The organism is Ruegeria sp. HKCCA0235A (genome assembly GCF_013033235.1).
In the GTDB taxonomy this organism is placed as follows: Bacteria; Pseudomonadota; Alphaproteobacteria; order Rhodobacterales; family Rhodobacteraceae; genus Ruegeria.
The window spans coordinates 57,672-168,089 of record NZ_WQDQ01000003.1 but is presented as its reverse complement, the minus strand read 5'-3'; the positions used below and the strand labels follow the sequence as shown (position 1 = coordinate 168,089).

116 protein-coding genes, 3 tRNA genes and 1 other RNA gene (2 of these 120 running past the window's edge) are annotated in these 110,418 nt (G+C 59.3%); 53 read left to right on the top strand and 67 right to left on the bottom strand.

Features of this window, described 5'->3' with window-relative positions; all coding sequences use genetic code 11:
- The 9 genes in view from murD to mraZ are tightly spaced (at most 36 nt apart) and all read right to left on the bottom strand, a layout consistent with a single transcriptional unit that may run on beyond the window.
- A protein-coding gene (murD, locus tag GOW56_RS06925) for a UDP-N-acetylmuramoyl-L-alanine--D-glutamate ligase (RefSeq protein WP_171205416.1) crosses the window boundary here: on the bottom strand, window positions 1–224 show its 5' end (the start). 1,177 nt of this gene lie to the left of the window's left edge; only the first 224 of its 1,401 coding nucleotides appear in the window; its start codon is at window positions 222–224; its stop codon lies off the left edge, out of view.
- On the bottom strand, window positions 221–691 hold the full coding sequence (locus GOW56_RS06920) for a hypothetical protein (RefSeq protein WP_171205415.1): 471 nt from the start codon (window positions 689–691) through the stop codon (window positions 221–223). Before GOW56_RS06920 ends, murD begins: the two co-directional genes overlap by 4 nt.
- On the bottom strand, window positions 692–1,774 hold the full coding sequence (gene mraY / locus GOW56_RS06915) for a phospho-N-acetylmuramoyl-pentapeptide-transferase (RefSeq protein ID WP_152458667.1): 1,083 nt from the start codon (window positions 1,772–1,774) through the stop codon (window positions 692–694). It abuts the gene before it with no gap.
- A gap of 36 nt (window positions 1,775–1,810) precedes the next feature.
- Window positions 1,811–3,205: a UDP-N-acetylmuramoyl-tripeptide--D-alanyl-D-alanine ligase gene (gene murF / locus GOW56_RS06910; RefSeq protein WP_171205414.1), complete on the bottom strand. Its 1,395-nt coding sequence runs from the start codon at window positions 3,203–3,205 to the stop codon at window positions 1,811–1,813.
- Window positions 3,202–4,701: a UDP-N-acetylmuramoyl-L-alanyl-D-glutamate--2,6-diaminopimelate ligase gene (locus GOW56_RS06905; RefSeq protein ID WP_171205413.1), complete on the bottom strand. Its 1,500-nt coding sequence runs from the start codon at window positions 4,699–4,701 to the stop codon at window positions 3,202–3,204. The genes murF and GOW56_RS06905 overlap by 4 nt, the downstream gene beginning before the upstream one ends.
- 22 nt (window positions 4,702–4,723) lie before the next feature.
- On the bottom strand, window positions 4,724–6,511 hold the full coding sequence (locus GOW56_RS06900; protein ID WP_171167208.1) for a penicillin-binding protein 2: 1,788 nt from the start codon (window positions 6,509–6,511) through the stop codon (window positions 4,724–4,726).
- Window positions 6,508–6,876 (bottom strand): cell division protein FtsL, encoded by a 369-nt coding sequence (locus GOW56_RS06895; RefSeq protein WP_152458671.1) that lies wholly within the window; start codon window positions 6,874–6,876, stop codon window positions 6,508–6,510. Before GOW56_RS06895 ends, GOW56_RS06900 begins: the two co-directional genes overlap by 4 nt.
- Entirely contained in the window at window positions 6,873–7,868 is a 996-nt protein-coding gene (gene rsmH / locus GOW56_RS06890) for a 16S rRNA (cytosine(1402)-N(4))-methyltransferase RsmH (RefSeq protein ID WP_171205547.1), read from the bottom strand. Before rsmH ends, GOW56_RS06895 begins: the two co-directional genes overlap by 4 nt.
- Window positions 7,869–7,872: 4 nt before the next feature.
- Window positions 7,873–8,376: a division/cell wall cluster transcriptional repressor MraZ gene (gene mraZ / locus GOW56_RS06885; protein WP_152458672.1), complete on the bottom strand. Its 504-nt coding sequence runs from the start codon at window positions 8,374–8,376 to the stop codon at window positions 7,873–7,875.
- A gap of 967 nt (window positions 8,377–9,343) precedes the next feature.
- Here mraZ and GOW56_RS06880 point away from each other — a divergent pair.
- Complete coding sequence (locus GOW56_RS06880) at window positions 9,344–9,568, top strand: DUF1127 domain-containing protein (protein WP_152458673.1); 225 nt, start codon at window positions 9,344–9,346, stop codon at window positions 9,566–9,568.
- 374 nt (window positions 9,569–9,942) lie between these two features.
- Complete coding sequence (locus tag GOW56_RS06875; protein ID WP_171205412.1) at window positions 9,943–10,233, top strand: DUF1330 domain-containing protein; 291 nt, start codon at window positions 9,943–9,945, stop codon at window positions 10,231–10,233.
- Between the two features lie 4 nt (window positions 10,234–10,237).
- Here GOW56_RS06875 and GOW56_RS06870 read toward each other — a convergent pair whose 3' ends face one another.
- Window positions 10,238–12,631, bottom strand: coding sequence for an ATP-dependent helicase (locus GOW56_RS06870; RefSeq protein ID WP_171205411.1), 2,394 nt, complete (start codon window positions 12,629–12,631; stop codon window positions 10,238–10,240).
- Window positions 12,632–12,810: 179 nt separating this feature from the next.
- On the opposite strand from GOW56_RS06870, the gene GOW56_RS06865 reads away from it, so the two are divergent.
- The 4 genes from GOW56_RS06865 (at window position 12,811) to GOW56_RS06850 (ending at window position 19,808) form a co-directional block, all read left to right on the top strand.
- Entirely contained in the window at window positions 12,811–14,586 is a 1,776-nt protein-coding gene (locus GOW56_RS06865; protein ID WP_171205410.1) for a diguanylate cyclase, read from the top strand.
- A 39-nt stretch (window positions 14,587–14,625) separates the two neighbouring features.
- Window positions 14,626–15,747 (top strand): alpha-hydroxy acid oxidase, encoded by a 1,122-nt coding sequence (locus GOW56_RS06860; protein WP_171205409.1) that lies wholly within the window; start codon window positions 14,626–14,628, stop codon window positions 15,745–15,747.
- 160 nt (window positions 15,748–15,907) lie between these two features.
- On the top strand, window positions 15,908–19,345 hold the full coding sequence (locus tag GOW56_RS06855; RefSeq protein ID WP_171205408.1) for a pyruvate carboxylase: 3,438 nt from the start codon (window positions 15,908–15,910) through the stop codon (window positions 19,343–19,345).
- A 79-nt stretch (window positions 19,346–19,424) separates the two neighbouring features.
- On the top strand, window positions 19,425–19,808 hold the full coding sequence (locus GOW56_RS06850) for an MAPEG family protein (protein WP_152458679.1): 384 nt from the start codon (window positions 19,425–19,427) through the stop codon (window positions 19,806–19,808).
- A gap of 15 nt (window positions 19,809–19,823) precedes the next feature.
- Here the strand turns inward: GOW56_RS06850 and GOW56_RS06845 are convergent, their stop codons facing one another.
- On the bottom strand, window positions 19,824–19,976 hold the full coding sequence (locus tag GOW56_RS06845; RefSeq protein ID WP_171114892.1) for a hypothetical protein: 153 nt from the start codon (window positions 19,974–19,976) through the stop codon (window positions 19,824–19,826).
- Between the two features lie 150 nt (window positions 19,977–20,126).
- Between GOW56_RS06845 and GOW56_RS06840 the strand changes: the two genes are divergently transcribed.
- The 3 genes from GOW56_RS06840 (at window position 20,127) to GOW56_RS06830 (ending at window position 21,251) form a co-directional block, all read left to right on the top strand.
- Window positions 20,127–20,201: transfer RNA gene (locus GOW56_RS06840), tRNA-Gly, on the top strand.
- Between the two features lie 33 nt (window positions 20,202–20,234).
- Window positions 20,235–20,309, top strand: a tRNA-Gly gene (locus GOW56_RS06835).
- An 81-nt stretch (window positions 20,310–20,390) separates the two neighbouring features.
- Window positions 20,391–21,251, top strand: coding sequence for a GNAT family N-acetyltransferase (locus GOW56_RS06830; protein WP_171205407.1), 861 nt, complete (start codon window positions 20,391–20,393; stop codon window positions 21,249–21,251).
- On the opposite strand, the gene GOW56_RS06825 is transcribed toward GOW56_RS06830, so the two are convergent.
- On the bottom strand, window positions 21,248–21,487 hold the full coding sequence (locus GOW56_RS06825) for an Lrp/AsnC family transcriptional regulator (RefSeq protein ID WP_050602861.1): 240 nt from the start codon (window positions 21,485–21,487) through the stop codon (window positions 21,248–21,250). The genes GOW56_RS06830 and GOW56_RS06825 overlap by 4 nt on opposite strands.
- A gap of 154 nt (window positions 21,488–21,641) precedes the next feature.
- Between GOW56_RS06825 and hisB the strand changes: the two genes are divergently transcribed.
- Both hisB and hisH read left to right on the top strand, forming a co-directional pair.
- A complete protein-coding gene (gene hisB, locus GOW56_RS06820; RefSeq protein WP_171205406.1) occupies window positions 21,642–22,229 on the top strand; it encodes an imidazoleglycerol-phosphate dehydratase HisB in 588 nt (195 codons plus the stop codon).
- Entirely contained in the window at window positions 22,230–22,868 is a 639-nt protein-coding gene (gene hisH / locus GOW56_RS06815) for an imidazole glycerol phosphate synthase subunit HisH (protein ID WP_152458682.1), read from the top strand. It begins immediately after the preceding gene.
- Between the two features lie 3 nt (window positions 22,869–22,871).
- Here hisH and GOW56_RS06810 read toward each other — a convergent pair whose 3' ends face one another.
- Complete coding sequence (locus GOW56_RS06810; protein ID WP_152458683.1) at window positions 22,872–23,273, bottom strand: DUF2147 domain-containing protein; 402 nt, start codon at window positions 23,271–23,273, stop codon at window positions 22,872–22,874.
- A 134-nt stretch (window positions 23,274–23,407) separates the two neighbouring features.
- On the opposite strand from GOW56_RS06810, the gene hisA reads away from it, so the two are divergent.
- Together hisA and GOW56_RS06800 are read left to right on the top strand one after the other, a co-directional pair.
- Window positions 23,408–24,130 (top strand): 1-(5-phosphoribosyl)-5-[(5-phosphoribosylamino)methylideneamino]imidazole-4-carboxamide isomerase, encoded by a 723-nt coding sequence (gene hisA, locus GOW56_RS06805; RefSeq protein WP_152458684.1) that lies wholly within the window; start codon window positions 23,408–23,410, stop codon window positions 24,128–24,130.
- 4 nt (window positions 24,131–24,134) lie between these two features.
- Window positions 24,135–24,599: a DUF2867 domain-containing protein gene (locus tag GOW56_RS06800; RefSeq protein WP_171205405.1), complete on the top strand. Its 465-nt coding sequence runs from the start codon at window positions 24,135–24,137 to the stop codon at window positions 24,597–24,599.
- Window positions 24,600–24,610: 11 nt separating this feature from the next.
- Here the strand turns inward: GOW56_RS06800 and GOW56_RS06795 are convergent, their stop codons facing one another.
- A complete protein-coding gene (locus GOW56_RS06795) occupies window positions 24,611–25,003 on the bottom strand; it encodes a DUF302 domain-containing protein (protein ID WP_171116471.1) in 393 nt (130 codons plus the stop codon).
- Window positions 25,004–25,282: 279 nt separating this feature from the next.
- Here GOW56_RS06795 and GOW56_RS06790 point away from each other — a divergent pair, with 279 nt between their 5' ends.
- From GOW56_RS06790 to GOW56_RS06775, 4 genes are all read left to right on the top strand, one after another.
- Window positions 25,283–27,505, top strand: a complete 2,223-nt coding sequence (locus GOW56_RS06790) for a fused MFS/spermidine synthase (protein WP_371807881.1) — start codon at window positions 25,283–25,285, stop codon at window positions 27,503–27,505.
- A gap of 107 nt (window positions 27,506–27,612) precedes the next feature.
- A complete protein-coding gene (hisF, locus tag GOW56_RS06785) occupies window positions 27,613–28,374 on the top strand; it encodes an imidazole glycerol phosphate synthase subunit HisF (protein WP_171114883.1) in 762 nt (253 codons plus the stop codon).
- On the top strand, window positions 28,371–28,688 hold the full coding sequence (locus GOW56_RS06780; protein WP_152458688.1) for a phosphoribosyl-ATP diphosphatase: 318 nt from the start codon (window positions 28,371–28,373) through the stop codon (window positions 28,686–28,688). Before hisF ends, GOW56_RS06780 begins: the two co-directional genes overlap by 4 nt.
- Before the next feature lie 69 nt (window positions 28,689–28,757).
- Complete coding sequence (locus GOW56_RS06775) at window positions 28,758–29,330, top strand: hypothetical protein (RefSeq protein ID WP_171114881.1); 573 nt, start codon at window positions 28,758–28,760, stop codon at window positions 29,328–29,330.
- Here GOW56_RS06775 and GOW56_RS06770 read toward each other — a convergent pair.
- From GOW56_RS06770 to rlmB, 4 genes are all read right to left on the bottom strand, one after another.
- Complete coding sequence (locus GOW56_RS06770; RefSeq protein WP_152458690.1) at window positions 29,327–29,797, bottom strand: CoA-binding protein; 471 nt, start codon at window positions 29,795–29,797, stop codon at window positions 29,327–29,329. The two genes, GOW56_RS06775 and GOW56_RS06770, sit on opposite strands and share 4 nt — an antisense overlap.
- Before the next feature lie 196 nt (window positions 29,798–29,993).
- The gene (locus tag GOW56_RS06765) at window positions 29,994–30,452 is read right to left on the bottom strand and encodes a YHS domain-containing (seleno)protein (protein WP_171205404.1); all 459 of its coding nucleotides are present in this window, start codon (window positions 30,450–30,452) and stop codon (window positions 29,994–29,996) included.
- Between the two features lie 97 nt (window positions 30,453–30,549).
- On the bottom strand, window positions 30,550–30,831 hold the full coding sequence (locus tag GOW56_RS21765) for a hypothetical protein (protein WP_371807886.1): 282 nt from the start codon (window positions 30,829–30,831) through the stop codon (window positions 30,550–30,552).
- 18 nt (window positions 30,832–30,849) lie between these two features.
- The gene (rlmB, locus tag GOW56_RS06760) at window positions 30,850–31,620 is read right to left on the bottom strand and encodes a 23S rRNA (guanosine(2251)-2'-O)-methyltransferase RlmB (RefSeq protein ID WP_171205403.1); all 771 of its coding nucleotides are present in this window, start codon (window positions 31,618–31,620) and stop codon (window positions 30,850–30,852) included.
- 116 nt (window positions 31,621–31,736) lie between these two features.
- On the opposite strand from rlmB, the gene GOW56_RS06755 reads away from it, so the two are divergent.
- Window positions 31,737–31,820 (top strand) — tRNA-Tyr (locus tag GOW56_RS06755).
- A gap of 151 nt (window positions 31,821–31,971) precedes the next feature.
- Window positions 31,972–32,646: a hypothetical protein gene (locus GOW56_RS06750; RefSeq protein WP_171205402.1), complete on the top strand. Its 675-nt coding sequence runs from the start codon at window positions 31,972–31,974 to the stop codon at window positions 32,644–32,646.
- An 81-nt stretch (window positions 32,647–32,727) separates the two neighbouring features.
- Here GOW56_RS06750 and GOW56_RS06745 read toward each other — a convergent pair whose 3' ends face one another.
- The 5 genes from GOW56_RS06745 to GOW56_RS06725 all read right to left on the bottom strand — a co-directional run bounded on the left by GOW56_RS06745 (window position 32,728) and on the right by GOW56_RS06725 (window position 38,160).
- Window positions 32,728–33,249, bottom strand: a complete 522-nt coding sequence (locus GOW56_RS06745) for a DUF2478 domain-containing protein (protein ID WP_171205401.1) — start codon at window positions 33,247–33,249, stop codon at window positions 32,728–32,730.
- A gap of 70 nt (window positions 33,250–33,319) precedes the next feature.
- Window positions 33,320–33,985, bottom strand: a complete 666-nt coding sequence (locus GOW56_RS06740) for an NnrU family protein (RefSeq protein ID WP_171205400.1) — start codon at window positions 33,983–33,985, stop codon at window positions 33,320–33,322.
- 102 nt (window positions 33,986–34,087) lie between these two features.
- Complete coding sequence (locus GOW56_RS06735) at window positions 34,088–36,154, bottom strand: proline/glycine betaine ABC transporter permease (protein ID WP_171205399.1); 2,067 nt, start codon at window positions 36,152–36,154, stop codon at window positions 34,088–34,090.
- Window positions 36,151–37,200, bottom strand: a complete 1,050-nt coding sequence (locus GOW56_RS06730) for a betaine/proline/choline family ABC transporter ATP-binding protein (RefSeq protein ID WP_171205398.1) — start codon at window positions 37,198–37,200, stop codon at window positions 36,151–36,153. Before GOW56_RS06730 ends, GOW56_RS06735 begins: the two co-directional genes overlap by 4 nt.
- A 9-nt stretch (window positions 37,201–37,209) precedes the next feature.
- Window positions 37,210–38,160 carry an ABC transporter substrate-binding protein gene (locus GOW56_RS06725; protein WP_171205397.1) on the bottom strand — a complete coding sequence of 317 codons (951 nt, stop codon included), beginning with the start codon at window positions 38,158–38,160 and terminating at the stop codon, window positions 37,210–37,212.
- Window positions 38,161–38,579: 419 nt separating this feature from the next.
- Between GOW56_RS06725 and GOW56_RS06720 the strand changes: the two genes are divergently transcribed.
- Window positions 38,580–39,242, top strand: coding sequence for a DNA-3-methyladenine glycosylase I (locus GOW56_RS06720; RefSeq protein WP_171205396.1), 663 nt, complete (start codon window positions 38,580–38,582; stop codon window positions 39,240–39,242).
- A gap of 42 nt (window positions 39,243–39,284) precedes the next feature.
- Entirely contained in the window at window positions 39,285–39,977 is a 693-nt protein-coding gene (locus GOW56_RS06715) for a hypothetical protein (RefSeq protein ID WP_171205395.1), read from the top strand.
- Here the strand turns inward: GOW56_RS06715 and GOW56_RS06710 are convergent.
- Window positions 39,974–40,381, bottom strand: a complete 408-nt coding sequence (locus GOW56_RS06710) for a cytochrome c (protein ID WP_171167173.1) — start codon at window positions 40,379–40,381, stop codon at window positions 39,974–39,976. The two genes, GOW56_RS06715 and GOW56_RS06710, sit on opposite strands and share 4 nt — an antisense overlap.
- A gap of 97 nt (window positions 40,382–40,478) precedes the next feature.
- Here GOW56_RS06710 and GOW56_RS06705 point away from each other — a divergent pair, with 97 nt between their 5' ends.
- Entirely contained in the window at window positions 40,479–40,916 is a 438-nt protein-coding gene (locus tag GOW56_RS06705; RefSeq protein WP_171205394.1) for a DMT family transporter, read from the top strand.
- On the opposite strand, the gene GOW56_RS06700 is transcribed toward GOW56_RS06705, so the two are convergent.
- Window positions 40,900–41,586 (bottom strand): ABC transporter ATP-binding protein, encoded by a 687-nt coding sequence (locus GOW56_RS06700; RefSeq protein ID WP_171205393.1) that lies wholly within the window; start codon window positions 41,584–41,586, stop codon window positions 40,900–40,902. The genes GOW56_RS06705 and GOW56_RS06700 overlap by 17 nt on opposite strands.
- A complete protein-coding gene (locus tag GOW56_RS06695; protein WP_171205392.1) occupies window positions 41,579–42,874 on the bottom strand; it encodes a lipoprotein-releasing ABC transporter permease subunit in 1,296 nt (431 codons plus the stop codon). Before GOW56_RS06695 ends, GOW56_RS06700 begins: the two co-directional genes overlap by 8 nt.
- 356 nt (window positions 42,875–43,230) lie before the next feature.
- Here GOW56_RS06695 and GOW56_RS06685 point away from each other — a divergent pair, with 356 nt between their 5' ends.
- Window positions 43,231–43,590 carry a hypothetical protein gene (locus tag GOW56_RS06685; protein WP_152458705.1) on the top strand — a complete coding sequence of 120 codons (360 nt, stop codon included), beginning with the start codon at window positions 43,231–43,233 and terminating at the stop codon, window positions 43,588–43,590.
- Between the two features lie 116 nt (window positions 43,591–43,706).
- Here GOW56_RS06685 and proS read toward each other — a convergent pair whose 3' ends face one another.
- Both proS and GOW56_RS06675 read right to left on the bottom strand, forming a co-directional pair.
- The gene (gene proS, locus GOW56_RS06680) at window positions 43,707–45,047 is read right to left on the bottom strand and encodes a proline--tRNA ligase (protein ID WP_152458706.1); all 1,341 of its coding nucleotides are present in this window, start codon (window positions 45,045–45,047) and stop codon (window positions 43,707–43,709) included.
- A 71-nt stretch (window positions 45,048–45,118) separates the two neighbouring features.
- On the bottom strand, window positions 45,119–45,937 hold the full coding sequence (locus GOW56_RS06675) for a methyltransferase domain-containing protein (RefSeq protein WP_171205390.1): 819 nt from the start codon (window positions 45,935–45,937) through the stop codon (window positions 45,119–45,121).
- Between the two features lie 190 nt (window positions 45,938–46,127).
- On the opposite strand from GOW56_RS06675, the gene GOW56_RS06670 reads away from it, so the two are divergent.
- The 5 genes from GOW56_RS06670 (at window position 46,128) to GOW56_RS06650 (ending at window position 51,913) form a co-directional block, all read left to right on the top strand.
- A complete protein-coding gene (locus tag GOW56_RS06670; protein WP_371807880.1) occupies window positions 46,128–47,492 on the top strand; it encodes an FAD-dependent oxidoreductase in 1,365 nt (454 codons plus the stop codon).
- Entirely contained in the window at window positions 47,492–48,466 is a 975-nt protein-coding gene (locus GOW56_RS06665; RefSeq protein ID WP_171205389.1) for an isopenicillin N synthase family oxygenase, read from the top strand. The genes GOW56_RS06670 and GOW56_RS06665 overlap by 1 nt, the downstream gene beginning before the upstream one ends.
- Before the next feature lie 89 nt (window positions 48,467–48,555).
- A complete protein-coding gene (locus GOW56_RS06660; RefSeq protein ID WP_152458709.1) occupies window positions 48,556–49,629 on the top strand; it encodes an AI-2E family transporter in 1,074 nt (357 codons plus the stop codon).
- The gene (locus GOW56_RS06655; RefSeq protein ID WP_171205388.1) at window positions 49,630–50,319 is read left to right on the top strand and encodes a DnaA ATPase domain-containing protein; all 690 of its coding nucleotides are present in this window, start codon (window positions 49,630–49,632) and stop codon (window positions 50,317–50,319) included.
- Between the two features lie 49 nt (window positions 50,320–50,368).
- Window positions 50,369–51,913, top strand: a complete 1,545-nt coding sequence (locus tag GOW56_RS06650; protein WP_171167160.1) for a Ppx/GppA family phosphatase — start codon at window positions 50,369–50,371, stop codon at window positions 51,911–51,913.
- Window positions 51,914–51,925: 12 nt separating this feature from the next.
- Here the strand turns inward: GOW56_RS06650 and GOW56_RS06645 are convergent, their stop codons facing one another.
- The 6 genes from GOW56_RS06645 to scpA form a co-directional block, all read right to left on the bottom strand.
- Window positions 51,926–52,300, bottom strand: coding sequence for a hypothetical protein (locus tag GOW56_RS06645; RefSeq protein WP_171167158.1), 375 nt, complete (start codon window positions 52,298–52,300; stop codon window positions 51,926–51,928).
- A 37-nt stretch (window positions 52,301–52,337) separates the two neighbouring features.
- Complete coding sequence (locus tag GOW56_RS06640; protein WP_171205544.1) at window positions 52,338–53,339, bottom strand: endonuclease/exonuclease/phosphatase family protein; 1,002 nt, start codon at window positions 53,337–53,339, stop codon at window positions 52,338–52,340.
- 4 nt (window positions 53,340–53,343) lie between these two features.
- Complete coding sequence (locus tag GOW56_RS06635; RefSeq protein WP_171114829.1) at window positions 53,344–54,024, bottom strand: molecular chaperone DjiA; 681 nt, start codon at window positions 54,022–54,024, stop codon at window positions 53,344–53,346.
- Between the two features lie 45 nt (window positions 54,025–54,069).
- On the bottom strand, window positions 54,070–54,558 hold the full coding sequence (locus GOW56_RS06630) for a GNAT family N-acetyltransferase (protein WP_171205387.1): 489 nt from the start codon (window positions 54,556–54,558) through the stop codon (window positions 54,070–54,072).
- Window positions 54,555–55,157, bottom strand: a complete 603-nt coding sequence (locus GOW56_RS06625) for a VOC family protein (RefSeq protein WP_171205386.1) — start codon at window positions 55,155–55,157, stop codon at window positions 54,555–54,557. Before GOW56_RS06625 ends, GOW56_RS06630 begins: the two co-directional genes overlap by 4 nt.
- A 105-nt stretch (window positions 55,158–55,262) precedes the next feature.
- A complete protein-coding gene (gene scpA, locus GOW56_RS06620) occupies window positions 55,263–57,389 on the bottom strand; it encodes a methylmalonyl-CoA mutase (RefSeq protein ID WP_171205385.1) in 2,127 nt (708 codons plus the stop codon).
- A gap of 168 nt (window positions 57,390–57,557) precedes the next feature.
- Between scpA and GOW56_RS06615 the strand changes: the two genes are divergently transcribed.
- On the top strand, window positions 57,558–58,004 hold the full coding sequence (locus GOW56_RS06615) for a DUF4174 domain-containing protein (RefSeq protein WP_171205384.1): 447 nt from the start codon (window positions 57,558–57,560) through the stop codon (window positions 58,002–58,004).
- A gap of 76 nt (window positions 58,005–58,080) precedes the next feature.
- Here GOW56_RS06615 and GOW56_RS06610 read toward each other — a convergent pair whose 3' ends face one another.
- Window positions 58,081–60,129 (bottom strand): acetyl/propionyl/methylcrotonyl-CoA carboxylase subunit alpha, encoded by a 2,049-nt coding sequence (locus GOW56_RS06610; RefSeq protein ID WP_171205383.1) that lies wholly within the window; start codon window positions 60,127–60,129, stop codon window positions 58,081–58,083.
- A 116-nt stretch (window positions 60,130–60,245) separates the two neighbouring features.
- Window positions 60,246–60,449, bottom strand: coding sequence for a hypothetical protein (locus GOW56_RS06605; protein WP_170343657.1), 204 nt, complete (start codon window positions 60,447–60,449; stop codon window positions 60,246–60,248).
- 650 nt (window positions 60,450–61,099) lie between these two features.
- On the opposite strand from GOW56_RS06605, the gene GOW56_RS06600 reads away from it, so the two are divergent.
- Window positions 61,100–62,251, top strand: a complete 1,152-nt coding sequence (locus GOW56_RS06600) for a DcaP family trimeric outer membrane transporter (RefSeq protein ID WP_171205382.1) — start codon at window positions 61,100–61,102, stop codon at window positions 62,249–62,251.
- A gap of 86 nt (window positions 62,252–62,337) precedes the next feature.
- Here the strand turns inward: GOW56_RS06600 and GOW56_RS06595 are convergent, their stop codons facing one another.
- From GOW56_RS06595 to GOW56_RS06585, 3 genes are all read right to left on the bottom strand, one after another.
- Window positions 62,338–62,691 carry a hypothetical protein gene (locus GOW56_RS06595; RefSeq protein WP_152458722.1) on the bottom strand — a complete coding sequence of 118 codons (354 nt, stop codon included), beginning with the start codon at window positions 62,689–62,691 and terminating at the stop codon, window positions 62,338–62,340.
- Between the two features lie 133 nt (window positions 62,692–62,824).
- Window positions 62,825–63,310, bottom strand: a complete 486-nt coding sequence (locus GOW56_RS06590; RefSeq protein ID WP_171205381.1) for a DUF6497 family protein — start codon at window positions 63,308–63,310, stop codon at window positions 62,825–62,827.
- Between the two features lie 109 nt (window positions 63,311–63,419).
- Window positions 63,420–64,952, bottom strand: a complete 1,533-nt coding sequence (locus GOW56_RS06585) for an acyl-CoA carboxylase subunit beta (protein WP_171205380.1) — start codon at window positions 64,950–64,952, stop codon at window positions 63,420–63,422.
- 183 nt (window positions 64,953–65,135) lie between these two features.
- Here GOW56_RS06585 and GOW56_RS06580 point away from each other — a divergent pair, with 183 nt between their 5' ends.
- Together GOW56_RS06580 and GOW56_RS06575 are read left to right on the top strand one after the other, a co-directional pair.
- Window positions 65,136–66,341 carry a multidrug effflux MFS transporter gene (locus GOW56_RS06580; RefSeq protein ID WP_171205379.1) on the top strand — a complete coding sequence of 402 codons (1,206 nt, stop codon included), beginning with the start codon at window positions 65,136–65,138 and terminating at the stop codon, window positions 66,339–66,341.
- Window positions 66,342–66,404: 63 nt separating this feature from the next.
- Entirely contained in the window at window positions 66,405–67,805 is a 1,401-nt protein-coding gene (locus tag GOW56_RS06575) for a short-chain fatty acyl-CoA regulator family protein (protein ID WP_170343651.1), read from the top strand.
- 72 nt (window positions 67,806–67,877) lie between these two features.
- On the opposite strand, the gene GOW56_RS06570 is transcribed toward GOW56_RS06575, so the two are convergent.
- From GOW56_RS06570 to GOW56_RS06540, 7 genes are all read right to left on the bottom strand, one after another.
- On the bottom strand, window positions 67,878–68,117 hold the full coding sequence (locus tag GOW56_RS06570) for a YdcH family protein (RefSeq protein WP_152458727.1): 240 nt from the start codon (window positions 68,115–68,117) through the stop codon (window positions 67,878–67,880).
- A gap of 100 nt (window positions 68,118–68,217) precedes the next feature.
- Complete coding sequence (locus GOW56_RS06565) at window positions 68,218–68,865, bottom strand: thermonuclease family protein (RefSeq protein WP_171205378.1); 648 nt, start codon at window positions 68,863–68,865, stop codon at window positions 68,218–68,220.
- A 55-nt stretch (window positions 68,866–68,920) separates the two neighbouring features.
- Window positions 68,921–70,579 (bottom strand): choline dehydrogenase, encoded by a 1,659-nt coding sequence (gene betA, locus GOW56_RS06560; protein WP_171205377.1) that lies wholly within the window; start codon window positions 70,577–70,579, stop codon window positions 68,921–68,923.
- 70 nt (window positions 70,580–70,649) lie between these two features.
- Window positions 70,650–72,158, bottom strand: coding sequence for a choline-sulfatase (betC, locus tag GOW56_RS06555; RefSeq protein WP_152458730.1), 1,509 nt, complete (start codon window positions 72,156–72,158; stop codon window positions 70,650–70,652).
- The gene (betI, locus tag GOW56_RS06550) at window positions 72,155–72,727 is read right to left on the bottom strand and encodes a transcriptional regulator BetI (protein ID WP_171205376.1); all 573 of its coding nucleotides are present in this window, start codon (window positions 72,725–72,727) and stop codon (window positions 72,155–72,157) included. Before betI ends, betC begins: the two co-directional genes overlap by 4 nt.
- Before the next feature lie 87 nt (window positions 72,728–72,814).
- Window positions 72,815–73,723, bottom strand: coding sequence for a DMT family transporter (locus GOW56_RS06545; protein WP_171205375.1), 909 nt, complete (start codon window positions 73,721–73,723; stop codon window positions 72,815–72,817).
- A 40-nt stretch (window positions 73,724–73,763) separates the two neighbouring features.
- On the bottom strand, window positions 73,764–74,363 hold the full coding sequence (locus GOW56_RS06540) for a LysE/ArgO family amino acid transporter (RefSeq protein ID WP_171205374.1): 600 nt from the start codon (window positions 74,361–74,363) through the stop codon (window positions 73,764–73,766).
- An 87-nt stretch (window positions 74,364–74,450) separates the two neighbouring features.
- On the opposite strand from GOW56_RS06540, the gene GOW56_RS06535 reads away from it, so the two are divergent.
- Both GOW56_RS06535 and GOW56_RS06530 read left to right on the top strand, forming a co-directional pair.
- Window positions 74,451–75,344 (top strand): LysR family transcriptional regulator ArgP, encoded by an 894-nt coding sequence (locus tag GOW56_RS06535; RefSeq protein ID WP_171205373.1) that lies wholly within the window; start codon window positions 74,451–74,453, stop codon window positions 75,342–75,344.
- 26 nt (window positions 75,345–75,370) lie between these two features.
- The gene (locus GOW56_RS06530) at window positions 75,371–76,060 is read left to right on the top strand and encodes a nitroreductase family protein (protein WP_171205372.1); all 690 of its coding nucleotides are present in this window, start codon (window positions 75,371–75,373) and stop codon (window positions 76,058–76,060) included.
- An 11-nt stretch (window positions 76,061–76,071) separates the two neighbouring features.
- Here the strand turns inward: GOW56_RS06530 and GOW56_RS06525 are convergent, their stop codons facing one another.
- Window positions 76,072–77,349, bottom strand: a complete 1,278-nt coding sequence (locus GOW56_RS06525; protein ID WP_171205371.1) for an MFS transporter — start codon at window positions 77,347–77,349, stop codon at window positions 76,072–76,074.
- A gap of 149 nt (window positions 77,350–77,498) precedes the next feature.
- Window positions 77,499–78,239: a YebC/PmpR family DNA-binding transcriptional regulator gene (locus GOW56_RS06520; protein ID WP_171205370.1), complete on the bottom strand. Its 741-nt coding sequence runs from the start codon at window positions 78,237–78,239 to the stop codon at window positions 77,499–77,501.
- A gap of 110 nt (window positions 78,240–78,349) precedes the next feature.
- Here GOW56_RS06520 and GOW56_RS06515 point away from each other — a divergent pair, with 110 nt between their 5' ends.
- The 4 genes from GOW56_RS06515 to GOW56_RS06500 all read left to right on the top strand — a co-directional run bounded on the left by GOW56_RS06515 (window position 78,350) and on the right by GOW56_RS06500 (window position 83,476).
- Window positions 78,350–80,122: an SLC13 family permease gene (locus GOW56_RS06515; protein ID WP_171205369.1), complete on the top strand. Its 1,773-nt coding sequence runs from the start codon at window positions 78,350–78,352 to the stop codon at window positions 80,120–80,122.
- A gap of 16 nt (window positions 80,123–80,138) precedes the next feature.
- Window positions 80,139–80,873 carry a glutamine amidotransferase gene (locus GOW56_RS06510; protein ID WP_171205368.1) on the top strand — a complete coding sequence of 245 codons (735 nt, stop codon included), beginning with the start codon at window positions 80,139–80,141 and terminating at the stop codon, window positions 80,871–80,873.
- 73 nt (window positions 80,874–80,946) lie between these two features.
- Window positions 80,947–81,804, top strand: coding sequence for a bile acid:sodium symporter family protein (locus tag GOW56_RS06505; protein ID WP_170343638.1), 858 nt, complete (start codon window positions 80,947–80,949; stop codon window positions 81,802–81,804).
- A gap of 10 nt (window positions 81,805–81,814) precedes the next feature.
- Window positions 81,815–83,476, top strand: coding sequence for an FAD-binding dehydrogenase (locus GOW56_RS06500; protein WP_171205367.1), 1,662 nt, complete (start codon window positions 81,815–81,817; stop codon window positions 83,474–83,476).
- 13 nt (window positions 83,477–83,489) lie between these two features.
- Here GOW56_RS06500 and GOW56_RS06495 read toward each other — a convergent pair whose 3' ends face one another.
- The 3 genes from GOW56_RS06495 to GOW56_RS06485 form a co-directional block, all read right to left on the bottom strand.
- Window positions 83,490–84,227, bottom strand: a complete 738-nt coding sequence (locus GOW56_RS06495; protein ID WP_253283895.1) for a YbaY family lipoprotein — start codon at window positions 84,225–84,227, stop codon at window positions 83,490–83,492.
- 95 nt (window positions 84,228–84,322) lie between these two features.
- Window positions 84,323–86,101 carry an SLC13 family permease gene (locus tag GOW56_RS06490; protein ID WP_171205366.1) on the bottom strand — a complete coding sequence of 593 codons (1,779 nt, stop codon included), beginning with the start codon at window positions 86,099–86,101 and terminating at the stop codon, window positions 84,323–84,325.
- A gap of 87 nt (window positions 86,102–86,188) precedes the next feature.
- On the bottom strand, window positions 86,189–87,004 hold the full coding sequence (locus GOW56_RS06485) for a TIGR00282 family metallophosphoesterase (RefSeq protein ID WP_171205365.1): 816 nt from the start codon (window positions 87,002–87,004) through the stop codon (window positions 86,189–86,191).
- A 133-nt stretch (window positions 87,005–87,137) separates the two neighbouring features.
- Between GOW56_RS06485 and GOW56_RS06480 the strand changes: the two genes are divergently transcribed.
- Window positions 87,138–87,365 carry a DUF333 domain-containing protein gene (locus GOW56_RS06480; RefSeq protein WP_367397076.1) on the top strand — a complete coding sequence of 76 codons (228 nt, stop codon included), beginning with the start codon at window positions 87,138–87,140 and terminating at the stop codon, window positions 87,363–87,365.
- Window positions 87,366–87,368: 3 nt separating this feature from the next.
- Here GOW56_RS06480 and GOW56_RS06475 read toward each other — a convergent pair whose 3' ends face one another.
- Entirely contained in the window at window positions 87,369–87,926 is a 558-nt protein-coding gene (locus GOW56_RS06475; RefSeq protein WP_171114779.1) for a 5-formyltetrahydrofolate cyclo-ligase, read from the bottom strand.
- Window positions 87,923–89,317, bottom strand: a complete 1,395-nt coding sequence (gene mgtE / locus GOW56_RS06470) for a magnesium transporter (RefSeq protein ID WP_171205364.1) — start codon at window positions 89,315–89,317, stop codon at window positions 87,923–87,925. Before mgtE ends, GOW56_RS06475 begins: the two co-directional genes overlap by 4 nt.
- Window positions 89,318–89,452: 135 nt before the next feature.
- Here mgtE and guaD point away from each other — a divergent pair, with 135 nt between their 5' ends.
- Entirely contained in the window at window positions 89,453–90,739 is a 1,287-nt protein-coding gene (gene guaD / locus GOW56_RS06465; RefSeq protein ID WP_171205363.1) for a guanine deaminase, read from the top strand.
- Here the strand turns inward: guaD and GOW56_RS06460 are convergent.
- From GOW56_RS06460 to GOW56_RS06450, 3 genes are all read right to left on the bottom strand, one after another.
- A complete protein-coding gene (locus GOW56_RS06460; RefSeq protein ID WP_171205362.1) occupies window positions 90,736–92,070 on the bottom strand; it encodes an 8-oxoguanine deaminase in 1,335 nt (444 codons plus the stop codon). The two genes, guaD and GOW56_RS06460, sit on opposite strands and share 4 nt — an antisense overlap.
- 114 nt (window positions 92,071–92,184) lie before the next feature.
- Window positions 92,185–92,976, bottom strand: coding sequence for a histidinol-phosphatase (gene hisN, locus GOW56_RS06455; protein ID WP_171205361.1), 792 nt, complete (start codon window positions 92,974–92,976; stop codon window positions 92,185–92,187).
- A 40-nt stretch (window positions 92,977–93,016) separates the two neighbouring features.
- Entirely contained in the window at window positions 93,017–93,388 is a 372-nt protein-coding gene (locus GOW56_RS06450; protein ID WP_171205360.1) for a helix-turn-helix domain-containing protein, read from the bottom strand.
- Window positions 93,389–93,727: 339 nt separating this feature from the next.
- Between GOW56_RS06450 and GOW56_RS06445 the strand changes: the two genes are divergently transcribed.
- Entirely contained in the window at window positions 93,728–94,684 is a 957-nt protein-coding gene (locus GOW56_RS06445) for an NADPH:quinone oxidoreductase family protein (RefSeq protein ID WP_152458750.1), read from the top strand.
- 6 nt (window positions 94,685–94,690) lie between these two features.
- On the opposite strand, the gene GOW56_RS06440 is transcribed toward GOW56_RS06445, so the two are convergent.
- Window positions 94,691–95,572 carry a LysR family transcriptional regulator gene (locus GOW56_RS06440; RefSeq protein ID WP_171205359.1) on the bottom strand — a complete coding sequence of 294 codons (882 nt, stop codon included), beginning with the start codon at window positions 95,570–95,572 and terminating at the stop codon, window positions 94,691–94,693.
- A 124-nt stretch (window positions 95,573–95,696) separates the two neighbouring features.
- Between GOW56_RS06440 and GOW56_RS06435 the strand changes: the two genes are divergently transcribed.
- Together GOW56_RS06435 and GOW56_RS06430 are read left to right on the top strand one after the other, a co-directional pair.
- A complete protein-coding gene (locus tag GOW56_RS06435) occupies window positions 95,697–95,906 on the top strand; it encodes a DUF1127 domain-containing protein (RefSeq protein WP_171114765.1) in 210 nt (69 codons plus the stop codon).
- A 184-nt stretch (window positions 95,907–96,090) separates the two neighbouring features.
- Window positions 96,091–96,870, top strand: coding sequence for a Bax inhibitor-1/YccA family protein (locus GOW56_RS06430; RefSeq protein WP_171114763.1), 780 nt, complete (start codon window positions 96,091–96,093; stop codon window positions 96,868–96,870).
- A gap of 136 nt (window positions 96,871–97,006) precedes the next feature.
- Here GOW56_RS06430 and GOW56_RS06425 read toward each other — a convergent pair whose 3' ends face one another.
- Window positions 97,007–97,513, bottom strand: a complete 507-nt coding sequence (locus GOW56_RS06425; RefSeq protein WP_171167102.1) for a hypothetical protein — start codon at window positions 97,511–97,513, stop codon at window positions 97,007–97,009.
- On the opposite strand from GOW56_RS06425, the gene GOW56_RS21990 reads away from it, so the two are divergent.
- A complete protein-coding gene (locus GOW56_RS21990; protein ID WP_256367471.1) occupies window positions 97,512–97,646 on the top strand; it encodes a hypothetical protein in 135 nt (44 codons plus the stop codon). The genes GOW56_RS06425 and GOW56_RS21990 overlap by 2 nt on opposite strands.
- A 75-nt stretch (window positions 97,647–97,721) precedes the next feature.
- Here GOW56_RS21990 and rpmG read toward each other — a convergent pair whose 3' ends face one another.
- Window positions 97,722–97,889, bottom strand: coding sequence for a 50S ribosomal protein L33 (gene rpmG / locus GOW56_RS06420; protein ID WP_037309480.1), 168 nt, complete (start codon window positions 97,887–97,889; stop codon window positions 97,722–97,724).
- Between the two features lie 127 nt (window positions 97,890–98,016).
- Window positions 98,017–98,724, bottom strand: a complete 708-nt coding sequence (locus tag GOW56_RS06415; RefSeq protein WP_171205358.1) for a DUF533 domain-containing protein — start codon at window positions 98,722–98,724, stop codon at window positions 98,017–98,019.
- 278 nt (window positions 98,725–99,002) lie between these two features.
- Here GOW56_RS06415 and GOW56_RS06410 point away from each other — a divergent pair, with 278 nt between their 5' ends.
- From GOW56_RS06410 to GOW56_RS06400, 3 genes are all read left to right on the top strand, one after another.
- Window positions 99,003–99,638, top strand: a complete 636-nt coding sequence (locus GOW56_RS06410) for a DUF1326 domain-containing protein (RefSeq protein WP_171167099.1) — start codon at window positions 99,003–99,005, stop codon at window positions 99,636–99,638.
- 13 nt (window positions 99,639–99,651) lie between these two features.
- The gene (locus tag GOW56_RS06405; protein WP_171167097.1) at window positions 99,652–100,494 is read left to right on the top strand and encodes a DUF2182 domain-containing protein; all 843 of its coding nucleotides are present in this window, start codon (window positions 99,652–99,654) and stop codon (window positions 100,492–100,494) included.
- 67 nt (window positions 100,495–100,561) lie between these two features.
- Window positions 100,562–100,894, top strand: coding sequence for a GYD domain-containing protein (locus GOW56_RS06400; RefSeq protein ID WP_152458759.1), 333 nt, complete (start codon window positions 100,562–100,564; stop codon window positions 100,892–100,894).
- 6 nt (window positions 100,895–100,900) lie between these two features.
- Here the strand turns inward: GOW56_RS06400 and rnpB are convergent.
- The 5 genes from rnpB to gatC form a co-directional block, all read right to left on the bottom strand.
- Window positions 100,901–101,300: RNase P RNA component class A (gene rnpB / locus GOW56_RS06395), an RNA gene on the bottom strand.
- 124 nt (window positions 101,301–101,424) lie between these two features.
- The gene (locus GOW56_RS06390; RefSeq protein ID WP_253283897.1) at window positions 101,425–102,135 is read right to left on the bottom strand and encodes an N-acetylmuramoyl-L-alanine amidase; all 711 of its coding nucleotides are present in this window, start codon (window positions 102,133–102,135) and stop codon (window positions 101,425–101,427) included.
- Complete coding sequence (locus GOW56_RS06385; RefSeq protein WP_171114754.1) at window positions 102,086–102,790, bottom strand: hypothetical protein; 705 nt, start codon at window positions 102,788–102,790, stop codon at window positions 102,086–102,088. The genes GOW56_RS06390 and GOW56_RS06385 overlap by 50 nt, the downstream gene beginning before the upstream one ends.
- A 38-nt stretch (window positions 102,791–102,828) precedes the next feature.
- Entirely contained in the window at window positions 102,829–104,316 is a 1,488-nt protein-coding gene (gene gatA, locus GOW56_RS06380; RefSeq protein WP_171205357.1) for an Asp-tRNA(Asn)/Glu-tRNA(Gln) amidotransferase subunit GatA, read from the bottom strand.
- 3 nt (window positions 104,317–104,319) lie between these two features.
- Window positions 104,320–104,607, bottom strand: coding sequence for an Asp-tRNA(Asn)/Glu-tRNA(Gln) amidotransferase subunit GatC (gene gatC, locus GOW56_RS06375; protein WP_171114750.1), 288 nt, complete (start codon window positions 104,605–104,607; stop codon window positions 104,320–104,322).
- A 228-nt stretch (window positions 104,608–104,835) separates the two neighbouring features.
- Between gatC and GOW56_RS06370 the strand changes: the two genes are divergently transcribed.
- Both GOW56_RS06370 and GOW56_RS06365 read left to right on the top strand, forming a co-directional pair.
- The gene (locus tag GOW56_RS06370) at window positions 104,836–104,994 is read left to right on the top strand and encodes a hypothetical protein (protein WP_171167089.1); all 159 of its coding nucleotides are present in this window, start codon (window positions 104,836–104,838) and stop codon (window positions 104,992–104,994) included.
- Between the two features lie 156 nt (window positions 104,995–105,150).
- Entirely contained in the window at window positions 105,151–105,714 is a 564-nt protein-coding gene (locus GOW56_RS06365; RefSeq protein WP_171205356.1) for a DUF4202 domain-containing protein, read from the top strand.
- A 71-nt stretch (window positions 105,715–105,785) separates the two neighbouring features.
- Here GOW56_RS06365 and GOW56_RS06360 read toward each other — a convergent pair whose 3' ends face one another.
- Complete coding sequence (locus tag GOW56_RS06360) at window positions 105,786–106,457, bottom strand: ceramidase domain-containing protein (RefSeq protein ID WP_171205355.1); 672 nt, start codon at window positions 106,455–106,457, stop codon at window positions 105,786–105,788.
- Between the two features lie 60 nt (window positions 106,458–106,517).
- Between GOW56_RS06360 and GOW56_RS06355 the strand changes: the two genes are divergently transcribed.
- Window positions 106,518–107,210, top strand: coding sequence for a metal-dependent hydrolase (locus GOW56_RS06355; RefSeq protein WP_171205354.1), 693 nt, complete (start codon window positions 106,518–106,520; stop codon window positions 107,208–107,210).
- Window positions 107,211–107,225: 15 nt separating this feature from the next.
- Here GOW56_RS06355 and GOW56_RS06350 read toward each other — a convergent pair whose 3' ends face one another.
- Window positions 107,226–107,690 carry a nucleoside deaminase gene (locus GOW56_RS06350; protein ID WP_171205353.1) on the bottom strand — a complete coding sequence of 155 codons (465 nt, stop codon included), beginning with the start codon at window positions 107,688–107,690 and terminating at the stop codon, window positions 107,226–107,228.
- A 62-nt stretch (window positions 107,691–107,752) separates the two neighbouring features.
- Between GOW56_RS06350 and GOW56_RS06345 the strand changes: the two genes are divergently transcribed.
- The 3 genes from GOW56_RS06345 to GOW56_RS06335 all read left to right on the top strand — a co-directional run.
- Window positions 107,753–108,568: a pseudouridine synthase gene (locus GOW56_RS06345; protein ID WP_171167082.1), complete on the top strand. Its 816-nt coding sequence runs from the start codon at window positions 107,753–107,755 to the stop codon at window positions 108,566–108,568.
- A gap of 175 nt (window positions 108,569–108,743) precedes the next feature.
- Complete coding sequence (locus tag GOW56_RS06340) at window positions 108,744–109,658, top strand: 5-bromo-4-chloroindolyl phosphate hydrolysis family protein (RefSeq protein ID WP_171205352.1); 915 nt, start codon at window positions 108,744–108,746, stop codon at window positions 109,656–109,658.
- Window positions 109,659–109,687: 29 nt separating this feature from the next.
- Window positions 109,688–110,418: the 5' portion of a toxic anion resistance protein gene (locus tag GOW56_RS06335; RefSeq protein ID WP_171205351.1), read on the top strand. It continues 460 nt past the right edge of the window; the window shows 731 of its 1,191 coding nt (coding positions 1–731); its start codon is at window positions 109,688–109,690; its stop codon lies beyond the right edge, outside the window.

Here is a 110,418-nt window from a genome sequence, read left to right as displayed (position 1 = left end):
CCCGGTGAAACGATCAGCGAGGCGATGTCGTCAAATGCCCCATGCTTGCGCAGGTCGGCGCAGGAGAAACCCTCGCCTTCGGCGGTATCACGGGCGGCTGGGTTGTCGTCCCAGCACACCGGTTCCGCCCCGCCCGCACGCAGCGCGCGTGCAGTAGCCAGACCCGATCGGCCCAGCCCCAGAACGGCGACTTTCTGTCCTGAAAAGCCTTTGACCGGGATCATTCACTTCGGTCCTTTTTTGCCAAACACCCTGTCACCATCAACCAAATCATCAATGGGAACAGGAACAAACTTCCCCAGGCAATCAAGAAAGCCGCCTCTTTTGCGTTGAACAATTGTGAAAGGACGATGGGTAACACAACCAGTGAAAATCCGACAAAAAAAGCCAATATCCGTACTTGAGCCTTCCAGCCTAATTCCTCAACCTTTTCGTAACCTTCATCTTCTTTTATCTGCTGTAAGCCACGAAGTGAAACCAGAACGGCATGGGTCAACAGGCAGTAGAGTATTACCGCCAAAAAAAGCAGTGCAATAAAATAGGCTATCCACCATCGGGGGTTGTTAGCATCTGTAAAAACACTGGCTGAAAACCAAAGCCCCCATGCTAGCGCTAGGGCGCTGACCAATGCTTGGAATGCACTAGAAACCCACTCTAAATGTGGCCTTAGTCCTTCAAGAAACTTTGACACTTACCTTACCTTCAACGTCGCCAGACCGATCATCGCCAGGATCAGCGAGATGATCCAGAAGCGGATCACGATGGTTGGCTCGGCCCAGCCTTTTTTCTCATAATGATGATGGATCGGGGCCATCAGGAAGACCCGTTTGCCGGTGCGCTTGAAGTAGAGGACCTGAATGATCACGCTCAGCGCCTCGACCACGAACAGGCCGCCGACCACGGCCAGAACCAGCTCGTGCTTGGTGGCCACGGCGATGGCACCCAGCGCGCCGCCCAGGGCCAGCGATCCGGTGTCACCCATGAACACTGCCGCCGGAGGAGCGTTGTACCAGAGAAACCCGAGGCCGGCCCCGAACAACGCGGAGGTGAATATGAAGATCTCACCGGTGCCCGGGACGTAATGCACATCGAGATATTCGGTAAAGTCGACCCGACCGACCGCATAGGCGATCACGCCCAGGGTCGAGGCTGCGATCATCGCCGGCATGATGGCCAGCCCGTCCAGACCGTCGGTCAGGTTCACCGCATTGGCGGCCCCCACGATCACGACAATCGCAAAGGGGATATAGAAGATGCCCAGATTGACCAACGTGTCCTTGAAGACGGGTACAGCCAGTTGGTTCTGCAAGGCTTCGGGATGGTGCAACGTCGCCCAAAGCGAGGCCAGCACGGCGATGATCACGCCCAACGCCAGACGCATCCGGCCCGAAACCCCTTGCGTATTCTGTTTTGAAACCTTGGCATAGTCGTCCGCAAATCCGATGGCCGCATAAGACAAGGTCACAAAAAGAACCATCCAGACATACGGATTGTCCAGCCGTGCCCAGACAAGGGTTGACGTGACCAGAGCTCCGACAATCAGCAATCCACCCATCGTCGGTGTGCCTGCCTTGGAAAAATGCCCTTCGGGGCCGTCGTCACGGATCGGCTGGCCTTTGCCCTGTTTTTTGCGCAGCACGTTGATCAGGGGTTTTCCGAAGATGAACCCAAAGATCAACGCGGTCATGAAGGCACCGCCTGCGCGGAAGGTGATATACCGGAAGAGGTTCCAGAAATCCCCTCCGTCCGACAGAGCGGTCAACCAGTACAGCATGACAATACCTTTCTCACACGAGGCGCGCGGGCAAGTTCACCCATCAAGCGCGCCCCCTTGCCCCATTTTGCGCAGACCGTCAACAATCGCGGCCAACGCCATGCTGAGTGAGCCCTTGGCGAGCACCGTGTCTCCATCCCGGATCAAGGCAGGCAGATGTTCCGCCATTTGCGCACTGGTTGCGAACCAGAGCCCACGTTTCTTCTCGGGCAGCGCGTGGTGCATCGCCTGCATCAACGGCCCGATGCAATGAACCTGATCCACCCGCGCCATCGCCTCGATATCCGCCATGGCGGCATGCATGGCCTCTTCCTGGGCGCCCAGTTCCTTCATGTCACCCAGAAACGCAATGCGGCGGGTGCCTTTGGAGGCGGCCAAGACATCCAGCGCAGCCTCCATCGAGGTCGGGTTGGCGTTGTAGCTGTCATCCAAAAGCTCGATCTGCCCACCCCCTGACAATGGCAAGCTTTCGCGTACCCCACGCCCCTTGACGGGTGACCACGCTGGCAGGCCCGCGATGGCCTGATCCAGATCGACCCCCAATTCGACGCAGGCCGCCAAAGCGCCAAGCGCGTTCATCGCGAAATGCGTGCCGGCGGAGTTCACCTCGAATTGAATCACCTGATCACCGACCAGTGCCCTGGCCTTCACTGCGTTGGACTCGGGTTGAACATCGGTCAGCCGGTAATCCGCCGCGCTGCGCCCAAAATCAACAATCCCCGCCCCATGCGCCTGCGCTGTCTGGCGCAGGATGTCCGCGTGGTCGATATCTGCATTGACGATCGCAGCCCCGCCAGGTTCAAGCCCTTCAAAGATCGCCGCTTTTTCCCGGGCAATACCAGCCACCGACTCGAAAGCCTCCAGATGCACTGCCGCCACGGTCGTCACCAGCGCCACATGCGGGCGGGCCTGTTCGGCGAGCGGGGCAATTTCACCGGGGTGATTCATGCCGATCTCGATCACCGCAAATTCCGTATCGCGAGGCATCCGCGCGAGGGTCAGGGGCACGCCCCAATGGTTGTTGTAACTGGCGACGCTGGCGTGGGTTTTCCCTTGGGTTTCCAGAATTGTCGCCAGCATTTCCTTGGTCGATGTTTTACCCACACTGCCTGTCACGCCGACCACGCGCGCATCCGTTCGGGCCCGTGCCGCTTTCCCCAGGGCCTCTAGCCCCGCCTGCACGTCTTTGACGATCAGCAAGGGGGCGCCTTCCGGTACATCGTCCGGAACACGGGAAACCAGTGCGGCGCCTGCTCCTTTTTCCAGCGCCTGTGCCACGAAATCATGCCCGTCCCGCGCCGCTTTCAGCGCCACGAACAGATCGCCGGGCCGAAGGGTGCGGGTGTCGATGGATACGCCATTTGCGGTCCAGTCGGTCGTCGCCTGACTGCCCGTCGCCGCGGCCGCTTCGGATGCAGTCCAGAGCGTCATGCGACCCTCCCGTCCAGCGCTGCAACGGAAATGCTGGCCTGTTCCACATCGTCGAAGGGCAGAACCTGATCCCCCACGATCTGACCGGTTTCATGCCCCTTTCCGGCGATCAGCAGCGCATCACCGGGTTGCAGCGCATCGATGCCGCGCAGGATGGCCTCGGCGCGGTCGCCGACTTCGGTCACGCTGGCGTCGCCTGCTGCCTCTGACGCGCCTGCCATCACGGCCGCGCGGATGACTGCGGGATCTTCGCTGCGCGGGTTGTCATCGGTGACAAAGACCACGTCTGCATGGTGGGCTGCCGCCCTACCCATCAAGGGGCGTTTGCTGGCGTCGCGATCCCCGCCCGCACCGATAACGGCAATCAGACGGCCCATCACATGCGGGCGCAGCGCCTTGAGAGCCGTGGCGACAGCATCAGGCGTGTGGGCATAATCCACAAACACCGCCGCTCCATTGTCACGCGTGGCTGCCAGTTGCATCCGCCCGCGAACCGTCGTCAGATGGGGCAGAGTTTCGAACACGCTTTCAGGGCTGTCCCCGGCAGCAATTACCAGCCCACAGGCCAGCAGGATGTTTTCGGCCTGGAACCCGCCGATCAGGTTCAGGCGGGTCTGGAACGTTCGGCCCTGCCACGCAAAGCGCAGGTCTTGCCCCGTGGCGTCGAACCGCTGGTTGATCAGACACAGGTCGGCATCGCCCAGCCCCACCGTCAGCACCGACTGGCCGCGCATCTCGGCGATCCGCCGGACCTGGGCCCCTTTCGGATCGCTCAGGTTGACGACGGCCGTTCCATCCTGCGGCAAAACCCGGTCGAACAGACCGGCCTTTGCGTTGAAATAGGCCTCGAAGGTTTCGTGGTAATCCAGATGGTCCTGCGTGAAGTTGGAGAAACCGGCGGCAGTCAGGTGAACGCCATCAAGGCGGCGCTGTTCAAGGCCGTGGGACGAAGCCTCCATTGCGGCATGGGTCACGCCGTTCTCGACCGCCTCGGCCAGACAGCGGTGCAAGGTGATTGGCTCGGGTGTGGTATGGGCCAGTGGCGCTGTCCACGCACCTTCAACCCCGGTGGTGCCGAGGTTGACGGCGGCGTGACCAAGCGCGGACCAGATCTGCCGGACGAAGGTGGAAACAGATGTTTTGCCGTTCGTTCCCGTGACGGCCACGATGGTTTGCGGCTGCGCGCCGAACCACAGCGCCGCGGCACCGGCCAGCGCCTGACGCGGGTCTTCCACCACGGCCAGCGCTGCGTCCGAAGCTGCCAGTTCGGCCTCGGCGATCTCTGCCCCTTCGGCATCGGTCAGGATTGCAGCGGCCCCCATGCGCAGGGCAAACTGAATGAACTCTGCCCCATGAACGCGGGATCCGGGCAGCGCGGCAAACAGGAAGCCCTCCTTCACCTCGCGGCTGTCAACGGCCAGACCAGTGATATCCGGGTTTGCGCCCTCTCTTGCGGTCAGGGCCAGCTGGCTGAGTTTCTTCGTCCTTGTGCCCATGACCCACCTCTTGCCGGACAGCCTAGTTTGAGGTCAGCGTTATAGCAGCGCCCGCCTCAGGCTCAAGCCGGGGACGCAACCCCAACAACGGTGCGACGCGGCCGATGAGTTCGGCGGCAACAGGCACGGCGGTCCAACCGGCCGTGCGGCGTTTTTCACCGTAGGCCACAATCGAAGGCTCGTCCAACGTCACGATCAGAACGTATTGCGGATCGTAGGCCGGGAAGATCGTCGCAAAGGTGGCAATGACCTTGTCATCATAGTACCCGCCGCGCGGTTTGGGCTTGTCGGCCGTACCGGTCTTGCCCGCCACGTCATAGCCCTTGACCTCGGCGAAACTGGCGGTGCCGTCCGTTACCACTTTGCGCAGCATCTTTTGCGCCTGCCGTGCAGTGTTCTGCGACATGACACGAGGCCCGTATTGCGGGCCGTTCTGGCGCAGAATGGTCGGGCTGACGTAATGCCCGCCATTGGCAATCGCCGCGTATCCCGCGGCCAGATGCATCGGGCTGGTCGACAGGCCATGGCCATAAGAAATTGTCACGGTACTGAGCTCGCCCCATTTCTTCGGCTTCAGCGGCACACCGCCCTTGGCCTCGACAATCTCGAATGGGGTCGGATCGAACATGCCAAGTGCGTCCAGAAACTCCTGCTGCCGTTTGGCCCCGATTTGCAAGGCCAGACGCCCCGTGCCTCGGTTCGAGCTGTGGACGATCACATCCGCCACGCTGATCTTGCCGTAATTTTTGCCGTTGAATTCGCCGATGGGAAAGCGGCCGATCTTCATCGGCCCGGACGTATCGATGATGGTGTTCGAATTCACCAACCCAAGTTCAACGGCCTGGGCCGCGGTGAAAATCTTGAAAACAGATCCCAGTTCATACACGCCTTGCACATAACGGTTGAACAGCGGGCTGTCCGAGGGGTCAAAGCCCGAGGTCGGCGGGCGCGGACGGTCATTCGGATCAAAAGAAGGCAGCGAAGCAGCGGAAATAACCTCGCCCGTATGCGCGTTCATCAGAACGGCCGAAGCCCCCTTGGCGTTCATGATCTTCATACCGCCGTAAAGAACCTGTTCAACTGCGGCTTGAATCGTCAGGTCCAGCGACAGTTGCAGCGGCTTGTTACCGTTGGCCGGATCGCGCAGATAATCGTCGAACTGCTTTTCCACACCAGCCACGCCGATCACTTCGGCGGCGCTGACGCCTTCACGACCAAAACCGGACCCGCCCAGGATATGAGCGGCCAGCCGCCCGTTGGGGTAAAGCCGCATTTCACGCGGACCGAACAGGATGCCGGGATCACCGATGTCGTGCACGGCCTGCTTCTGCTCGGGCGAAATGCGTTTCTTGATCCACAAAAATTTGCGGTTGCCGGTGAAGTCCTTGATCAGCCGCTCTTTTTCCAGATCAGGAAAAATCGCAACCAACTGCTCTGCAGCGGCAACGGGATCGATCATCAAAGGGGGCTGCGCGTAAACGGAATAGGTGTCCAGATTGGTGGCCAGTATGCGCCCTTCGCGATCGACGATGTTGGCGCGCTGCATGGCAATCGCTGCTCCCGGCGCGCTGGCCAGAGGCTCTTGTGCTTCCGAGGTCGCCAACATGCCCATGCGGAAGCCGACAATGGAAAAAGCGCAGAAGAAGAACAGGCCCAGTACCAGCAGACGCCCTTCGGCGCGGGCGCGGGCGCGATCTTTCATATCCTCGTGACGCTTGCGGATGTTCTCGCGCTCGATTGCCTTGGGGTTTTCGCCCCTGGCGCGGGCATCAAGGATTCGGGCCAGAGGGCGCAGAGGGGTGCGGGTCATGGAATTTGCACCTCGCCCAAAGCCTGAATGTCAGTGATGGCCTGCAATTCAATCGGATCAACGACGGGCAGGTCCGGGTCTTCGGCATAGGCGATCTGATCCGCGCGTCCGAACTGCTCGGCCCGCAACGGCAGCAGACCAAGGCGTTCAAAGTTCAGGTCGGCCAGTTCGCGCAGCCTGTCCGGGCGGTTCAGATAGGCCCATTCCGCGTTCAGAACGGCCAAGCGCACCTGTGCCATTCCGATCTCGCGCTGCAAAGACTGGGTTTCTTTTACCACTTGCTGGGTCCGATAGTTTTCCTGATAGGCCCACAACGCCAACCCGAACACGGACAGAGCAGTCAACACATACAAAACACTCTTCATCTTGCCCTTCCCCCCAGTTGCGGCATCCCGATGGCCCGCGCTTCAATTTCCCCCGCCGGAGCATCGGTTCGGATCGCCACGCGCAGTTTGGCCGAGCGCGCGCGCGGGTTTTCCTGCAATTCCTGTTCATCAGGCCCCACCGCCTTACGGGTCTTCAGTGTGAATTGCGGCTGTTCCTGTTCGATCTCGGGCGCATAGCGGTTCGCGCGCCCCGTCTTGCCCGCGCGGGACTGGAAAAACCGTTTCACCATTCGGTCTTCAATGGAGTGGAAAGTGACAACGGCCAGTTGCCCGCCGGGCTTCAAAGCACGTTCAGCGGCCATCAGCCCCTGAAACAGTTCTTCATATTCTGCATTCACGGCGATCCGCAGCCCCTGAAAGCTGCGCGTGGCCGGGTGGGATTGACCCGGTTTAGGACGCGGCAGGCAGGATTCGACGATCTCGGCCAGACGCAGAGTCGTGGTGATCGGCTCTTCCGCGCGCGCTTTGACGATCGCCCTGGCAATCCGGCGGCTGGCGCGCTCTTCACCATAGTGGAACAGGATGTCGGCCAGTTGCGCCTCGGTCGCGGTATTGACCAGATCGGCGGCGCTTTCGCCATCCTGGCTCATGCGCATGTCCAAAGGGCCATCCTTCATGAACGAAAATCCACGGTCGGCCTGGTCCAGTTGCATCGAGGAAACGCCAAGGTCTAGAACAACGCCGTCCAGGTTCTGCGCATATTCATCCATACGAGAGAACACGCCGGGCTGCATCACCAGCCGATCACCATAGGCGCCCGCCCAGTCTGACGCCATCTCAAAAGCCAGCGGGTCGCGATCCACGCCAATCACCTTGTCGGCCCCGGCCTCCAGCAATCCGCGGGTGTACCCGCCTGCGCCGAAGGTTCCGTCCAGCCAGACGCCCGTGACCGGCGCCACCGCCGCCAGGAGCGGGCGCAGCAAGACAGGGATGTGAGGAGCGTCCGGTTTTGGGTGATCCGCGGCCGCCATGCCGTCACCCGCCCTCGACTTCATCGAGGAATTGCAAAGGATCAACATCGTCGCCAAGGCCGTCCAGCCATTCCTCGGTCGCCGCCAATTCTTCGGATTCGTAGGTCTCGGGCTTCCAGATCTGAAAAGTATCCCCGGCGGCGATAAAAAACGCCTCGCCCTCAAGGCCAATCTTCTTGCGCAGCTTTGCCGGCAGCACCAGCCTCCCGGTTTCATCGACATTGGTCGGGAAGGACTGCCCGTGGAACAGGCGCTGCAACATCTTGCGCTTCATCGAACCGCGAGGCAGCGCGTCGATCTTGGCATCGACCTCGTCGATGGCCTGCATGGTATAGCATTCCAGGTATTTGCGGCGATGATCCCCGTAGACGATCACAAGCTCTGGATTGTCGCCGGGTTGCCAGTTGGGATCGGAGGACTCAAGCACGCGGCGAAACGAGGCCGGGATCGACACCCTGCCTTTCGCATCCACCTTATGGTGGCTTTCACCTCTAAACCTGCGCGCCAAGACGACTGTCCCTTTCGCTTGCGCCCCACTTGAAATTCGCGTTCCCCCCGGATGAAAAACGGCGGGTTGATCTGCTGCCACTGATCAACCCGCCGCATTGACCCGCTTTGCGGGATGTCCAGCTGCACGCGCCACCTGGGGGGATGTCTGCTCGCCCGCGCGCCGGATCTCTTGATTGATGAAAGCGAGATGCCTGTATGAAACCTGATTATTTTTGGTCGGGGTCGTTTGGTGCCCCTGCTGCCTCGTCCTCATCGGATGTATTAGGGATGCCATGGGAATTCATGGAAATCAACAGGAATTTTGCGAATCGTGTTCCATGAATCACGCTTCAGGAACAATACTACCATGAAACTTGAACGTAATTACACCAACTATAGGCCAGAGCAACACAACACCCCCTAGATGTAGATGATTTGAGGCTGAAATTTTTTTCCCACGATTTCCCAAAAAATCTAAAGAATTGCCGTTTTGATTGGAAAAACCCAGCATCCTTGGGCAGCGATCTCGCAGAATCATTCGCTTTTCGCGCGCAATTCCGACGGGACTTCGCCCCCGACAACCACATCGGCCCATGAAATCCCGTGGCGTTCAGGCAGTACGCCCTACGACCTGCGAAACCGGTAAACTGGGCAACAGGGAATAGTTGAACCGCCGCGCTTTGCCTGGCGCTTCGGTCACACGCACGTCTAAAATCGTTTTATTGCGCACAAATTCCAGCCAACACCGCTCAATTAGAGGGCAAGCCGTGGGAAGGCCATGTTTCCGCTGTTACCCGTGACCCAAGGGAAGGCCCAATGTTTCAAGGCGCATTTAGAGTTGAAGGAAAAAACTGAACCAATCTATGCGCTTGCTGCATAGCAGCATTGACGACGCGACCTATTGTGCAATCGCAGCATTTGCCTATTTTCAACCTCAAGCAAGGGCCGAGCGTAATCGGCAAAGCAGATAAATACGGATGATGAGCATGGCAGTCGCAAGCACACATACAGCCTCGAAGAGCGCACCGGCGTTCGGAATCGCAACTTTGATCGAAAACGCAAAGGCGCGTTTTGCCCGCTATCGTATGTATCGCCAGACCGTCAATGAGCTGGCAGGACTGTCGGACCGTGAACTGGCCGATCTGGGCCTGCATCGGTCCATGATCCGTCGGGTGGCCATGCAGGCCGCCAATGATCACATTGCGCAATAAGCGCGCCACGAATACCGAGATCAGGCCCTTCCTCCTCCCTTAGGGTCTGTTATCAGCGGCAACGTCTCTCCTCCTCCCTGACGTTGCCGCACCAAATACCGGCCTCAACCCGCCGGATCCTGATACATCGAGGCTCTCCTCCTCCCTGCCTTGATGTTGAAAGCGCGCGGCGACGCCTTCCTCCTCCCTGACGTCGCCGCGTCTTCTCCATACCGGGTTCAAACCCGGGTTCGAATACATCGGGGCTCTCCTCCTCCCTGCTCTGATGTTGACAAGACGGCGGTTCCCCTTCCTCCTCCCTGGGAACCGCCGTTTTTTTTGTTTTTCTGACATAGGTGTAAGATGGCCCTCTGATTTCTGATCCGGAGGAAACAATGGCCGCCTATTTCATCGCGCAAATCGACATCCACGACCCGGATGGGTATCAGGATTATCTGGCGGGTTTCATGCCGATCTTCGACCGCCACAAAGGCCGTCTGCTCACGGTTTCATCGAAACCGGTCGAACGGATCGAAGGCGATTGGCCCGAAGGTGGCATTGTGCTGATGGAGTTTCCGGACCTTGCCGCGGCGAAAGCCTGGAAGGATGACCCTGATTACATCGAGCTGGCGAAGATCCGGCAAGCCACCGCCTCGACCAATCTGGTTCTGGTCGAAGGGATATGACGCCTCAGAACGGGACGTCATCCTTGTTGGTCAGAAAACGTGAGACCACTTTCTTTGTGCCTGCCTTGTCGAACTCGACTTCGACCTTGTCGCCCTCGATCCCGACAACCGCGCCATAGCCGAATTTCTGGTGGAACACCCGTTCCCCCAGCGTGAAACTGGCCACTGCGGTCGCGTCGATCACCGTGTTGCGGGATTCGCGCGGCTGCGACATGCCGTATTGCCCCTGCCGCGCCTGCATCCGCCTCCAGCCCGGCGAGTTGTAGACATTCGCTTCGGCCGCACGGGTTTCAATGCCCGCAGCGGGCTGGCCGCCACCATAGAGACCCGGAGGCGTAAGGACCTCAACGTGATCTTCCGGCAATTCGTCGATGAACCGGGACGGCATGGAGTTCTGCCACTGCCCGAACACCCGCCGGTTGGCGGCAAAAGAAATGGTACACACTTCTTCGGCACGGGTGATGCCGACATAGGCCAGGCGCCGTTCTTCCTCGAGCCCCTTGAGCCCGGATTCGTCCATTGACCGCTGCGAGGGGAACAGCCCGTCTTCCCAGCCCGGCAGGAAGACGGCGGGAAACTCCAGCCCCTTGGCCGCGTGCAGGGTCATGATCGAAACCTTGGCGCCGTCGCTGTCCTGTTCGTTGTCCATGACCAGACTGACATGTTCCAGAAACCCTTGCAGGTTCTCGAAATTGTCCAGCTGGTTCACCAGTTCCTTGAGGTTTTCAAGGCGCCCCGGCGCTTCGGGTGTCTTGTCGTTCTGCCAGTGGGCGGTATAGCCGGATTCGTCGAGAATGATCTGCGCAAGTTCGATATGCGTATGCTCGGGTGCGCCGAACCGCATGGGCGAACCGTCATCGATCACCGAATCGTCGTCCACCTCGATCCGTGGCCCACGCGTCATCGCATTCCAACGCGCCAGACCGTCGATCAGTTCGCGCAGCGCCTTGCCTCCCTTGCCCTTGATCAGCCCGTTGTCGACCGCAATCCGAGCCCCTTCGACCAGTGACACCCCATTTTCGCGCGCGGTCATCTGGATGGTTTGCTGCGCCTTGTCACCCAGGCCGCGTTTCGGCGTGTTTACGATTCTCTCAAACGCAAGATCATCCTCGGGGCTGACCACCAGCCGGAAATAGGCCATGGCATCGCGAATCTCCATCCGCTCATAAAAGCGCGGGCCGCCGATCACCTTGTAGGGTAGACCGATGGTCAGAAACCTGTCTTCGAAGGCGCGCATCTGGTGGCTGGCGCGCACGAGGATCGCGATCTCATCAAGGTTCATCGGGCGAATACCCCGCGTACCGCCCTGCATCGCGTCGATCTCCTCGCCGATCCAGCGGGCCTCTTCCTCGCCATCCCAATGGCCGATCAGATTGATCTTGTGGCCTTCCTCGGCTTCGGTCCACAGCTCTTTGCCCAGGCGGTTTTCATTGCCGCGAATGACGTTCGACGCAGCCGCCAGAATATGCGGGGTCGAGCGGTAGTTCTGTTCCAGCCGCACCACATACGCGCCGGGAAAGTCCTTTTCGAACCGCAGGATGTTGCCCACCTCGGCCCCGCGCCAGCCATAGATCGACTGATCGTCATCGCCGACGCAGCAGATGTTCTTGTGCCCGCCCGCCAGCAGCCGCAGCCACAGATATTGGGCGATGTTGGTGTCCTGATACTCGTCCACCAGGATATAGCGGAACCAGCGCTGGTATTGCTCCAGAACATCCTGATGGGTCTGGAAGATCGTAACCATGTGCAGAAGCAGATCGCCGAAATCCACCGCATTCAGTTCGCGCAGGCGGGTCTGATATTGGGCATAGAGCTCAATGCCCTTGTTGTCATAGGCGCCGGCATCGGCGGCTGGCACCTTGTCGGGTGTCAGCGCACGGTTCTTCCAATCGTCGATGATCCCCAGCAACATCCGCGCAGGCCAGCGTTTGTCGTCGATATTTGCGGCCTGCACCAACTGCTTGAGCAGGCGCAGCTGGTCGTCGGTATCCAGTATGGTGAAGTTCGATTTCAAATCGACCAGTTCCGCATGGCGGCGCAGCAGTTTGACGCAGATCGAATGAAAGGTGCCCAGCCACGGCATCCCCTCAGCAGGCTGTCCCAGCAGGCGACCAACCCGTTCCTTCATCTCGCGCGCGGCCTTGTTGGTGAAGGTTACCGACAGAATCTCATTCGGACGTGCGCGCGCGGTGTTGAGAAGATGCGCGATCCGGGCGGTCAGAGCCTTGGTCTTGCCCGTCCCGGCACCTGCCAGCATCAGAACCGGTCCGTCCAGACGCTCGACCGCGTCCCGTTGCGCCGGGTTCAGCTCATCCAGATAGGGCGAAGGGCGCACGGCCATGGCCCGCGCCGACAGCGATGCGCCCTCGAAGGCGTCCATTTCGTCAAAACTGCTCATGGCCCCAAACTACGCCGGATAAGCGCGAAGGGAAAGGGTTTGTTCACGGCTTGTTCACAGACTTTTCGCACTTCTTTTTACATTCAATTCTCAACAAACACGCCACCGCCCCGCACCCCCGTTAACTCTCTGTCAAATCCTGACTGGGATGTTTGGCACAGTGTAGTGGGAGCGGACAAATGAAACAGGCGGAACTGACGGGTCAGTCCTCGAGGCTTAAGATGATGGGCGTGGCCCTGATGCTGCTCGCGCTGACGGCAGCAGCGGGCTGGGGAATCTACGCCGCCCCGGCGCCAGTGGTTGATCGCATGCTGGAAGCAGACCTGCGAAAGAACGCGATGCGGATGAGCCGCCAGGTCGAAAGCCATCTGAACGATCTTGAACAGGCATTCCGTTTTCACGCATTGACCGATCATGACCGGGAGTTTCTGGAGCTACTGCCCGAAACCACAGACATTTACCGCTTCAAGCTGTTTGATGCTTCGGGGCAGGTGTTCTGGTCGACCCGAGCCAGCGACGTCGGGTTCGTGAATACGAAACCCTATTTCCAGTCGATCGTCGCCGCCGGAGGGCTTTTTTACAAACACGAAGAGAAGCCGGTTACCGAAGTTGAGTCCTTTGTTGTCGACAATTCCCGGGATACGGAACTGAGCAGCCGCCATGTGGCCGAGGTTTATACGCCGATCATCAAGGATGCGACGTTCATGGGCGCGATCGAGTTCTATTCCGACATAACCGACCTGCGGAACCTGTTCATCACGCGCGTTCGCCTGTCTCTGGCGCTGCTGAGCGGGGTCGCCCTGCTGGCGCTGACGACTGTCATCCTGATTGTCCATCGCACCAACCGTCGTCAGGTTCGCGACCTTCGCAAACGGGCCCAGAAAGAGAGGGAGCTGATGGACGAACAGCTGCGCCTGGCCCGCGAGGTCCGCCTGCTGGGTGAATTGAACGAATGGCTGCAATCAAGCCGGTCACTGGATGAACTGTTCGACATGGTGTCCCGCTTCATGACCCATATCCTGCCAGAGGCCGAAGGCAGCGTGTATGTCTACTCAAACTCACGCGACGTGCTGGATGGCTGCGCCAGCTGGAACGGTGGAACTCATAAATCCCACATTCATCCCGAAGGATGCTGGGGATTGCGGCGCGGCCGGACCTACGAGTTCGGCGCATCCGAGATTGATTTTGTATGCGAACACGCCGAACCGCATGACGGGCGACCTTATTTCTGCTTTCCCATTCTGGCCCATGGCGAAACCGTTGGTCTTTTGCATCTGCGGGCACTTGAGGGGCGCGAAGACTGTTTCAACAAGAGCCGCAAGCTGGCCCAATTATGCGCCGAACAGATCAGTATGGCGATCGCCAATGTCCGCATGCGGGATCAGCTGCACGACCAATCGGTACGAGACCCGCTGACCGGGCTGTTCAATCGCCGCCATATGACCGAGACGCTGCGCAAGTCCATCAGCCGCAGTCATCAGACGGGCGCCGCGCTAAGCCTGATCGCCGTGGACGTGGATCACTTCAAGAAGTTCAACGATACTCATGGGCATGATGCGGGCGACATGGTATTGCGCGCAGTCGGCGCCGCCCTGGAACAAGGGTGCGACCGGGACGAAGTCGCCTGCCGCATCGGTGGTGAAGAGTTCATGCTGATCCTGCCTGACAACAGCCCCGAAGATGCCGTGACCCGCGCCGAACAACTGCGCCAGGCGGTTGAAGCCGTAACCGTACGATATGGCGAGAAGGCATTGCCTCGCATTACGATATCGGTCGGGGTCGCACATTACCCGGCCCACGGCACCATGCCGCAGGACCTGATGCGCGCGGCAGACGATGCGCTTTATGTCGCCAAGGACAAGGGGCGCAACCAGGTGCATGTTGCAAGCGGCACCAGGAACCAGACCAAAAATGCGCCGCCTGAAAACCGGCAACCACCTAAGGATGCAGCTTAAAAAACTTGCCGAATCGCATGGCAGGTCGGATCAATCTGCATGGACTTGCACAGCACCTATCCCGGCATACCGGATCTGAAACACCGTGCGCGCCGTCGTCTGCCGCATTTCGTGTGGGAGTATATCGACAGTGGAACCGGGATTGAAACGACACTGCGCCGGAACCGTCAGGCGCTGGATGAGGTGCGCCTCTGCCCCTCGATCCTGCATGGCGAGCTGGACTTTGATACGTCAAAGTCGTTTCTCGACGCTTCGTATCCGCTGCCGTTCGGAATCGCGCCGATCGGAATGTCCGGGCTGGTCTGGCCCCGCGCCGAGCAACTGCTTGCCAGCGCGGCCGCAGAGGCGGGTATTCCCTATACCCTGTCGACCGTAGCCAGCCAAAGCCCCGAAGACATGGCACCGCATCTTGGGGACAATGCCTGGTTCCAGCTTTACCCGCCCCGGGATCCGGATATTCGAAAAGACCTGCTGAACCGGGTCCGCAAAGCCGGGTTCAAAACCCTGGTCCTCACCGCGGATGTTCCCGTCGCATCGCGCAGGGAAAGGCAGATACGATCGGGCCTGCGGCAACCGCCAAAGCTGACCCCGCGCATTCTGGCGCAGATCGCCCAAAGACCCGCGTGGGCGATTGGCATGCTGCGCAACGGTGTGCCGCACATGCGAACGCTGGACAAATATATCGAAAACCCCGGAAATCTGCCGCCCACGGCTCATATCGGTTACCTGCTTCGAACCTCGCCGGATCTGGACTATGTCAAATGGCTGCGCGACCATTGGGACGGTCCGCTTGTCCTGAAGGGTGTCCTGCGACCTGAGGATACGAGCAGGCTGGAACAGGTCGGTGTCGATGCCTTGTGGGTGTCGAATCATGGCGGCCGTCAATTTGATGCGGCCCCGGCCAGCATCGAGGTTCTGCCCTCTGTCCGGGATGCAACCCGCCTGCCCCTGATCTTCGACAGTGGTGTCGAAGGCGGTCTGGATATTTTGCGGGCCATGTCGCTGGGCGCAGACTTCGTCATGCTCGGGCGGGCTTTTTTGTATGGTCTTGCGGCACTTGGCGCGCGGGGGCCTGCACATGTCATCGAGATTCTCAGGCAGGACCTGCATGCAAATATGGGCCAGATGGGCCTGGCAAGCCTGTGTCAGATTGAGAGTTAACGTTAAACATTTGATGCTGCGGCGCAGCAAAAGTATAAGGGCGCTGCGATCATAGGGCGTTTGCGAGCGATAACATGCCGGTTCTACCCAGAAGAACGGATATACCTGCGCGTATTCTCCGCCCAATAAGACGCCCATACACAAAAGACCGGGACCTATCATGACAGACTTCAACAAGATCCTGATCGCCAACCGCGGCGAGATTGCCATCCGCGTCATGCGCGCAGCAAACGAGATGGGAAAACGAACCGTCGCCGTCTACGCTGAAGAAGACAAACTGGGCCTACACCGGTTCAAGGCGGACGAGGCGTATCAGATCGGTGAAGGCATGGGGCCTGTTGCCGCGTATCTTTCGATCGACGAGATCATCCGTGTTGCCAAGCAATGTGGCGCCGACGCGATTCATCCGGGCTATGGCCTGCTGTCCGAGAACCCGGATTTCGTCGATGCCTGCGTCAAGAACGGCATCACCTTCATCGGCCCCAAGGCGGAAACCATGCGCGCGCTTGGCGACAAGGCCAGCGCGCGGCGCGTAGCCATCGAAGCAGGTGTTCCGGTCATTCCTGCCACCGAAGTTCTGGGCGATGACATGGACGCGATCCGCAAGGAGGCCGCCGAAATCGGCTATCCGCTGATGCTCAAGGCGTCCTGGGGCGGCGGCGGGCGCGGGATGCGCCCGATCCAGTCGGAAGACGAGCTGGAAGAGAAAGTGCTGGAAGGCCGTCGCGAGGCCGAAGCCGCCTTTGGCAATGGCGAGGGTTATCTGGAAAAGATGATCATACGTGCGCGCCACGTCGAGGTGCAGATCCTGGGCGACAAACACGGTGAGATCTATCACCTCTATGAACGCGACTGCTCGGTCCAGCGCCGGAACCAGAAGGTCGTGGAACGCGCCCCTGCCCCGTATCTGAGCGACGAACAGCGCGCCGAGATCTGTGAACTGGGCCGCCGTATCTGCGCTCATGTGAACTATGAATGCGCCGGCACGGTCGAGTTCCTGATGGATATGGACACCGGCAAGTTCTATTTCATCGAGGTGAACCCTCGTGTACAGGTGGAACACACCGTCACCGAAGAAGTCACCGGCATCGACATCGTGCAGGCGCAGATCCTGATCGCCGAGGGCAAACCTCTGGCAGAGGCGACCGGCGCTGCAAGCCAGGCAGACGTACAACTGAACGGCCACGCGTTGCAGACCCGGATCACGACGGAAGACCCGCAGAACAACTTCATCCCCGACTATGGCCGCATCACCGCCTATCGCTCGGCCACCGGTATGGGCATTCGTCTGGATGGCGGCACGGCCTATGCGGGTGGTGTGATCACACGGTATTATGACTCGCTGCTGACCAAGGTTACCGCCTGGGCCCCGACGCCCGAAAAAGCGATCAGCCGGATGGACCGTGCCTTGCGAGAATTCCGAATTCGTGGTGTCAGCACCAATATCGATTTCGTCATCAACCTGCTCAAGCATCCGACCTTTTTGTCGAACGAATACACCACCAAGTTCATCGACACCACGCCCGAGCTGTTCACCTTCAAGAAGCGGCGCGACCGGGGCACCAAGGTTTTGACCTATATCGCGGACATCACCGTGAACGGGCATCCCGAAACCAAGGACCGCCCGCGCCCGCGCGCCGACCTGAAGGAGGCCAGGCCTCCGGCGCTGAAGGCCGAACCGCAGATGGGTACCCGCAACCTGCTGGAGCAGAAGGGCCCACAGGCGGTGGCCGACTGGATGAAGGCGCAGCGCCAACTGCTGATCACCGACACCACCATGCGCGACGGGCACCAGTCTCTGCTGGCGACGCGGATGCGCTCGATCGACATGATCAAGGTGGCGCCGACCTATGCGGCGAACCTGCCGCAGTTGTTCTCGGTCGAATGCTGGGGCGGCGCGACATTCGACGTGGCGTATCGGTTCTTGCAGGAATGCCCGTGGCAGCGCCTGCGGGACCTGCGCGAGGCGATGCCGAACCTGATGACCCAGATGCTGCTGCGCGGCGCAAACGGCGTGGGCTATACGAACTACCCTGACAACGTGGTGCAGGAATTCGTGCGTCAGGCGGCGACAGGAATTGACGTGTTCCGCGTTTTCGACTCGCTGAACTGGGTCGAGAACATGCGCGTGGCGATGGATGCGGTCGTCGAAAGCGGCAAGATTTGTGAAGGTACCGTCTGCTACACCGGCGATATTCTTGACCCGGATCGTGCCAAGTACGACCTGAAATATTATGTCGGCATGGCGAAAGAGCTGCGCGACGCCGGCGCGCATATTCTGGGCCTGAAGGACATGGCGGGCCTGCTGAAGCCGGCTGCGGCCAAGATCCTGATCCGCGCGCTGAAAGAAGAGGTCGGGCTGCCGATACACTTCCACACCCATGACACCGCCGGTATTGCCAGCGCCACCATTCTGGCCGCGTCCGAGGCGGGCGTGGACGCAGTTGACTGCGCGATGGACAGCTTCTCGGGCAATACCAGCCAGGCGACGCTGGGCACCGTGGTCGAGGCGCTGCGCCATACCGACCGCGACACCGGGCTGGACATCAAGGCCATTCGTGAAATCAGCGATTACTTCGAGGCTGTGCGTGGCCAGTATGCGGCCTTCGAATCCAGTCTTCAGGCCCCTGCGTCCGAGGTCTATCTGCACGAGATGCCGGGCGGTCAGTTCACCAACCTCAAGGCGCAGGCACGCAGCCTGGGTCTGGAAGAACGCTGGCACGAAGTGGCCCAGATGTATGCTGACGTGAACCAGATGTTCGGTGACATCGTGAAGGTCACGCCGTCTTCCAAGGTCGTTGGAGACATGGCGCTGATGATGGTCAGCCAGAACATGACACGTGAACAGGTCGAGGACCCGAATACCGACGTGGCCTTCCCCGATTCGGTCGTGGACATGATGCGCGGCAATCTGGGTCAGCCTCCGGGCGGTTTCCCCGAGACCATCATCAAGAAGGTGCTGAAAGACGAGGTTCCCAACACGCAGCGACCCGGCAAGGACGTGCCCCCGGTCGATCTTGAAGCCACCCGCGCCGAGCTGTCCAAGCAGCTGGAAGGCAAAGAGGTCGATGACGAGGATCTGAACGGATACCTGATGTATCCCAAGGTGTTCCTGGACTACATGGGTCGCCACCGGATCTACGGCCCGGTTCGTACCCTGCCAACGCGCACCTTCTTCTACGGCATGGAGCCGGGCGAAGAGATCACCGCGGAAATCGACCCCGGCAAGACGCTGGAAATCCGGTGTCAGGCCATCGGCGAAACGGATGAAAAGGGCGAGGTCAAAGTGTTCTTTGAACTCAACGGCCAACCGCGCGTGATCCGGGTTCCGAACCGGCTGGTCACCTCGACCACGCAGGCGCGGCCCAAGGCCGAGGTCGGCAACCCGGATCATGTCGGTGCGCCGATGCCCGGTGTTGTTGCCACCGTCGCCGTAACAGCGGGCCAGCAGGTCAAGGAAGGCGACATGTTGCTGACCATCGAGGCGATGAAGATGGAAACCGGCATCCACGCCGAGCGCGATGCGACCGTCAAGGCCGTTCATGTGCAGCCCGGCGGCCAGATTGACGCAAAGGACCTTCTGGTCGAGCTGGAATAACCTGCCGAACCGGTTACAGTTCAAAGGGCCGCGCGGGAAACCGCGCGGCCCTTTTTCTATGCTGGAACGGAGACCCACCATGCTTGCTATCACCCCGATCTATGCGGCCCTGATCGCTATTCTTTACGTGGCACTCAGCGTCAAAGTGATCCTTCAGCGCCGCAGCGACAAAATCTCGGTCGGGGATGGGGGCAGCAAATTGATGATCAAGGCGATACGGACACATTCCAATTGCGCCGAATACGCCCCTATCGCCCTTTTGCTGATCGCCATGGTGGAATTACAGGGCGCCGGAGGGTTGCTTGTGCATATACTGGGTTTGATGTTGCTGGCCGGGCGTCTGCTGCACGCTTACGGATTCGGGCGCACGCCCCAGATCGTCATCCTGCGGCAGGCTGGCATGAGCCTGACGTTCCTGGCCATTCTGGTTGCGGCCATCGCCAACCTGATTCTGGCGCTGTAGCTCGGTTGGCGGGTGTTATCCCGTCAGATCCGTAATCATCACATGGGGCGCTTTCGACAAAACGGGCGTGATCTGACCGTGTTCGTGATCGTCCGATTTCGGCATCGCGGTGACCAGCAAGATCATTGCGGCCAGCGCCATTATCTTCATGTCTGCAACAGAAATCATGAAAGCCCCTCTGCCTGTGTCCTTTTTTGATCCGTGTTTGAGATTGAACGGGCCGGATGCCCAGTTCCGTCGAAATATTTTTCCTCTTTTTTGTGTTTTTCCGCTTGCAGCCCCGCGTGGGAATTTATAAATCCCTCCTCACTCAACGGCGCGGGCGTAGCTCAGGGGTAGAGCATAACCTTGCCAAGGTTAGGGTCGGGCGTTCGAATCGCCTCGCCCGCTCCATTGAGAGGTCTTCGGACCAAATTTGTATCTGATGCGGGCGTAGCTCAGGGGTAGAGCATAACCTTGCCAAGGTTAGGGTCGGGCGTTCGAATCGCCTCGCCCGCTCCAGATACCAAACTCTCCATACATGCTGGCTCTTCACAAGACATTGCGTCATTCTGGTTGCATTGCCCAACGCAGGATTCACCCATGTCTGATTACGTCATCCGCCCTCTTACCGTTGACGAGGTCCAAAAGGCCGTTGATTGGGCCGGGCGCGAAGGGTGGAACCCGGGGCATCACGATGCTCGTTGCTTCCACGGCACGGATACTCGCGGGTTTCTCGGGGGATTCTTGGATGGCGAAATGATCGCTTCCATCTCGGTCGTTCAGTATGATGACGCGTTTGCGTTCCTTGGCTTCTACATCGTCCGGCCCGAGTTTCGCGGATCGGGCCACGGGCTGAAAATCTGGCAGCACGCCTTGGAAAACTGCAATACGGACAACATCGGTCTGGATGGGGTCGTCGACCAGCAACACAACTACCGCAGCTCGGGGTTTTCTTTCGCCTATAACAACTATCGTTTCACGGCGACCGTGGAGACGTTGAAGCAGGCTCTGACCCCATCAACCGGCGTTGAGCCCCTGACGGCGGCGTCCGAGGTTTTGTTCGCCTACGACCGGCACCTTTTTCCGGCCCGCCGCGACGCGTTCTTGCAGGGCTGGATCAGCGCGCCGGGCCATATGTCCCGCGTGTATTCCGAGGATGGTCAGATCAAGGGGTACGCAACGTTGCGCCCCTGCCGGACAGGGTACAAGATCGGGCCGCTTTTTGCAGATCGCGAGATCATCGCCGAAGCCCTGCTGGCCGGTTTGCTGGAAACCGTGCCACCCCAACATTCACAGGATGCCGTTTTCATTGACATGCCTCTGCCCAATACGGCCGCGTTTGCGCTGGCCGAAAAGCTGGGGTTGGAAAAGGTGTTTGAAACGGCCCGGATGTATTCCGGCCGCGCGCCGGATATCGATCTGAGCCGTGTTTTTGGCGTCACCTCATTCGAACTGGGTTAAAACGCCTTGAACGTCATTGTGGTCAGCGAGCGTTCGATATTGGGAATCACCAGCAGGTGTTCGTTGATGAAATGGCCCACATCCTCGGTCTCGGGGATATAGAGCTTGAGCAGCAGATCATATTCACCGCTGGTGGAATACAGTTCAGAATGGATTTCGCGCAGGGCGATTTCCTCGGCGACCTTGTAGGTGGTTCCGGGCTTGCAACGGATCTGGATGAAAACGCAGGTGGACATGGTTTGACCCTATCGGTTCGTGTTGTTGGCAAGCTGACACGGGGCCAAGCCGGGTGCAATCCCCTGCAACAGTTTGCAGCGATCGCAACGCGCGGTCTGGAAAACCCCGACCTTCCCCGTCTATAAGCGCGCCTGTAGCAAAAGGAATTCGCCCATGCGCAGCGCTTCGATCAGCCGAAAGACCACCGAGACCGAGATCACGGTTCAGGTCAATCTGGATGGCACCGGCACCTATGACAACCAGACCGGTGTTGGCTTCTTTGACCATATGCTGGATCAGCTGGCGCGCCATTCGCTGATCGACATGACGATCAGCGCCAAGGGCGATTATCACATTGATGATCACCACACGGTCGAAGATACCGGCATCGCGCTGGGGCAGGCTTTGACGCAGGCCCTGGGCGACAAGAAAGGTATCCGGCGGTACGGAGAATGCCACCTGCCGATGGACGATGCTCAGGTACGCTGTGCGCTGGACCTGTCGGGCCGCCCCTATCTGATCTGGAATGTGGACCTGCCGACGCAGAAAATCGGCGCATTCGACACAGAACTTGTGCGCGAGTTCTTTCAGGCGCTCAGCACCCATGGCGGCATCACGCTGCATATCGACCAGTTGCACGGTTTCAACAGCCACCACATCGCCGAGGCCGCATTCAAGGCCGTCGCGCGCGCGCTGCGTGACGCCGTCGAAACCGATCCGCGCAAGGCGGACGCGATTCCGTCGACCAAAGGCGCGTTGTAAATGCTGACCGCCATTATCGACTACGAAAGCGGCAACCTGCACTCGGCGGAAAAAGCGTTTCAGCGCATGGCGCAAGAGGTCGGCGCCGGTGAGGTTGTCGTCACCTCGGACGCGGATGTTGTGGCACGCGCGGATCGCTTGGTTCTGCCCGGCGACGGTGCGTTTCCGGCATGCGCTGCCGAATTGCGTGGGCACAAGGGCATCTATGACGCGATGGTCGAGGCGGTCGAGCAGAAAGGCCGCCCGTTTCTGGGCATTTGTGTGGGCATGCAGTTGATGGCAACCAAAGGCCATGAATACAGCGAAACGGATGGTCTGGGCTGGATTGCCGGCGATGTCGTCAGGATCGAGCCGTCAGACACATCGCTGAAAGTGCCGCACATGGGCTGGAACGATCTTGTTCTGGACAGCGATCACCCGGTGTTCAACGGGGTGAAATCCGGCGATCACACCTATTTCGTCCACTCGTACCACTTCCGGGTGTCCGACCCGGCACAGCGATTGGCTTATGTGGACTACGGGCAGGAGGTCACGGCCGTCATTGGCCGTGACACGATGGTTGGAATGCAGTTTCACCCCGAGAAAAGCCAGGACGTCGGCCTGCGCATGCTGGGAAACTTCCTAACCTGGAAACCCTGAGGCTTACTGAACACGCGTCCAGGTTTGACCGCGACAGATAAGACCGCCCGCCACGCATCCCTTGACGGTCAGTTTGTTCTGGCCGTCCAGTGACATTTTCGAATTGTAGGTTTTGTCCCGGTCCGGTGCCCAGATCTTGCCGCTGTCATAGCTTCCGCCGCCATCGGGCACCATGTCCCAAATGATCTGTTTGCCCAGGTTTTCATATTCCAGCTGCTCGTTGCCATCCGCATCAAAGGCGCTGTCGATGGTTCCGCAGATCGCACTGCCGCATCCGGAAATCGTCACGTGCAGATAGCCGCCGGTATCACCGGGTGCAGTCTTCCACAGACCGTCGACGGGATCCGCAGCCATCGCGCTGGTCGCAAGAAACATCAAACCCGCTGCAAACGTAAATTTCTTCATGATTGTCTCCCTGTTTTGATGGCAGTCTGACCCGGCAGCCAGCTGCGGGCAAGAATGACCCAGCGTCGCGTTGCATCCCCTGCCCCGCCTGTGCGATATCCCGCGCGTGCAACACAGATATAGGGCCGCCCGACATGATCCTCTACCCCGCCATCGACCTCAAAGACGGCAATGCCGTGCGCCTGCTGCGTGGTGAAATGGACAAGGCCACCGTGTTCAACGAAGACCCCGCCGCGCAGGCCCGCGCCTTTGTCGAGGCCGGGTGCGAGTGGCTGCATCTGGTCGATCTGAACGGCGCTTTTGCAGGTGAGCCGGTCAACGCCGCCCCGGTCGAGGCGATTCTGAAAGCCTGCGACGTGCCCGCGCAATTGGGTGGCGGCATCCGCGACATGGCCACCATCGAGACCTGGATCGACAAAGGTCTGGCCCGCGTGATTCTGGGCACGGTCGCAGTCGAGAACCCCGATCTGGTGCGCGAAGCGGCCAAAGCCTTTCCTGGCAAGGTCGCCGTGGGCATCGACGCGCGCAACGGTCTGGTTGCCACCAAGGGTTGGGCCGAAGAAACCGACGTTCAGGTAACGGATCTGGCCCGCAGCTTCGAAGACGCGGGCGTAGCCGCGATCATATACACCGACATCAACCGGGACGGCGCGATGCAGGGCCCCAATGTCGAGGCCACCGCAGAGCTTGCCAAATCGGTCGATATTCCGGTCATCGCATCTGGCGGCGTGTCCTCGATCGCCGATCTGATCGCCCTGCGCGATTGTGGCGCAGCTTTGAACGGTGCCATTTCCGGCCGCGCGCTTTATGATGGAGCGATTGATCTGAAAGAGGCTCTGACCACGCTCAGAGGATAGCTTTATGTTTCATTCGCCGGTAAAGCGTTCCGAACTGTCCGCGCACAGCCTGCTGAACGAACGGTTCAAAACCGGCGACTTTCTGGACTGCTTCAGTGTTGAATCCAATCTTCCGCCGCGCCGGGCCGCGGAAATCATCACCGCGTTCCCCGGATGGGCGATGGCACTGGTTCGGCTGCGCGGCCTGCTGGTGACACTCTTTGGCCTCAGCACGACAGGCCCGGATGCCGGCGACAAGCTGGGGATCTTCCCGGTCGAACATGATGGCAGGACCGAGGTGATCGCAGGATTCAACGATCGCCACCTGGATTTCCGGGTTTCCGTCCTGTCGGAAAACGGCCGCATCTCGCTGGCCACGTGGGTCCGACGCCATAACCTTGGCGGGCGCCTGTACCTGGCTGCGATCCTGCCATTTCACATCCTGATCGCGCGAAACGCGCTTGCGCGTGTGAAAAGCGCAAGCACATGACCCAAAAGGTCTTAACCCGCGGCCGCAGCGGTCAACTTGGCGAGCGCACCGCGCATCTTCTCGATGACTGGTGACTTTTCGACGTCATCCAGCTCGTCCATCGTTTCCTTGGGGTCTTCATAGGCCAACCAGACCTGACCGTTCCCATCCTCATACGCCTGCACCTTGAGCGGCAGGAACAACCCTGCACGCGGATCGATCTGCATGGCCGGCGTGCCCAGCGCAGGATTGCCGAAAATCAGCACTTGATTGGCCGGGATGGGCGTACCGACCTTTTCCGCCCCGGCCGCGTGGTCAATGCGGGCGAAGACAGTGGCCCCTGCGTTGCCAACCGCCGCTTCCAGCGCATCCAGCGCTTCGGCTACGGATTTGTTCGTTTGAACTTTGATGATGTCGTCAGCCATGGCGGCCAAAGCCCCTCCGAGCGAAAAAATTGAAGCAAGTATCAAGCTACGCATGTCGGTATTCCTTCTGTAATATTCACTCCAATTCTCACAGGTTTTGGAAATCTGACAATCACAAGTCTGGCATCAGCAAAGCTTTGCCAGAATTGAAGGCGCCCATTTTACCCTTGCTTTCGAGAACAATCCGACCAGAAGCCAAACATTTTACTGTGTTGAGCCATAATTCGGGCGGAATCCCCGCTTACCCCTTCGTCAAACACAACAACCCGGGTGGCAAACGTGAGTATTTCCAACCTAGACGTTCCCAAGACGTCCAGATTCGGATCAGCAACCATTGCGATCTTCTGCGCGGCGATTTTCACAAGCGCCAGTCTGCTGTTCTTTGTCCAGCCGCTTTTTGCCAAACTGGTTCTTCCAAAAATCGGCGGCGCCCCGGCGGTCTGGACGACCGCAATGCTGTTTTTTCAAGTGGTGCTGATACTCGGGTATGTGTACGCGCACCTGTTGACCAAGTTTCTGCCCTTGCGCTGGCAGATCATCACCCATTTCGCCTTTTGGGTGGCGGCGCTGACTTTCCTGCCGCTGTCCACCAGCGAAAGCTGGAGCTATGACGCCTCGACCTCGACCGCGCTGCAAACGCTTGGCCTGTTCGCCGTGGGTGTGGGTGTACCTTTTGCGGTATTGTCGGCAAATGCGCCCCTGTTGCAGGCCTGGTACGCCAGGTCGGGCGGGCCTTCGGCGGATGATCCGTATTTCCTTTACAGTGCCAGCAATGTCGGATCCTTGCTGGCGTTGTTGGCCTTCCCCCTGGTTGCGGATCCATTTTTTGGCGCGGCTGAGATCAGCCGTGCCTGGCTGGTCGGCTTCGTGCTGTTCGGCGCGCTTTTGCTTGGCAGTGGCATGATCGCCTTGCGGGGATCACGGCACACGAAGCCGTCGGCCCAAACGGCGCTCAAGGCCAGTTTCCCGACCCTGCGGCAGATCGCTGTCTGGGTGTTCGTCGCCTTCATCCCCTCTTCCTTGATGCTGTCCTTCACAACGCGGGTCAGCACGGATCTGGGTGCTCTCCCGTTGATCTGGGTTGTTCCGCTGGCGGTCTATATCCTGTCCTTCATCATCGCGTTTGCCAAATGGAAACACCTGACGCTTGACGCCTTGAACCTGCCCATGCTGGCGGCGCTGGCGGCGGGTGTCGTACTGGTGTCCAAGGTGGTCAGCGAGCATGACGCGCCGGTGGTTATTCTGCTCTATGTCCCGGTGCTGTTCATCATCGCCCTTTTTGCGCACCGCCTGCTGTACGACATGCGCCCATCCGCCGAGCAATTGACCGTGTTCTACATCGCCCTTTCCGTGGGCGGAGCGATTGGCGGGCTGTTCAACTCGATCGTTGCGCCGATTGCCTTCACACGTGAGTTGGAGGCGCCAATCACCATGATCCTGGCCGGAGGATTGTTTCTTGTCCGCGCGCCAGGATTTGCCCTTCGCCATGTCATCATGGGCATCGCGGCAAGTGTTTTCATCCTCGTCATCGCAGGTGCGACACGCGGCGTCGCGGCGCTGAGCGCGGACATCCCGCGTGCAGGTGCCCTGTTCGCGCTGATATTCGCGGTGCTGTACCTGTTCCGGGCACAGGCCATGCGCATCCCTGTGGTTCTAACCGTCGTTCTGCTGCCCGCATTTGCGGTAAAGAACAATCCGGTGTTCGAAGATCGCAGCTTTTTCGGCGTGCATTCGGTGTATTCAAGCGAGGGCTACCGTGTCTACAAGAACGGCACCACGGTGCATGGCTGGCAACGCGAATCCGAATATGGCACTCGACCCACACCGCTGTCCTATTATCACCCAGAAGGACCGATGGCGCAGGTCATCACGTCGGACTTCGGCAAGCAATCCAACAGCATCGGAATTGTCGGTCTTGGAACAGGTGCACTGGCCTGCTATCGGCAGCCTGCGCAAAACTGGGACTTCTTCGAGATCGACGCGACCGTTGACCAGATCGCACGCGACCCTTCGCTGTTCACCTATTTGTCGGAATGCACGCCCGATTCCGAGACCCATCTGGGTGACGCCCGAATCGTTCTGAAGCAAAAGCCTTTTGCCTTCGATATCCTGGTTTTGGATGCGTACAGCTCGGACGCGATTCCGCTTCACTTGATCACACGCGAGGCGGTAGAGATGTATACCAGCCGCCTGGCCGATGATGGGGTTTTGGTGTTCCACATCACAAACCGGTTCTACGATTTGGTCCAGCCTTTGGCCCGAATTGCCGACAGCCTGAACCTGACCGCTGCGCATCAGCGGCTGGCCGTGGGTGAAGAGCAGGTTGAAACCGGAGCCGCCACCAGCAGCGTTGTGATCCTGAGCCCGGACAAATCCCGAATTGAGAGTTTTGCGCAGGATGGAAACTGGCAAACCGTCGAAACCGACGGAGCGCTGCCATGGACCGATGACAAGGCAAACCTGCTTTCGGCACTGAAACTGCTGAAGAACCGGGATCACTAAGCCCCCCGCTCCGCCCATGGCCCGTGCTACCAGGGCCATGGGCGGCAAAACGTCTGTGGCATCGGCGGCGCTTTGTCGGTAAAGGTCCGGCAACGAAGGACAATCAGATGCTGAAGACCCGGATCATTCCCTGCCTTGATGTTGCCGATGGCCGCGTGGTCAAAGGCGTGAATTTCGTCGGTCTGCGCGATGCGGGCGATCCCGTGGAATCGGCCAAGGCGTATGACGCCGCAGGCGCGGACGAAATCTGTTTTCTGGATATCCACGCAACCCACGAAAACCGCGGCACCATGTTCGACGTGGTACAGCGCACGGCCGAGCAGTGCTTTGTACCTCTGACCGTCGGCGGCGGGGTTCGCACCAAGGATGATGTCCGCGCCCTGTTGCTGGCGGGGGCAGACAAGGTCAGTTTCAACTCGGCAGCCGTTGCCAATCCCGACGTGATCGCGGAATCGGCAGATCAATTCGGCAGCCAGTGCATCGTCTGTGCCATCGACGCCAAGACGGTCAGCCCCGGAAAGTGGGAGATTTTCACGCATGGCGGCCGCAAGCCAACAGGCATTGATGCGGTCGCGTTCGCAAAAACCGTTGTCGCCAAAGGCGCCGGAGAAATCCTGCTGACCTCGATGGACCGCGACGGCACCAAGGCTGGTTTCAACCTGCCACTGACCCGTGCGATTTCCGATGCAGTGGACGTGCCCGTAATCGCAAGCGGCGGTGTCGGCAATCTGGATCATCTGGTCGAAGGCGTCACCCAAGGTGGCGCAAGTGCGGTGCTTGCAGCCTCGATCTTCCATTTCGGAGAATACACGATCCGCGAAGCCAAGGAACACATGGCCGCCGCAGGCATTCCGATGAGGCTGACATGAGCATTCTGCACGACCTTGCTGCCACGATTGAGGCGCGTAAAGGGGCTGACCCCGATTCAAGCTGGACAGCCAAGCTGCTTGCAAAGGGTCCCGAGAAATGCGCCGAGAAATTTGGTGAAGAAGCCATCGAAGCCATCATCGAAGCCACGAAGGGCGATCAGGCCAAGCTGACCGCCGAAGCAGCAGACGTGCTGTATCACCTGCTGGTCATGCTGGCCGCCCGAGACGTGGCGCTGGAGGATGTTCTGGCCGAACTTGCGCACCGTCAGGGCATCAGCGGCATTGCTGAAAAGGCAGCCCGCCCCAAAGGGTAACGGCCGGGTTCCGCGCCGCCGCAACGGCCGCTATACTCGGGCGTCAGAATGGCAGGCCGAGGGCGCGACATGATCCGAATTTTGATGCTTGTGGCAACGCTTGCCATCGTTGCGGCATGTGCGGCGCCTCCCCCCTCGACCGGGGATGAGGTACAACGCCTGACAGCCGAGATTCAGCGGCTTGGCCCGGATATCGATCCGGAAGAAGCCCGCCGGGCAGCGCAAGTCGCCTATTCCTATACCGCGCAACTGGTGGACGAATACCAGATCACCGACCCGCCGCTGATCCACAATGCGAAGGTCAACAAGGGATTGCGCCCGCGTGGTCTGTGCTGGCATTGGGCCGAGGATATCGAGCGTCGTCTGAAACAGGAAAACTTCCAGACGCTGGAATTGCACCGCGCCATCGCCAACGCCGACAATCCGCTGAGGATCGACCACAGCACGGCGATTATCAGTCGCAAGGGTGAATCGCTGTATGAGGGCGTCGTGCTGGACCCGTGGCGCTATGGCGGGGTGTTGTTCTGGTCACCTCTGGTCGAGGATACCCGATATGACTGGGTCCCTCGGGACGTGGTGCTGGAAAAACGACGACAGGAACAGGTTGCCCGCCTGAAACCCTATCAGCCAGCAACGCCCTAAAGCTTGGACGAGATGATCCCGGTGGAAAACCCACCCATGCGCAGCTCGCCAAACAGGCGCTGATACTCGATCTTCGGACAGCGGTTCATCACGACGTCCACCCCGCGGGCCTTGGCCTTGGCTGCCGCTTCAGGGTGTTCAACCCCGATTTGCATCCAGATCGTTCCGAGGGACGGGAACACCTCCAACGCTTCGTCCACAATGGGCGGCACGGATTCGGACCGTCGGAAGATGTCTACCATGTCCACGGGTTCGGATATCTCCGAAAGGCTGCCGCGTACCCTTTGGCCAAACAGGTCTTTCCCGGCATGGCCCGGATTGACCGGGATCACGTTGAACCCTTTCAGCGACAGGTAGCGGGCGACGTAATAGCTGGGCCGCACCGGGTTCATGGACACTCCGACAACGGCAACGGTCTTGGTGCGTTGCAGAATAGCTCTCAGCTGCTGATCGGAATAGTCTGGCATACCCTATCCTTAGCAAGGTTCCAAAAAGAAAAAAGCGCCCAAGAAGCCTTGGGCGCCAGTTGTTGGAACGAGGGACAGTGAAATGACCCGCGGCAGTTCCATTCCGCGGTCATTGTGACATTTAGGCATATATTTGGTAAAAAAAAGAGGGGCAGCGCATTTTTGTGATGACTCTTCACAATTAGCTGATTCTCGCTTACTCTCGATAAAGGATTGCCGGCCAGTTTTCTTCAGCCAACTCAATGTATTCTGTCTGATCCTGCTGCCAGATTTCCTCGATCTCGATCGAGTGCGTCAGGTACAGACGACCATCCACGACCTTCCAGGCCTTGGGGTCCGAGCTCTTCAGAACTCCCATCGCCATCGCATATGAACAATACCCGCCGAACTGCGGTGCGAAAGCACGGGGATTGCTTTCGAACAGCTCGCGGTTTTCCTGCGAGGTGAAATGCCACCTCGCCCCTTTCCATACCACGGAATTCTCGGGCATGCCCATGATCGGCGTAGAACCGTCGAAAAAGGACACGGCATCATACCCGGCCAACGCCACCCCTTCGGTGGTGTAGTAAACGGGCCTTTCCTGCGCATACGTGGCAGGCGCCAGAAAAAAGGCGCACAGCGCGCCAAGTGTGGAACGTCGGGTCAGCATTGCCATGTCAGAATCTGAAATCACTGGGGTATCAAGATGCAATTTTTTGCTGCATGCGGAACCCCTGTTGACGTGGATGTGAACGATCTTCACCCAAAAACGGTCAATCGAAAATGTCTTCGATCACATCCCAGGCTTCATCGAACACGCGCGAGAACATGCTCTTTTTCTTCTTTTTTCGCTTGGTCTTCCGCGGAGGGGCATGAGAAACCGCAGATCGCACCGTTTTGGCAGGCGCAGCCTTACGCTTGGGCAGCATCTTCAGATCGTGCAAAGGTGCGCCACAACTGGAACAGCTCAGCTCGTGGCGCTCTTTGCCCCTCAGGACCAGCGCAGCCCGGGTCCCGCAATAGCAGCAGGTCGCAATTTTGGATGGACCGGAAATAACGCTCTCCTTTTTTTGTCAGGGCCGGGATGCATATAAGGCGATTGCCGCCGCATTTGAGACATTCAGCGATCCGAATCCCCCGGCTGCGTCAATTTTCACCAATTGATCCACGGTTTCCTTCGTCTTTTGGCGCAATCCCGGGCCTTCCGCCCCCAGAACAAGTGCGACGGGGCGGTCCCGACCGTCGCTCAGCGCGCCTTCGATCGTTACCTCTGCTTCACCGTCCAACCCAAGGACCAGAAATCCCATATTCTGTAGTTCAACAATTGTGTCGGCCAGGTTGCGCATCCGCAGATAGGGTTGACGCTCCAGCGCGCCGCTGGCGGTTTTTGCCAGGGCCCCAGTCTCGGGCGCGGAATGGTGGCGGGTGCCTATGACGGCACTGGCACCCAGAACTTCGGCCGAGCGTAGAATCGCCCCGACATTGTGCGGGTCCGTAACGCGGTCCAGAAGGATAACGCGTGGATTTTCCCGACCGATGCAATTTTCGGCCAGACCGCCCCAATCCAGCGGCTTTACCTCCAGCGCGGCACCCTGGTGCACCGAGCCTGCATCGATGGGTGCCGTAAACTTGCGCGGATCAGCCATCTCGGGCTCGATACCAGAGAATTCAATCGCTTCCGCCAGTTTGTCCCGCGCGTTGCGCGTTACGATCAAGCGCAGTTTCTGCCGATTGGGGTTCATCAAAGCGTCGCGAACTGCATGCAGACCGAACAGCCAAACGGTTTCAGCAGTCGCGGCCTTGCGTGCCTGTTCCTTTTCAACGACCCATTTGGGTTTCTTCATTTTTCAGGCCTCCGGGCCGGGAATTCGGTTTCCTGCGCCAAAGCGAAATTTTCCTGTTGACGCTCCTTTGGTGCGCTAGTAATCACGCCTCCACGTCAGGTGCAACGCCTGACAGTGGGCGACAGGCCGCAAGGTGTGGCAGGGGACTGTAACTCCCTCGCGGAGACGCACGCCTGGTTCGATTCCAGGGTCGCCCACCATCTTTCCCGTAGAATTCAAAGATGGCCAGAACGCCTTGCCCGTGCGTGCTCACGTGCATGCTTTTGCGCAATAACGGCCGCAAAGACTCGTAAAAGTTGCGAAACCGCGCATCGCCCGCTAGTCTGTTAACGTATTTGCGAGGGACATGTTATGAGACTGCTTTTGGCGGCACTTGCCGTTTGTGTCGCAGGCGCAGCGAATGCGCTGACTATTACATTTGACAATAACTTTCCGAATGATCCTCAAAGCGGGCTGACAACGTTTCAAGGAACCAGCCAAGGTTTCACTTTTGACTATGCACCCGTCTACAACTTTGGAAATCAGATCAACTTGCACGACGACAACGGTGTGCTGTCAACGGTGGTGCAGGCCGTAAACGGGACGAAGTTTACGGCACAATCCGTGGATCTGTCAGGATTGTCGCGCGTGTTCAAGACCGGATCCGGCCCTGCACCCGCACTTGGAACGCAGGCCTACAACCAGTGGCTCAAGGCGGGTACTGCGACAGTTCCAACCCTGACATTTTCGGGGCTTCTGAACGGTGCCACGGTTGCGACGCAGACGTTCGGACCTTCGGCTTTGAACACTTTTGGTTTCTCCAGTGGGTTCACGGCCATTGATCAACTGTTGATCACGCTGAACGTCCCCAACGCGGTCAAACTCCCCTTTGGCCTTGGGTCGAACACCGTTTGGTGCGACCAATGGTGTGGCGAATTCAACGTGGATAATTTGCAGGTTGCACCGGTCCCCCTGCCCGCAAGCGGGCTGCTTTTGTTCGGTGCCGTTCTGGGCCTGTTCGGGTACCGCAGGCTTAAGACAACCTAAGTGCACCCAACATTAAAAAAAGTGGCGCTGATTTGTTTTTCAGCGCCGCTTTTTGTCTCTTAACCAAGAGTTTGGAAGTTTCTATTCCGCCGCCGGGCGCAGTTCCGAGACCTTGTTGAACCACGCCTCGATTGCATTCAGATCCGCCGGAAGGGCTTCCGCTGCACCATCCGCGAAGGTCTGGAATTTCTCTTCGTTCAAACCGTTCACGCCGACCAGAACCGGGATATCCATCGCCAGCGCTTCGCCGATCACGGGGCGGAATCCACGCCCATCGGATTCATGCTTGCCGAATTTGTTGATGATCAGCAATTGGGGCGCGCCCTCCAGCGAGGCAGTCACATATCCCACCGCCTGTTCCAGCGCTGCCGGGTCCAGACGGCAGCCACGCGACTGGGTGCCCAGCGACTGTGAAATGCGGATGGTTTCACCGTCGGGCAGCACGCGCAAGTCCATATCGCATTTGCTGCTGTCGGCACATTCCGTGTTTGTTTGCACGACACCGGCCAGTTTTGCTCCGGACGCCAGCAGGCGGTCCGCAACGGCGCTCAGCAGGCGGTCCGTCGCGCCGCGATCGGTGGTGGTGACATAGGCCAGATGCATCTTGGACCTCTTGTAATTCGTTTGTGACGTTTCAAATAGCACGCAAGGCACCGCCCGGCCACTCCCTCGTTCACGGAAGCGGGGACAGGCCAATCACAGGGGCGTGCAGGTGAAGCAGAACCGCATAGGCGGCCAGCGCGGCCAGCCACACCCCGGGACGCGGCCAGGGACGCGGTGCGCGCAGTGAGAACCGCGCCGTGTTGCGGGACAAGCGGACCCATTCAAAGCCCATTTCCCGCGACTTACGCCGGTCGACAAGGGCCATGCCCATGACCGCGAAACCGGCAAACAGGCCGAACAGAATCACATGTGACAGGCTGCCATTGGCAAGAAGATGTGCCACCGCCCACAGCATCAGCGCGGCAAGGATCGGGTGTCGGGTGGTGCGCAGGATACCGGGCTGTTCTGGGTCAAATGGCCGATTGCCCAGCCCCCCGAACGAAAACGGGTTCTGAATGATCAGCCCCGCAACAGCCAGCCAGCAGACCACCGGCATGATCAGAACCGGCGCCCAGCGCAAAACCGTATATGGCGGGATGACCTCGACATAAGGAGCATTGGCAGCGGCAATGATCAACCACGCCAGGACGGCCAGCGACAGAACCGAATAGACCGTGAAATACCCCCGGCGTCCGAGTGTATCGATCAGCCGTCCGCGTATGGCGGGTCGCACCGGAATCGCGTGGCTGAGAAGGAATGTGACGAGCGCTGCAAGGAATAGGACCCAACCGGTCATGGTGATCTCCGCGTTATTGGGATCGGTCTAGATCAGGACGGCACTGGTATCCTTGTCCAAAATCAAGTTCGGCGCAGGGGCGGTGCATCGCCCCTGCCCTGTTTACAACCCAAGCGCCGCGCGGCGTTCTTCGGCAAACCCCTGCACGATGCGGTCGGCAATCAGCGCCAGAATCGCCATCGCGGCCCCGGCCGAAATGCCAAGCCCCACATCCGCCTGACCCAGCGCCAGATAGATCGACTGCCCCAGACCCGTGGTGCCGATCAATGCGGCGATCACCAGCATCGCAAAGGCATAGAGGATGGTCTGGTTCAACCCCAGCAGGATCGTGGGCGCGGCATAGGGCGCACGCACGTCGCGCATGATCTGCCAGTCGGTCGCACCGCTTGAGATCGCGGCCTCCATCATCTCGTCCGGCGTGTTGACCAGCCCGTGCCGCGTGTAGCGGATCATGGGCACGATCGCATAGGCACAGATTGCCAGAAAGGCCGAGAACTCGCCGATCTGGAACACCATGAGGACCGGGATCAGGAACACGAACAGAGGGATTGTCTGCAACATGTCGCAGATCGGATGGACCACTTTCCACACCGGCTCCCAAATCGCGCTGGCAAGGCCGATCAGGCCGCCGACCACGGCACAGGAAAACACCGCCGCACCGCTCAGGTAAAGCGACAAGAGCGCTCTCTCCCACAGGCCCGAAACGAGGATGGTGCAAAGCAGCCCCACGCACAGCGCCGCCAGACGCCAGCCCCCCGCGACCCAGCCCAGAGCAGCGGCGCCGGTCAGGACAAAGGGCCACGGCAGGTTGGCAATGCCGGTTTCCAGCATTCCAATCAGGATCAGTACGATCAGACCACCCGTCAGCCGCCCACGCCATGCCATCAACAGCGCGATCCCGGCACCTGCGGCAAACAGGCCAAAGCTCATGCCCGCCGTCCACTGGAAGCCCCAGGTGAAGGGCAGGACCGCCTGATCCAGACCGATCCGCAAAGGCAGCAGCACATAGAACAGTGAGTTGTTCTTGAGCGCATCCAACCATGGGCCATTGGCCTGAGTGAACGCGGTCAGGCCGCTGTCCACGGCCTCGGCCATCGGATCCAGCAAGGTCAGTTCGGATGGGTTCGGCAACCACGCCCAGAAGGCGGCGGTGAAGACCACGGCGAAACCCAACATCGCCCAGACAACCCGGCTGTCATAACGTTTGCGCTCGGTCGCCAAGGTGCCGCTCATGCGATCTATGACGACGGCAAAGACCACGATGACCAGACCCGCCATCAGAGACTCCCCGAACTGCGCCTTGCGCATGGTCAGCAGAACCTCCCAGCCGATATCGTTGAACCCGCCGATGACGGCGGCAATGATGACCATGGACAAGGCCGCCATCAGACACTGATTCACACCGACCATGATCTGCGTGGTGGCGGCGGGAATTTCGACCTGAAACAGTTGCTGAAACCGCGTGCCTCCGGACATGATGGCGGCCTCTTTGATCTCGGGCTCGACCCGTTCCAGCCCCAGCATCACGTTGCGCGCCATGGGCGGCGCGGCATAGATGGCCGAGGCGATCAGACCGACGACGGGGCCAAAGCCAAAAAGCAGCAACAGCGGTGTCAGATACGCAAAAGTCGGCACCGTCTGCATGACATCCAGAACCGCCTGGACGAAGGATTTCACCCGCGGCACCTCGTTGGCGAGGATGCCTATGCCACCACCCAAAATCAACGCCACCGGAACGGATACTGCGACCAAGGCCAGAGTGTTCATGCTCTCAGCCCAGTAACCCGACGCCAGGACAAAGCTAAGGCCCAGAAAGCCCAGCGCCGCCATGGGCAAACCGCCCAAGTACCAGCCCAGCGCGGTCACGATCCCGATCAGAATGGGCCATGGCGTATTGCCAAGAACGAAATTCGCCCAGTTCATCGGATAGGTCATCATATCCGAGAACAACCGCATCGCCGGTTTGATCAGGTTCAGAAACCAATCCAGAAACGCGCCCACCCATTGGGTTGCAGGCAGTTCCCACGCGGCGGGCCATTTGACCAGCCATGGGGCGATGCCCTCGAGTGCAAGGCAAACCGCACCGACGACAACCGTAATCAGGGCGGCCTTGGCGCCCGCCGTCAGCCGCGCGCCGTGCTGCGTCGGAACCTCAGTTAAGGCGGTCATGTTTCGTCCACCTGAAGCGCGGCAGCCAGATCGGACGGGTGCACCGTGCCAACGACATAGCCATCGGCATCCCGCACCGGCACGGGTTCATATAGTTCCATGCAATGGGCCAGGGCCGCGTCCAGTGTCATCGACGTAGTCAGGCCGGGATCATCCGGGCCACACTCTGCCTCGTTTCGCATGACCGAGGCGACTTTGGCATGCTGCCCCTTGGCGACATCCTTCGAGAATTCGCGCACATAGTCATCGACGGGTCGCAGGACGATATCCGTGGGCGTGCCGATCTGCACGATCTTGCCATCCCGCATGATGGCGATGCGGTCTGCCAGCTTCAGCGCTTCCTGAATATCGTGCGTGATGAAGACGATGGATTTCTTCAACGTCGCTTGAATGCGCAGGAATTCATCCTGCAACTGGCGACGGATCAGTGGATCAAGCGCCGAGAACGGTTCGTCCAGAAACCAGATGTCAGGGTTTACGGCAAGACTGCGGGCGATACCCACCCGCTGCCGCTGCCCGCCGGAAAGCTGTCGCGGGAAGCTGTCTTCGCGCCCTTCCAGACCAACCAGCGAAATCACTTCCTGCGCGCGGTCCAGCCGTTCCTTTTTGCCAACGCCCTGAACGCGCAGAGGATATGCGACGTTTTCAGCTACGGTCATGTGGGGGAACAGGCCGAAATGCTGGAACACCATGCCCAGTTTTTTCCGGCGCAGCTCGGTCAGGGCCTTTTTCGAGGCGCCTATGACATTCTCGCCATCCACCCGAATTTCACCACCCGTGCCGGGCAGCAGTTGCGAGATACAGCGGATCAGCGTGGATTTGCCCGAGCCCGACAGGCCCATGATGACGAACAATTCGCCTTCCCTGACCTCGAAATTGGCATCTTGAACCGCCGGAATGAACCCGTTTTCCCGCAGGTCTGCGGCGGCCTTGTCAGCGTCATTCCCTGACCGAGACAGCGCGTCGGTCAGGGCTTTGTCAGCGCCCGGGCCAAAGACCTGCCAGAGATTCCGGCAGGCAATGGCTGGCATAGTCGTGTCAGTCACCTAAGTGGCTCACTTGGTCGCCGCGTCGACAACAGGACGCCATTTGTCTTCGTTCTCGGCCATCCATGCGGCGACAACTTCTTCGACCTGGCCGCCGTCGACATCAATCGCGCCCATCATCGGCTGCTGGTCTTCGACCGCCAGTTGATAGTTGGACAGGATTTCATAGGCGGCGGGCCACTTTTCTTCCATGCCGCTCCAGCCGGCTTTGAAGATGCGAGATGGTGAAAAGTCGCAATCGTTTACCGCTTTCGGGTTCGGACCCCACGCCGGATCGTTAAAGCATGCCTCTTCGCCTGCGGGCAGTTCAACGAACTGCACGTCATAGGCAGACATCGCCCAGTGCGGCTGCCAGAATGTGATCAGCAGCGGCGATTTACGCTCGGTCGATGCGCGAAGTTCAGCGATCAATGCGCCTTCGGAACCGGCGGGGACAGCCTTGAACGGCAGCTCAAGGCCGGCCATGCGATCCGCACCAGGTGTGCCCCAGTCGGCCGGATAGTCGACCAGACGGCCACCGGGCAGAGTTTCCGCCGTGGCAAAAACCTGCGCGCAGTCTTTCAGCGCTTCCCACGCAGGCAAGCCGGGGCATAGATCAGCGACATGCGCCGGGTATGCGATACCTTCCTTGGCATCCAGGCCAAGATCGCCGATTTCGACAACCGTGCCTTCCTCGATCTTCTTGGCATATTCATCCGAAACATTGGACGACCAGATTTCAAGCGTCGCGTCGATGTCTCCATCGGCCAGCGCCTGGAACTGGTTCATCATGCCGGCGGTCACATATTCTACGTTATAACCAGCGGCCTTGAGCATTTCACCCGCCACATGCGTGGTTACGTGCTGACCGGTCCATTCGTTGATCGCCAGTTTGATCGGCTCGTCCACGGCCCCCATATCCGCCGCTTGCGCCGCACCGGCAACGGTTAGGGCCATAAGGCTTACACTCAGTTTTTTCATGGATTTTCTCCCTGTCTTATTTGTTTTGCCCACCCCGGCAGGGGTTTCCCGCCGGTATCTTTGTCTGATGACAATACCATGCCGCAACATGCACAAATTTGGTCGGAAAAGGAAAGTGATCAGTTTGTAACAGCGCAGCTTTCTTGCCGCTGATGCGTAGATTTTCCCCCGCAGGCGCCGCAAGGGCCCCTGCCCGACCCGCCAATATCCTCCGCCCCGGGGCACGGAATGTTGACTGACGAGTCAATCACAAACCGTTTTGAACCCGTTTGTCGAGGATTTCTTTGACAGTTCAGTGTTTTTTCTTGTTCGGGCCGAGTTTCATTTCCGGTCGGGTGGCTTTCGAACACCGAAAATTCCCATTGCAAAAGGAAGGCAAAACAAAACACTCTTCCTAAGATAGCTTTGAGGTTGGGTTTATGCGTTCATTTGACGAGATCTTTGATATTGCCGCCTCTCGCCACGGTGGGGTCGAAGCCTTTGAAGCACAGCTGACCAAGCCCAAAAGCCACGAAGAACTGGCGGCAATGCCCGACGACCGGTGGCTATCGATCATCACGAAATGCGTCTTTCAGGCCGGTTTCAACTGGAAGGTCATCGAAAACAAATGGGATGGATTCGAGGCCGCCTTTGACGGTTTCGATGTGGGCCGGTGTGCGTTCATGGATGATGAAAAGTTCGATTCCCTGCTGCAAGACACACGCATTGTCCGCAATGGAACCAAGATCGCAGCAGTGCGGGACAACGCGGCGTTCCTTTTGGAACTGCGCGACGAAGGCGGCGCGGGCCAGGTTCTGGGGGGCTGGCCCTCTGATGACTATGTCAGCCTTCTTGCCATGCTGGCCAAACGCGGGTCTCGTCTTGGCGGGGCTTCGGCGCAATATGCGATGCGTTTTGCGGGCCGCGACAGTTTCATTCTGTCGCGGGACGTCACCGCCCGTCTGATCGCCGAAGGTGTGATCGACAAACCCGCCACGTCGAAAAAAGCCATGGCGGCGGTGCAACGGGCCTTCAATTCCTGGATGGATCAATCCGGGCGGTCTTTGACGGAAATCAGCCGGGTTCTGGCCATGAGCCTGTGAAAACGGTTTGAGGATCGCAAGCAGAGGACTAGGATTCACCTCATGGTTCTGCGCGTATTCCTGTGTGCTCTTTTATTGCTGTCCTCTTGCGGCCGTCCATTGACAAAGCAAGAGCGCAACTTTGCGGATGCCATTCAGGGCGAAACCCTGAATCTTGACAGCGTGCGATTGGTCCAAGGTGCGCCGGTTGCCAATGTGACGTATTTCCGCGAAGAGCGGCCACGTCTGGCCTGTCGCGAGCGCATCCTTCCTCCGGTAGAGCCCGGGCCCGTGACCGGCAGGCCCGCGGCCGTGGCCCTGTTCAACAAAGTCTACTTTGCGCGCGATTGGTATCTTGAAGACTACATGTCCGATTTTCCGGATCAGATGAATCTGGTGGCCGCGATGCTGCTGGCCCATGAACTGACGCATGTCTGGCAGTGGCAGAATCGCCGGACCACCGGTTATCACCCGTTGCGAGCAGCGGCGGAACATGGTGGGCGCAGCGACCCGTATCTTTTTGACCTCGAAACCTCGCCGGACTTCTTGTCCTACGGGTTTGAACAGCAGGGCGCCATCGTCGAGGAATACGTTTGCTGCCGTGCGCTGGACCCTCAGGCCACCCGAACCAAACGGCTGCACAGGATGCTGAGCGCGCATTTTGATCTGTCCCCGCTTCCGCAAAAAGGGCGAGAGCGCGCAATCCTGCTTCCCTGGAGCGAGGCCGAGATCGACGGGATTTGCAGCGGAACCTAATTCTGCTGCAAGGTCTCCAAGTAGGCTACCAGATCCACGATGGGCTGGCTCGTCAGAATTGGCTGACCCTGCGGCGTTTTCATGGATGTGTCCTGCCCGTCAAAATAAGGACCATAAACCGGCATTGGGCTACCATGGCTGACCAGCGGATCCCGACCATCAATGCGGGAGACAACGCGGGCAGTCGGGAACACGCCCTCTTCGTTGGACAAAGCGGTCAGATCGCTCGGTTGAACCACCAGCACGGCTGCCATCGGACCTTGGCCCATTGCATCGATTCCGTGGCAGGTCGCGCAATGGTGCATATAGAGTTCCTCTCCGGTCTTCGCGTCCTGAGCCCAGGCGGCCTGCGAGGCAGCAGCCGAAACCCCAAGAACCATTACACTGATTGTTGCCTTGAACATCGTATCCTCCTGCCTGGATTGGCATTTGCAGGGTTGCCCGATGACCGTCTTGGCGCAATGATCCAGATCAACGAAAAAGGTACAGAGGTTTCGGGCAATGACACAATACGCCGCCATCATGCTGGCAGCCGGATTTGGAATTCCGATCCTGGCCGCGCTCAACGCGGCGCTGGGAAAAGTCATCGGGTCGCCAACTGCGGCAGCCGTTGTGCTGTTTGCGATCGCCTTCATCGCCTCGGCCTTGGTCATGGCGCTGTTTCCCGGATTTGCGGCCTTGTCCAAGATTGCCAATGCGCCGAAACACCTGTTGCTTGCAGGTGTCCTGATTGCGTTCTATGTCCTGTCGATCACCCATGTCGCACCACATTTTGGGGTGGGCAATGCCGTGTTCTTTGTGCTGCTCGGGCAATTGATCAGCGCTGCGGCCATCGACCATTTCGGCCTGTTCGGCGCACAGGTCGAACCGCTTACGCTTATGCGGATGGGCGGGATCGCCGTCATGGCCATTGGCGTTGCGATCACTCAACTGGCCTGAGCACCCCGCCCTCAAGCCGGACCATCCGGTCCATGCGCGCCGCAAGGTCAAGATTGTGCGTTGCTATCAACGCCGACAACCCTTCGTCCCGCACCAGCTTCATCAGTGTATCAAAGACCTGATCCGAGGTTTCGGGGTCCAGATTACCCGTCGGTTCATCCGCCAACAAAACACGGGGCGCATTCGCCAAGGCCCGGCAAAAGGCCACCCGCTGCTGTTCCCCACCTGAGAGTGCGGCGGGGCGATGGCTGGCGCGTGCGGCCACACCGACACGGTCCAACAGATCCAGCGCTCGGGCCTGTGCGGCCTTGTCCGGCACACCATTGGCCAGTTGCGGCAGGGTGATGTTTTCCAATGCCGTGAATTCCGGCAGCAAGTGGTGGAATTGATACACGAACCCGACATCCTGCCGACGCAGTGCGGTTCTGGTCCGGTCGCCCTCGCCCGATACGTTCTGCCCGCCAATTTCGACGGTTCCTTCGTCGGGCATGTCCAGCAGACCGGCGATATGCAGAAGCGTTGATTTACCTGCCCCAGAGGGCGCGACCATCGCTACGGCCTCACCCGCGCGCAGATCCAGATCAACTCCGCGCAAGACCTGCACCTCGCCCGGTTTGCCTTTCAGATAGGTCTTGGTCAGACCTTTCAGACGCAATGTGACATCATTCATAGCGCAACGCCTCGACCGGGTTCAGCCGCGCCGCTCGACGGGCAGGGAAATAGGTGACGACAAAGGACAGGCCAAGCGACAGGCCGATCGCCTTGAGCACATCGCTCAGGTGCAGCTCGGCGGGCAAGGCATAGATGCCCCGGATCGACGGATCCCAGACGCCACCGCCCATCACGTAATTCACGAAGGAAAAGATCGGATCGATATAGATCGCAAAAAGGCATCCCAGGATGACCCCCATTGCCGTACCGATCAGTCCGGTAAAAGCGCCGCAGATGAAAAACACACGCAGAACCGACCCTTCGCTCAGGCCGATGGTGCGCAGGATGCCGATGTCGCGGCCCTTGTTCTTGACCAGCATGATCAGGCCCGAAACAATATTCATCGCGGCGATCAGAACGAGGATCGAAAGGATGATGAACATCACGTTGTCTTCAACTTCCAATGCCCGCAGGAACCCACCGGATGCATCCTGCCAGGTCCATATCTGGCTGCGCTCGCCCGAGGCCTCGAGAATCGAAATCAGGATCGGGCCCAGGTCTTCGGGGTTGTCCACCATCACTTCGATTTCATCGGCCACACCTTCGCGATTGAAGAAACCCTGCGCCTGCGAAAACGGCATGTAGACGCGCGTGCGGTCGATGTCATAGCGCCCGGCCGAGAACACATAGACAACGCGATAGGCATTCACGCGGGGCGACGTACCGAAGGCGGTTTTGACGCCGTTGGGCGACGTCAACTTGACGACATCCCCGACCGTTGCCCCGATGCTGCGCGCCACGCCTGAACCAATTGCGATGACATCCTCACCCGCCTGGAATTCAGACAAGTCCCCCACAGCCTGCTCTGCCTGGGCAATTCCGGGCAGATCACGCAGATCGTCGGGTCGGATTCCAAACACTTCAACCCCGCTGCTGCGGTCGCGGTTGGTGATCAGCACCTGCCCCTTCACCAAAGGAGCCGCGCGTTGAACTCCGGGCACTTGTGCGATCCGGGCCGCGCGCTCTTCGTAGTCGGCGATTGTGCGATCCACCCGCCCCTGCGCGTCAATCTCGCCTGACGAATAGACCGTTACATGCGCGTTGGCGCCCAGGATGGTGCCGACGAATTCGGAACGGAAGCCGGACCGGACCGCCAGTGTCGCGATCAGGGCAAACACTGCCAATGTGATCCCGATCAGAGAAATCCAGGTCATCACACTGACGCCGCCCTCGGCCCTGCGGGCCCGCAGATAACGCCATGCGATTTTCCATTCAAAAGGGGCAAAGGGCGGGGGTGTGTTGGCCATGCCTGCTCCGGGGTGTTCATGTTCGCGGGGACAGTTTCGGCATTTCACCCGATGGTCAAGCCGGTTGTCGCTTTGAACCCGTTCCTCAGCCTGAACGAGCCGAATCAATCCGGTTGCCCAGCACGGCGACTGGGCCAAACGGATGACTTGGAAATCTGCTGCTACACCATGAGTTGTGAAGCGCATCACAGACAAACCGGTATTGTTTCATGTATGAAGTTAATCATCGCGCTTTGTGAGCTCCTGAATCGAAAAAGCAACAATGGGCGCGAAATTTTATTACACTTTTTGATTATTTTCAGAAACTTTGTCACCCTGTATGTGGGGGAACACATTTAAGGAGCGGGGGTCGCTCAATGAATTTTCAAATTTCAACCAACGGTGCGGGGGTTATTCCGTCTCGCCAAGCATCAAAAGAACTGGATTGTGAAACAGCGGCGCTGCTGCGTGCGGCCATTCGGCCGATCTTTGCCAGCGCGGCAAGCTGGGGCAACTTGACGGATATCCTGAAAGACAAAGGGTACCGTCTGGTTTTCCGGCAAGGGCGTCTGTGTATCACGGATCGCACTACGGACGCGCGGGTTTGCGGGTTGCGGTTTCTAGGTCTTGAGTTTCGCGACCTGGTCAACCGGCTGGGCCGTCCGATCGTGGTCGCACGCGGCGATGGCGCCAACGGAGATATCCTTGCAACGCGCCCGACGGCAGACCAAGACTGACGTCTCAACCGATCGAATTGGTCAGTTCACATTTGGTGGCCAAGCCAATCGCATGGCCACCTTCGCGAAATGGATCTGTGTTGCGTGACAGCAAGACCAGTCACCGGTGACGGTGCTCAGGCAATCTGCTGGTAGATTTCAGCAACTTTGGTAACGGCCGCCTCGGGGCTCAGTTCCTCGCTTTCGCCGGTCCGGCGGCAAGTCAGTTCAACGACACCATTCTTCAGGCCACGCGGCCCGACCGTGATCCGCCAGGGCAGACCAATCAGATCCATGGTCGCAAACTTGCCCCCTGCCCGTTCATTACGGTCATCATAAAGCGGCTCCAGCCCCAAGGCTGTCAGAGCATTGTAGATTTTGTCACAGGCCGCATCCGCTTCTTCATCGCCCTGTTTCAGGTTCACGATGCCGCAATGGAACGGGGTCACGCCCTCGGGCCAGATTATGCCTTTGTCGTCATGGCTTGCCTCGATGATTGCGCCGACCAGACGGCTGACGCCGATCCCGTGGCTGCCCATATGCACCGGAACCGGTTTTCCATCCGGGCCCTGCACGGTGGCGCCCAGCGGCTCGGAATACTTCGTGCCGAAGTAGAAGATCTGTCCAACTTCGATACCACGCGCCACGCGGCGGCGTTCTTCGGGGATCTGATTGAACAGCGCCTCGTCATGCGTTTCATCCGTGCGCGCGTATTTCGAGGTGAACTCCTCCAAGATCGCCTGACACTGTTCGCGGCTGTCATAGTCAATCTCACGATCACCAAAGGTCAGATCGGTGACGGCGCTGTCATAGAAGACCTCGGATTCACCAGTGTCAGCCAGCACGAGGAACTCATGGGTGTCATCGCCGCCGATGGGCCCCGAATCCGCGCGCATCGGGATCGCCTGAAGGCCCATACGCTCGTAGGTACGCAGATAGCTGACAAGATGGCGATTATAGGCGTGCAGCGCATCTTCCTTGGTGAGGTCGAAGTTGTAGCCGTCCTTCATATAGAACTCGCGGCCCCGCATCACGCCGAAACGCGGGCGGATTTCGTCGCGGAATTTCCACTGGATCTGATAGAGGGTCAGCGGAAGGTCTTTGTAGCTGTTCACGTGGCCGCGGAAAATATCGGTCACCAGTTCTTCGGCCGTGGGCGTGAACAGCATGTCCCGGTCATGCCGGTCCTTCATGCGCAGCATTTCCTGCCCGTAATCGTCATAGCGGCCGGATTCGCGCCACAAATCCGCCGATTGGATGATGGGCATCTGGATCGCGATGTGACCGGCCCGGGCCTGTTCTTCATGGACAATGTTTTCCAGCTTGCGCAGCACTTTGAAACCCAGCGGCAGCCAGGAATATATCCCGGCAGAAGCCTGCTTGATCATCCCGGCACGCAGCATCAGCCGGTGGCTAACGATCTGGGCCTCGGACGGGTTTTCCTTGAGAACGGGCAGAAAGTAACGGCTGAGGCGCATGAACGATCCTATTTGTCTAGCGAAAGCCCGAATGCTCTACGCGATCCACAAAGGCTAGGCAAGGCGGCGCATCATTCAGGCTTGCGCAGCAAATAGGTGTAATAGTTGCACGAACCAAAGAACGTGCCTTCCCGCGCGGCTGCTTTCTGACCTTCGGCCCATTTCAAGGCGGTCTCGACGTCGATTGCACCTGCCTGAATGCAGGGGCCGACATAGGCGTCGATCATATTTCCGAAAAACGAGGTCTGGCCAGCCTCGGCCAGCAATTCCGGGATGAAACCGGCAACTTCCAGCCCCGCCTGCCGGGCCAGGAACGGAAGATGCCGCAGAACGAACGGATTGCCGACAACCGTCTGCAAGATTGCGTCCACCGCCATCGCGTTGGCGTCAGGGTCGCCAGCACCGATCGTCAACGACGCATAGTCGCCATCGAAAATGGCGATCGTGCCGCCGGGCCGCGTCAGCCGCGCGGCTTCCTCTAGCATCGCCGTCGGGTCCGCCACATGGCTGATCACCGTATGTGCGATGACGATATCAAAGCTGCCTTGGCCGTCACCGGTGTTTCGGGAATCCGCGACCTCGTAGCGGATGCGGTCCGCCAACCCTGCGGCATCCGTCTTTTCCATTGCGACCTTGATCAGCTCCGCCGCCAGATCCGACCCGACAATCTCGCATTCCGGGCCGACCCGGTCGGCCAGCGCCCGTGTCACGACGCCCGTGCCACAGCCCAGATCGACGATGCGGCGGCACGAGGCCCAGTCGAGCCGGTCGAAATAGCGTTCGCGCATTTTCACGAAATCCGGCATTTCGCCGCGAAACTCCAGACGGTCCGCGACGACGCGAACCGTGTCTTCCCCCTGTTGATCCAGGCTCTGATAGATGTCGGGCATTGCTCCGTCCCCCTAGGCAGGGCGTCAGTATAGCACGTTTCGGCCCGGCACGTCGGCTCTCTGCGCTGGCGGACTGGGAACGCGACGCCCGGCAATGGCGCATTTGCGACCCAAGGTCAGTCGGGTTTTTGATTGACCCGCCAATTGGGAATTTCAATTGTGGCGGGAACACAAACACCAGGAGGCGCTGTTGCAGACAATTCAGGAACCCGCCCGGCAGATACCTGTCATCCACCAGACCGATATTCTGGTCGTGGGCTCTGGCCCGGCCGGGTTGGCAGCAGCGCTGGCAGCGGCCCGCGCAGGCGCAGACGTGTCGCTAGTTGACCGGTTCGGCTGTATGGGCGGCAACATCACTGCCGTCGGCGTCGAAGGATTCGCATGGTACCGGCACGAGCAAACCGTCGAGGCCGGCGGCATCGGGATGGAGTTCGAAACCCGCGCCAAAGAGATGGGCGCGGCGGTGCCCGAAAGCCAGTCGCTCAGCTATGAACTGGACAGCGAAGGGTTCAAGCTGGTGGCGGACAAGCTGGTCGAAGAGGCGGGTGTTCATCCGATGCTGCACCGGCAATTCGTCGCCCCGATAATGGACGGCGACCGGATCACTGGCATCATCACCGAATCCAAGGCCGGGCGCGAGGCGATACTGGCCAAGGTGGTAATCGATGCCACCGGCGACGCCGATGTGGCCCATCGCGCGGGGGCCCCGACGCATAAAACACCTAGGGAGGACATGATGGCGGCCTCTGTCATGTTCCATCTGGCCGGGGTGGACAAGCGCGCCTTTATGGAAGGCGTCAAAGCCGATCCGCAGACCTACAAGGACTGGGGCGGCGGCGGTGAGTGGAACATCGAAACCAGCGGCAAAGAGGACGACATGTTTTCGCCCTTCGTGCACAAGCCCTTCCAGCAGGCCATCGATCAGGGGCTGATACCGCCCCATCTGAATACCATTGCCGGCACCTGGGGCGCAATGCATGACACGGGCGAGCTGACCTACATGAACCTCATCCATCTGGCCGAGATTGATGGGACCGACCCCGACAGCCTGACACGTGGCGAGATCGAAGGCCGCCGTCAGACCATGCTGGCCATCGAGGCGCTGCGCCGGTTCATGCCGGGATGCGAGAACGCGCGGCTTCGGAATTTCGGGATGACCATCGGTATCCGCGACACCCGCAAGATCGATGCGGTCTACAACATGACCGAAAACGACGCCCGCCATCAGGGCCGGTTCGAGGACACGATCGGCATCTACCCCGAATTCATCGACGGCTATGGCATTCTGATCCTGCCGACCACGGGGCGGTACATGCAGGTCCCCTACCGCTCGATGCTGCCCAGGGGCGTCAAGGGCCTGCTGGTCGCTGGGCGGTCGCATGGTGCGGACCGGGTGGCCCATGCCGCCACGCGCAACATGGCCTGCTGCGCCGTCATGGGCCAGGGTGCGGGCATTGCGGCGGCCATGGCACTGAAAAGCAATCAGAGCCTGGACCAATTGAACCTGGCACCTGTTCACACGGAACTAGAGCGTCAGGGGGTCAGGATTCACTGATGGACAGGATTCCGACAATAGACATCTCGCCGCTGTCCGATCCCGGCAGCGCAGCCTTTGCCGCAACGGTACAAGGCATAATTGAGGCCTGCACAGGAATCGGGTTTCTGTCCATCACCGGGACAGGTGTGTCCCAGCAGACGGTGGATCAGGTCCGTCAGACCACACGAGAGATCTTTGCCATCAATGAAGCCCGCAAATGGGATCAGGCCATCACGCGCGAGAATTATCGCGGTTATATCCCGATGGGTTTTTTCACACCGAATGACGGATCCGGCAAAGCCGACAAATACGAGGGTTACAAGCTGCACCACGAGGTTGCCGCCACCGACCCCGTGCGCAGTGAATGTGCCCTGTACGGCCCAAATCTGTGGCCCGCCGAAGTTCCCCGCGCCAAAGAGGTCATCCTGGATTATTGGCGTCAATTGGATCAGGTCACTGATGTGTTGTTGGGCGCATTGGAATCCGGCCTGAACTTGACCTCTGGCATTTTGCGCGACGCGTTCCGCAACCCGATGACCAATATGACATTGCTGCACTATCCCCCGCAGGCCGCGGAAGAAGCGGGCTATGGCATCCATCCGCACAAGGATACGGACGCACTGACCATCATCGCGCCCGATCCGGTGGGCGGGCTCGAGGTGCAGACCCGCAGCGGCAAGTGGATTTCACCGGACTGCCCACTCGGTGGTTTCGTGGTGAATATCGGCGACATGCTGGAACTTTGGTCAGGCGGGCGATTGAAATCCACGCCACATCGGGTGGTCAACCGGTCGGGCAAGGAACGGTATTCTTTCCCTTATTTCGCCGTACCCCGCCATGACGTCATTGTTGAACCGTTGTTGCCCGCCCTGCCCGGTTTCGACCGCCCGGCGGTTCATTGTGGGCACTGGTCGGCAGAAATCTGGCGCACCAACTGGCCCGATGAAGCCGCAGAAGAAGACACCCCTGAACTGGGGACGTTGCACGATTGAAACGGGCAAAGCCCGTGCCCATGAAGCGCTTGCATCATGGGCTTTGATGCGCCAAGAACGCCTGCAAAGGCCTGAACAAGGGGATCACGATGGCTTTGCCGGTAAAGGATCAGCTGAGATACTGGGGCGTCGCCGCTGCGGTTTTTGTTTTGATCCTCTGGGCTTTGGGGGATGTCCTGCTGCCCTTCGTCATAGGCGGAGCAATTGCGTATTTCCTTGATCCCGTTGCGGATCGGCTGGAGCGGTTGGGCCTGTCGCGCATCGCAGCCACAGCCATCATCACCGTCATCGGGATTTTGGGGTTTATATTGGCGATCCTGATGGTCGTGCCCGCCCTGATTACTCAATTGCTGGATCTGATCGACGTTCTGCCTGACCTTTTCAAGCAATTGCGCGGGTTCATTGAAAAACAATTCCCGTCGCTGCTGGACCGGGAATCAAACACTCATCAGATGCTGGTGTCCTTCGGCGACATGCTGAAGTCCAAGACCGGGGATGTTCTGCAAACGGTTCTTGCCTCACTCGGGTCCGCGATAAACATTGTTGTCCTTCTGGTGATCGTGCCCGTCGTGGCTGTTTACCTGCTGCTGGACTGGGATCGCATGGTCGCTCGCATCGGAGAGCTCCTGCCGCGTGACCACGCCCCCACCATCAGGCGGCTGGCCGGTGAGATTGACGCCGTGCTGGCCTCTTTCGTGCGCGGGATGGGAACGGTCTGCCTGATCCTAGGTACTTACTATGCCGTCGCGCTGATGCTTGCCGGTCTGCAATTCGGCCTGATCGTAGGGTTCATCGCGGGGCTGGTCACGTTCATCCCCTATCTGGGCGCCCTGATCGGAGGCTCATTGGCCATCGGGCTGGCGCTATTTCAGTTTTGGGGTGATTGGGCACATGTCGGACTGATCGCGGGGATCTTTGCCATCGGGCAGGTCACCGAGGGGAATTTCCTGACACCCAAACTGGTAGGCAGCTCTGTCGGGCTGCACCCGGTCTGGCTGCTGCTGGCACTGTCGGTCTTTGGGGCCTTGTTCGGCTTTGTCGGCATGCTGATCGCCGTGCCCGTGGCCGCAGCATTGGGCGTGCTGGCCCGATTTGCCACATCGCTGTACTTGGACAGCCGACTTTATACCGGTCTTGAACGTCAGGATCAGGAAACCGAGTAAATGGCCCGACAACTCAGCTTTGATCTGCCCGCCAAAACTGCGCTCGGGCGAGAGGACTTTTTTGTGTCGCCTGCCAATGCCTTGGCCGTGGCGATGATCTCGGCCACATCCTGGCCGGGAAACAAGCTTGTTCTGACCGGCCCGGCTGGCGCGGGCAAAACCCATCTGGCGCATGTCTGGGCCGCGGAAACCGGCGGGCGCATCATTCAGGCTGCGGATTTGCGGTATGACGACGTGCCGGATCTGGCACGCAGGCCGATTGCCGTCGAAGACGTGCCCATGATCGCCGACGATCCCGACCAGCAGAAAACGCTGTTTCACCTGCATAATCTGGTTCTGGCCGAAGGGAACGCCCTGCTTATGACTGGTCGGCTGGCCCCGAAACTCTGGGAATTGCCACTGGCCGACCTGCAAAGCCGGGTCGAAGGCGCCCATCACGTGGCGCTGGATCCGCCAGACGATGCGTTGCTGGGTGCGGTTCTGGCCAAACTGTTCGTAGATCGGCAGCTGAACCCCGGCCCCGAGGTAATCGCCTATCTGGTCAAACACATGGATCGTCGGTTTGAAACTGCGGCCGACGTAGTGGCGCAACTGGATCAATTGGCACTTATGGAAAAGCGCGACATCACCCGTTCCCTGGCCGTGCGGGTTCTGAACATGAGCCCGGACGAGATCGAGACGGGTGATTGACCCGCACCCGCCAATTTCGCATCCTCACACAGCATTATCTGGAAGACACATGGATCAGACCGCTGCAACCGACATCCCTGACTGGGGACCTTTCGGAAAGCCACTGTTCGACGAGCCTGGAACCCGGGCATTGTCGCGTGTCGGAGTTGTCGATGTCGGATCCAACTCGGTCCGGATGGTCATCTTTGACGGTGCGGCCCGATCGCCGGCCTATTTCTACAATGAAAAGGTCATGTGCGAATTGGGCGCGGGCCTGTCCGAGACCGGGCGACTGAACCCGCGTGGGCGCGAACGGGCACTGGCGGCGCTGCGGCGGTTTCAGAATCTGGCGGTTGATCTGGAATTGCCGGGTTTGCATGTCGTGGCCACGGCAGCTGTGCGCGAGGCCAAGGACGGGCCGGATTTCTGCGATCAGGTCAAAGCAGAGACCGGGCTGCACGTGGAAGTCATCGACGGGGAAGAAGAAGCCCGTTTATCAGCTCAGGGAGTGCTGCTGGGATGGCCTGGAGCCTATGGCCTGATCTGCGACATCGGCGGGTCGTCGATGGAACTGGCCGAGATCGGAGACGGTCAGGTCGGCCGCCGCCTGACTTCGGCCCTCGGGCCGCTGAAACTGCGCGATATCAAGGGCGGACGGCGCGCACGCAAGGCCCATATCAAAAGCACGATGGAACAGCTGCGCGATCAAATGGGTCCGCAGCGGGATCGTCTGTTTCTGGTTGGCGGCAGCTGGCGGGCCTTTGCGCGGCTGGACATGCTGCGGCGGGGCTATCCGCTGAACGTGCTGCATGAATACCGGATGACGACAAAACAGGTTCGTGAAACGATCAAGTTCATTGAAAAGAACGATCATGAAAAGCTGCGCAGCCAGGCCGGTGTATCCAGCTCGCGGATGTCGCTCATCCCCTACGCGATGGATGTTCTGGCCCGGTTGATCCGAACGTTCAAACCGAAGGACATCGCCATATCCAGCTATGGGATCCGGGAGGGATTGCTGTATGAACAGATGTCGCAGGAGTTGCGCGACCGGGACCCGCTGATCGAAGCCAGCCTTTTTTCCGAATCCAAGGATGCCCGCCTGCCCGGATTTGGCCGAAACCTCTATGATTTCGTGATGCCGCTGTTCAAATCAGCCCCCCCCAGCAGCGTTCGACTGATCAAGGCTGCATGCCTGCTGCACGATGTCAGCTGGCGTGCTCATCCCGATTACCGGGCCGAAGTCTGTTTCGACAACGTCACCCGCGCCAATCTGGGTGGCTTGAAGCATTCAGAACGTGTCTTTATCGGGCTGGCCTTGCAGCACCGGTATCGCAACAAACGCGAGGGCAACCGCTTTGCACCCCTGTATGATCTGCTGGACGAAAAAGGCCAGAGAGACGCCGAGATTCTGGGCAAGGCCATGCGCTTTGGCGCGATGCTGTGGATGCACAATGACGCCAATATGGGGCGCCTGAAATTCTATCCCAAAAAGCGGGAGTTGGAGCTGTACCTGCCCGAAGCAGCAGCCCCCCTGTTCAGCGAAGTTGCCGAAGCGCGCCTGAATTCACTGGCGAACGCCCTGAAATCCGATACGCGCGTGATCATCAAGGGCTGACCCTCGATCCGATCAGATATCAGTTGCCCCTTCGGGCAATTCTTCAGTTTCTTTTTCAGGCTCCGGCGGATCCTCGGCCTGTTTCCTGCGGATGATGATATCGCCATTGGGCAAGATCTCGGGCGCTTCATAAGCGCTCCAATCCTTGATCTCGGCCCCCAGCTCGGCCAGTGCGGGGCCCATTTCCCGCAAGAACGACTGCATTGCCGGGCCAAACTCATCCGCAAGGCCCAGCAGATCATCCAGCGCCGGTTCCATTTCCTTGCGCAGACCTTCGAAAAACAGCTCGGCCCCCTGCTCCATCAGGGATTTGCTGTTGTCTTCCTGCGAAAGGGCGGGCGCGGCGATGCCGGCAGTGATCATGCTGATCAGCAAAACGTGTTTCATACCTAGAATATAGCGCCCCAGCCGCAGGCGTGAAAGGTCACAGGTCGATGTCCAGTGTGACCGGGAAATGATCCGACGCCGTCAGCAGCGCCTGTCGCAGGTCCGGTGCGGACCAACAGGCCGCGTCGCGAAACGGATGCCAAATGCGCCAGGCCGGGCGGTATGCACGCAGATCCTGGGTAATCATTATGTAATCCAGAAGAGCCTCGAGAAACCTGCCTTCTTCCGGGCGGGCAAAACGCGCCGTGGAAGGTATCGATCCCGGCCGAAAACCATGAGCCGTCACCGCGTGCGGGTCGAACAAACCTGCCTCCAGCAAAATCTCAACCGAAGAGCGGCCGAACAGATGCTCGAACTCATCCAGCCCGGGGCCGTCGTTCAGGTCTCCCAGCAGAATGACGGGTTCCTGGCTGGCAACGTGCATCTCGACCCGCCTGGCCAGCCAGACCGCCTGCGCCAGTTGCTTGCGGCGGTTGGCAATCGAGATCCGGATCGCCTCATCCCGCGACCCGGCCCCATGCGGAGCCTTGGATTTCAAATGAGCTCCGATCAGCCGGACGTCGTGGCCCGACTGCGTCGTCACCGCCAATTCCATCGGTGGTTTGGAAAACCGCACGACATCCTCGGTCGCATCAATATCCAGATCGATTCTGAACGCACCATCGAACCGGGGGACCAAGGGGTCGTCGATGTCACCCTTGGGATCATGGCGCACGGTGAGAATGGTCCTGTCGTAGAGCAGCGCCAGCTCTTGATGGGTGTCGTTGGCAAACCCCATCACCGCGTCAGAGATGCGCAGATCGAACGCCTCGGCAAAGGTTTGCAGGGCCCGCACCGTGTTCTGGCGTTTGCCGGTGTTCGGAGCCTCGACAATCAATACCGCATCCGCGTCAATCGCGGTCAGCACTTTTGCAATCGCCTCGACCTGCTGCGCCTTGGTGACATCATGCCGACCGGACCAGGTGTCATCGACGATCAGATTGTCGTTTTGATCAAAAAGATTGGCAAACCATTCGATATTGTAGGTCGCCAGCCGCATCCTGTCAGGCCCGCGCGCCGTTGATCTCATCCCAGGCGCGGTTGATGTCGATCATCTTTTTCTCGGCCAGTCTGATCGCCTCTTCCGGGACACCGCGCGCCATCATGGCGTCCGGATGCGTTTCGCGGACCAGCCTTCGCCAGACTTTGCGGATATCGGGCAAGGGCATGTCCTGCGGTACGCCCAGAACCGTGTAAGGATCTTTTGGCGCATCCGGCACAAATCGCGCCCGCAATGCTTTGAATTGAGCGTCGGACTGCCCGAAGATCTTGCTCACTTCCTCCAAGAACGCGTTCTCATTGGGATGGTAGAACCCATCGGCCATGGCGATGTGAAACAGCCCCTCCATCAGGTCGCAAAGCGTGGTGCTGTCTTCGGCGAACATCCGGGCGATCTTGCGGGCATAATCCTGATACCCCGCCACATCCGTGCGCGCCATGTTGAAGACCCGCGCGGCATCTTCTTCGTCTTCGCGCGCGATCTGGAACACATCGCGGAAGGCAGTGACTTCATCTCGTGTCACCTGACCGTCTGCCTTGGCCATTTTTGCGCCCAGGGCAATCACCGCAATCGTGAACGCCACCGATCGTTCCGGCGGTGTTCGCAGCTTTTCAAAAACTGCGGCCAGGCTTTCGCCTTGGGCCAGCGCGCTGAGCGCATCGGATATGCGGGTCCAGATCGACATGGGCGTACACTAGCGTCACAATTCGGGACTGTCAGGTGCGACAGATCATTCAGGTGAAAGAATTTTCTGCATCAGAACAAGATCCAGCCATTGACCCCATTTGAACCCTACTTCGGGCATGCGACCAACCTGTGAAAAGCCCAGCGCCGCGTGAAACGCCGCGGCGCCCGGATTGGCCGAGGAAATGCCTGCAACCAAAACATGCACACCGTCGGTTCGTGCGGCCGCCTCAAGCGCTTGCATCAAAGCACGCCCAACGCCTTTTCCGCGCGCATCCGGTGACAGCTGGATCGAGTGTTCGCGCGTCTGCGCGTATCCGGGGCCCGCACGAAACGGGGCATAGGTGGCAAAACCAACAACTTGCCCATCATGTTCGGCGACCAGGAAGCCGGTGCCCCGCGCCGTAATATCCTCGGTGATTTGCGTCGTGCTGCGCTCATCGGTCGTGAAGGTGATCAAGGACTCGCGGATGATCGCATTGGTGATCCTGGCGATTGCGGGCGCATCCGCCGCCATGGCCGGGCGAATGATCATTCCAGCACCCGGACCCCATGAGGTGTCTCGAACTCCGCCCTGAGCGCAGCCGGGCCGGTGTCGAACACCACCAGATCCAATGCACCAAGATGTCTGGCCAGCGTCAACGCATCCGGGTGGTACACAACCAAACGCTGCAGCCGACAGCCGCTGTTTTGCAGCATGTCGGCCGGGTGAAGGTCGCCCTGCCATTCGATGAGTGCGGGAAACAAGTTGTCGAACGGCAAGCGCCCGGTTGGTGGAACCGCCATGCGCCACCGCAGCGCGCCCCGGGTCAGGTCGATCGGTTGCCCGACACCATCGGGAAACACCGCAAGCGAAGCTTCGATATCCTCGACCCGGCAAATCCAGTTGGTCAGACGCGGGCTGCCCTCGAAACGGTCCAGATCGAACCACCGCGTTCTGCCAGGTCTTTGCGCCTGCGGGTCGATCGCAATCGCCTCCAGATAGAGCCCGCCCCTGAGGCCCAGCAACTTGTTGTAGGTCCCGAACGTCTCGTGCTTGCCGCCGGGTTGCAGCGCAACGCCAAGCGCTTGTTCGATATGGGCAGATGCGTCTTCCAACGTTTCACCCGCGACGGCCAGATGATCCAGTAACATGTGCCACCTCCTGCAAGTTTACGGCCAGACCCTTGCGGATCTGGCCGTATGTTTCCGCCAAAGAGGCGCGATCACAAGATGTTTCGACGAATAACCCGACCTTCGTCAGCCGCGCGCTTCGCTGATCAGGCGCAGGATGTCCTGAGCGGCCTCGGGAATGTTGGTGCCCGGGCCAAAGATGGCCTTGACCCCATGATCATAAAGGAACTGGTAATCCTGCTGCGGGATCACCCCGCCGCAGATCACAATGATGTCCTCGGCCCCGGCTTTTTTCAGCTCTTCCACCAGTTGCGGAGCCAATGTCTTGTGCCCTGCCGCCTGCGAGGAAATACCGACCACATGCACGTCATTGTCCACCGCGTCCTGCGCGGCCTCGGCCGGGGTCTGGAACAAGGGGCCAACGTCTACGTCAAACCCGATATCGGCGAACGCGGTGGCAATCACCTTGGCCCCACGGTCATGACCGTCCTGCCCCATCTTGACCACCAGCAGACGGGGGCGACGGCCTTCGGCCTCGGCGAATTCCTCGATGGATTTCTGGATCGCGGCAAAGCCTTCGTCACCCTCATAGGCCGCGCCATAAACGCCGGCGAGGGTTTTCACTTCGGCGCGGTGGCGGCCGAATTCCTTTTCCATTGCCATGCTGATCTCTCCTACGGATGCGCGGGCGCGGGCGGCCTCGACCGCAGCAGCCAGCAGGTTTCCGCCCTCTTGGGCAGCCTTGGTCAAAGCGTCCAGCGCCTGTTGGCAATCAGCCTCGTCACGGGTTGCACGGATACGCTCCAATCGCGCGACCTGAGCTTCGCGCACGGCCACATTGTCGACGTCCAGAATATCGATCAGATCTTCCTGTTCTTTGCGGTACTTGTTGACCCCGACGATCACCTCTTCGCCGCGGTCGATCATCGCCTGGCGGCGCGCGGCGCTTTCCTCAATGCGCAGCTTGGGCATGCCGCTGGCTACAGCCTTGGTCATGCCGCCCATTTCCTCGACCTCTTCCATCAGGGCCCAGGCTTTTTCGATCAGCTCGTTGGTCAGGCTTTCGACGTAATAGGACCCCGCCAGCGGGTCGACCACATCGGTCACGCCGGTCTCTTCCTGCAACACCAGCTGCGTGTTTCGGGCGATACGCGCCGAAAAGTCGGTGGGCAGCGCGATCGCTTCGTCCAGCGCATTTGTGTGCAACGATTGGGTCCCGCCCAGAACCGCGCTCATCGCCTCATAGGCGGTGCGGATCACGTTGTTGTAAGGGTCCTGTTCCTGCAACGAAACACCTGACGTCTGGCAGTGGGTGCGCAGCATTTTTGACCGTTCGGATTTCGCGCCGAACTCGGTCATGACCCGGTGCCACAGCGTGCGCGCGGCGCGCAGTTTGGCGATCTCCATGAAAAAGTTCATGCCGATGGCAAAGAAGAACGACAGCCGGCCTGCGAACTTGTCCACGTCCATCCCGGCCTGTGTCGCTGCACGGACATATTCGCGCCCGTCGGCCAGGGTATAGGCCAGCTCCTGCACCAGGTTCGCGCCGGCCTCTTGCATGTGATAGCCCGAGATCGAGATCGAGTTGAACTTGGGCATCTCGTTCGAGGTATACTCGATGATGTCCGAGATGATCCGCATCGAGGGCTCGGGCGGGTAGATATAGGTGTTTCGCACCATGAATTCCTTCAGAATGTCGTTCTGAATGGTGCCGGACAGAACCGATTTGTCGTGCCCCTGTTCCTCTCCTGCCACGATGAAGTTCGCCAGAATCGGGATCACCGCGCCGTTCATGGTCATCGAGACCGAGACCTGATCCAACGGAATGCCGTCGAACAGGATTTTCATGTCCTCGACACTGTCGATGGCCACACCGGCCTTGCCCACGTCACCGACGACACGCGGGTGGTCGCTGTCATAGCCGCGGTGGGTGGCCAGATCGAAAGCGACCGAAACGCCCTGCTGGCCCGCCGCTAGGTTGCGGCGATAGAAGGCGTTGGATTCTTCGGCGGTCGAAAAGCCCGCATATTGACGGATCGTCCACGGACGGCCCGCATACATCGTGGCCTTCACACCGCGTGTAAACGGACCAAAGCCCGGCAGCGAACCCATATGCGGCAAACCGGCGGTGTCTTCCTGCGTATAGAGCGGTTTGACCGCAATGCCTTCCAGCGTCTCTTTGGTCAGGTCGTCCAGCGGACGTCCGCGCAGCTCTTTCTCGGCCAGCGCTTTCCAATCCTTGGTGTCGGTCATTTCGGTTTCCTCTTGTCAATTCGGATGGCGGCAGTCGAAAGCTTCCGCATTGAGGTCTTGCGCTTGGCCGTTTCATTCAGCCGCAAGCGCGACATTTTGAGTGTTTGGTACAAATCGTCGGTCGCAATCGGTGTCACAGAGGCTATATTCGAAGGAACAGGAGGCCACATGACACGCACGCTTGCCTTTGTTTTCTTGGCACTAATCCCGATGCCTGTCTGGGCGGCGGATGGCACGGCGACGACGGATGACAGTTTTGTCCGCCCGGTAGGTGACAGCGAACTCAGCGAGTTTCTTTGGGTCAACCGACCCATCGTGGTCTTTGCCGACACGCCAGCGGACCCGCGGTTCCAGCAACAGATCGACATGCTGCTCGAAGGCGAAGCCGCAATGCGTGAGCGTGACGTGGTGGTTCTGACCGATACCGACCCATCGGCGCGGTCTCCGATCCGGTCACAGCTGCGCCCGCGCGGGTTCCAGATGGTATTCGTCGACAAGGACGGCGTGGTCAAACTGCGCAAACCTTCTCCGTGGAGCGTGCGCGAGATTGGCCGGTCCATCGACAAGACCCCCCTGCGCGAACGCGAAATCCGCGATCGGCGCGAAGGCGGCTGACCGCTTTCGCCACCCCGAAAGACCCCGGCACAGAATGCCGGAGGCTTTGACGGGTATGGCAAAAGCGCGGTCATGATCACTCGAACTCGATGATCACTTCGTCCACGGCGAGACTGTCGCCGGGACCTGCATTGATCTTGGCAACGATGCCCTTCTTCTCGGCGCGCAGGATGTTTTCCATCTTCATCGCCTCGATGGTGCACAGCGCTTGACCTTCCTGCACCTCTTGCCCCACTTCCACGTCGATCTTCACGACCAGGCCGGGCATCGGGCACAGCAGCATTTTCGAGGTGTCGGGCGGCAGTTTTTCAGGCATCAGCCGCGCCAGTTCGGCCTGACGCGGGGTACGTATCTGCACCTTGAGATCCGCGCCGCGGTTACGGATGCGGAACCCGCCCGAGATCTTGCCCACCTTCATGACCAGCGGCGCGTCATCGACCGTCATGACGGCAAGCTGATCACCCGGTGTCCAATCACCCGTCACCCGCATTTCCTGACCGTCGTCAAACCTGATCGTGGCCCCATCCTGATCCGCGTTGACCTTGACAGGCCACTGGATTTCGCGCCCGAAGGAGACAACCCAATCGGTGCCGACCTTGCGTTCGTGATTGTCCATCCGACCCGACACGCGGGTCCGGCGAATTTCTGCGACGCGATGCATGGCCGCGCAGGACGCCGCAATCCGGCGCAGGTCTGCCTCGGCCAGTTCGACGCCCTCGAACCCGTCGGGGTATTCCTCGGCGATGAAGGCCGTGGTCATATCGCCGCTGATGAATTTCGGATGATCCATCACGGCGGACAGGAACGGCAGGTTGTGGCCAATGCCTTCAACCTCGAAACTGTCCAGCGCCACGCGCATCGCCTCGATCGCCTGATCACGGGTCGGAGCCCAAGTACACAGTTTGGCAATCATCGGGTCGTAATACATGCTGATCTCACCACCCTCGTAGACGCCGGTGTCATTTCGAACAGCAACATCGCCTTCGGGCGCATCCCCCTGCCATTTGCCGTTGGCCAGCATCGGCCCGGCTGCCGTCTCCTGAGGCGGGCGATACCGGGTCAGACGACCAATCGAGGGCAGGAAGCCGCGATACGGATCCTCGGCGTACAGGCGGTTTTCGATCGCCCATCCGGTCAGTGTCACGTCGTCCTGCGTGATCGACAGCTTTTCTCCCGCTGCGACGCGGATCATCTGTTCGACCAGATCAACACCGGTGATCAGTTCGGTGACAGGGTGTTCCACCTGCAAACGCGTGTTCATTTCCAGGAAATAGAAGTTCTTTTCACCGTCGACGATGAACTCTACCGTTCCCGCGCTGGAATAGCCCACGGCCTTGGCCAGGGCCACGGCCTGTTCCCCCATGGCTTTGCGTGTTGCTTCGTCCAGAAACGGCGACGGCGCCTCTTCCACGACTTTCTGGTTCCGGCGCTGGATCGAGCATTCGCGCTCGCCCAGGTAGATGCCGTTTCCGTGACTGTCGCAAAGAACCTGAATTTCGATGTGACGCGGTTGGGTCACGAATTTCTCGATGAAGATCCGATCATCCCCGAACGAACTTGCGGCTTCGTTCTTTGACGATTGGAAGCCTTCGCGCGCCTCGTCGTCATTCCACGCGATCCGCATGCCCTTGCCGCCGCCGCCGGCGCTGGCCTTGATCATGACAGGATAGCCGATCTCGTTCGAGATTTTGACCGCCTCATCGGCGTCTTCGATCAGACCCATGTATCCGGGAACTGTCGATACGTTTGCCTCCTGCGCGATTTTCTTCGAGGTAATCTTGTCGCCCATCGCCTCGATCGCACCTTTCGGAGGACCGACAAACGCCACGCCTTCGGCTTCCAGCGCCTCGGCAAACTTGGCGTTTTCGGACAGGAAACCGTAACCGGGATGGACCGCCTGCGCGCCGCTCTGGCGGATGGCGTCCATCACCTTGTCGATCACGATATAAGACTGGTTTGCAGGTGGCGGGCCGATATGGATGGCTTCGTCCGCCATCGACACATGCAGCGCGTTCTTGTCCGCGTCCGAGAAAATGGCGACGGTGCCGATACCCATCTTGCGGGCGGTCTTGATAACCCGGCAGGCGATCTCGCCCCGGTTGGCGATCAGGATCTTATTGAACATGGAACGTCCTTTGGCTTGGTGTTCTGGAAACGCAAAACGCCGCCGCAGGGAACAATCCCCACGACGGCGTTATGCGCGATGACGGGCGGGACGACACGCGCCCCGCAAAATATGCGTTAGTTACAGGTGTTCTGCGTTTTGCAGTACAGCACGTTGCCCGCCGCGCCGACGGCTGCGCCAAACAACGGGTCCGCGTTGAGGACCGCCGCCCCCACTGCCCCGGCACCTCCGCCGAGGATTGCCTGTTCGCCCGTGGTGTCTCCACAGGCGGCCAGGCCCGCGCAGGTCGCCGCAGCAAGGATGAAGCGTGAGAATCGCATTGTATCTGCCCTTTTTGGTTTCTTGGTCCTTTTCGGGTCAGATGCGCGAAACACGCCCTGTTATTCAATATCAACGGGTGCGCAGGCGATTTTTGTGCGGGATTTTGCCTTTTTTTGTCCGATACAGGCAAAAAGAAAAACGCGGACAGGACTATGTGGGGAACACAAGCCTGCCCGCGCAAGGAAGGGGTACGGAATAGTAGGTGCATGTGCGGCGCAGGCAAAGTAGAGCCGCACGGCCTATCCAGTTTGCACAGCACAATATTGCCGGCAAACACAGTATTGTTTCCAATCGGGATTTCGGCTGGAATCTGCCCACACCCGGAAATGCCGCGCAACTTCGCGCCGATACCGGTTCGATACTGCTCGGGCGTTTGAGGCCTCTTTGCCGTCACAGTTTCGTGACAGATCAAGCCGCTTTCCGCGCGTTTCGCGGTTGCAGCATCACGACTCTCGGTCAGCGTTGGACATACAGAACCGCCTTGCGCCAATGCGTTATCCAAGCGGCTCAAGACGTCGTGTTTCAGCGCAGTGAAAAACACACATTTGCTTGAAAAATCAACATCTTCACTTCCCATTCTCGTGATTTCCCAAGGTTTGAACCTCGTGAAACGGTCTGTGTGCACACTCGCACTCAAAGGAACACCCACATGACGAAGACTAGAAAAAAGGCACTCCTGCTTGCTGCCTCTGCGCTCAGTGTGACCAGCACGCTTGTCTTTGCCCAGGATGCCAAAACTCAAGCCGAACTTGACGCCTTGCGCGCCCGGGTCGAGGCGCTGGAGTCCGCCAGTGCCAGCCCTGCCAAAGGTGACTTCCGCATCGGCAACACCGTTCTGGACGTTTACGGATATGTAAAGGCCGACTTCTTCTACGATTTCGAGTTCGATCAGGGCGACACGGCGTTCGTGAATGTCATCGGGGAACCGTCGGCCGCGACCGATGGCACATTTGGTGCCACCGTCCGCCAATCGCGGATCGGTCTGCGCACCACCACCCCAAGCGGTATCGGCGATATCGGCGGACAACTGGAACTGGATCTGTTCGGTTCCGGCGGAACAGCCGAATTGCGTGTACGCCACGCCAATATCACCATCGGTGACAACTGGCTGATCGGACAGACCTGGACCAACTTCATGCCGCTGGACACCTACCCGACCTCGGTGGAATTCAACGGCCCCGTTGGTATCCCTTTCGCGCGGGTTCCGCAGGTTCGCTATACCAACTCTTTCGGAACGAACACGTCCTTCGCCGTTTCGATCGAAGAGAATGTCGGCGGTTCGAATTCGGACGATCCGGTTTTGACCGCATCCGCCGAATACAATGACGGGACTTATGTCGCACGTTTGTCCGGCCTTTATGGCAAGGCGGAATCCGGCAATGTCGAAGTTGATCAGACCGGGTTCACGATATCCGGCTCGGTTCGCCCATGGCAGGGCGGCCTGTTCCAGGTCAACTACGTGAACGGCGAGGCACTCGGCCCGTACCTGATCGGCCTTGGTGATCCCATCGTGAACGGCCAGGCCAATGACGTGGATGGATACACCATCGAATTCCGGCAGGATCTGAGCCCGAAATGGAATGTTGGCATTGCATACGGCAAAGAAGACTATGACCTGCCGACCTCGACCGGAACCCTGTCGTTCACCGGACTGGAAACGATCCACGTCAACGCATTTTACAAGGCAACCGAGGATCTGACACTTAGCGCCGAGTACATCTATGGCGAACGGAACGACGCGCCGACCGGCAGAACCTTTGACGGAAACCGCGTTCAGCTGGCCGCTCAGTTGAACTTCTGATGCCGCACACGGATCCTGCCCGGTTTCGGGCAGGGTCATCCCGGAACCGGTCTTGATGGGCTGATATGCGGCGGCTTGGATCACGATTAGCCTGTCCCGTCGATTACGTCGGGAAAGGACGCACGGGCGGCGTCCACATCGATTACTAGCATTGCGTCATAGCTGGCCGGATCAAAAGGATCTTCCGCCGGGATGACTTCGCGCCCGAAAAGCCAGCTGAGACGTCCGGCATCCAGATTGCCCCGCTCGAACGGCTGATCGCCGAAATGCGCCCAAAGGGCCTCCATGAAGGCGGCATCGGCGCGTTTGTCCGCTGGTTTGCGATCCCGGAACCGTTCCCGCCGTGTCAGCGGCGTCACACCCTTGGGATTGGCGCGGCGAATAGTGAACTGAAAATCGGTGCCTGAAAGACGCCCCGGGAACCCGCGATGTTTCAGCATGGCGACACTCCACAGCTTTGTTTTGCAGACAATAATAGTTCGAACCCGAACCTGGATGGGATCATGTTGCGCACCTCCAAAGCCGCACCGTTGGTCTGAGATGCTTTGACGTCATGAATGCGTAAGTTCATGGTCAAAGCCCCTCCCAGATACACCGGGACTGCTCCAGCCGGTAGGCTTCAAAATACTGTGTCGCGTCCGGCGCGGTGTCGCCGAATTCCACCGGGCGATCAGACAGGGAAATGACAACTCTGGATGGCTGCAATTCGTGCTGAGCCACGTAGGGAACGGCAAGAATCTGGCACAGATGCTCCATATCCTTGGACGCCACGTCATAGCCGATCCGTCCCACTGATGCTCCGATCTTCGGGGCGACAAATCGAAAGCGCACCCAAAGCTCACCGGGGTTGTTGTCCAGCAGGACATCGCTCAGATGCACCGGCTGACCGGACGGCACCGGCAGTGAACTATCTGTCTGGGCGAACACAGGAGCGCCGAGCGCGCACAACACCAGACATATGGCACGATCCCGGACCCACCGAAGGCAGGCTCCTCCTTCCGGGATCGCGCGCGCAGTGCTTTTGGCCTGCGCGGTTCTATGTCTGACGGGTCGGATCATTCAACCATTTGTCGCTTTTTGTCAATTCCGCCGCAATTTTGAGCATTTTTCGCTCAGAATCGGACTGCCAGTGCCAACAACCGGGGCGAACAAAGCCGCCCCGAATGGGTCAAAGCGGAATATTGTCGTGCTTTTTCCATGGGTTCTTAAGCTTCTTGCTGCGCAAACTGGCAAAGGCCCTGGACACGCGCCGGCGGGTCGAATGCGGCATGATCACCTCGTCGACGAACCCGCGTTCGGCGGCGACAAAGGGGTTTGCAAACCGATCTTCGTAATCGGCGACATGCTGTGCGGTCTTTTCCGCATCATGCAGATCTGCCCGGTGAATGATCTCGGTTGCGCCCTTGGCACCCATCACCGCGATTTCAGCGGTCGGCCAGGCATAGTTGAAATCGCCGCGCAGGTGTTTGGACGCCATAACCACATAGGCACCGCCATACGCCTTGCGCGTGATCACCGTGACCTTGGGCACGGTCGCCTCACCATATGCATAAAGCAGCTTTGCGCCGTGCTTGATCACACCGCTGTATTCCTGCTGTGTGCCCGGCAGAAAGCCCGGAACATCGACAAGCGTCAGGATCGGAATTTCGAAACAGTCGCAGAACCGCACGAACCGCGCCGCCTTACGCGAACTGTCGATGTCCAGACATCCCGCCAAAACCATCGGCTGGTTTGCCACCACACCTACGGTCTGACCTTCCAGCCGGATAAAGCCGGTGATGATGTTCTTGGCGAAATCTTCCTGAATTTCGTAGAAATCACCCTCATCGGCTATTTTGGTGATGAGTTCCTTCATGTCGTAGGGCGTATTCGGATTGTCCGGAACCAGAGTGTCCAGCGAATCCTCGATCCGGTGCGGGTCATCAAAGAACGGACGCACCGGAGGTTTCTCGCGGTTGTTGAGCGGCAGGAAATCCACCAGACGGCGCACTTCTGCCAATGCTTCCACATCGTTTTCGAACGCGGCATCGGCGACCGAGGATTTCCTGGTGTGGGTCGAGGCACCACCCAGTTCTTCGGCCGTTACAACCTCGTTGGTGACCGTTTTGACAACGTCGGGGCCCGTCACGAACATGTATGACGTGTCTTTGACCATAAAAATGAAGTCAGTCATCGCGGGGCTGTAAACCGCACCGCCGGCGCATGGGCCCATGATTACGCTGATCTGCGGAACCACACCCGAGGCCGTGATGTTGCGCTGAAACACTTCGGCATAACCCGCCAGAGATGCCACACCTTCCTGGATTCGCGCACCGCCCGAGTCGTTGATTCCGACAATCGGTGCACCGTTTTGCACCGCCATATCCATGATCTTGCAGATTTTCTGGGCATGCGTCTCGGACAGCGATCCACCAAAGACCGTAAAGTCCTGGCTGAACACATAGACCATGCGTCCGTTGATGGTGCCCCAACCCGTGACAACGCCATCACCCGCAGGTTTTTGTTTTTCCATTCCGAATTCGGTGCAACGATGACTGACGAACATGTCGAATTCTTCAAAGCTGCCCTCATCCAGCAGCAACTCGATCCGCTCTCGCGCCGTCAGCTTTCCGCGCGCATGCTGGGCATCGATCCGCCTCTGCCCGCCGCCCAGTCGTGCGTCGTTGCGGCGGTTTTCCAACTCGGAAAGGATGTCTTTCATGACGATTATCCCCTGTAAAATTTGCCGGGACCCTACCCCTTTGCGCCTCTCATCCAAAGCTCTTTTCGGCAAATTTGCAAATATTCAGCAACAACAATCTGGATAACTGTAAACTTGCAAAGTCTCTCGTTGAGATAACTGGATGGCTGGCAATCCAGAATTCCATGACTATACATGTGAACCATGCAGTTCAGCTCTCGCGCGGTTCGCCGCACACCACCCACATTGGCGACACTTGTATTGCTCGCGGGCTTGTCTGCGCTGAGCATGAACCTGTTTCTGCCGAGCCTGCCGAACATGGCAGCGTATTTCGGCGCCGATTACAAGGTCATGCAGTTGTCAATCGCGTTGTATCTTTTGGTCAATGCCGTTCTGCAAATCCTGATCGGGCCGCTCGCAGACAAGGCAGGTCGCAGGCCTGTTCTGCTGTGGGGGATCGGCTTGTTCCTGCTGGCCACGCTTGGATGCATCTATGCGCCCAACGTTGAAATCTTTCTGGCGTTCAGAATGTGCCAGGCGGTCGTGGTTGTCGGCATGGTCCTCAGCCGGGCTGCGGTAAGGGATATGTACGATCAGGACCAGGCGGCATCGATGATCGGATACGTGACAATGGGTATGGCCGTGGTCCCAATGATCGGCCCGGCGATCGGCGGGCTGCTGGAGGAAAGCTTTGGCTGGAAAGCGAACTTCTGGCTGCCTTTCGCTCTGGGCGCCTTGACGCTTGCCTTGACCTTCGCGGATTTTGGCGAAACGTCAGCCAAAAGCGGCAAGACCCTTGTTCAGCAATTCAAGGAATACCCTGAACTTCTGACCTCGCCACGGTTCTGGGGCTATTCGCTGTCCTGCGCGTTGTCTTCGGGCACATTCTTTGCCTATCTCGGTGGTGCGCCCTTTATTGGAACCGAACTGTTCGGTCTAAGCGCGGCACAGGTCGGCATATATTTCGGCGCCCCCGCAGTCGGCTATTTTGTTGGCAACTTTCTGAGCGGTCGGTTTTCCATGCAGATTGGAATCAACCGGATGGTGCTGTGGGGCAGCCTGCTGAACGCCTTGGGCGTTGCGCTTTCGGCATCCTTGTTCCTCACAGGTCTGGGCACCGCCCTCAGCTTTTTCAGCTTGATGACCTTTGTGGGCGTCGGAAACGGCATGGCCATTCCCAATGCCACCTCCGGCGCTCTGTCTGTTCGTCCGCATCTGGCGGCAACCGCCTCGGGGTTGAGCGGAGCGATCATGCTGGGGGGCGGCGCCGGGCTAAGTGCATTGGCAGGCACCCTGCTGACCCGGGAAACCGGCGCCATGCCCTTGCTCTGGCTGATGCTCACATCCGCAGTTCTGGCGATTTTCGCAATTGGATCCGTCATTCGGCGAGAGCGGCAATTGGGGCTGTAACGACTTGCCCCGAAAACTTTGCAAAGTTAATCTTCCAAAAAAGAAAACTTGCAAAGGCACCTCATGGCCACCCAAAAGCTCTATGCCGGCGCGAAACTGCGTGAAATGCGCACGCGACTGACCCTGACACAACGCGAATTCGCTGCGAAACTGGGTGTTTCGCTCCCATACCTGAACCAGATGGAGAACAACAACAGGCCGATTTCGACCACGGTTGTGTTGGCTCTGGCGCAAGAATTCGGCATGGATGTCACCGAGCTCAGCACCGGCGACAGTGAGCGACTGGTGTCGGATATGCGCGAGGCTCTGGCCGACCCGGTTTTTGCGGATATTCTGCCGCCACTTGCCGATTTACGCCTGACGGCATCAAACGCCCCGGCATTGGCCCGCGCATTTATCGAGTTGCACAAAACCTACCGCCAAACACATGAGCGTCTCGCCTCTCTGGACGAAGCTTTGGGACGGGAAGACGCCCGAATGCAGGCCAGCCCCTGGGAAGAGGTGCGAGACTTCTTCCATTATTGCGACAATTACATCGATGCCGTGGACCGGGCGGCAGAGCTGTTCGCCAATCGCGCGGAAAGCCCGGGCAGTATCCGGCAGGCCGCTTTGAACAGCCTGACTGAGCGTGGCATTCAGGTGATGTTCTCTGACATCGCCCCTTTGCGCACCTATGACGCCGAAAGCAAAATCCTGCGCCTTTCCTCCCGCTCGACTCCGCAAACGCAAGTGTTTCAACTGCTGTTGCAAGTGGCATTGATCAGTCAGGACAAATTGCTGGAAGCGACACTGGATTTTGCCAAGTTCCAAAGCGACGAGGCGCGGTCCATCGCCAAGATCGGCCTTGCCAATTACTTCGCCGGCGCGTCCTTGATGCCCTATTCCGCATTTCTGACCGCCGCTCAGGAAGAGCGCCACGACCTGGAGCTGCTCAGCAACCGGTTCGGCGCATCGATCGAGCAGGTTGCGCATAGACTGTCGACGCTGCAACGCCCGGGTGCAAAAGGTATCCCGTTCTTTTTCGTCCGCGTGGATCAGGCCGGAACGATCACGAAACGGCACTCGGCCACGCGCCTGCAATTTGCGCGGTTCGGGGGCGCCTGCCCCCTTTGGAACGTGCATCGGGCCTTTGAAACGCCGGGCCATTTCCTGAGGCAACTGGCAGAAACGCCGGATGGTGTGCGTTACATCTCGCTGGCTCGGGATGTGTCGAAATCAGGTGGTTCATTCGGCGCACCGGTCAGGCGGTACGCAATTGCGCTGGGGTGCGAGGTGCGCCACGCCCCGGCGCTTGTCTATGCCGATAACCTCGACATAAACAACGCCAGCGCTTACGAGCCCATCGGCATTTCCTGCCGCATCTGCGAGCGGCAAAACTGCCATCAGCGTTCAGTCCCGCCGCTGGAACGCCGTCTCAGCATCGACACCCATACGCGCGGCACCCTGCCCTACGAAGTCACCTGATTTCGTATGGCCAGAAATTAACCGGGGGGGGCCCGACCCGGGCCGGGACAGCGAGTGCCCGGGCACTGGTGTTCAGGCCTTGGACAAAATCGCCCAGATTTCGTCTTTCAGCGCTGCCCGTTTCTTGCGCAAATCAACTTCGGCCAGGTCTTCCATGGGTTCGACGTTGGTTTCGGCCCGATGCACAACGCGATTGACCTCGTGATACTCATCAGCCAGACGGGCAAAATGCGCGTCCGTTTGCTTGAGCTGGCTCATCAGTTCAACCTTGTCCGGAAACTCTTCGGCCAGTTCATGCGGGGTGTGGGACATGTCTGTTCGCTCCTTCATATGTCGTTGCATATCAGTGGTAGAAGCGTGACGCGCCGCCCACTTTGACGCGGATCAATTTCATACAGGAAAAATTCAGAATTCAGCGTCGCGCAGCACGCCAACCCGCTGCACGTGCTTCGGCAGCAGAGCAGAACCATCGCTCGCCCTTGGCTGCACTGATCCGGGTTTTGGCATAGTACCTCTGGCCCGGTTCGTGAAAGATCCTTTCGCCCTTTGACGAAACATTTCCTTTGATTAGGCATGTTTCAGAGGATTTCGGTTTCTTGCGTGCCCTGTGGACCCAAGGCACCTGTATCTGTGTCTTGTGCAATCCCCTGTTTTCAATCCTCGCGACCTGTTCGGCACCTGCATACGTGTCCGAATATTTGCGGTACGCAAAGGCCAAGCCCTGCTCTACAATCCAGGCGGCGACGTCTTCGCGCTCCACGCTGCACCGAGCAACGATGCGACCGTAGCGATCCCGATCCAACGGGACACAAGTGGTCATCCGTCCCTGAAACTGCTTCTGAACCTTATGAGTGGCCCACGCCCCGCATGGCCAGCTTGATCCGTCGGAATCCTGACAGGTCTGATCCAGTTCGGGCGCATCGATACCGTGCAGCCGCACCCGTACACCACCGACATTCCAGGTGTCCGCATCGATTACGTGGACCCGACCTGCAAGTTGCTCTGCGGCATGGGTCAGACCTGGAAGCAGAAGAACAAAGGCTAAACAAATCCTTAACATGCCCCCGATATGCGCGGTATTTCACGCGCATTCAACCGGGGGCCGTTTAGAAAGGTTAACGTTGAGCGGTCGCCCAGTTGGGGTGAATCCACGGACGATCATTGGCCTTCGGCAACGGATCTTTGCCCAAAAGCGAATCCGACACTTTTTCACCCACCATGATAGACGGCGCGTTCAGGTTGCCGTTGGTGATCTGCGGAAAGACTGAACTGTCCGCAACGCGCAACCCGTCCACGCCGATGACACGGCCTTGGGGGTCGACTACCGCACTCTTGTCATCCGCGCGCCCCATCCGGCACGTACCGCAGGGGTGATAGGCGCTTTCCGCATGCTCCGCGATAAAGGCGTTCAGATCTTCATCCGTTTGGACAGCGGAACCGGGCTGAATTTCCTTGCCCGCAAAGGGCTTGAAGGCGGCTTGCCCAAAAATCTCGCGGGTCAGCCGGATACAGGTGCGGAAATCCTCCCAATCCTTTTCATGGCTCATGTAGTTGAACTTGATCACCGGCGCGTCTGCGGCTTGGGCAGAGCGCAATGTGACCGCCCCGCGTGACGGCGACCGCATCGGGCCGACATGCGCCTGGAACCCGTGCCCCTCGGCAGCGGCCTGCCCATCATAGCGCACCGCTATCGGCAGGAAGTGGTATTGAATGTCGGGATATTCCACGCCCGGTTTCGACCGGATGAACGCCGCGCTTTCGAACTGGTTCGATGCGCCCAATCCCGTTTTGGTAAACAGCCATTGCGCCCCGATCAGGCCCTTGCTGAACAGGTTCCAGTGCTTGTAGAGCGTGATCGGTTGCAGCGACGCCTGTTGGATATACAGCTCCAGATGGTCCTGTAGGTTGGCACCGACCCCCGGGCGATCCGCCACGACGTCGATCCCATGCTCGGCCAGATGCGCCGCTGGGCCGATACCGGACAACATCAGCAGTTTGGGTGAATTGATCGACGATGCAGCAAGAACGACTTCGCGCCGGGCCTTGATGACCTCTTTCCTGCCGCCACGGATCAGTTCGACCCCTGTGGCGCGGCCGTTTTCCATGACAACCCGAGCCGCAAGACCGCGCACGATATCGCAATTGTCGCGCTTGAGCGCGGGTTTCAGATAAGCATTCGCCGCAGACCAGCGCCGCCCCTTCCAGACGGTCTGCTCCATCGGGCCAAAGCCTTCCTGCTTTTCACCGTTGTAGTCGCCCGTGACTTCGTAACCGGCCTGCTGACCGGCGTCCACAAAGGTCTGAAACAACGGGTTCTCGCGCGGGCCGCGCGACACGTGCAACGGACCGTCAGTGCCGCGCCATGCCGGATCGCCCCCATGGCCGCCGTCGTGCCAGGTTTCCATCCGTTTGTAATAAGGCAAAACATCCGCGTAAGACCAACCGTCAGCCCCCATCTCGGCCCAGGTATCGAAATCGCGCGCGTGGCCGCGAACATAGACCATGCCATTGATCGAGGACGACCCGCCGATCACCTTGCCGCGCGGACAGGCCAGGCGACGGTTGTTCAGGTGCGGCTCGGGCTCGGACTGATAGCCCCAGTCATAGCGCGACATGTTCATCGGATAGCTCAGCGCCGCCGGCATCTGAATGAACGGCCCCATGTCGGTGCCGCCGTGTTCGATCACCAGAACCGAGGCCCCGGCCTCGCTCAGACGATATGCCATTGCGCAGCCTGCGGACCCTGCGCCGACGATGACAAAATCTGCTTCCATTTCCACAACTCCTGCCCCGCCGAGAAGGTTGGATGCCTCCGGCGGGAGTATTTTCGAAAAGATGAAGAGGTTATTCGCCGCGCGGGAACCGGGCGCTTTCCTCGACGATGTTCAGATCCATGTGATTGCGCATGTAGCGTTCCGACGCTTTTTGCAGCGGCTGATAATCCCACGGGTAGTATCCGCCCTGCCGCAGCGCTTCGTACACAACCCAACGCCGCGCCTGGCTGGCACGGACTTCGGCATCGAAGCGATCCAGATCCCAACGGGCCTCGGATTTGGCACGCAGTGTTTGCAACGTGCCTGCGTGTTCGGGGCTGTCTGCCAGATTGTTCAGTTCGTGCGGGTCGGCCTCAAGATCAAACAACTGATCAGGGTCCAGCGCACAGCGGTTGTATTTCCACTTGCCATATCGCAGCGAGACCAGCGGCGCGTAGGATGCCTCGGCCGCGTATTCCATGGCCACCGGTGTGGTTCGTTCTTCGCCCAGTGCCAACGGCACGAGGTTTTCGCCATCGGTCCACGGGGCGATCTCGGCCATGTCTACGCCGGCCAGCGCCCCCAGGGTCGGCGTTACGTCTATTGTCGATACCGGAGCATCTATCCGGCCGGCGGGCAGATCAGGCGAGGCGATCATCAGCGGCACACGCGCCGAGCCTTCGTAGAAGTTCATCTTGAACCACAACCCGCGTTCGCCCAGCATGTCGCCGTGATCCGAAACGAACAGGATGATCGCCTCTTGCCGGGTGGTTTCCAGCACTTCGAGGATTTCGCCGATCTTGTCGTCCAGATAGGAAATATTGGCGAAATAGGCGCGACGCGACTTGCGGATATCTTCTTGGGTAATGTCGAAACTGCGCCAGTCATTGGCATCGAAGATGCGCTTGGCGTGGGGGTCCTGATTGTCATAACCCAGATCGGCGACTTCGGGCAGCAGATGTGCGCAATCTTCGTAAAGGTCCCAGTATTTGCGGCGGGCAACATATGGGTCATGGGGGTGCGTGAAGCTGACGGTCACGCACCACGGGCGGTCATCCTTGCCGCGTGCCAGATCATAAAGCTTGGCCTTGGCGTTATAGGCGACCTCGTCGTCATATTCCATCTGGTTGGAAATCTCGGCAACGCCCGCGCCAGTGACGGACCCCATGTTGTGATACCACCAGTCGATGCGTTCACCCGGCTTGCGGTAATCCGGGGTCCAGCCGAAATCGGCCGGGTAGATGTCGGTGGTCAGGCGGTCTTCGAACCCGTGCAGCTGATCGGGGCCGACGAAATGCATCTTGCCCGACAAACAGGTGTAGTAGCCCGCACGGCGCAGGTGATGCGCGTATGTGGGGATATCGCTGCGAAATTCGGCCGCGTTGTCATAGACGCCGGTGCGCGACGGCAATTGACCGGACATGAAGCTGGCCCGCCCGGGCGCGCACAAGGGCGACGCCGTGTAAGCGTTGGCAAATCGGGTTGACCGTTTCGCCAGTTTCTTCAGGTTCGGAGCGTGAAGCCAATCAGCGGGACCGTCTGGAAAGAGAGTCCCGTTGAGCTGATCCACCATCAGGATCAGAATGTTCGGTTTTGTCATTTTTCAGCCTCGAGCAGAGTGTTGAGCACACGCATCGCGTGGCTCACGGCCAGTTGCGGTTCTTCGGGGGCGCTGAGTGCGGCGCGGATGTACAGACCGTCAATCAGGGCAACCATGTTCTCGGCCGCCTCCTGCGGGTCGGCCAACTTGTGCCGCAGGGCGTGGGTCAGATTGGATTTGATGCGGGCCTGATAGATCTGCCACAGGCGCAGGGCATCATCATTGGTCTGAGCCAGCACGTAGAAGGTCATCCAGGCCGCGATCACATCGGGTGTGAAACAAGAAGGCGCAAAACACGCCCTGACGATCGCCTGCGCCCTTTCGTCCGGCGCAGCCGCTTTCAGCTCGCCCCTTGCTTCTTCGCCGAAGTCCGACAGGATCCGGCGCATGGCGGCCAGAAAGATCTGATCCTTGCCGCCGAAATAGTGGTGCGCCAGCGCGCTGGACATTCCCGCACGTTTGGCAATCTGACTGACGGTCACATCAAGGGATTTCTTCAAGCCCAGCTCAGCGATTGTTGCGCGAACAATCGCATCCCGGCGGATTGGCTCCATTCCGACTTTTGGCATCGTTCTCCCCTTGAGCAGGCGTCACGGGACCACGCTAGGGGGTTTTTATTGACTCGTCAATTAATGAAAAATCAGGAAGCGGTGTCGTTACAGCTTCGGCGCAATACTCGGTGGCGTCAAGTCCCGGCGGTTCAACACGAATTCGCGCCATGAGATAAAGCTCACGGCGGCAAGGATCAGCGTGCCGCCCGCGACAACCCAAACGTCAACGCTTTCATGGAAAACCGCGGCGCCCAGGATCGTGGCCCATATCAGCTGAAGAAACGTCACCGGCTGCGTGACGGCCACTGGCGCCGCCTGAAGTGCCAAGGTCATGAAGTAGTGCCCGGCTGTCGCAAAGCTGGCCACCAGAAAAAGAACCCCGAGATCCCGCAGGCTTGGCTGCGTCCAGACGGCGACCGCAAATGGTATCAGGGCTATGGTCACCCAGATCGACAAATGCGCCACGACGACGGATGGCGGTACATCACGCACCAGAATCTTGGCCAATAAATACGACCCCCCAAGGGTCAGGGCCGTTCCCAGCATGGCCAGATGGCCTGATGACACATCGCGAAAACCGGGCCGCAGGATGATCAGGACGCCAACCAGAGCGACCAGAATGGCTGCAATCCGGCGAAAGGCCAGTTTTTCACCCAGAAACAGGGCCGCCCCCAGGGTGACGTAAACCGGCGTCATGTAATTCATGGCGGTGACCTCGGCTAATGGTATCTGTGTCATGGCAAAGAACCAGAGCATGACCGCAACCGCATGCACGATGCCTCGCAGACCGAAAAGCGTCAGCAGGCGGGGGGTCAGATGCGTCGCCATGATCGACCGCATGGCCGGCAACAGAAACACCAACCCCAGCACATATCGCAGAAAGGCGGCCTGGATGGAATTCATCGATGTGCCCAGCGACTTCACCAGCGCGGTCATCACAACAAAGGACAAGCCGGCGGCGAACATCCAAAACATGCCGGCAAGCGGGCGGGACGATACGGTGGATGAAGTCATGTTCAAGGTTGAACACCGAAACCCGGCCGGGAACAACCCTTCACATGGTAACAAGTTTCAGCGCGATACCCAACATGACCACGCCAATCCCTGCGTCCAGCACCTGCCACGCCCTGGGGCGCGCAAAAACAGGCGACAGGATGCTTGCCCCATAGCCAAGCGAAAAGAAGAATACAAAGCTGGATGTCATCGCGCCGAGGGCGAAACCAAGCCGGTCGTCATATTGGGCCGAGATCGAGCCGATCAGCACGACCGTATCCAGATATACATGCGGATTCAGCCAGGTGAACGCAAATACCGTCAGCAGCGCAGCCTTGAGGCTGGTTCGCTTGCCATTGCCGATTTCCATCACCGAACCACCCAGCCAGGACGACCTAAGACTGCGCAGGCCATACCAGGTCAGGAATGCCGCCCCACCGTATCGCATCACGGTTTCGAACCAAGGTGCGGCCTGTGCCAGAGTGCCAAAACCTGCCACTCCTGCTCCGATCAGGATGGCATCAGACACCGCGCAGGTCAGGCACAGAACAAACACATGCTCGCGCCGCAAGCCCTGCCTCAGAATAAAGGCGTTCTGCGCCCCGATGGCGAGGATCAGGCTGAAACCCAGCGCGAAACCGGCGATCACGGATGTAGGCATGGTACCTCCTGCGTTGCCATTGCGTTGACTAATGGCCGCGATACGATCTATCAAATTAAAGATGTTGCCCTCAGTTAAGTTTTGCTAATGCTGCTGGATCCTCACCAATTGGCCGCTTTGTCAGCCATTCTGCGCCATGGCAGCTTTGATGCGGCGGCGGCGGAACTGGCTGTAACCCCTTCGGCGATATCCCAGCGGATAAAAGCGCTGGAGGATCGCGTGGGCGCCTCGCTCATCCATCGGGGAACCCCTTGCACCGGAACGCCAGCCGGGCAGCGCATCGCGCGTTACGCCGAAGATGTCGGTCTGCTGGAGGCGCAGCTGGCTCGGGAATTGGCTCTGGTACAAGAACCCGGGTCCGCACGGGTTCGCGTTGCGGTACCCGCCGACATTCTGGCCACCTGGTTCATTGACGCGATGGCGCAGGTGCCCGACATGCTGTTCGACCTTGTGATCGACGATCAGGATCATTCTGCAGACTGGCTGAGGCGCGGCGAGGTCAGCGCCGCCGTCACCGTCGGCGGACAAACCGTGAGCGGTTGCGACGCGATTGAGTTGGGCGTGTTGAGATATCTGCCCACCGCCAGCCCGAAATTTGTCAACACCTGGTTCAAGAACGGCGTGACCGAGGAAACCCTCAGCAAAGCGCCTTGCCTTGTCTTCAACAGGAAGGACGGTCTGCAAAAAGCGTGGATCGCACATCACACCGGCAAACATCTGTCACCGCCCTTCCACTTTCTGCCATCTTCGCAAGGGTTCGTTGATGCCGCAGTCGCCGGAATTGGCTGGGGCATGAACCCCGCAGCCCTTGTGCAAGACGCCATGGCACGTGGGCTGCTGAGCCCGATCGTGCCCGATGCGCCACTGGACATCGCGCTAAGCTGGCAGGTCGGGCGGGTTCTTGCCCCGGCGCTCAAACCCCTTACACAAGCGGTCCAGCATGCCGCGCAACGGGTTTTGCTACCGTCACAAGGCAAATAGTCAGACTCATTCGATTGGAGGAACCAATGTTCTCGCGCGACACCCTCAGTTATGACCCCATTCCCCTGCCCGACCGATGCGAGATCAGTGATGCGGACATGCAGGACGCAGCTGTGGCTTTCTTTGAAAAGATGCGGCGGCGTCATACCGTTCGGGACTTCTCCAAGCGCCCGGTGGCTCGTGATGTGATCGAAACCTGCCTGCGCACCGCGGGAACGGCCCCGTCAGGTGCAAACCACCAGCCCTGGCATTTTGCTGCCGTCTCGGACCCCAAGCTGAAACTGCGCATCCGCGAGGAAGCCGAAGAAGAAGAGCGTCGCTTTTACGCGGGAGGGGCTGGCGATGAATGGATCAAGGCTCTGGAACCCATCGGGACAAACGCGGTCAAGGAACATCTGACCGTCGCCCCGTGGCTGATCGTGGTCTTTGCCCAACGCTGGGGGCAATTCGAAGACGGGACGCGGTACAAGAATTACTACGTGCCGGAAAGTGTGAACATTGCCACCGGCTTTCTGCTGGCCGCGCTACATCACGCCGGTCTCAGCATCCTGACCCATACCCCGAACCCGATGCGGTTTCTGAACGACGCGCTGGACCGACCCGCATCCGAGAAACCGACAATGATCATCGCAGTTGGTCATCCCTCGGACACCGCGACCGTACCTTCTGTGGCAAAGCTGAAGAAGCCTTTGGAAGAGATTTCCTCGTTCTTCTGAGCGGACCTGCATTAGTTCTGAGGCCGGGGGGAATCTTCCCGGTCGGGCGACATCGTCAGGTAGCACGTCACGCAAGCCATCAGACTGGCCGCGACTATGAACGCGACCGCCAAGGCAACCTCATGCATATGGGCGACTGCGGCCAGCGCGGCCGAAAGCAGCACCGCCAACAATCGAGTAAACGATTTGATAGCTGCGGATCCCTGAACGCGTTGCTCCTTGGGCGCGACGTCCAGGAAATAGAGCTTGCGTGCGCTGCTGATCCCGGTCACCGCGACGGTGACGACGAACAGCGCTATCGCATGCAGGTGCACATCGTGATCGATACCCATGTAGTGGAATGCCAGCAGAACACCTCCGGTAGCGGCCACCATGAGTGTCCCGACCACCATGACGGCACGATGAGATTTCATGTTCACGACCTGCCACAAAGGCCCGGACACAAGATAGCCCGAAGCAGATGAAACAATCATCGCGGTCAGTCCCCTGGCCGAGCTGTGATGCGCCTCGGCCGCGATCAGCGCGAAGAACGGGACAGAGAGCGAAACAGCCACCAACAACATTCGCATGACCATGTAACGCCGAAACCACGAGTATTCGAACATGCCCAGAATACCCCGGGCATTGGCCTTGAACGACAGCTTTGCTTTGGGTCCGGTCTTGTTTGCCGGCTCCGCCGAGCGGGCATTCTCTGTCATGGCCAGCATCAAAAGCCCTGACAGCATGAAAAACGCAACCGATACACCGATCATGGTTGAGTGGCGCGAAAAAGGTGGGTTTTCCTTGGTGATCTGATGCACCAACATGGCAAGACCGATGGCACACAGGCCTCCGCCCCCAAGTTGCAGGTAATGCAGGACCATGCGCGAACGCGAGTGGACATGATCGCCCAGCAGATCGGTGAACATCAGGTTCTGCACCTCGTCCACAAGACCGATCACGAAAAAGACCGCCACGAAAACCACTGCGATCAACGGAACGACCCCGGTCGCGGCGGCCACCATTGCCAGGACCAGACAGGATCCGATGATCGCTTCGGTCAGAGCGATGGCGCGTTTCTTTTGCGATTTCGCCGCGACGGATTGCGCCAGAAAGAAATCGGAAATCATGCTGCCAATCATTCGCACCGAAACCAGCGCGCCCGCCACGAACATCGGCAGTTCGAATGACACGGCCAGAAACGGCAAAACCACCGACGGGCTGCCCAGAGTCCACGCGACCTGAGACACGATACTCTGCCCAGCAAGAACCGGCACGTTTCGCTTGGCCTTTTCAGCAGTCGCATCCATCGTGGATCTTTCGGTGGCGTTGTCTCGGAAATTCCGGGTTTTTCCAGCCTATGCGTTTCGAAGGGTTCAGCCAACAACTCTTCGAAACTGTCCGAAAACGAAAAAACCCGACGGTTGAGCCGGGTTTCGCCGTCAAGATCCGCAACAGCTCAGAGCTGTGCCATCACCTCATCCGAGGCCTCGAAATTGGTCGTGACACGCTGTACGTCGTCATCGTCTTCCAGCGCATCCACCAGCTTCATCAGCTTTCGCATGTCTTCCAGACCCAGCTCGGTCGTGGTGGTCGGCTTCCAGACCAATTTGGTGGATTCCGATTCACCCAGCGCAGCTTCCAACGCGTTCGAAACGTCGTTCAGATCCGTATCCGCACACCAGATGATGTGGCCATCCTCTGAACTTTCGACATCTTCCGCGCCGGCCTCAATGGCGGCTTCGAATATGGTGTCTGCGTCACCCGCCGTTGCCGGGTAAATCACTTCGCCCTTGCGCTCGAACATGAACCCGACCGAGCCCGTCTCGCCCAGATTGCCGCCGTTCTTGGAAAAGGTCGAACGCACGGTCGACGCGGTGCGGTTGCGGTTGTCCGTCATGGTTTCAACAATCACGGCCACGCCGTTGGGGCCATAGCCCTCATAGCGGATTTCTTCGTAATCGTCGCCTTCACCGGCGGTGGACTTTTTGATCGCGCGGTCAATCACATCCTTGGGAACCGAGTTCGACTTGGCCTCTTTCACGGCCAGACGCAAGCGCGGGTTCTTGTCGGGATCGGGGTCACCCATCTTGGCGGCAACGGTGATCTCTTTCGACAGTTTGGAAAACAGTTTGGACCGCGCGGCGTCCTGACGCCCCTTGCGGTGCTGGATATTGGCCCATTTTGAGTGGCCTGCCATAATGCGTCCTCGTCATCGTGATTGCGTGTTCGGCGCTCATATAGACGTTTGCAGGGGGCAGGATCAAGAGAGCGGCTTGCGACGGCTTCACCGGCTAGTATGGTGACGACATGACGACAGACCAGATCATTCTTTTTGCGCTTTTCATCACCGTCTTCGGAATGCTGTTGTGGGGCCGGTTTCGATACGACCTTGTGGCCTTTGCCGCGCTGATGATTGGCGTTGTGCTGGGCGTCGTGCCCGTGGATGGTGCCTTTGCCGGGTTCGGCCATCCCGCGACCATCATCGTGGCGCTGGTTTTGGTGGTTTCTGCCGGTTTAGTCCGATCAGGCGCAGTGTTCCTGATCACCCGCACGCTGGTTGATGCCTCGCGGGGCTTGGGTGCGCATATCGCCCTGATGGGCGGGATCGGCGCGGTTCTGTCGGCCTTCATGAACAACGTGGCGGCGCTGGCGTTGCTGATGCCCGTGGACATCCAGACCGCACGCAAGGCCGGACGTTCGGTGGGCCTGTCGCTGATGCCGCTGAGCTTTGCCACCATTCTGGGGGGGATGGCCACACTGATCGGCACGCCTCCGAACATCATCATCGCGTCGATCCGGGCCGAAACACTGGGCGAGCCGTTTCACATGTTCGATTTTGCCCCGGTCGGTGGGCTGGCCGCAATCACCGGTCTTGCCTTTGTCGCACTGGTGGGCTGGCGCCTGATCCCCAATCGCGGACCGCAGGCCGAGACATCGGAAACCTTGGCCGAATACATCGCCGAGCTGACCGTCCCCCCGGAATCCGCCCATATCGGCAAACGGGTCAGCGAGCTTTATGAGGTGGCCGAGAAATCGGACGTGGCCATCATCGGTTTGATCCGGGATGGCAAACGGCGCTATGGCCGGTCGGCGCACGCCGTTTTGCAGGAAGGTGACGCGCTGGTTCTGGAAGCCCGACCCGAGGCGCTGGACGAGTTTCGCGCAGCGCTCAATCTCGACTTCTCGGACACGCGCCGGCAGGAATTGCTGACGGCCGAGGGTGACGGGCTGGAAGTGATCGAAGTCGTCGTGCCGGAAAGCGCGCGCATCACAGGTCGCACGGCACAAGGGCTTGGGCTGGCCTGGCGGCAAAGCACCGTTTTGATGGGCATCTCACGCCAGGGGCGCAGGATCACCGAACAGGTCCGCAGGACCGAGGTGGAACCGGGCGATATCCTGCTGCTGCTCTGCCCTCGCGACCGCGCTGCGGATGTTACGGAATGGCTGGGTTGCCTGCCCCTTGCCGGACGCGGGCTGAACGTTACTGCAAACGACAAGGCATGGCTGGCCATCGGTCTGTTTGCCGCCGCTGTTTTGGCCGCAAGTGTCGGGTTGATCTACCTTCCCATTGCTTTGGGGCTGGTCGTGATTGCTTATGTGCTGACCAAGATCATGCCGATCACCGACATTTACAATCACATCGAATGGCCGGTGGTCGTACTGCTGGGGTCTATGATCCCCCTGGGCAGTGCCTTGGAGACCTCGGGCGGCACCGAACTGATCGCAAACGCCCTGATTCAACTGACCGATGGTCTGCCCGCCTGGGCCATTCTGACCGTATTGATGGTTGTCACGATGACTTTGTCGGACGTGTTGAACAACACTGCCACTGCTATTGTCGCCGCGCCTGTCGGGATACAAATGGCACGCACGCTCGAGGTGTCACCCGACCCGTTCCTGATGACCGTGGCCGTTGCGGCTTCGGCTGCGTTCCTTACCCCCATCGGGCACAAGAACAACACGCTGGTTCTAGGGCCCGGCGGCTATCGGTTCGGAGATTACTGGCGCATGGGATTGCCGCTGGAAGTGCTGATCATAGCCGTTTCTGTTCCCGCCATTCTTGTATTCTGGCCGCTGTGACGGGTAAAGGCTGCGTATGAAACCGTTTTTGATCCTGCAACTGCGCCCCGAAACAGATGCGTCCGATGCCGAATATGCCTCGATCCTGAACCGGAGCGGGTTGTCTCCTGAACAGACGCATCGCATCCGTTTGGATTGCGACGACCTGCCAGAAGGGTTGGATGTCACGGACTATGCCGGTGTCATCGTAGGCGGCGGACCGGGATGCGTCAGTGACGACCCGGCGACCAAATCCCCGCTGGATGCCCGGATCGAGGCTGCGATCATGGGGTTGATGCCGCAGATCATCGCGCAAGATCACCCGTTCATGGGCTGCTGCTATGGCCTTGGCATTCTGGCGGCGCATCTGGGTGGCGACGTCAGCAAGGCCCGATATGGCGAACCCGTCGGACCATCCACGTGCCACCTGACCCCGGAAGGCCAGCAGGACCCGTTGACCGCAGGGTTGGAACCCACCTTCGACGCATTCGTTGGTCACAAGGAAGCGGTTCAGGCGCTGCCCGAGGGTTGCGTTCACCTTGTCACGTCAGACCCCTGCCCGTTCCAGATGATCCGCTGGGGGCAGAACGTATATGCCACGCAGTTCCACCCCGAGGCCGATGCCAGGGATTTTGAACAGCGCATCAATATCTACAGGAACCACGGCTATTTCCCGCCTGAAGACGCGCAAAAACTGATCGACCGCTGCCATTCGGCCGATGTCACACAACCCGGCGAGATCCTGCGCCGGTTCGTCCGGCGATACGAGTGACCCAACGGCGCGGTTGCCTGCGCCTTGCCCCCTCGCTTAGGCTGATCTGACGCAACTTTGGGAGGAGTTGTCCTTGGATCTGCTCATTAACGTCGGTCTGCCGGTTTCACTGGCCGTTATCATGCTGTCTCTGGGCATCGGGCTGGAGGTGGCAGACTTCCGCCGTGTCCTGAGCCGACGACGCGCCTTTGCCATCGGGGCGGCAAGTCAGGTTGTTCTATTGCCGGTGGCGGCCTTTGTGACGGTCAAATTTTTTGCTTTGCCGCCTGAGATCGCCGTTGGTTTCATGCTGCTCAGTTTTTGCCCGGGCGGCGTAACCAGCAATATCCTGTCAAAGCTCGCCAAGGCCGATGTCGCGCTTTCAGTCAGCCTGACCGCCGTGATCAGCCTTCTGTCGATGGTAACCGTACCAATATTGGCCGCGTGGTCGATCGCGCATTTCATGGGCGACGAAGCCCCCGAGGTTTCGATCACCGGGCTGGCTGTTGCATTGTTTCTGATAACAACGCTGCCCGTGGCAATCGGGGTCGGAGTTCGCAACTTTGCAACAGGGTTTGCAAACCGTGTCGAGCCGGGGTTGTCGGCGCTCGCGACCGTTTTGTTCGTGCTGATCATTGCCGCGGCTCTGGCCGGAAACTGGCAATTGTTCGTCGACAATCTCGGCATCATGGGCGCAGGCTTGATTTCTTTGAATATCGCCCTGCTGTTCATCGGATTGGGGCTGGCGCGGATAACAAACCTGTCCTGGAATGAGTGCAAGACGATCTCGATCGAAACCGGAATTCAAAATTCCACGCTGGGCATTACACTGGCGGCGCTGATCACGAATACCGAAAGCGGGTTCAGCCCGCTGGCCCTGCCCTCGGCGGTATATGGTATTACGATGTACGCCGTGGTTCTGCCGTTTCTTGTCTGGTTCCGCAGGCGCTGAAAGGACCGTTATGACAAACAACACTGCTGATGCGATCGTTGTCGGGGCTGGTCTGGCCGGATTGGCCGCCGCTGCCGAACTGGGCGACCGAGGCAAGAAGGTAATCATACTCGATCAGGAACCAGAAGGTTTTCTGGGCGGTCAGGCCTTCTGGAGCCTGGGTGGCCTGTTCATGGTCGACACGCCGGAACAACGCCGCATGGGGATCCGCGACAGCCACGATCTGGCGCTGCGCGACTGGATGGGCAGCGCGCAGTTCGACCGCGAAGAAGATACCTGGCCCCGCAAATGGGCCGAAGCCTATATCGAGTTCGCCGCCGGTGAAATGCGCCCCTGGCTGCATGGCATGGGGCTGCGCTGGTTTCCGGTCGTGGGCTGGGCCGAGCGCGGCGGGTCCTACGCAAACGGGCACGGCAATTCCGTCCCGCGCTTTCACATCACATGGGGCACCGGACCCGGCGTGCTGGAACACTTCATCCGCCGGGTCCGCGACCATGTCAGTGCCGGCCTGATCCAGCTGAAATACCGCCATCAGGTCAGCCACATCATCATGCAGAACGGCGAGGCCAAGGGCGTCTCGGGCGAGGTGCTGGCCGATGACGCGGCCCCGCGCGGCGGCAAGACCAACCGCGACGAGGTGGGCGAGTTCGAGGTCTATACCCCGTCGGTCATCGTGACCTCGGGCGGGATCGGTGGCAATTTCGAGATGGTGCGCCAGAACTGGCCCCGCGACCGTCTGGGCGAACCGCCCAAGGACATGGTGGCGGGTGTGCCCTTCCATGTGGACGGTCGGATGATCGCCATCAGCGAAAAGGCCGGCGGCCATGTCATCAACGGCGACCGTATGTGGCATTACACCGAAGGCGTGCGCAACTGGGATCCGATCTGGCCCGCCCATGGCATTCGCATTCTGCCCGGCCCCAGCTCGATGTGGTTCGACGCGCGCGGAAACCGGTTGCAGCCCCCCTGCCTGCCCGGGTTCGATACGCTGGGGACACTGCGCGAAATCCTGAACACCGGGTATGAATACAGTTGGTTCGTTCTGACTCAGAAGGTGATCAAGAAGGAATTCGCCCTGTCCGGGTCTGAACAGAACCCCGATTTCACGTCAGGCAGCTGGAAAGAGGTTATTCGTCAACGCATACTGTCCGGGTCCAAAGCGACCGCCCCGGTCGAGGCATTCAAGGAGAAGGGCGAGGATTTTGTTGTTGCCAACACGCTGACCGAGCTGGTCAACGGAATGAACCATTTGGGTGGGGGGCTGATAGACGAGGCCCATTTGCGTGCCCAGATCGAGGCGCGGGATTCTCAGGTCGACAATCCGTTCTCAAAAGACGCGCAGATGATGGCGATCCTGGCGGCGCGCAACTATCGCGGCGACAAGCTGATCCGCACCGCCAAACCGCACAAGTTCCTGGACCCAAAGAACGGCCCGCTGATCGCAGTCAAGCTGCACGTGCTGACCCGCAAGACACTGGGCGGTTTGCAGACCAATCTGGACAGTCAGATGATCGGCGCCGACGGTCAGGTTGTGCCGGGCCTGTTCGCAGCCGGCGAAGTCGCCGGATTCGGTGGCGGTGGTTATCACGGTTACAACGCGCTTGAGGGAACCTTCCTGGGCGGCTGCATCTTTTCGGGTCGCAACGCCGGGCGATCGAGGGCCATCGCGTGACAGCCCTGCCCTATTACTTGCGCATCATTTTGATCACCGGCTCACCCTGAGCATCCAGCAAGGCCAGCGCGTTGCCTTGCATCGCGAAGGTCGTGACACTTTGCATCGCCTTGAGAAACTGCCGCTCGACCTCATCCAGCGGGGGTGGGCAAGCCATGAGCGTTGCAGCCATATTGTCCGGGAACGCAATCCGATTGTCAGAAATCTCGGCCTGGCCACTGAACCGGTTGCAACCGCCGCTGCCTGAAAATGCCCCGCCCTGCCCAAAAGCAAGTTCAGGACGTTTCTCTGTCTCGACAGCCGCACCATTGAGGCCCGAAGCGACCCATTCGGTGTTTTCCAGCATCGCGGCACCTTGGTGTTGCACCTGTATCATCAGCAGGTCAGCAGAATTCTCGGCCCCATGTGTCAGTACCGGATAAACGGTATCCGTGGTGAACAACAGCTTTTGCCCCTGCATGACCGAAGCACGCACGGCGTATCTGCGCCCGTCCTGAATCAATGCGTCATCATAGGTCAGTTCGAACTGCGCCGGCACACCGGTCAAGGCATATCTCTGCGCGGCAAGCGTTTCGGCCGGCGCATCCGCCAATGAGATATCCTGAAGCTCGACGAACAAGGTCGTGTCAGGCGGAAGCGCAATACGCTCTCGGTAGGTTGCAGTTCCTTCGACGGTTCCGGCAAGCGATGCGCCGCTCAAAACGGTGGCGAAAGCAACCGCAGGAAACATGGTGCGGCCGAATGTCAGCATGGCAGTATCCCTTGAAGTAATATTTCTACAAAAGATTGCTGTTCATCCGACATTTACAAGTACGCCGCGGATAAAGCGGCAAATCTGTGCCGATGTCATAACGGCCAGATCAACGGGATCAGCAGAGACGCCAACAATCCGACCGTCAGGTTCAGCGGCACACCGACCTTCATGAAGTCGGTGAACCTGTAGCCCCCGGGGCCATAGACCATCATGTTCGTCTGGTATCCGATCGGAGTAGCAAAAGATGCCGAAGCCGCCACCATGACCGCGACGACCAGTGGGCGCGGATCTATTCCGACCGCCTGAGCCAGACCGATGGCGATCGGGGTGACCACAACCGCCACGGCGTTGTTGGAAACCAGTTCGGTCAGCACCGAGGTCAGCAGGTAAATCGCCCAGATAATGAGGAATGGCGGCAAGACACTGAGCCCCGGCGCAACGGCCTCGACGATCAGAGAAACCGCGCCCGAGCTGTCAAGCGCGGCCCCTATGCCCAGCATCGCGAAGATCAATGCCAACAGGCGACCTTCCACAAAAGAAAATGCCTCATCCGCATCGATACAGCGGGTCAGCAGAACCACGGCGCAGGCCACAATCGACAACAACAGGATGGGCGCAATGCCCAGCGCGGCAAGGGCAACAATCCCTACAAGAGCCCCAATCGCAATCGGTGCATGGCTTCGACGGAAGGCACGAGCCGACGGCTGGGTGACGTCCACCATGTCCATTTCCGCCGCCAGCCGCTGGATATCCGCCGGGGCACCTTCCAAAAGCAGCGTATCCCCAACCCTAACCACCAAGTCATCCAGTTGACGGCCGATATTCTGGTTGCGACGGTGCACCGCCAGCACGTAAACGCCATAACGACGCCGAAGCCGCATCATCCCAAGGGTCCGCCCCACCAGACGGCATCCGGGCGTGATCAGCACCTCAACCGTCTTGGTTTCAACGGCAGACACCTGGTCCACGCGCTTGAGTTCCTTGTTGCTTTGCAAGCTCAACAACTCGGTCATCTCGGTTCGCAACACGACACGGTCGCCGACCCGCAGTTCGACGCCCTTGAGGTTTCGCCGCAGGGATTCATCCCCTCGGAGAACATCGATCAAGCGTACACCCGGCCGCTTGAACAGTTGAACTCCTGTCACTTCGCGCCCGATCAGGTTGCTGTCCGGCGGAATGACGGCCTCGGTAAAGAACTTCATCTTGGACCGATCACTGAGCAGCGACGCCATGCTGTCCCGCTCGGGCAACAGTTTGGGCGCGATGAACCGCAAATAGATCATGCCGTAGATCACCAGCGCGATCCCCAGCGGCGTGACTTCGAAAATCGTAAAGGGTTTCATCCCCTGCGCGCGGGCCACACCATCGACCAGCAGGTTGGTGGACGTGCCGATCAATGTAAGCGTGCCGCCCAGAATGGCTGCATAACTCAGCGGAATCAGCAATTTGGACGCGGGAACATTCAGGGTGCGGGCGATTTGCACAAAGACCGGTATCATCACCACGACCACTGGCGTATTCGAAACCACCGCCGAGGCCAGCACGACAAACCCCATGAGCAATGCGATGGCGATACGCGGGTTCACCTGAGCCTGCTTTTGCGCGGTCGAGGTGAACGAGTCCAAGGCTCCGGTCCGCACCAAAGCACCCATGATGATGAACATCGCGGCAATCGTCCAGGGTGCCGGGTTGGACAGAACTGCAAGCGCATTTTGATAGGGCAGAATGCCGGTTACAAGCATCAGTGAAACACCACCAATGGCCACGACCTCGGTCGGATAAACCTCGCGCAGGAACATGATGAACATGCCCGCAACGATGACCAGCGCCAGAACCGCGCTTCCTGTGTCTGTCAGTGAAAGGAAATTCATTCGTGGTATTCTGTCCGAACCCGGGCCCAAGCGCCTGATGACATGCAGTTTCACGCATTGCGCCCGACAGAGCAAGCCTGACGATGATTACTCGGGCCCGGCTTGTTCCAGGCGCCCTCCGACGCGCACCATGCGCACGGATTTGGCCTGTCCGTCACGATCATCGGTTTCCACGAACACGCCGCTCAGTGTGGCCTCGCCATTTGCGGGGGTAAAGCGCGCCTTGGGCATACCGGTGATGAACCGTCGCATCGGCTCTTGCTTGTCCATGCCGATGACCGAATCGTAGTCTCCGCACATGCCTGCATCTGTCAAATACGCGGTGCCGCCCGGCAAAATCTGGGAATCCGCCGTTGGCACATGGGTGTGCGTCCCCACCACAAGGCTTGCGCGCTTGTCACAATAATGGCCCATCGCCATCTTTTCGGACGTGGCCTCACAATGCATATCCACGATGATGGCTTGCGCCTGCCCGCCTCTCGGGTGGGACTTCAGAATCGGCTCAATGGCTGAGAACGGGTCGTCAAACGGCCGTTTCATAAAGACCTGACCCAGCACCTGCACCACCAGAACCTTGCGTCCGCCCGGCGCCGTGAACAGCCGATGACCCCGTCCCGGCGCGCCTTTGGCAAAGTTCACGGGCCGTACGATTCGCTGTTCTTTCTCGATAAATTGCAGCATGTCTTTCTGATCGAACGCATGATCGCCTAGCGTCAGGCAATCCGCTCCGGCGTCGAGCAACAGCCTGGCGTGATCTCCGGTCAGCCCCATGCCGTTCGACGCGTTTTCGCCATTGACCACGACAAAATCCAGCCGCCATTCGTCGCGCAGGCGCGGCAAATGCTGCTGAACGGCCGCGCGGCCCGCGCGCCCCATGACATCACCAAGAAACAGAATCCTCATGATCCGGGTCGTAGGGGCTGTACTGGGCAATAACAAGGCGGAAGCGTGAAATTAACGGCAGACTTGGGGGTTGAAATCAAATTCTGCCGTGGCAATGTTTCGATACGTCTCTTGAATACAGAAGGAATTCTTCGTGAAGCCGTCAATTGTTCTGACCGGCTGCCTTTTGGCGGCAACTGCTGCCGCTGCCGAAGGCACCAAAACATCCATGCCCAACCCCGCCGCGACCTTTTGCATTGAAAACGACGGGACCTACCAGCTTCGTAAAAACGAAGACGGCAGTGTCTATGGCATCTGCATCCTGAAGGACGGCACCGAGGTGGATGCCTGGGATTACTTGCGCAGCCATTTCGAACAGTAGCAGCTAGAAGGTCAGCACGCGGCTTTCCGTGACAACCATGTCCAGCGGTTGGTCGGTTGGCTCGAGCGGCAGGTCCGCAGCCTCTTGCGCATCAAAAGCAAAACCGATGGCAAGCGTCGGGCGTTTGGCGCGCAAGCCTTCCAGCGTTCGGTCATAAAACCCGCCGCCATACCCCAGGCGGCCACCATTTGCGTCGAAGGCGACGAGCGGAACGATCAGAATTTCGGGGTCGAAATAGTCATCCACCTGGGGCACTTTTGCACCGAACGGGCCATCCTTGAGCACACCGTCCGGCGTCCAGCGAGAGAATTTCAGCGGCTGACCGGCTGCCTGGATGACAGGCACACCCACCGGGCCATAAGCCGATGCTTCGGCCATCGCGGGCACCGGGTCGATCTCGGTCCGGATCGGCATGTAACCTGACAGGGGCACGCCGCGATGGCCTGCCAGAACCTCGGACAAGCGCCCGGCTGCACCCGGCAGGCGCGCATCAAACGCGGCCTTGCGGCGGGCAAAGGCCGCTTTGCGCGCCGCGGCTTTGATGTCGGTCAGATCGGTCACAGTAGCACCACGCTGGCAAGCCCAAGAAATATGAAGAAACCCATGACATCCGTCGTGGTTGTCACAAAGGTTCCCGATGCCAGCGCAGGGTCGATGCCCAAGCGGTCCAGCAAGACAGGTACTACCGTACCTGCGAACCCGGCGATGATCATATTCACGACCAAGGCCGCCCCGATCACGACACCCAGCAGCGGGGAATCGAACCACAGCATCCCGACGGTGCCCAACACGATGGCAAAGCACAGCCCGTTGAGCATGCCAACCAGCAATTCCCGTCGGATCACTCGCATAACGTTTGCATTGGTCAGGTCGCGCGTCGCCAGCGCACGCACCGCCACGGTGAGCGATTGTGTTCCCGCATTGCCGCCCATTGACGCAACGATCGGCATCAGAATGGCCAGCGCGACCAGTTGATCAATCGCCGCCTCGAATTGCGAAATCACCAAAGAAGCACATATCGCCGTGCACAGGTTCACAGCCAACCAGGGCAACCTTCTCCGGCTGGTTGCCGCCACACTGTCGGACAACGAGCTTTCGTCGCCTACGCCGGCAAGACGCAGGATGTCCTCTTCGTGCTCTTCATCCAGAACGACCATCGCGTCGTCAATAGTGATGACACCGACCAAACGGCCATCCGCATCCACCACCGGGGCCGAGATCAGGTGATATTGGTTGAAGGCATAAGCCACGTCTTCCTCATCCTGATCGACGGGGATGATGTGAAACTCCTCTTCTGCCAGATCAATCAGCGGCACTTCACGCCGCGCCGCCATAAGCTTGCCCAACGTTACCTGAGCAACCGGTTTCATGCGCGGATCGACCAGAACGACGTGATAGAACTGTTCGGGCAAATCATCATTGGCGCGCATGAAGTCGATGGCTTGCCCAACGCTCCAATGTTCGGGCGCCATGACGACTTCCCGCTGCATGAGACGACCGGCCGAGTTCTCGGGGTAGGACAGTGCCTGCTCGGCTGCGATCCTTTCGGAATCCTCCAATGCGTCCAGAATGGTTTCCTGCTGCGGTTCCTCAAGGTCTTCCAGCAGGTCAACGACATCGTCGCTTTCCATCTCGCGCACGGCTTCGGCCAGAACATCCGGGTTTAGAAGCGAGATCACCTCTTCACGAACCGATTCATCCAGTTCAGACAGGATGTCGCCGTCGAACTCTTTGTCGTACAGGCGGATCAGGCGCGCCCGGTCAAACGGATTGATCTGTTCAAGAAGGTCTGCAATGTCGGCCGAGTGCAGCGGCTCCATCAACTCAACCAGCTTGTCGCGGTCGTCTATATCCACCGCGTACAGGATCGCCGCAACTGCCTTGGGGTCCAACGCATAGGCGTCTTCATCCCGGGGCTGATCGTGTCCGGCTTCGTCTCTGCCTGTCGTCATGCTCTGCCCCTTTTTGCGATTGGCCCCTAAATAGAAGAAGCAGCTACCGGAAAACAATGACAATGCGCCGATTTACCCACTTCTTTCGTCCGCCTATGCTGGTGTGCGGTTCCAAACAGGTGGAGAACAGGGAAAATGGCGCAAAAGACGCTTTTGAAAGGGCGTGTTCTGAGTTTCACAGGATCACCCTTCGACGGAGAGCCGACCGAGGCGACCCGGCTGGACGAAGCGGTCGTGATCGAACACGGGCGAATTGCAGAGGTCGGCACCGCCGATGCGCTGAAAAAAGCCCATCCTGACGCAGTCACGAAGGATCACGGAACGCGCCTGATCATGGCTGGGTTCGTCGATCCGCATGTGCATTATCCACAGACGGCGATGATCGCCAGCTGGGGCAAACGGCTGATCGACTGGCTGAACACCTACACCTTCCCGGAAGAGATGAAGTTCGGCGATTTCGACTATGCGACCGAGATCGCCAACCGGTATCTGGACCTGACGACCGCCCACGGCACCACGACCATGTGCAGTTTTTGCACGATTCACCCTGAAAGCGTGGATGCCTTTTTCACCGCGGCGCAACAGCGTGGGCAGCGTGTCGTCGCCGGCAAGACCTGCATGGACCGGAACGCGCCCGAAGGGCTGCGCGACACTGCGCAGACGGCTTACGACCAATCCGCCGCCCTGCTGGAAAAATGGCATCGCGTCGACCGCTTGTCCTATGCGATCACACCACGCTTTTCGCCAACCTCGACCCCGGAACAGCTTGAGGCCATGGGCGCGCTTTGGGCCGAACATCCCCATTGTCTCATGCAAACCCATCTGAGCGAGCAAACGGATGAAATCGAATGGGTCCGGTCCCTGTTCCCTGATGCAAGGGATTATCTGGACACCTACGAGAAATTTGGCCTGCTGGGCCAGAACGGCCTGTATGGCCATGTCATCCACCTGGAAGACCGGGAACGGGATCGGCTGCGCGAGGTCGATGCCTCTTTGATTCATTGCCCCACGTCGAACACGTTCATCGGATCGGGACTGTTTGACATGAACGGGCTGATCCATGATGGCCACCGGATCGGTCTGGCCACGGATACCGGCGGCGGGTCCAGCTTTTCGATGCTGCGCACCATGGCCGCCGCCTATGAGATCGGCCAATTGCGCGGTCGTCCTCTGCATCCGGCGCAATTGCTGTGGTTGGGCACGGTCGGATCGGCCCGGAGCCTGCGTATGGACGACTGCATCGGAAACATCACTCCGGGGATGGAGGCGGATCTGGTCGTGATCGACCTCGCCTCGACCCCCGCCATCGCCCAGCGCGAGGCCCATGCAGAAGACGTTTGGGAAGCGATCTTCCCGACGATCATGATGGGCGATGATCGGGCCGTGGCAGAGGTCTGGATCGGCGGGCGGCAGGCGGCTTAAGCCTGCAACGCCCGGGCCAGCGTGTTCTGACGCTCGATCACGCGGGGCAGATCAATGGTCGTTATGTGCCCGTCACGTACGATCTGGCGGCCTTCGACGAACAGGTGTTTCACCGACATCGGCCCCGCCAGAAGCAGCGCCGCCGGATCCCAACTGCCCGCGCTTTCGATGCCGCAGATATCCCACACCGCAATATCGGCACGTTTTCCGGGCATCAGCCGTCCACAATCGGGACGTCCCAACACATCCGCCCCGCCGCGCGTCGCGATCTCAAGCGCTTCGCGGGCCGACATGGCATCCGCACCATTGGCGACCCGCTGCAACAACATGGCCTGGCGCGCCTCAAGCATGAGGTTGCCATTGTCATTGCTGGCCGATCCATCCGCGCCGAGGCCGACCTTGACACCCGCATCGCGCATCGCCCGCACCGGCGCGATACCCGATCCGAGGCGGCAATTTGAACAGGGGCAATGGGCCACGCCTGTTTCCGAGCGTGAGAACAGATCAATCTCGGCCCCGTCCAGCTTGACGCAATGGGCGTGCCAGACATCCGGGCCGGTCCAGCCCAATTCCTCGGCATATTGCCCTGGGCGGCAGCCGAATTGCGCCTGCGAATAGGCAATATCCTCGTCGTTCTCGGCCAGATGGGTATGCAGCATCACGCCCTTGTCCCGCGCCAGCAACGCCGCATCGCGCATCAGGTCCCGGCTGACGGAAAACGGTGAACACGGGGCAAGGCCAACGCGGCACATCGAACCCTCCGACGGGTCGTGAAACGCATCCACGACACGTACCATGTCGTCCAGAATGGCGGCTTCCTTCTCCACCAGATGGTCCGGCGGCAGGCCCCCATCGCTCTCGCCGATGCTCATCGCGCCGCGTGTCGGATGAAACCGCATCCCCAACTCGGATGCGGCAGCGATCGTATCCTCAAGCCGCGCACCGTTGGGATAGAGGTAAAGGTGATCGGAACTGAGCGTGCACCCCGACAGCGCCAGTTCCGCCAAACCGATCTGGGCCGAGGTGAACATTTCCTCCGGCCCGAAACGCGACCAGATCGGATAGAGCGTTTGCAGCCACCCAAACAGCAACGCATCCTGCCCGCCCGGCACCGCCCGTGTCAGGGTTTGGTAAAGATGGTGGTGGGTATTCACCAGGCCGGGCGTCACCAGACAGCCCGAAACATCATGCTCCTCACCCTCTGATTCCAGTCCCTGCCCGATCTGGGCAATCTGCCCGTCGCGGACCAAAATATCGGCCTTGGACAATTCCTGCCGGGACTCGTCCATCGTCAGGATCAGATCAGCATTCTTGAGTAGGATTTCCGTCATTTCGCGCTCCTGCATCTGCCCGTCTCATGCAAGAAGTGCGTCGGCCGGTGGAAAACGGGCGCAAGAACCGGCCATCCCCGGTGTAGTTGCCTTTGATGCGCCGGGCAACAGAATTCAGAATTGGCGGAGTATCTCAAGCGCCGCGGCGTGAAGGTCAGCGTTTGCCGCAGCCAGGGCCCGGCCGCCTTGATGTGCGGGGCCGCCCTGCCAATCGGTCACGATACCGCCGGCCGCCTGAATAACGGCAATCGGCGCTTGGATATCATAGGAGTTCAAGCCCGCCTCGATCACCAAATCCGCCTGCCCGGCGGCCAGAAGCGCATAGGCATAGCAATCCATTCCATAGCGCGTCAGCTGAACCTGCTCGGACACCGCCTGAAACCCTGCGCGGTCCTTCGGGGTTCCAACTTCGGGGAACGTGGTAAACAAGGTCGCCTGATCCAGCGCCCTGGTATCGCGCGTTTGCATTCTTCTGGTGCCCTGCGGACCGGTCATGTGAGCACCGGAAGACGATCCGACAAAGCGCTCTCCGATATACGGCTGATCGATTACACCCATAAAAGGCCCGTCCTGATCACTCAGCGCAATCAGAACACCCCAGGTTGGCGTGCCGCTGATAAACCCACGGGTCCCATCGATGGGATCCAGTACCCAGGTGCGGCCACTGGTGCCCGTATGCGCGCCGAACTCTTCGCCCAGCACACCGTCATCCGGGCGCCGCCGCGCCAGAACGTCCCGCATCGCCTGTTCAGCGGCCCGATCCGCCACTGTGACCGGGTCGAACCCATCGGCCAGCTTGTTCGTGGTTTCCAGATTTGTTTGACGAAAAAAGGGGAGTATGGCCTCACGCGCAGCTTCGGCCATTTCTTCGGCAATTTCGATATCGCTCTGTGTCGTCGGTTGCATGACCCTGAGGTGCGAGCAATCCGCGACAAAGTCAAGTCAGTCAGGCAACGTCGCTGAGAACCCGCGCCAGCTCGAACAGGCGGCGACGCTGGTTTTCCGGAATCGCATAGTAAGAGCGCACCAGATCCAAAGCCTCTTTGTCACCCATCAGGTCGGCAGGGACGGATTTCTTGTCCGCATCGCCTTTCTGGGCTTCTTCCAGACCTTCGAAGAAAAAGCTGACCGGAACATCCAGCGCCTCGGCGATGTCCCACAAGCGGGATGCGCTGACTCGGTTGGCACCGGTCTCATATTTCTGGATTTGCTGAAACTTGATACCAACTTGCTGCGCCAACTGCTGCTGGGTCATCCCAATCAGCCAGCGGCGATGCCGAACGCGCTTGCCCACATGGACATCGACGTGATGAGTCATTGGTATTCTCCTATACTACACAAACATCTGCACGGGATTTTGCGACGTCCGATATCGCAGTTTTAGAGAGCTCCCCTTAACCGCTCCCTAATACGGACTGTACCGCCCCCCGTTTACAGCACTGATTGTTTATAATGCCGGTTTTGAGATTTTTTTCAAGCTGGTTGAGTCGAATGCCCCTGACAGGGATTTGTGGTTGTATTACCCAAAGCCTTTACAGAACCATACTCCTGCAACTGAATCCTCCTTCAAAATCGGGGGCCTTTTGCGCCCGCGCAGCAAACGGATTGACTTTTCTGGCGGCACACGCGCCTATGTCGGAAACTCTTGAGGAACAATATGCGGGCCTATTGCATTCCATCCGACGGGGCGTCTGCCCAGCTTTGTGACGTGAAAATACCCGAGCCGGGCGAAGGCCAGGTGCGGGTCGCGATAAAAGCTTGCGGCCTGAATTTCGCCGATCTGCTGATGCAGACGGGGGCGTATCAGGACACGCCACCTGCCCCATTCACCCTGGGCATGGAGATCGCCGGTATTGTGGAGACAGTCGGGCCCGGCGTTTCAACGCTCAGCCCAGGCGACCGGATCGCAGTCTATTCCGGTCAGGGTGGGTTGGCCGAGTACGGTGTATTTGACGCGGATCGTGCGATCGTGCTGCCGGACGACACCGGATTCGAAGACGCCGCCGCCATCCAGATCGCTTATGCCACCAGTCACATGGCCCTTGATCACAGGGCACGCCTGCAACCGGGTGAAACCCTTCTGGTCACCGGCGCAGCGGGAGGTGTCGGCCTGACTGCCGTCGAAATCGGCAAACTCATGGGCGCCACGGTCATCGCGCAGGCGCGCGGCGAGAACAAGCTTGCCGTTGCCCGTGCCGCTGGTGCCGATCATCTGATCGATGCTTCGGAAGACCTGCGCGAGCGGGTCAAATCGCTGGGTGGCGCGGATGTCGTCTATGACGTCATCGGCGGGGATGTGTTCAAGGCCGCGTTCAGGGCCACCAATCCCGAAGGGCGTCTGCTGCCCATCGGATTCGCCGGGGGCGACATCCCGCAGATTCCGGCCAATCATCTGCTGGTCAAAAACCTAACCGTGATCGGGGTGTATATCGGCGGCTATCTGAAGTTCCGCCCCGAAGCTGTGCGCAACAGTTTTGACACCCTATTCAAGTGGCATTCAGAGGGCAGGATAAAACCGCACATCAGTCACGTCCTGCCCCTTGAAGATGTCGCGCATGCAATGCAGTTGCTGAAAGAGCGAAAATCCACGGGCAAGATCGTGATCACGCCTTGATCGCGATCATCCAACCACGGCCCGCAACTGGGTACCGCCCAGCAATCTGAAGTTCTGACGCACCAACTGTGCCAGAGCTTCGACAACCGCATCCCGGCCCTGCTCGCCACCGTAGAGGTTGATCATATGCGCAGGTAAATCCGGCAGAGCCCCAGCCGAGTCGATCTGTTCAAGATGTGCGGCCTCGGTTCCGTCCAGCATTGCGTGAACCGCAAGATCGGCACTGACCGTGGCTTCTATGGTACGGTCGTTTTCGGTTTCCACGGACAGCTCCCACGGTATTCCGGCCGCATCCAGCGCCGATATAACCTGCGGTCTGAACAAGCAGCGCCGCCCCAGCGCCAGAGGCAACGGACGCTTGCGCCATGCGGACCCGCCCGGCGCGCCGATCCAGCGCAACGGCAGCTCTGCGATGGTCTCTGCACCAGTGGCCGAAGACGGTTCGGTCGTCAGGATCACATCACATTCGCCCCGCTTGTACATGTCTTTCAATTGCAGTGAATAGGACGACACCAACTGCACCCTGACGCGGGGAAAATCGGCGTTGAACCGTTGCAGGACCCGGGGAATCGCGGGGTAGACGATGTCATGGGGAACGCCCAGAACCACTTCGCCCTCAAAGGCCTGATCGGTGAGTTTTGAGATTACCTCGTCATTCAGGGCAATCATGCGGCGCGCGTAGGCCAGCAGCTGCTCACCGGATGCGGTCAGGGCAATTGTCCTGCCGCTTCGGTCCAGCAACTCCAGGCCCAGCAGCTCCTCCAGCCGCTTCAGCTGCATGGACACCGCAGACTGCGTCAGGTGCAGAAATCCGGCGGCGCGGGTTACACCGCCCTGATCCGCCACCGCCACAAAGGATCGCAGGGTTGTAATGTCCAGATTTCGCATCTTCACGATTCCTTATGCGTTCCATCAAAAATATTCGTTTTTAAAATGTGTCACACTCACCCATATCAATCAAGGAAATTGATAACAGCCAGCAAAACCATCGAGAATACAGAAAGGACAAGCTATGACGCAACTCGCAATCCATAATCCCTGCAAACCGGCCAAACGTTCCCTGGTGTCCCTGATCTCTCAAGCGTTCGAACTGTCCAGACAGCGGCGAAATCTGGCACAACTGGATGCTGCCGTGCTGGACGACATCGGAGTCACCCGCGAGGAAGCATCCGCAGAAGCAAAACGCTTTTTCTGGGACGCACCTCAATTCTGGAAAAGGTGAATGTGACTCTCATATTTTTATGGCGATGGGCGACCTTGAGTCGCCTGTTGGCATTTTTGTTGCGTGTTTTAGTCGGTTTTCGCTCGGAATCTCTTGAAACACAGCCCCTTGTTGCCGATATTTAGATGGAAAACCGCCCCGCTCTGCCGGGGCGCTCTAACTTGACGACTAGGGAGACCCTTTGATGGCACAATTCGACACGATCCGGACGGCATCCGGCGCGCGCGCCGCCGAGATTGATCAGGGCCTGCGCGCCCACATGAACAAAGTCTACGGCACCATGTCCGTTGGCATGCTGATCACGGCACTGGCGGCATGGGCTATTGCCGGTCTGGCAGTAACCAGCGATCCAAGCAACGCGGTTGCTCAGATCGGCGCTGACCGCTATCTGACGAGCTTGGGCGGCGCGCTGTTCCTGTCGCCGCTGAAATGGGTGGTAATGTTCGCTCCGCTGGCCTTCATCTTGTTTGGATGGGGTGCCCTGATGCGCCGTGGCTCAGCCGCGACAGTTCAGCTTGGCTTCTTCGTCTTTGCCGCCGTGATGGGCATCTCGATGAGCTCGATCTTTCTGGTCTTCACGCCCTACTCGATTACCCAGACCTTCCTGGTGACGTCGATCGCCTTTGCTGGCCTCAGCCTGTATGGCTACACCACAAAGCGGAACCTCAGCGGAATGGGCACTTTCCTGATGATGGGTGTGATCGGTCTGCTGGTTGCGATGATCATCAACCTGTTCCTGCAATCCGGCGTGATGATGCTGGCCATCTCGGCCATCGGCATCCTGATCTTTGCCGGTCTGACCGCGTTCTATACGCAGGACATCAAGAACACTTACGTCGCCCACGCTGCACATGGCGATCAGGAATGGCTGGACAAAGCCGCCTTCGACGGCGCGCTGAGCCTGTATATCTCGTTCCTGAACATGTTCCAGTTCCTGCTGATGTTCATGGGTCAGCAAGAATAGGCCTTGCCGACAACCGAATTGGTTCAGGGCCGGTCCACGACCGGCCCTTTTCTTTTGCGCGACGGATTTCTTTTGCCCGGAAATGAAAAACCCCGCCGTCGAGGCGGGGCTTTGAGATACTGGAACGTAATCGGGATCAGCTACAGTTCAGCGGTATGGCAAAGCCGGAACTCTTCTCGGATGTTCCTTTACGGAATACACCGCCAGCTGGCAGACAGCCGGTAAAACGCTCTGTTTCTTCCGCAAAGCCTACACCGATCGAATTGTCGACCTTCACACTGTTCGAGCTCGTGCGCAGCACACCAAACAAGGTGCCGTTGACACTGACAGTGCTGAGGAACAGGTTTGTGTCGCTTCCTTGCAGTTGAACAGCCGTGTTTGGCGTCTGCCCGCCATTGTCTATTGCAACCGAAGCCACCTTGGACGGCTCAACCTCATCACTCAAAAGCGTGACTGTCCGCAGTTCCGCCAACTCTGCCGGAACGTTGGTCGCGTCCGGCAGAAAGGCGACGGCACCGGGTACGTCCGAAATCGTGCGCGGTTCGCCATCGATTCCAGTAAACCCGACACCTTCGCGGTTAAACGGGTCTTCACAGGCCGCTAGGGTCAGAACGGCAATTGTGGATAACAAGATTTTTTTCATGGCGGTCAACATTTTGTGGCGGTTTGCTGAAGCGTACTTGCAGGTTCCCACAAAAAGCAAGCCGCAGGGGATGCGATTGTCCCAAACGCTGATGCGCCACTGCAACGGACTGCCGCAGCTTGCCATCCGCTGAAATCAGGAAACCGGAACTGAAAAAGGGCTCTGTGCAACAGAGCCCTTTTCCGGAATTTCCATATGGAATGGCAGATTACTTGATCTTGCCTTCCTTGTACTCGACATGCTTGCGAACGACCGGGTCGTATTTACGAATGGTCATTTTCTCAGTCATGGTGCGCGCGTTCTTCTTGGTCACATAGAAGTGGCCCGTGCCCGCGGTCGAGTTCAGACGGATCTTGATTGTCGTCGGCTTCGCCATGGTTATCTCCTGCGTCCGAAAAGGCAGGGGCCTTTCGGTTGAATTCCTATGAGCGTGCGCTTTTACGCGCTGCACCGCCTATGTCAAGGCTAATCGGATGATACAGGCACAGGAATCTGGTGCAGGTTCAACTAGGCAAGGTTGGCGCGCCCATATACGTGTGAATCTGGTCTCTTTCCGCGTCGGAAAGACCCAGAGCGGTGGACAATTGCCGCAGGTATGATGCCTCGCGCGCGTTGTCCAGACGGATCGCAGCCAGGGAAGTTGCATAGATCTGCGTCTTGAGCGGCGCACCAGAATCAGCCGCCAATCCCATGACGTCAATCGGTGCGTTCAGCTGCTCTTGCACGAATGCGCGCTCTTCCTCGCTGACATCATCGCCCAATTCACCCAGGATGATTTCCTTTTCCTGTTCGTCCAGTTCACCATCTGCCTTGGCAGCCTGAATCATTGCGCGCAGCATGAGTTTTGCCTGCTCTTCCATCGCTGCACCCACGGGCGTGCCGCCGAACACGGTTTCCATCATGTCACCAGTGTGTTGATTGGCAGTTTTGGCGGCCCCTTGCATGGCGTTCAACAACCCACCCAAACCAGCGGCTCCGGCTGTGCTGCCGCCAACCCCCATCTTGCTCATCATGTCCTGCAAGCCTGACGCGCCACCGGGCAGGCCAAATTGTTCTGCCATTTTGCCCAGCTGATCCGCGCCAAAACCACCGCCGGCGCCTTGCATCATGTCTTGCAGCCCAGCCATGCCGCCCATCTTCTGATATTTTTCCATACCCTTGGCCGCAGCAAAACCAATGGCCACGGACGCCAGTGTTTTCATAAAGCTCATAATCAACCTCCCATATCTTCAAATTGGTTCCGAAAGTCTAACAGCCGAATGCAATCCCGAATACCGTGCTCAACCTGAACGCGACCGGCCCATAGCCCGGCACATGATAAAGCCCAAAGATGGCATGTAATTTGCGGTCTTGTTTGTACATATCACGGATTCGTGATAGGTTCGCCCATCCAAGAAGCCAAATTCAGGCTCGAAGGCCGAGGCAGCGTGAATGGGTTCAACCCGCAACGAGCAGAGTTGTTTTATGCGACTTTTCTTGGGGGGCTATCATGACAGAATGGGCTATTCAGGCCGAAGAACTGGCCAATTGCAATTGCAACTTTGGTTGCCCGTGTCAGTTCAGCGTACTTCCGTCACACGGCAATTGCGAGGCGGTTGTCGTCTTTGACATTCAAAGCGGTCACTACGGTGACACTGATCTGGGCGGTCTTCGGGCGGCAGGTGTCTATCATTGGCCGGGACCAATTCATGAAGGTAACGGTCAGATGCAGCTGATCATTGATGAAAGCGCAACAGCTGAACAGCGTGCCGCGTTGCAAGCGATCATGACCGGTCAGGATACGGATGAAATGGCCACGTTCTGGTATGTCTTCAGCGCCATGGCGCCTTTGAAACATGAAACGCTGTTTGTTCCGATTGAACTGGACTGGAACCGTGACGAGCGCAGCGGATACGCCAAGGTTGCCGGAGTTTTCGATGTTGAGGTCAATCCGATCCCTCATATCGTATCGGGCGCACCTCACCGCGCGTCGATACAGTTGCCGAACGGCTTTGAATACCGCCATGCCGAAGCGGCATCAGGCAGTGCGACAACGACGGGTGGTCAGATCCGGCTGACCTTTGACGCAACCCATGCTCATCTGGCGCATCTGAACATCTCGGGCCATGGCGTCTTGGGCGCATAAGCAGAGAACACCCATGACCAAACAGAACGCATCGCCCCGGGGCGGGACGGTTGAGTGGTTGCTGAGACAGGACAGCGCGATTGTTCTGGGAAGCGTTCTTCTGATCATCCTCGGTGCAACCTGGTACACGATAGCTGGCGTCGGGATGAACATGTCCGCGGTCGAGATGACCCGGATGGCCGGCCCTGTCGGAGATCCCATGCAAATGGGCCCGGCAGCAGCGTGGAGCGCAAGCTATGCCTTGCTGATTTTTCTGATGTGGTGGGTCATGATGATCGCCATGATGACCCCAAGCGCTGCGCCTGCCGTTCTTCTGTTCATCGCGGTCAAGCGGACAGGGCCTGAAAAGCACCGGACGGTTGCGTTCAGCCTGTGGTTTTTATCCGGCTATCTGGTGGCCTGGGGGGCGTTCAGCCTGATTGCAACCGCATTGCAATGGGGGTTGGAACAAATCGGGTTGTCCGACGGGCCGATGATGACGATCAGTTCGGGTGTCTTCGCAGGCAGCGTTCTGCTGGCGGCTGGCGCCTATCAGTTTTCAGCTTTGAAAAACGCATGCCTGCGCCACTGTCAGAGCCCCGCACGTTTCCTGGCCGATCACAACCGACCCGGAACATTCGGTGCTTTCCGCACCGGTATCCTGCACGGCACGTATTGTCTGGGATGCTGCTGGGCACTGATGCTGCTGCTTTTCGTCGGAGGGATCATGAACCTCTACTGGATTGTCGGAATTGCCGCCTATGTCGCGCTGGAAAAACTTTTGCCCGGGGCCCGGTGGCTTGTGCCGGTAACAGGTTTTGCGCTGATCGGCGCTGGCCTCTGGTTCATCACGGCACCGTTGTTTTCCGGCACCTGATTTTGAACGGCCCCGGGGTCGGCTGACTTGAAGACCCAAAAACGATTTGACGCAACAGGAGGTATCAATGCCCATTTTCATTACTTACGCATCTTACTCGCAAGCCGGTGTCAAAGGCATGTTGCAAAAGCCCGAGAACCGCACCGGTCCGGTGAAGGCTCTGCTGGAAAAAGTAGGCGGCAGGCTGCTGTCCTTCTACATGACAACCGGCAGCAACGACGTGGTTGTGATCAGCGAAGCCCCAGATGGGACAGACGCCGTGGCCGTTGGCATGGCTGTCGCCGCGTCGGGTGCAGTGACGAACATCGAAACCGTTCGCGCCTGGACCGCAGACGAGTTCACGTCGATAACAGAGAAAGCGGCGGCGCTGACCGGTTCCTACACGCCGCCCGGAGGATAGGCGAATACGCGCGGAGGGCCTGTAAGCCGGATCTTGTTCCGGGGTTGCCCCCTTCGATGACCATTCCTCTAGGCCGTGCATTGCTGCGCGGCTCAAGCTGCCAACCCGGTCCCTCTCGGCCAAGACGTGCCTAGCGGCGGTATCGGCTTGCGCCGACCGGCCCGCGCCGGGACCCTATTTGGCATTGCTCCCGGTGGGGCTTGCCGTGCCGCCCCTGTTGCCAGGGGCGCGGTGGGCTCTTACCCCACCGTTTCACCCTTACCCTGAACCAAAGTTCCGGGCGGTCTGATTTCTGTGGCGCTTTCCGTCGGGTTACCCCGCCCGGGCGTTACCCGGCACCGTTGTCTTGTGGAGTCCGGACTTTCCTCTCGGGCCTTGCGACCCCAGCGGCCATCCGGCCCTCCGCGCGTGGGTTGGGTAGGCTCTGCGGTCGGCGGCGTCAAGGGTGGATGGTTCAGAGAAGGGGCCAGCCCCTTCTTGGCCTGCGGCCAATTCAACCCCGGGATATTTTCAGCCAGATGAAGGGCGGATCAGGAGTGCGGGATCAACGGTGCAAGGTCGGCTTGCTGCAAAGGCCCCCTGCCCCATGGGCGGTATCGAAGGCGGACGGCATGCAACAGCGTATCATCGTCTACATCAGCGCTGAAACCGGCAGCCTGAGCCAGATTTCGGAACTGGCCCTTTGATGCAGTTTGCGGACCAGCGGCATATCCGCGGGGCGTGGCCAGCAAGTTGCGCTCGAGCCGCAACCAGTCAAATCGCGGACCGGGGTCAAATTTGCGCCCAGGCGCCATGTCCGAATGGCCGATAACACCGTTTGGCAAGATGGCCCAACGGTGCATTATCTGGCGCAACAGCTGTTCCAGCCGATGCATCTGGGGTTCGGGGAACGGATGCTTGCCGGCGTTGTCCAGCTCGATGCCTATGGAACGAGAGTTGATGTCGGTCTGACCGTGCCATTCTCCGGCACCCGCGTGCCAAGCCCGGTCTTCTTCGCGCACCATCTGCCACAGCGTGCCATCATTGCCGATCAGGTAATGGGCCGAGACCTCGGCCTTTGGGTCGCACAGACGATCCAAAGCCGCCTGAGCGCTGTCCATCGCCGTGTAATGGATCACGATCAAGGATGGTGTCAGACCATCTCGGCGCTCACCAAAATTGGGTGACGGATGCCAGATCGGGTTCAGGGGGTCAGTTGCTGACGGCACTGCGGAACGGGCTCGGGTCCCAGCCACACGCATAGCCATCCCCATCCGGGTCCAGACCTTTGCGGTCGCGCTGGGGGCCGCCATTGGACAGAAACTCGATCTGAGCCTGATCAGGGGATGGGAATTGCGCGCAGTTCCTCTGAGCCTTGGCCTGAAGGTTGAAACCGGACCGGCTGTAAAGTTGCACACCTACCGGATTGGACGTGCTCAGCGCGTATTGCACAATGTTTGTCTGGCCGCTCGCCGTGCGCTCGGGCACTGCCGTCGGGGCCACGAGTTCATACGTCTGGCGGTTCTGCTCGATCCGGGCGGCGTCGGATTCGATGCTACGGCGTTCGGACACGGCGGCAAAATCCTGTTCATCCGAAATCGCGCCAGTGTTCGCCACGGGAACCGCCGTAACCGCGGCTGAGTTTTGGCCAGATGTGCTGGCCAATGCCGCCGCGGCCTGGTTGGCGATATCCGCGTTTTCACCCGTGGCAACAGGCGCCGTACCCGGGGCGCCCAGCGGTTGTTGTGAAACTTCGACCGGGGCCAGCAGAGGGTTGCCGGCCACGCCCTGACCTGCCAATTGAGCCTCGCGCTGCGCCTGGTATTCAGGCGTGTTGAAACCCGTACTGGTCAGCGGCGCGACATCCGTGCACGCAGCTGCCAGTGCAAGAGCGGGGACCAAAAGCAAAACGCGCATTGTTTGGCTCCGTGTCTAGTGCTTCAGTTGCCCGAGGCTTACCACCATTTCCCGGGCTTGGCCACAAAACCGGCCGCGTTTTCCAGCGCATAGGCGGTATTGAGCAGGTCGCCTTCTTCCCAGGGACGCCCGATCAGCTGCAATCCCAGCGGAAGACCTTGTGTGTCCAGCCCTGCGGGGACCGAGATACCGGGCAGTCCGGCCAGGTTCACGGTCACGGTGAAGACATCGTTCAAATACATCTGAACAGGATCTGCTTCGGTCATTTCGCCCAGACCGAAGGCCGCCGATGGGGTTGCCGGGGTCAGGATGGCGTCGACACCGGCCGCGAACACGCCTTCGAAGTCTTTCTTGATCAGCGTGCGCACCTTGCGGGCACGATTGTAATAGGCGTCGTAGAAACCAGCCGACAGAACATAGGTGCCGACCATGACCCGGCGCTGCACTTCGTGGCCAAAGCCCTCGGCGCGGGTCTTTTCGTACATCTCGGTGATGCCATCCCCCTGCGCCAACTGTGCACGATGCCCATAGCGGACACCGTCATAGCGGGCGAGGTTCGAGGACGCCTCGGCCGGGGCGATCACATAGTAGGCAGGCAGCGCATACTTGGCGTGCGGCAGCGAGATATCGACGATCTCGGCCCCCGCATCCTTCAGCATCGCGGCACCATCGGCCCAGAGCTTTTCGATCTCGGCGGGCATGCCGTCCATGCGGTATTCCTTGGGGATACCGATCTTCTTGCCCTTGATGTCGCCAGTCAGCATCGCTTCGAAATTCGGAACGGCCAGATCCGCACTGGTCGAATCCTTGGCGTCATGGCCGCACATGGTTTCCAGCATGATCGCGGCGTCGCGGACATTCTTGGTCATCGGACCGGCCTGATCCAGCGAGGACGCAAACGCCACAATGCCCCAGCGCGAGCAACGACCATAGGTCGGCTTGATGCCGGTGATCCCGACAAAAGCCGCGGGCTGCCGGATGGAACCGCCGGTATCGGTACCCGTTGCTGCAAGGCACAGATCGGCAGCAACGGCGGCCGCAGATCCGCCCGACGAACCGCCTGGCGTCAGCTGCGCATCATCGTTGCCACGACGCCACGGGCTGACCGCGTTGCCATAGACCGATGTTTCGTTGGACGAGCCCATGGCGAATTCGTCCATGTTCAGCTTGCCCAGCATCACCGCGCCTGCGTCGGCCAGTTGCTGTGACACGGTGGATTCGTATTCCGGCTTGAAGCCTTCAAGAATGCCCGACGCGGCTTGCGACGGCACGCCCTTGGTGCAGAACAGGTCCTTGATGCCGATCGGCAGGCCACACATTGACGGAGCGTCCCCACCCTTGATCCGTTCATCCGCGGCCTTGGCGCGCTCCATCGCGATCTCGGGCGTCTTGTGGACGAATGCGTTCAGCGCATCTGCTTCATCAATGGCTTTCAAGCAGGCTTCTGTCAGCTCAACAGAGGTGACGTCGCCGGCTCGCAACGCGTCGCGGGCATCGGCCAGGCCCAATTTGTTCAGATCGCTCATGTCTTACTCCACCACTTTGGGGACTGCGAAGAACCCTTCGCGGGCGTCGGGGGCGTTGGCCAGAATCTTGTTCTGCTGATTGCCATCGGTGACTTCGTCCTGACGACGCTTGAGGCGCATGGGTGTGACCGAAACCATCGGCTCGACACCTTCCACATCCACTTCGTTCAGCTGTTCGATGAACCCAAGGATGGTGTTGAACTCGGATGCCAGCGCCGGCAGCGCGTCATCCTCGACCTTGATCCGGGCCAGTTTGGCCACTTTGGCGGCGGTGCTTTGGTCAATTGACATCGGCTTCCCTCATCTACGTTAGGGGGCGTTTACCCGTCTGTAGCGGCAGTCGCAAGACCGGGCTGCCTTGGGCAGGTCCCAGTTTGGAATTCCCCCCTCTTCTGAGGCTATTCAAAACTGAATGACAGGTATGCAAAAAAGTAAACCGAATAGTTCATTATCGATCTTGAAAACTAAACTGTACTGTTCATTTTATTTATGCGACATAACGCAAACCGGAGAAAAAACATGAAACCCCTGATAACAGCCGCAGTCTTGTCCGCCACGATTTTGGCCGCACCGGCCATGGCTTTGGGTATCGACACAAGCAACCTGACACGCACGTTGACCTTCCCGTCCCCTATCACGGAACCGGTCACGCAGGATCAGGTTAAACCTGCCAAATAACGCGCAGGTCCTGGCCGGGTCAGATATCCCCTCTCTGACCCGGCTGTTTTTCATTTTCGAGGATGCACATCCCAGAGCAAGCCGCTAGCATGACGTCGAATACAGAACAGAACTGCGCCGAGGTTTCGTAGTTCAGGCAAGCCAGTGGAGCAGATGATGAGCGCGCAAAAACAAGCGGTTCTGGACGCAATCGACGCAGCCAATGCAAATGACCCCAACCAAGATGAGGGCCGCGCCGCGGCGCTGCTGTATGGTGAACGCATGAGTGCCGAGTTGGACCGCCTGTTTCCGGACGCTTCCGACGCCCTTCAAATCGCCGCGCGCGGGCAGCATGTGGAACGTTGGAAACTTGCCCGCAGTGAATATCCCGAAGGCCGGGTTGGATACCTGTCATGGCGCAAGGCGCAGGGCGAACACCATGCCGACGTGGTCATGGGGTTGATGACCCGCGAAGGTTACGATTCACAACAGGTCGAGGCCGCAGGGCGCATGTTGCGCAAACAGGGCATCAAGCGGGACGCGGAAGTGCAGGCGTTGGAAGACGTGATCTGCTTTGTGTTTCTGAAATGGTATTTCCAGCCCTTTGCCGCGAAACACTCGGCCGAGAAAATCCAGAGCATCGTTGAAAAAACGGCTCGCAAGATGTCGCCCGAAGGCCGCGCTCGGGTGTTGAGCGAATTTGATCTGCCCGACCATCTGGCGGCAGCCTTTCAGAACTAGGATCGGACCAGGGCGGTTTCGTTGACCTCCTTGTTACGAAGCTCGGAGGACACACGCGATCCTTCCGCGTCTCAAGACGCCGGGCCTTTGCCAAAACGGCCCCTGACAAGAGCCGCGCGATACACTTCGATCATCCAACCCAGCATGATGGCATTCAGGATATGCCACATGAAATGCGTCCCCATCGGCCATTGCCTGCAAATTGGCAGATCGAGCGCACGGAACGTGATCGATAGAATCAGGAGCAGGGCCCCGAGCGTCATCCCTCTGGCCAAGTTCGGATCATTGCCCCGCAGCAGGAACGCGTAGATCAGGATCAACAAAGGGACCGGCGCGTAAACCGCCGACCCGCCAAGCCCCGGCACAAGCTGGAACAAGGGCGCAACGGCCGCCGCATAGGGAAGAAACAGAAGCGTACCGCAGATCGCCAATCCAGACGACATGCGACAGATGTCGCGGTTCACCGCATATATATAGACCAATATGAACAGCAGGATCGGCGCCACATCCGCCAAAGCCGCCCAAACCCGGGCATGGGTGTGAAACAGATAGCTTCCGATCCCGATCATGGCCAAAATCACGACCAGACCCTTGGCCAGCGGCATGTCCTGATCGCGCACGCGCCGCCACATGATCCATGCGGCAATCAGAAAAGCAGCGTTCGTGATCGCATTGATCGGCTCGGCCCAATAGTCCGCCGACACGCGTTCGCAATAGCCATCAATTTCTCGAATCCAGTCCATGGAATTTTACATAGCCGATGCTAGGCTGCTGCCAAGAGACCTTATGGGAGGAAAACCGGAATGAACATTATCTGGCTGGGCCATGGCAGTTTTCGCATTGAAACTCAGGGGCAGGTTCTGTTGATCGACCCGTGGCTGACCGGCAACCCGGTCTTGCCCGAAGATCGGCATGATGCCGTGCTGGAAGGGGCGACCCACATTCTTTTGACCCACACGCATTTTGACCACGTGGCCGATGTACTTCCCCTGGCAAAGCACCTGAAAATCCCCGTTGTCGGACAATATGACCTGATGGGATACTGGAGCGAAGCGGAAGGCATTGAGACCATCGGTTTCAACAAAGGCGGCACCGTCGATCTGAACGGCGTCATGGTGACGATGGTACCGGCCTCTCACAGCTCGACTTTTTCAACACAGGACGGTCTGCGCACCGGCGGCAGTGAAGTCGGATTCATGATCGCGGCCGAGGGGCGTATGCTCTACGTCTCGGGCGATACCGACATCATGGCCGACATGGAATGGATGGGGGATTACTACAAGCCCGATATCGGCATCCTTTCGGCCGGCGGGCATTTCACCATGGATATGAAAGCCGCCGCCTATGCCGCGAAACGGTACTTCGACTTCAAGACGGTCATCCCATGTCACTACAAGACGTTCCCCATTCTGGAACAATCCGCACAGGCATTGATCGACGGGTTGCCCGGGGTCGACGTGATCGAACCTGAGGTTATGAAAGCCATCACCGTCTGACGACAGAGCAGCGCGTCAGCACGGCTTGTCCTGGCGGCGCGCTTCGAAGAAGGCCTTCAAAAGCGCGGCAGCCTCTTCGCCTGCAATCCCGTCATAGACTTCGGGCACGTGATGCGCCTGTGCATGCGAAAACACGCGCGCGCCATGCGCCACGCCCCCGGATTTGGAGTCTGCCGCACCGTAATAGATCCGCCGGATGCGCGCGGCCGCCAAGGCCGCGGCGCACATCGCGCAAGGCTCCAACGTGACGTAGAGATCATGATCCGGCAGCCGTTCAGAGCCCGCCTGCGCACAGGCTGCACGCAAGGCCATGATTTCCGCATGGGCCGTGGGGTCATTCAACTCGCGCGTCCGGTTTCCGGCCACGGCCACGACCGCTCCGTCCGGTCCGACGACAACGGCCCCCACGGGCACCTCGCCGCGGTCAGCGGCTGCGCGCGCCTCGGCCAGGGCCTGTTGCATATGCGATTTGAATACCATGCCCCCTGACTGCCGCAGAAACCCGCCTTTCGCAAGCGCCCGGGATGCGGTATGGCCCTGACATGAACAAGACCCCACCCCCCGGCGATCGGATCGCCAAAGTCCTGGCCCGCGCTGGCGTAGCGTCCCGGCGCGAGGCTGAACGCATGATAGAAGCGGGCCGAGTGGCAGTGAATGGCAAGACCATCGACAGCCCCGCCCTGAACGTGACCGCGAAAGACAAGATCGCAGTCGACGGCAGGCCGGTCTCGGAACCGGAACCGTCGCGTCTGTGGCTGTATCACAAGCCCGCCGGGTTGGTGACGACGACCCGCGACGAAAAAGGACGAGAGACAATATTCGACAAGCTGCCCGACGACATGCCACGGGTAATGAGCGTCGGTCGGTTGGATCTGAATTCCGAAGGATTGCTGCTGTTGACCAACGATGGCGGCATCAAGCGCAAGCTGGAACTGCCCTCGACCGGCTGGTTGCGGAAGTACCGCGTGCGGGTGAACGGTCGCCCGAAGGACGAAGATTTCGAACCGCTGCGCAAGGGGCTGGTGATCGAGGGAGAACGGTTCCAGCCAATGACCGTCTCATTGGATCGCCAGCAGGGCGCAAATGCCTGGCTGACGATCGGTTTGCGCGAAGGCAAGAACCGCGAAATCCGCCGCGCGATGGAAGATATCGGTTTTACCGTGAATCGTCTGTTGCGGGTGTCCTACGGCCCCTTCCAGCTTGGGACGTTGAAACAGGGCGAGGTCGAAGAAGTCCGTCGCAGGGTGATGCGGGACCAGCTGGGTCTGGACGCCGAAGACAAGCCCGGCAACCCGCCCAAACGCCCGTCACGACCCAAAAGAAAACGACCTCAGATCGGCAAGAATCCCCGTAAGTGATGTGGGTTCGGCAACCTTCCCCCTAGCGCTAAGCCCGCGCATACCCTAAATTTTCAGTGAAAGCTGCTATTTGGGGGGCGTGATGTCCGGAAGCGGAGTGCAAAAACTGGCCTACGCTGTGCTGTTGGTGCTGTTGTTTGGCGTCTGCACTGGTTTGCTCGGAGGTCTGTAAGCCATGGCAAAGCGGTTTGGCGGCAAATACAGCCCACAGGGAGATGAACCGGAAAACACCCCACTGCCCAAGGGTCAGTTTGACGGCGCACGGGTCGAGCCCGCTGGCGCACGTGCGAATATTCTGTTTCTACCCGCCATTCCTTTGGTGTTTCTGTCCCTGAACGACGGCGCGATTGGCATGACGCTGGGGCTGGTCGCCGCTGGTTTTCTGACGGCGGCCGCATTCTTGCTGCGAGAAGGTCTGAGAGCTGAGGCCGCGTACAATGCCCGCAAAACCGCCCGACGCCCTGCTTTTCCGCGCAAGATATTTGCCAGTGTTCTCACAGGCCTTGGCGCAGGCCTTGCGTCTTACAGATCCGAGTTTCTGGACGCTGAAGCAGCAGCGCAGGTCAGCCTGTTGGCCCCCGCGCTGTTTGGCGTGGCAGCGACCGCTCTGCATTCTGTCTCATTCGGGCTTGATCCGATGAAGAACAAGGGCATGGAGGGGGTCGACACCTTTCAGCAAGACCGAGTGGCGCGCGTGGTCGATGATGCCGAGAAACACTTGTCGGAAATGACGGATGCCATAAAACGCGCGGGCGATCGACGTGTCGAAGCCCGGGTCGAGCGATTTCAGGACACCGCACGTGACCTGTTCCGCACGGTCGAGGAAGACCCCCGCGATCTGGCCGGCGCAAGAAAATATCTGACTGTGTATCTACAGGGCGCGCGTGATGCGACTGTCAAATTTGCTGATGTCTATGCGCGCACCCGCGACGCGCAGGCACTGGCCGACTATTCCGCCCTTCTGGACGATCTGGAACAGAATTTTGCCGCGCGTACGCGGAAAATGCTATTGGATGACCGCAGTGATCTGACGGTCGAAATCGACGTGTTGCGTGAAAGATTGCAGCGCGAAGGCGTCCGGCTGGACTGACCGGCCATATTTGAGCGAGGAACATACCCATGTCCGATGAGATCAAGAACAAGGCAGTTCAGGCCGAGACTCTGGTACAGGAAGTCACCGCAGTTGCCCTACCCGAACCGCAAGCCGAAGTCGTGTCGTTGGAGGAAGCCGACGAACCCGTCAGCGCCGAAATTCGCAAGCGGATGAATGAAATCGACATGGACAACACCAATTCGATTGTCGCGTTTGGCTCGTCCGCTCAGGCCGAGCTGCAGGAAATCAGCCAGGCCATGCTTGCGGATGTGCGCAACAAGGATGTCGGCCCGGCCGGAGACAGCCTGCGCAATATCGTGACCACAATCCGCGGTTTCTCGGTCAGTGAACTTGACGTGCGGCGCGAGCGCAGCTGGTGGGAGAAACTGTTGGGCAGGGCTGCACCGTTTGCAAAATTCACAGCGCAATACGAAGAGGTTCAGGGCCAGATCGATCGCATTACCGACGATCTTCTGGGGCATGAGCATACGCTGCTCAAGGATATCAAATCTCTGGATCTGCTTTATGAGAAGACCTTGGACTTTTATGACGAACTGGCGCTGTACATCGCTGCGGGCGAAGAGAAGCTGACCGAGCTGGACAGCCACGACATCCCTGAAAAGGAAGCCGAAGTTCAGGCCGCTCCGGAAGATCAGCAAGTGATGAAGGCACAGGAGCTGCGTGACATGCGCGCGGCGCGTGACGACCTTGAACGCCGGGTTCATGACCTGAAATTGACACGACAGGTCACGATGCA

Excerpts from the sequence above, each read along its gene's own strand:
- mraY (WP_152458667.1), bottom strand. The coding sequence starts at position 1,774 with ATGCTGTACTGGTTGACCGCTCTGTCGGACGGAGGGGATTTCTGGAAC.
- murF (WP_171205414.1), bottom strand. The coding sequence starts at position 3,205 with ATGACGCTCTGGACTGCATCCGAAGCGGCCGCGGCGACGGGCAGTCAG.
- GOW56_RS06905 (WP_171205413.1), bottom strand. The coding sequence starts at position 4,701 with ATGGGCACAAGGACGAAGAAACTCAGCCAGCTGGCCCTGACCGCAAGA.
- GOW56_RS06900 (WP_171167208.1), bottom strand. The coding sequence starts at position 6,511 with ATGACCCGCACCCCTCTGCGCCCTCTGGCCCGAATCCTTGATGCCCGC.
- GOW56_RS06895 (WP_152458671.1), bottom strand. The coding sequence starts at position 6,876 with ATGAAGAGTGTTTTGTATGTGTTGACTGCTCTGTCCGTGTTCGGGTTG.
- rsmH (WP_171205547.1), bottom strand. The coding sequence starts at position 7,868 with ATGGCGGCCGCGGATCACCCAAAACCGGACGCTCCTCACATCCCTGTC.
- GOW56_RS06880 (WP_152458673.1), top strand. The coding sequence starts at position 9,344 with ATGGCAGTCGCAAGCACACATACAGCCTCGAAGAGCGCACCGGCGTTC.
- GOW56_RS06875 (WP_171205412.1), top strand. The coding sequence starts at position 9,943 with ATGGCCGCCTATTTCATCGCGCAAATCGACATCCACGACCCGGATGGG.
- GOW56_RS06870 (WP_171205411.1), bottom strand. The coding sequence starts at position 12,631 with ATGAGCAGTTTTGACGAAATGGACGCCTTCGAGGGCGCATCGCTGTCG.
- GOW56_RS06865 (WP_171205410.1), top strand. The coding sequence starts at position 12,811 with ATGAAACAGGCGGAACTGACGGGTCAGTCCTCGAGGCTTAAGATGATG.
- GOW56_RS06860 (WP_171205409.1), top strand. The coding sequence starts at position 14,626 with ATGGACTTGCACAGCACCTATCCCGGCATACCGGATCTGAAACACCGT.
- GOW56_RS06855 (WP_171205408.1), top strand. The coding sequence starts at position 15,908 with ATGACAGACTTCAACAAGATCCTGATCGCCAACCGCGGCGAGATTGCC.
- GOW56_RS06850 (WP_152458679.1), top strand. The coding sequence starts at position 19,425 with ATGCTTGCTATCACCCCGATCTATGCGGCCCTGATCGCTATTCTTTAC.
- GOW56_RS06845 (WP_171114892.1), bottom strand. The coding sequence starts at position 19,976 with ATGATTTCTGTTGCAGACATGAAGATAATGGCGCTGGCCGCAATGATC.
- GOW56_RS06830 (WP_171205407.1), top strand. The coding sequence starts at position 20,391 with ATGTCTGATTACGTCATCCGCCCTCTTACCGTTGACGAGGTCCAAAAG.
- GOW56_RS06825 (WP_050602861.1), bottom strand. The coding sequence starts at position 21,487 with ATGTCCACCTGCGTTTTCATCCAGATCCGTTGCAAGCCCGGAACCACC.
- hisB (WP_171205406.1), top strand. The coding sequence starts at position 21,642 with ATGCGCAGCGCTTCGATCAGCCGAAAGACCACCGAGACCGAGATCACG.
- hisH (WP_152458682.1), top strand. The coding sequence starts at position 22,230 with ATGCTGACCGCCATTATCGACTACGAAAGCGGCAACCTGCACTCGGCG.
- GOW56_RS06810 (WP_152458683.1), bottom strand. The coding sequence starts at position 23,273 with ATGAAGAAATTTACGTTTGCAGCGGGTTTGATGTTTCTTGCGACCAGC.
- hisA (WP_152458684.1), top strand. The coding sequence starts at position 23,408 with ATGATCCTCTACCCCGCCATCGACCTCAAAGACGGCAATGCCGTGCGC.
- GOW56_RS06800 (WP_171205405.1), top strand. The coding sequence starts at position 24,135 with ATGTTTCATTCGCCGGTAAAGCGTTCCGAACTGTCCGCGCACAGCCTG.
- GOW56_RS06795 (WP_171116471.1), bottom strand. The coding sequence starts at position 25,003 with ATGGCTGACGACATCATCAAAGTTCAAACGAACAAATCCGTAGCCGAA.
- hisF (WP_171114883.1), top strand. The coding sequence starts at position 27,613 with ATGCTGAAGACCCGGATCATTCCCTGCCTTGATGTTGCCGATGGCCGC.
- GOW56_RS06780 (WP_152458688.1), top strand. The coding sequence starts at position 28,371 with ATGAGCATTCTGCACGACCTTGCTGCCACGATTGAGGCGCGTAAAGGG.
- GOW56_RS06775 (WP_171114881.1), top strand. The coding sequence starts at position 28,758 with ATGATCCGAATTTTGATGCTTGTGGCAACGCTTGCCATCGTTGCGGCA.
- GOW56_RS06770 (WP_152458690.1), bottom strand. The coding sequence starts at position 29,797 with ATGCCAGACTATTCCGATCAGCAGCTGAGAGCTATTCTGCAACGCACC.
- GOW56_RS06765 (WP_171205404.1), bottom strand. The coding sequence starts at position 30,452 with ATGGCAATGCTGACCCGACGTTCCACACTTGGCGCGCTGTGCGCCTTT.
- rlmB (WP_171205403.1), bottom strand. The coding sequence starts at position 31,620 with ATGAAGAAACCCAAATGGGTCGTTGAAAAGGAACAGGCACGCAAGGCC.
- GOW56_RS06750 (WP_171205402.1), top strand. The coding sequence starts at position 31,972 with ATGAGACTGCTTTTGGCGGCACTTGCCGTTTGTGTCGCAGGCGCAGCG.
- GOW56_RS06745 (WP_171205401.1), bottom strand. The coding sequence starts at position 33,249 with ATGCATCTGGCCTATGTCACCACCACCGATCGCGGCGCGACGGACCGC.
- GOW56_RS06740 (WP_171205400.1), bottom strand. The coding sequence starts at position 33,985 with ATGACCGGTTGGGTCCTATTCCTTGCAGCGCTCGTCACATTCCTTCTC.
- GOW56_RS06735 (WP_171205399.1), bottom strand. The coding sequence starts at position 36,154 with ATGACCGCCTTAACTGAGGTTCCGACGCAGCACGGCGCGCGGCTGACG.
- GOW56_RS06725 (WP_171205397.1), bottom strand. The coding sequence starts at position 38,160 with ATGAAAAAACTGAGTGTAAGCCTTATGGCCCTAACCGTTGCCGGTGCG.
- GOW56_RS06720 (WP_171205396.1), top strand. The coding sequence starts at position 38,580 with ATGCGTTCATTTGACGAGATCTTTGATATTGCCGCCTCTCGCCACGGT.
- GOW56_RS06715 (WP_171205395.1), top strand. The coding sequence starts at position 39,285 with ATGGTTCTGCGCGTATTCCTGTGTGCTCTTTTATTGCTGTCCTCTTGC.
- GOW56_RS06710 (WP_171167173.1), bottom strand. The coding sequence starts at position 40,381 with ATGTTCAAGGCAACAATCAGTGTAATGGTTCTTGGGGTTTCGGCTGCT.
- GOW56_RS06705 (WP_171205394.1), top strand. The coding sequence starts at position 40,479 with ATGACACAATACGCCGCCATCATGCTGGCAGCCGGATTTGGAATTCCG.
- GOW56_RS06700 (WP_171205393.1), bottom strand. The coding sequence starts at position 41,586 with ATGAATGATGTCACATTGCGTCTGAAAGGTCTGACCAAGACCTATCTG.
- GOW56_RS06695 (WP_171205392.1), bottom strand. The coding sequence starts at position 42,874 with ATGGCCAACACACCCCCGCCCTTTGCCCCTTTTGAATGGAAAATCGCA.
- GOW56_RS06685 (WP_152458705.1), top strand. The coding sequence starts at position 43,231 with ATGAATTTTCAAATTTCAACCAACGGTGCGGGGGTTATTCCGTCTCGC.
- proS (WP_152458706.1), bottom strand. The coding sequence starts at position 45,047 with ATGCGCCTCAGCCGTTACTTTCTGCCCGTTCTCAAGGAAAACCCGTCC.
- GOW56_RS06675 (WP_171205390.1), bottom strand. The coding sequence starts at position 45,937 with ATGCCCGACATCTATCAGAGCCTGGATCAACAGGGGGAAGACACGGTT.
- GOW56_RS06665 (WP_171205389.1), top strand. The coding sequence starts at position 47,492 with ATGGACAGGATTCCGACAATAGACATCTCGCCGCTGTCCGATCCCGGC.
- GOW56_RS06660 (WP_152458709.1), top strand. The coding sequence starts at position 48,556 with ATGGCTTTGCCGGTAAAGGATCAGCTGAGATACTGGGGCGTCGCCGCT.
- GOW56_RS06655 (WP_171205388.1), top strand. The coding sequence starts at position 49,630 with ATGGCCCGACAACTCAGCTTTGATCTGCCCGCCAAAACTGCGCTCGGG.
- GOW56_RS06650 (WP_171167160.1), top strand. The coding sequence starts at position 50,369 with ATGGATCAGACCGCTGCAACCGACATCCCTGACTGGGGACCTTTCGGA.
- GOW56_RS06645 (WP_171167158.1), bottom strand. The coding sequence starts at position 52,300 with ATGAAACACGTTTTGCTGATCAGCATGATCACTGCCGGCATCGCCGCG.
- GOW56_RS06640 (WP_171205544.1), bottom strand. The coding sequence starts at position 53,339 with ATGCGGCTGGCGACCTACAATATCGAATGGTTTGCCAATCTTTTTGAT.
- GOW56_RS06635 (WP_171114829.1), bottom strand. The coding sequence starts at position 54,024 with ATGTCGATCTGGACCCGCATATCCGATGCGCTCAGCGCGCTGGCCCAA.
- GOW56_RS06630 (WP_171205387.1), bottom strand. The coding sequence starts at position 54,558 with ATGATCATTCGCCCGGCCATGGCGGCGGATGCGCCCGCAATCGCCAGG.
- GOW56_RS06625 (WP_171205386.1), bottom strand. The coding sequence starts at position 55,157 with ATGTTACTGGATCATCTGGCCGTCGCGGGTGAAACGTTGGAAGACGCA.
- scpA (WP_171205385.1), bottom strand. The coding sequence starts at position 57,389 with ATGACCGACACCAAGGATTGGAAAGCGCTGGCCGAGAAAGAGCTGCGC.
- GOW56_RS06615 (WP_171205384.1), top strand. The coding sequence starts at position 57,558 with ATGACACGCACGCTTGCCTTTGTTTTCTTGGCACTAATCCCGATGCCT.
- GOW56_RS06610 (WP_171205383.1), bottom strand. The coding sequence starts at position 60,129 with ATGTTCAATAAGATCCTGATCGCCAACCGGGGCGAGATCGCCTGCCGG.
- GOW56_RS06605 (WP_170343657.1), bottom strand. The coding sequence starts at position 60,449 with ATGCGATTCTCACGCTTCATCCTTGCTGCGGCGACCTGCGCGGGCCTG.
- GOW56_RS06600 (WP_171205382.1), top strand. The coding sequence starts at position 61,100 with ATGACGAAGACTAGAAAAAAGGCACTCCTGCTTGCTGCCTCTGCGCTC.
- GOW56_RS06595 (WP_152458722.1), bottom strand. The coding sequence starts at position 62,691 with ATGCTGAAACATCGCGGGTTCCCGGGGCGTCTTTCAGGCACCGATTTT.
- GOW56_RS06590 (WP_171205381.1), bottom strand. The coding sequence starts at position 63,310 with ATGATCCGACCCGTCAGACATAGAACCGCGCAGGCCAAAAGCACTGCG.
- GOW56_RS06585 (WP_171205380.1), bottom strand. The coding sequence starts at position 64,952 with ATGAAAGACATCCTTTCCGAGTTGGAAAACCGCCGCAACGACGCACGA.
- GOW56_RS06580 (WP_171205379.1), top strand. The coding sequence starts at position 65,136 with ATGCAGTTCAGCTCTCGCGCGGTTCGCCGCACACCACCCACATTGGCG.
- GOW56_RS06575 (WP_170343651.1), top strand. The coding sequence starts at position 66,405 with ATGGCCACCCAAAAGCTCTATGCCGGCGCGAAACTGCGTGAAATGCGC.
- GOW56_RS06570 (WP_152458727.1), bottom strand. The coding sequence starts at position 68,117 with ATGTCCCACACCCCGCATGAACTGGCCGAAGAGTTTCCGGACAAGGTT.
- GOW56_RS06565 (WP_171205378.1), bottom strand. The coding sequence starts at position 68,865 with ATGTTAAGGATTTGTTTAGCCTTTGTTCTTCTGCTTCCAGGTCTGACC.
- betA (WP_171205377.1), bottom strand. The coding sequence starts at position 70,579 with ATGGAAGCAGATTTTGTCATCGTCGGCGCAGGGTCCGCAGGCTGCGCA.
- betC (WP_152458730.1), bottom strand. The coding sequence starts at position 72,158 with ATGACAAAACCGAACATTCTGATCCTGATGGTGGATCAGCTCAACGGG.
- betI (WP_171205376.1), bottom strand. The coding sequence starts at position 72,727 with ATGCCAAAAGTCGGAATGGAGCCAATCCGCCGGGATGCGATTGTTCGC.
- GOW56_RS06545 (WP_171205375.1), bottom strand. The coding sequence starts at position 73,723 with ATGACTTCATCCACCGTATCGTCCCGCCCGCTTGCCGGCATGTTTTGG.
- GOW56_RS06540 (WP_171205374.1), bottom strand. The coding sequence starts at position 74,363 with ATGCCTACATCCGTGATCGCCGGTTTCGCGCTGGGTTTCAGCCTGATC.
- GOW56_RS06535 (WP_171205373.1), top strand. The coding sequence starts at position 74,451 with ATGCTGCTGGATCCTCACCAATTGGCCGCTTTGTCAGCCATTCTGCGC.
- GOW56_RS06530 (WP_171205372.1), top strand. The coding sequence starts at position 75,371 with ATGTTCTCGCGCGACACCCTCAGTTATGACCCCATTCCCCTGCCCGAC.
- GOW56_RS06525 (WP_171205371.1), bottom strand. The coding sequence starts at position 77,349 with ATGGATGCGACTGCTGAAAAGGCCAAGCGAAACGTGCCGGTTCTTGCT.
- GOW56_RS06520 (WP_171205370.1), bottom strand. The coding sequence starts at position 78,239 with ATGGCAGGCCACTCAAAATGGGCCAATATCCAGCACCGCAAGGGGCGT.
- GOW56_RS06515 (WP_171205369.1), top strand. The coding sequence starts at position 78,350 with ATGACGACAGACCAGATCATTCTTTTTGCGCTTTTCATCACCGTCTTC.
- GOW56_RS06510 (WP_171205368.1), top strand. The coding sequence starts at position 80,139 with ATGAAACCGTTTTTGATCCTGCAACTGCGCCCCGAAACAGATGCGTCC.
- GOW56_RS06500 (WP_171205367.1), top strand. The coding sequence starts at position 81,815 with ATGACAAACAACACTGCTGATGCGATCGTTGTCGGGGCTGGTCTGGCC.
- GOW56_RS06495 (WP_253283895.1), bottom strand. The coding sequence starts at position 84,227 with ATGCTGACATTCGGCCGCACCATGTTTCCTGCGGTTGCTTTCGCCACC.
- GOW56_RS06490 (WP_171205366.1), bottom strand. The coding sequence starts at position 86,101 with ATGAATTTCCTTTCACTGACAGACACAGGAAGCGCGGTTCTGGCGCTG.
- GOW56_RS06485 (WP_171205365.1), bottom strand. The coding sequence starts at position 87,004 with ATGAGGATTCTGTTTCTTGGTGATGTCATGGGGCGCGCGGGCCGCGCG.
- mgtE (WP_171205364.1), bottom strand. The coding sequence starts at position 89,317 with ATGACGACAGGCAGAGACGAAGCCGGACACGATCAGCCCCGGGATGAA.
- guaD (WP_171205363.1), top strand. The coding sequence starts at position 89,453 with ATGGCGCAAAAGACGCTTTTGAAAGGGCGTGTTCTGAGTTTCACAGGA.
- GOW56_RS06460 (WP_171205362.1), bottom strand. The coding sequence starts at position 92,070 with ATGACGGAAATCCTACTCAAGAATGCTGATCTGATCCTGACGATGGAC.
- hisN (WP_171205361.1), bottom strand. The coding sequence starts at position 92,976 with ATGCAACCGACGACACAGAGCGATATCGAAATTGCCGAAGAAATGGCC.
- GOW56_RS06450 (WP_171205360.1), bottom strand. The coding sequence starts at position 93,388 with ATGACTCATCACGTCGATGTCCATGTGGGCAAGCGCGTTCGGCATCGC.
- GOW56_RS06445 (WP_152458750.1), top strand. The coding sequence starts at position 93,728 with ATGCGGGCCTATTGCATTCCATCCGACGGGGCGTCTGCCCAGCTTTGT.
- GOW56_RS06440 (WP_171205359.1), bottom strand. The coding sequence starts at position 95,572 with ATGCGAAATCTGGACATTACAACCCTGCGATCCTTTGTGGCGGTGGCG.
- GOW56_RS06435 (WP_171114765.1), top strand. The coding sequence starts at position 95,697 with ATGACGCAACTCGCAATCCATAATCCCTGCAAACCGGCCAAACGTTCC.
- GOW56_RS06430 (WP_171114763.1), top strand. The coding sequence starts at position 96,091 with ATGGCACAATTCGACACGATCCGGACGGCATCCGGCGCGCGCGCCGCC.
- GOW56_RS21990 (WP_256367471.1), top strand. The coding sequence starts at position 97,512 with ATGGCGGTCAACATTTTGTGGCGGTTTGCTGAAGCGTACTTGCAGGTT.
- GOW56_RS06425 (WP_171167102.1), bottom strand. The coding sequence starts at position 97,513 with ATGAAAAAAATCTTGTTATCCACAATTGCCGTTCTGACCCTAGCGGCC.
- rpmG (WP_037309480.1), bottom strand. The coding sequence starts at position 97,889 with ATGGCGAAGCCGACGACAATCAAGATCCGTCTGAACTCGACCGCGGGC.
- GOW56_RS06415 (WP_171205358.1), bottom strand. The coding sequence starts at position 98,724 with ATGAGCTTTATGAAAACACTGGCGTCCGTGGCCATTGGTTTTGCTGCG.
- GOW56_RS06410 (WP_171167099.1), top strand. The coding sequence starts at position 99,003 with ATGACAGAATGGGCTATTCAGGCCGAAGAACTGGCCAATTGCAATTGC.
- GOW56_RS06405 (WP_171167097.1), top strand. The coding sequence starts at position 99,652 with ATGACCAAACAGAACGCATCGCCCCGGGGCGGGACGGTTGAGTGGTTG.
- GOW56_RS06400 (WP_152458759.1), top strand. The coding sequence starts at position 100,562 with ATGCCCATTTTCATTACTTACGCATCTTACTCGCAAGCCGGTGTCAAA.
- GOW56_RS06390 (WP_253283897.1), bottom strand. The coding sequence starts at position 102,135 with ATGCGTGTGGCTGGGACCCGAGCCCGTTCCGCAGTGCCGTCAGCAACT.
- GOW56_RS06385 (WP_171114754.1), bottom strand. The coding sequence starts at position 102,790 with ATGCGCGTTTTGCTTTTGGTCCCCGCTCTTGCACTGGCAGCTGCGTGC.
- gatA (WP_171205357.1), bottom strand. The coding sequence starts at position 104,316 with ATGAGCGATCTGAACAAATTGGGCCTGGCCGATGCCCGCGACGCGTTG.
- gatC (WP_171114750.1), bottom strand. The coding sequence starts at position 104,607 with ATGTCAATTGACCAAAGCACCGCCGCCAAAGTGGCCAAACTGGCCCGG.
- GOW56_RS06370 (WP_171167089.1), top strand. The coding sequence starts at position 104,836 with ATGAAACCCCTGATAACAGCCGCAGTCTTGTCCGCCACGATTTTGGCC.
- GOW56_RS06365 (WP_171205356.1), top strand. The coding sequence starts at position 105,151 with ATGAGCGCGCAAAAACAAGCGGTTCTGGACGCAATCGACGCAGCCAAT.
- GOW56_RS06360 (WP_171205355.1), bottom strand. The coding sequence starts at position 106,457 with ATGGACTGGATTCGAGAAATTGATGGCTATTGCGAACGCGTGTCGGCG.
- GOW56_RS06355 (WP_171205354.1), top strand. The coding sequence starts at position 106,518 with ATGAACATTATCTGGCTGGGCCATGGCAGTTTTCGCATTGAAACTCAG.
- GOW56_RS06350 (WP_171205353.1), bottom strand. The coding sequence starts at position 107,690 with ATGGTATTCAAATCGCATATGCAACAGGCCCTGGCCGAGGCGCGCGCA.
- GOW56_RS06345 (WP_171167082.1), top strand. The coding sequence starts at position 107,753 with ATGAACAAGACCCCACCCCCCGGCGATCGGATCGCCAAAGTCCTGGCC.
- GOW56_RS06340 (WP_171205352.1), top strand. The coding sequence starts at position 108,744 with ATGGCAAAGCGGTTTGGCGGCAAATACAGCCCACAGGGAGATGAACCG.